General features: G+C 59.0%; 105 protein-coding genes, 1 tRNA gene, 6 pseudogenes and 1 riboswitch (2 of these 113 cut by a window edge). Of the genes and pseudogenes, 76 read left to right on the top strand and 36 right to left on the bottom strand.

What is annotated here, in order from left to right; all coding sequences use genetic code 11:
• Together hflC and FHT86_RS03505 are read left to right on the top strand one after the other, a co-directional pair.
• On the top strand, nt 1-761 hold the 3' portion of the coding sequence (gene hflC, locus FHT86_RS03500; RefSeq protein WP_133705548.1) for a protease modulator HflC. 184 nt of this gene lie to the left of the window's left edge; 761 of the gene's 945 nt are visible here — the last part of the coding sequence; its start codon lies off the left edge, out of view; its stop codon occupies nt 759-761.
• 197 nt (nt 762-958) lie between these two features.
• Nucleotides 959-3,031 (top strand): Do family serine endopeptidase, encoded by a 2,073-nt coding sequence (locus FHT86_RS03505; RefSeq protein WP_246779366.1) that lies wholly within the window; start codon nt 959-961, stop codon nt 3,029-3,031.
• A gap of 6 nt (nt 3,032-3,037) precedes the next feature.
• Here the strand turns inward: FHT86_RS03505 and FHT86_RS03510 are convergent, their stop codons facing one another.
• From FHT86_RS03510 to serB, 3 genes are read right to left on the bottom strand one after another with little or no spacing between them, the layout of a single operon-like run.
• Entirely contained in the window at nt 3,038-3,616 is a 579-nt protein-coding gene (locus FHT86_RS03510; RefSeq protein WP_133705549.1) for a GNAT family N-acetyltransferase, read from the bottom strand.
• Nucleotides 3,613-4,176, bottom strand: coding sequence for a GNAT family N-acetyltransferase (locus FHT86_RS03515; RefSeq protein ID WP_133705550.1), 564 nt, complete (start codon nt 4,174-4,176; stop codon nt 3,613-3,615). Before FHT86_RS03515 ends, FHT86_RS03510 begins: the two co-directional genes overlap by 4 nt.
• Nucleotides 4,177-4,212: 36 nt before the next feature.
• Entirely contained in the window at nt 4,213-5,103 is an 891-nt protein-coding gene (gene serB / locus FHT86_RS03520; protein WP_133705551.1) for a phosphoserine phosphatase SerB, read from the bottom strand.
• 13 nt (nt 5,104-5,116) lie between these two features.
• On the opposite strand from serB, the gene miaA reads away from it, so the two are divergent.
• Complete coding sequence (gene miaA, locus FHT86_RS03525) at nt 5,117-5,998, top strand: tRNA (adenosine(37)-N6)-dimethylallyltransferase MiaA (RefSeq protein WP_409527562.1); 882 nt, start codon at nt 5,117-5,119, stop codon at nt 5,996-5,998.
• A 6-nt stretch (nt 5,999-6,004) separates the two neighbouring features.
• Here miaA and FHT86_RS03530 read toward each other — a convergent pair whose 3' ends face one another.
• Nucleotides 6,005-8,053, bottom strand: coding sequence for an ATP-binding protein (locus FHT86_RS03530; protein ID WP_133705553.1), 2,049 nt, complete (start codon nt 8,051-8,053; stop codon nt 6,005-6,007).
• A gap of 327 nt (nt 8,054-8,380) precedes the next feature.
• Here FHT86_RS03530 and FHT86_RS03535 point away from each other — a divergent pair, with 327 nt between their 5' ends.
• From FHT86_RS03535 to FHT86_RS03545, 3 genes are all read left to right on the top strand, one after another.
• A complete protein-coding gene (locus tag FHT86_RS03535; RefSeq protein WP_133705554.1) occupies nt 8,381-10,174 on the top strand; it encodes an acetolactate synthase 3 large subunit in 1,794 nt (597 codons plus the stop codon).
• 118 nt (nt 10,175-10,292) lie between these two features.
• A complete protein-coding gene (gene ilvN / locus FHT86_RS03540; RefSeq protein ID WP_133705555.1) occupies nt 10,293-10,865 on the top strand; it encodes an acetolactate synthase small subunit in 573 nt (190 codons plus the stop codon).
• A 105-nt stretch (nt 10,866-10,970) separates the two neighbouring features.
• On the top strand, nt 10,971-12,002 hold the full coding sequence (locus FHT86_RS03545) for a capsular biosynthesis protein (RefSeq protein WP_312862254.1): 1,032 nt from the start codon (nt 10,971-10,973) through the stop codon (nt 12,000-12,002).
• Here FHT86_RS03545 and FHT86_RS03550 read toward each other — a convergent pair.
• Entirely contained in the window at nt 11,999-12,844 is an 846-nt protein-coding gene (locus FHT86_RS03550) for an aldo/keto reductase (protein ID WP_133705556.1), read from the bottom strand. The two genes, FHT86_RS03545 and FHT86_RS03550, sit on opposite strands and share 4 nt — an antisense overlap.
• A 209-nt stretch (nt 12,845-13,053) precedes the next feature.
• Between FHT86_RS03550 and FHT86_RS03555 the strand changes: the two genes are divergently transcribed.
• The gene (locus FHT86_RS03555; protein ID WP_133705557.1) at nt 13,054-13,647 is read left to right on the top strand and encodes a LysE family translocator; all 594 of its coding nucleotides are present in this window, start codon (nt 13,054-13,056) and stop codon (nt 13,645-13,647) included.
• Here FHT86_RS03555 and FHT86_RS03560 read toward each other — a convergent pair.
• Both FHT86_RS03560 and FHT86_RS03565 read right to left on the bottom strand, forming a co-directional pair.
• Complete coding sequence (locus FHT86_RS03560; RefSeq protein WP_133707057.1) at nt 13,639-14,115, bottom strand: DUF2269 domain-containing protein; 477 nt, start codon at nt 14,113-14,115, stop codon at nt 13,639-13,641. The two genes, FHT86_RS03555 and FHT86_RS03560, sit on opposite strands and share 9 nt — an antisense overlap.
• Before the next feature lie 2 nt (nt 14,116-14,117).
• Nucleotides 14,118-15,407: an SDR family oxidoreductase gene (locus tag FHT86_RS03565; protein WP_133705558.1), complete on the bottom strand. Its 1,290-nt coding sequence runs from the start codon at nt 15,405-15,407 to the stop codon at nt 14,118-14,120.
• A gap of 138 nt (nt 15,408-15,545) precedes the next feature.
• On the opposite strand from FHT86_RS03565, the gene nthA reads away from it, so the two are divergent.
• From nthA to FHT86_RS03580, 3 genes are read left to right on the top strand one after another with little or no spacing between them, the layout of a single operon-like run.
• Nucleotides 15,546-16,175, top strand: a complete 630-nt coding sequence (gene nthA, locus FHT86_RS03570; protein WP_133705559.1) for a nitrile hydratase subunit alpha — start codon at nt 15,546-15,548, stop codon at nt 16,173-16,175.
• Nucleotides 16,172-16,831: a nitrile hydratase subunit beta gene (gene nthB, locus FHT86_RS03575; protein WP_133705560.1), complete on the top strand. Its 660-nt coding sequence runs from the start codon at nt 16,172-16,174 to the stop codon at nt 16,829-16,831. The genes nthA and nthB overlap by 4 nt, the downstream gene beginning before the upstream one ends.
• Nucleotides 16,818-17,189 (top strand): nitrile hydratase accessory protein, encoded by a 372-nt coding sequence (locus FHT86_RS03580; RefSeq protein WP_133705561.1) that lies wholly within the window; start codon nt 16,818-16,820, stop codon nt 17,187-17,189. Before nthB ends, FHT86_RS03580 begins: the two co-directional genes overlap by 14 nt.
• A 5-nt stretch (nt 17,190-17,194) precedes the next feature.
• Here the strand turns inward: FHT86_RS03580 and FHT86_RS03585 are convergent, their stop codons facing one another.
• Genes FHT86_RS03585 through FHT86_RS03595 form a run of 3 tightly spaced genes read right to left on the bottom strand, consistent with a single transcriptional unit; the run spans nt 17,195 to nt 18,907 of the window.
• Nucleotides 17,195-17,992: an anti-sigma factor gene (locus FHT86_RS03585; RefSeq protein ID WP_133705562.1), complete on the bottom strand. Its 798-nt coding sequence runs from the start codon at nt 17,990-17,992 to the stop codon at nt 17,195-17,197.
• Nucleotides 17,989-18,543 carry an RNA polymerase sigma factor gene (locus tag FHT86_RS03590; protein ID WP_133705563.1) on the bottom strand — a complete coding sequence of 185 codons (555 nt, stop codon included), beginning with the start codon at nt 18,541-18,543 and terminating at the stop codon, nt 17,989-17,991. The genes FHT86_RS03585 and FHT86_RS03590 overlap by 4 nt, the downstream gene beginning before the upstream one ends.
• A complete protein-coding gene (locus FHT86_RS03595) occupies nt 18,527-18,907 on the bottom strand; it encodes a hypothetical protein (protein ID WP_133705564.1) in 381 nt (126 codons plus the stop codon). The genes FHT86_RS03590 and FHT86_RS03595 overlap by 17 nt, the downstream gene beginning before the upstream one ends.
• A 153-nt stretch (nt 18,908-19,060) precedes the next feature.
• Between FHT86_RS03595 and FHT86_RS03600 the strand changes: the two genes are divergently transcribed.
• Nucleotides 19,061-20,188, top strand: coding sequence for an ATP-dependent RecD-like DNA helicase (locus FHT86_RS03600; protein ID WP_133705565.1), 1,128 nt, complete (start codon nt 19,061-19,063; stop codon nt 20,186-20,188).
• Between the two features lie 111 nt (nt 20,189-20,299).
• Here the strand turns inward: FHT86_RS03600 and FHT86_RS03605 are convergent.
• A pseudogene (locus FHT86_RS03605) lies at nt 20,300-20,764 on the bottom strand (MerR family transcriptional regulator); the annotation flags it as partial.
• Between the two features lie 432 nt (nt 20,765-21,196).
• On the opposite strand from FHT86_RS03605, the gene FHT86_RS03610 reads away from it, so the two are divergent.
• Nucleotides 21,197-21,949, top strand: coding sequence for a pyridoxine 5'-phosphate synthase (locus tag FHT86_RS03610; protein WP_133705567.1), 753 nt, complete (start codon nt 21,197-21,199; stop codon nt 21,947-21,949).
• A gap of 54 nt (nt 21,950-22,003) precedes the next feature.
• Here the strand turns inward: FHT86_RS03610 and FHT86_RS03615 are convergent, their stop codons facing one another.
• Entirely contained in the window at nt 22,004-22,891 is an 888-nt protein-coding gene (locus tag FHT86_RS03615; protein ID WP_133705568.1) for an SDR family oxidoreductase, read from the bottom strand.
• Nucleotides 22,892-23,034: 143 nt separating this feature from the next.
• On the opposite strand from FHT86_RS03615, the gene FHT86_RS03620 reads away from it, so the two are divergent.
• Both FHT86_RS03620 and FHT86_RS37725 read left to right on the top strand, forming a co-directional pair.
• Complete coding sequence (locus FHT86_RS03620; protein ID WP_133705569.1) at nt 23,035-23,451, top strand: winged helix-turn-helix transcriptional regulator; 417 nt, start codon at nt 23,035-23,037, stop codon at nt 23,449-23,451.
• 24 nt (nt 23,452-23,475) lie between these two features.
• Nucleotides 23,476-23,670, top strand: a pseudogene (locus tag FHT86_RS37725) (FAD-dependent monooxygenase); the annotation flags it as partial.
• On the opposite strand, the gene FHT86_RS03625 reads toward FHT86_RS37725, so the two are convergent.
• The 4 genes from FHT86_RS03625 to FHT86_RS03640 all read right to left on the bottom strand — a co-directional run bounded on the left by FHT86_RS03625 (nt 23,671) and on the right by FHT86_RS03640 (nt 27,360).
• A complete protein-coding gene (locus FHT86_RS03625) occupies nt 23,671-24,882 on the bottom strand; it encodes an MFS transporter (protein ID WP_133705570.1) in 1,212 nt (403 codons plus the stop codon). It lies immediately after the preceding pseudogene.
• Nucleotides 24,883-24,937: 55 nt separating this feature from the next.
• Entirely contained in the window at nt 24,938-25,555 is a 618-nt protein-coding gene (locus FHT86_RS03630) for a TetR/AcrR family transcriptional regulator (RefSeq protein WP_133705571.1), read from the bottom strand.
• Nucleotides 25,556-25,637: 82 nt separating this feature from the next.
• Entirely contained in the window at nt 25,638-26,567 is a 930-nt protein-coding gene (locus tag FHT86_RS03635; protein ID WP_133705572.1) for a MarR family winged helix-turn-helix transcriptional regulator, read from the bottom strand.
• Nucleotides 26,568-26,640: 73 nt separating this feature from the next.
• Nucleotides 26,641-27,360 (bottom strand): aspartate/glutamate racemase family protein, encoded by a 720-nt coding sequence (locus FHT86_RS03640; RefSeq protein ID WP_133705573.1) that lies wholly within the window; start codon nt 27,358-27,360, stop codon nt 26,641-26,643.
• A gap of 160 nt (nt 27,361-27,520) precedes the next feature.
• Here FHT86_RS03640 and FHT86_RS03645 point away from each other — a divergent pair, with 160 nt between their 5' ends.
• Both FHT86_RS03645 and FHT86_RS03650 read left to right on the top strand, forming a co-directional pair.
• On the top strand, nt 27,521-27,985 hold the full coding sequence (locus FHT86_RS03645; protein WP_133705574.1) for an Lrp/AsnC family transcriptional regulator: 465 nt from the start codon (nt 27,521-27,523) through the stop codon (nt 27,983-27,985).
• Nucleotides 27,986-28,107: 122 nt separating this feature from the next.
• A complete protein-coding gene (locus FHT86_RS03650; RefSeq protein WP_133705575.1) occupies nt 28,108-29,367 on the top strand; it encodes an NAD(P)/FAD-dependent oxidoreductase in 1,260 nt (419 codons plus the stop codon).
• Between the two features lie 43 nt (nt 29,368-29,410).
• On the opposite strand, the gene FHT86_RS03655 is transcribed toward FHT86_RS03650, so the two are convergent.
• Nucleotides 29,411-30,454 carry an NAD(P)-dependent alcohol dehydrogenase gene (locus FHT86_RS03655; RefSeq protein WP_133705576.1) on the bottom strand — a complete coding sequence of 348 codons (1,044 nt, stop codon included), beginning with the start codon at nt 30,452-30,454 and terminating at the stop codon, nt 29,411-29,413.
• 208 nt (nt 30,455-30,662) lie between these two features.
• On the opposite strand from FHT86_RS03655, the gene FHT86_RS03660 reads away from it, so the two are divergent.
• From FHT86_RS03660 to ilvC, 3 genes are all read left to right on the top strand, one after another.
• A complete protein-coding gene (locus FHT86_RS03660; protein ID WP_133705577.1) occupies nt 30,663-31,571 on the top strand; it encodes an AraC family transcriptional regulator in 909 nt (302 codons plus the stop codon).
• A 114-nt stretch (nt 31,572-31,685) separates the two neighbouring features.
• Nucleotides 31,686-32,336: a TetR/AcrR family transcriptional regulator C-terminal domain-containing protein gene (locus FHT86_RS03665; protein WP_133705578.1), complete on the top strand. Its 651-nt coding sequence runs from the start codon at nt 31,686-31,688 to the stop codon at nt 32,334-32,336.
• A 42-nt stretch (nt 32,337-32,378) separates the two neighbouring features.
• Entirely contained in the window at nt 32,379-33,398 is a 1,020-nt protein-coding gene (ilvC, locus tag FHT86_RS03670) for a ketol-acid reductoisomerase (RefSeq protein ID WP_133705579.1), read from the top strand.
• An 83-nt stretch (nt 33,399-33,481) separates the two neighbouring features.
• Here ilvC and FHT86_RS03675 read toward each other — a convergent pair whose 3' ends face one another.
• Complete coding sequence (locus FHT86_RS03675; protein ID WP_133705580.1) at nt 33,482-34,084, bottom strand: class I SAM-dependent DNA methyltransferase; 603 nt, start codon at nt 34,082-34,084, stop codon at nt 33,482-33,484.
• Nucleotides 34,085-34,265: 181 nt separating this feature from the next.
• On the opposite strand from FHT86_RS03675, the gene FHT86_RS03680 reads away from it, so the two are divergent.
• A complete protein-coding gene (locus FHT86_RS03680) occupies nt 34,266-35,495 on the top strand; it encodes a PLP-dependent aminotransferase family protein (RefSeq protein ID WP_133705581.1) in 1,230 nt (409 codons plus the stop codon).
• Between the two features lie 21 nt (nt 35,496-35,516).
• Here the strand turns inward: FHT86_RS03680 and FHT86_RS03685 are convergent, their stop codons facing one another.
• Entirely contained in the window at nt 35,517-36,575 is a 1,059-nt protein-coding gene (locus tag FHT86_RS03685; RefSeq protein ID WP_133705582.1) for an aldo/keto reductase, read from the bottom strand.
• A gap of 174 nt (nt 36,576-36,749) precedes the next feature.
• On the opposite strand from FHT86_RS03685, the gene FHT86_RS03690 reads away from it, so the two are divergent.
• The 11 genes from FHT86_RS03690 to FHT86_RS03735 all read left to right on the top strand — a co-directional run bounded on the left by FHT86_RS03690 (nt 36,750) and on the right by FHT86_RS03735 (nt 45,677).
• Nucleotides 36,750-37,730 (top strand): ABC transporter substrate-binding protein, encoded by a 981-nt coding sequence (locus FHT86_RS03690; protein ID WP_133705583.1) that lies wholly within the window; start codon nt 36,750-36,752, stop codon nt 37,728-37,730.
• Between the two features lie 17 nt (nt 37,731-37,747).
• Nucleotides 37,748-39,442, top strand: coding sequence for an iron ABC transporter permease (locus FHT86_RS03695; protein ID WP_133705584.1), 1,695 nt, complete (start codon nt 37,748-37,750; stop codon nt 39,440-39,442).
• Entirely contained in the window at nt 39,430-40,461 is a 1,032-nt protein-coding gene (locus tag FHT86_RS03700; RefSeq protein WP_133705585.1) for an ABC transporter ATP-binding protein, read from the top strand. Before FHT86_RS03695 ends, FHT86_RS03700 begins: the two co-directional genes overlap by 13 nt.
• Nucleotides 40,462-40,548: 87 nt before the next feature.
• Nucleotides 40,549-41,544, top strand: coding sequence for an isopenicillin N synthase family dioxygenase (locus FHT86_RS03705; RefSeq protein ID WP_133705586.1), 996 nt, complete (start codon nt 40,549-40,551; stop codon nt 41,542-41,544).
• A gap of 47 nt (nt 41,545-41,591) precedes the next feature.
• Complete coding sequence (locus FHT86_RS03710; RefSeq protein WP_133705587.1) at nt 41,592-42,704, top strand: endonuclease/exonuclease/phosphatase family protein; 1,113 nt, start codon at nt 41,592-41,594, stop codon at nt 42,702-42,704.
• Complete coding sequence (locus FHT86_RS03715; protein ID WP_133705588.1) at nt 42,701-43,447, top strand: NUDIX hydrolase; 747 nt, start codon at nt 42,701-42,703, stop codon at nt 43,445-43,447. The genes FHT86_RS03710 and FHT86_RS03715 overlap by 4 nt, the downstream gene beginning before the upstream one ends.
• Nucleotides 43,448-43,529: 82 nt before the next feature.
• A complete protein-coding gene (locus tag FHT86_RS03720; protein WP_133705589.1) occupies nt 43,530-44,447 on the top strand; it encodes a PhzF family phenazine biosynthesis protein in 918 nt (305 codons plus the stop codon).
• Nucleotides 44,448-44,571: 124 nt separating this feature from the next.
• Nucleotides 44,572-44,647 (top strand) — tRNA-Lys (locus tag FHT86_RS03725).
• 264 nt (nt 44,648-44,911) lie between these two features.
• Complete coding sequence (locus tag FHT86_RS37730) at nt 44,912-45,106, top strand: hypothetical protein (RefSeq protein WP_246779367.1); 195 nt, start codon at nt 44,912-44,914, stop codon at nt 45,104-45,106.
• Nucleotides 45,107-45,144: 38 nt separating this feature from the next.
• Nucleotides 45,145-45,393 (top strand): hypothetical protein, encoded by a 249-nt coding sequence (locus tag FHT86_RS37735; protein WP_246779368.1) that lies wholly within the window; start codon nt 45,145-45,147, stop codon nt 45,391-45,393.
• A gap of 113 nt (nt 45,394-45,506) precedes the next feature.
• On the top strand, nt 45,507-45,677 hold the full coding sequence (locus FHT86_RS03735) for a hypothetical protein (protein WP_166656736.1): 171 nt from the start codon (nt 45,507-45,509) through the stop codon (nt 45,675-45,677).
• 246 nt (nt 45,678-45,923) lie between these two features.
• On the opposite strand, the gene FHT86_RS03740 is transcribed toward FHT86_RS03735, so the two are convergent.
• A complete protein-coding gene (locus tag FHT86_RS03740) occupies nt 45,924-46,727 on the bottom strand; it encodes an SDR family NAD(P)-dependent oxidoreductase (protein ID WP_133707058.1) in 804 nt (267 codons plus the stop codon).
• 246 nt (nt 46,728-46,973) lie between these two features.
• On the opposite strand from FHT86_RS03740, the gene FHT86_RS03745 reads away from it, so the two are divergent.
• From FHT86_RS03745 to FHT86_RS03755, 3 genes are all read left to right on the top strand, one after another.
• Nucleotides 46,974-47,534 (top strand): helix-turn-helix domain-containing protein, encoded by a 561-nt coding sequence (locus FHT86_RS03745; protein WP_133705590.1) that lies wholly within the window; start codon nt 46,974-46,976, stop codon nt 47,532-47,534.
• Nucleotides 47,535-47,677: 143 nt separating this feature from the next.
• The gene (locus FHT86_RS03750; protein ID WP_133705591.1) at nt 47,678-48,475 is read left to right on the top strand and encodes an alpha/beta fold hydrolase; all 798 of its coding nucleotides are present in this window, start codon (nt 47,678-47,680) and stop codon (nt 48,473-48,475) included.
• Nucleotides 48,476-48,581: 106 nt separating this feature from the next.
• On the top strand, nt 48,582-49,295 hold the full coding sequence (locus FHT86_RS03755) for a hypothetical protein (protein WP_133705592.1): 714 nt from the start codon (nt 48,582-48,584) through the stop codon (nt 49,293-49,295).
• A 3-nt stretch (nt 49,296-49,298) separates the two neighbouring features.
• On the opposite strand, the gene FHT86_RS03760 is transcribed toward FHT86_RS03755, so the two are convergent.
• A complete protein-coding gene (locus FHT86_RS03760) occupies nt 49,299-52,070 on the bottom strand; it encodes an ATP-binding protein (RefSeq protein WP_166656737.1) in 2,772 nt (923 codons plus the stop codon).
• Between the two features lie 493 nt (nt 52,071-52,563).
• Between FHT86_RS03760 and FHT86_RS03765 the strand changes: the two genes are divergently transcribed.
• The 5 genes from FHT86_RS03765 (at nt 52,564) to FHT86_RS03785 (ending at nt 56,570) form a co-directional block, all read left to right on the top strand.
• Nucleotides 52,564-53,523, top strand: a complete 960-nt coding sequence (locus FHT86_RS03765; protein WP_133705594.1) for a helix-turn-helix domain-containing protein — start codon at nt 52,564-52,566, stop codon at nt 53,521-53,523.
• Nucleotides 53,524-53,701: 178 nt separating this feature from the next.
• Nucleotides 53,702-54,523 (top strand): alpha/beta fold hydrolase, encoded by an 822-nt coding sequence (locus FHT86_RS03770; protein ID WP_133705595.1) that lies wholly within the window; start codon nt 53,702-53,704, stop codon nt 54,521-54,523.
• A 49-nt stretch (nt 54,524-54,572) separates the two neighbouring features.
• Nucleotides 54,573-55,541, top strand: a complete 969-nt coding sequence (locus tag FHT86_RS03775; RefSeq protein WP_133705596.1) for an MBL fold metallo-hydrolase — start codon at nt 54,573-54,575, stop codon at nt 55,539-55,541.
• Nucleotides 55,542-55,544: 3 nt separating this feature from the next.
• Nucleotides 55,545-56,192: an HD domain-containing protein gene (locus tag FHT86_RS03780; RefSeq protein WP_133705597.1), complete on the top strand. Its 648-nt coding sequence runs from the start codon at nt 55,545-55,547 to the stop codon at nt 56,190-56,192.
• Nucleotides 56,193-56,225: 33 nt separating this feature from the next.
• The gene (locus FHT86_RS03785; protein ID WP_133705598.1) at nt 56,226-56,570 is read left to right on the top strand and encodes a carboxymuconolactone decarboxylase family protein; all 345 of its coding nucleotides are present in this window, start codon (nt 56,226-56,228) and stop codon (nt 56,568-56,570) included.
• 11 nt (nt 56,571-56,581) lie between these two features.
• Here the strand turns inward: FHT86_RS03785 and FHT86_RS03790 are convergent, their stop codons facing one another.
• Complete coding sequence (locus tag FHT86_RS03790; protein WP_166656738.1) at nt 56,582-56,740, bottom strand: hypothetical protein; 159 nt, start codon at nt 56,738-56,740, stop codon at nt 56,582-56,584.
• Between the two features lie 988 nt (nt 56,741-57,728).
• Here FHT86_RS03790 and FHT86_RS37740 point away from each other — a divergent pair.
• A pseudogene (locus FHT86_RS37740) lies at nt 57,729-57,911 on the top strand (aldo/keto reductase); the annotation flags it as partial.
• Between the two features lie 107 nt (nt 57,912-58,018).
• On the opposite strand, the gene FHT86_RS03800 reads toward FHT86_RS37740, so the two are convergent.
• Both FHT86_RS03800 and FHT86_RS03805 read right to left on the bottom strand, forming a co-directional pair.
• Nucleotides 58,019-58,426: a transketolase-like TK C-terminal-containing protein gene (locus FHT86_RS03800; RefSeq protein WP_246779444.1), complete on the bottom strand. Its 408-nt coding sequence runs from the start codon at nt 58,424-58,426 to the stop codon at nt 58,019-58,021.
• Nucleotides 58,427-59,087: 661 nt separating this feature from the next.
• Nucleotides 59,088-59,528 (bottom strand): annotated as a pseudogene (locus FHT86_RS03805) (YcbK family protein); the annotation flags it as partial.
• Nucleotides 59,529-59,821: 293 nt separating this feature from the next.
• Between FHT86_RS03805 and FHT86_RS03810 the strand changes: the two are divergent.
• Entirely contained in the window at nt 59,822-60,103 is a 282-nt protein-coding gene (locus FHT86_RS03810; RefSeq protein ID WP_133705600.1) for a hypothetical protein, read from the top strand.
• A gap of 153 nt (nt 60,104-60,256) precedes the next feature.
• Nucleotides 60,257-61,711 carry an amidase family protein gene (locus tag FHT86_RS03815; RefSeq protein ID WP_133705601.1) on the top strand — a complete coding sequence of 485 codons (1,455 nt, stop codon included), beginning with the start codon at nt 60,257-60,259 and terminating at the stop codon, nt 61,709-61,711.
• 100 nt (nt 61,712-61,811) lie between these two features.
• Here the strand turns inward: FHT86_RS03815 and FHT86_RS03820 are convergent, their stop codons facing one another.
• A complete protein-coding gene (locus tag FHT86_RS03820) occupies nt 61,812-62,666 on the bottom strand; it encodes a LysR family transcriptional regulator (RefSeq protein ID WP_246779369.1) in 855 nt (284 codons plus the stop codon).
• Nucleotides 62,667-62,787: 121 nt separating this feature from the next.
• Here FHT86_RS03820 and FHT86_RS37745 point away from each other — a divergent pair, with 121 nt between their 5' ends.
• From FHT86_RS37745 to FHT86_RS03835, 3 genes are all read left to right on the top strand, one after another.
• On the top strand, nt 62,788-63,498 hold the full coding sequence (locus FHT86_RS37745) for a zinc-dependent alcohol dehydrogenase family protein (protein WP_133705602.1): 711 nt from the start codon (nt 62,788-62,790) through the stop codon (nt 63,496-63,498).
• 14 nt (nt 63,499-63,512) lie between these two features.
• A complete protein-coding gene (locus tag FHT86_RS37750) occupies nt 63,513-63,776 on the top strand; it encodes a flavodoxin (RefSeq protein ID WP_133705603.1) in 264 nt (87 codons plus the stop codon).
• A 209-nt stretch (nt 63,777-63,985) separates the two neighbouring features.
• A complete protein-coding gene (locus tag FHT86_RS03835) occupies nt 63,986-64,480 on the top strand; it encodes a pyridoxamine 5'-phosphate oxidase family protein (RefSeq protein ID WP_133705604.1) in 495 nt (164 codons plus the stop codon).
• A gap of 118 nt (nt 64,481-64,598) precedes the next feature.
• Here FHT86_RS03835 and FHT86_RS03840 read toward each other — a convergent pair whose 3' ends face one another.
• Nucleotides 64,599-65,894: an ROK family transcriptional regulator gene (locus FHT86_RS03840; protein WP_133705605.1), complete on the bottom strand. Its 1,296-nt coding sequence runs from the start codon at nt 65,892-65,894 to the stop codon at nt 64,599-64,601.
• 507 nt (nt 65,895-66,401) lie between these two features.
• Here FHT86_RS03840 and FHT86_RS03845 point away from each other — a divergent pair.
• From FHT86_RS03845 to FHT86_RS03875, 7 genes are all read left to right on the top strand, one after another.
• Nucleotides 66,402-67,403, top strand: coding sequence for an ABC transporter ATP-binding protein (locus FHT86_RS03845; RefSeq protein ID WP_133705606.1), 1,002 nt, complete (start codon nt 66,402-66,404; stop codon nt 67,401-67,403).
• A 12-nt stretch (nt 67,404-67,415) separates the two neighbouring features.
• A complete protein-coding gene (locus tag FHT86_RS03850) occupies nt 67,416-68,285 on the top strand; it encodes an ABC transporter permease (RefSeq protein ID WP_133705607.1) in 870 nt (289 codons plus the stop codon).
• Nucleotides 68,282-69,088 (top strand): ABC transporter permease, encoded by an 807-nt coding sequence (locus tag FHT86_RS03855; RefSeq protein ID WP_133705608.1) that lies wholly within the window; start codon nt 68,282-68,284, stop codon nt 69,086-69,088. Before FHT86_RS03850 ends, FHT86_RS03855 begins: the two co-directional genes overlap by 4 nt.
• 20 nt (nt 69,089-69,108) lie before the next feature.
• Nucleotides 69,109-70,146 (top strand): extracellular solute-binding protein, encoded by a 1,038-nt coding sequence (locus FHT86_RS03860; protein ID WP_208116632.1) that lies wholly within the window; start codon nt 69,109-69,111, stop codon nt 70,144-70,146.
• Nucleotides 70,147-70,213: 67 nt separating this feature from the next.
• Nucleotides 70,214-72,184, top strand: a complete 1,971-nt coding sequence (locus FHT86_RS03865) for a primary-amine oxidase (protein ID WP_133705609.1) — start codon at nt 70,214-70,216, stop codon at nt 72,182-72,184.
• Between the two features lie 65 nt (nt 72,185-72,249).
• Entirely contained in the window at nt 72,250-72,906 is a 657-nt protein-coding gene (locus FHT86_RS03870) for a DUF2182 domain-containing protein (protein ID WP_133705610.1), read from the top strand.
• Between the two features lie 47 nt (nt 72,907-72,953).
• Nucleotides 72,954-74,315, top strand: a complete 1,362-nt coding sequence (locus FHT86_RS03875) for an NAD-dependent succinate-semialdehyde dehydrogenase (RefSeq protein ID WP_133705611.1) — start codon at nt 72,954-72,956, stop codon at nt 74,313-74,315.
• A gap of 62 nt (nt 74,316-74,377) precedes the next feature.
• Here the strand turns inward: FHT86_RS03875 and FHT86_RS03880 are convergent, their stop codons facing one another.
• From FHT86_RS03880 to FHT86_RS03895, 4 genes are all read right to left on the bottom strand, one after another.
• Nucleotides 74,378-75,286 carry an N-acetylglucosamine kinase gene (locus FHT86_RS03880; protein ID WP_133705612.1) on the bottom strand — a complete coding sequence of 303 codons (909 nt, stop codon included), beginning with the start codon at nt 75,284-75,286 and terminating at the stop codon, nt 74,378-74,380.
• A gap of 2 nt (nt 75,287-75,288) precedes the next feature.
• The gene (locus FHT86_RS03885; RefSeq protein WP_133705613.1) at nt 75,289-76,287 is read right to left on the bottom strand and encodes an SIS domain-containing protein; all 999 of its coding nucleotides are present in this window, start codon (nt 76,285-76,287) and stop codon (nt 75,289-75,291) included.
• Between the two features lie 77 nt (nt 76,288-76,364).
• A complete protein-coding gene (locus FHT86_RS03890; protein ID WP_133705614.1) occupies nt 76,365-77,132 on the bottom strand; it encodes a GntR family transcriptional regulator in 768 nt (255 codons plus the stop codon).
• Nucleotides 77,132-78,163, bottom strand: coding sequence for a Gfo/Idh/MocA family protein (locus FHT86_RS03895; protein ID WP_133705615.1), 1,032 nt, complete (start codon nt 78,161-78,163; stop codon nt 77,132-77,134). The genes FHT86_RS03890 and FHT86_RS03895 overlap by 1 nt, the downstream gene beginning before the upstream one ends.
• Before the next feature lie 196 nt (nt 78,164-78,359).
• Between FHT86_RS03895 and FHT86_RS03900 the strand changes: the two genes are divergently transcribed.
• The 6 genes and pseudogenes from FHT86_RS03900 to FHT86_RS03925 all read left to right on the top strand — a co-directional run bounded on the left by FHT86_RS03900 (nt 78,360) and on the right by FHT86_RS03925 (nt 82,332).
• On the top strand, nt 78,360-79,625 hold the full coding sequence (locus FHT86_RS03900) for an ABC transporter substrate-binding protein (protein WP_166656741.1): 1,266 nt from the start codon (nt 78,360-78,362) through the stop codon (nt 79,623-79,625).
• A 91-nt stretch (nt 79,626-79,716) separates the two neighbouring features.
• On the top strand, nt 79,717-80,604 hold the full coding sequence (locus FHT86_RS03905; RefSeq protein WP_133705617.1) for a carbohydrate ABC transporter permease: 888 nt from the start codon (nt 79,717-79,719) through the stop codon (nt 80,602-80,604).
• 11 nt (nt 80,605-80,615) lie between these two features.
• Complete coding sequence (locus FHT86_RS03910; protein ID WP_246779370.1) at nt 80,616-81,488, top strand: carbohydrate ABC transporter permease; 873 nt, start codon at nt 80,616-80,618, stop codon at nt 81,486-81,488.
• A 64-nt stretch (nt 81,489-81,552) separates the two neighbouring features.
• Nucleotides 81,553-81,669 (top strand): annotated as a pseudogene (locus FHT86_RS03915) (IS6 family transposase); the annotation flags it as partial.
• 169 nt (nt 81,670-81,838) lie between these two features.
• Entirely contained in the window at nt 81,839-82,048 is a 210-nt protein-coding gene (locus FHT86_RS03920) for a cold-shock protein (RefSeq protein ID WP_133705618.1), read from the top strand.
• Between the two features lie 113 nt (nt 82,049-82,161).
• Nucleotides 82,162-82,332, top strand: coding sequence for a hypothetical protein (locus FHT86_RS03925; protein ID WP_166656742.1), 171 nt, complete (start codon nt 82,162-82,164; stop codon nt 82,330-82,332).
• A gap of 572 nt (nt 82,333-82,904) precedes the next feature.
• On the opposite strand, the gene FHT86_RS03930 is transcribed toward FHT86_RS03925, so the two are convergent.
• Nucleotides 82,905-83,102 carry a hypothetical protein gene (locus tag FHT86_RS03930; RefSeq protein ID WP_133705619.1) on the bottom strand — a complete coding sequence of 66 codons (198 nt, stop codon included), beginning with the start codon at nt 83,100-83,102 and terminating at the stop codon, nt 82,905-82,907.
• 107 nt (nt 83,103-83,209) lie between these two features.
• Here FHT86_RS03930 and FHT86_RS03935 point away from each other — a divergent pair, with 107 nt between their 5' ends.
• Both FHT86_RS03935 and FHT86_RS03940 read left to right on the top strand, forming a co-directional pair.
• Nucleotides 83,210-84,673 carry an FAD/NAD(P)-binding protein gene (locus tag FHT86_RS03935; RefSeq protein ID WP_133705620.1) on the top strand — a complete coding sequence of 488 codons (1,464 nt, stop codon included), beginning with the start codon at nt 83,210-83,212 and terminating at the stop codon, nt 84,671-84,673.
• Nucleotides 84,674-84,878: 205 nt separating this feature from the next.
• A complete protein-coding gene (locus FHT86_RS03940) occupies nt 84,879-85,349 on the top strand; it encodes an Rrf2 family transcriptional regulator (RefSeq protein WP_133705621.1) in 471 nt (156 codons plus the stop codon).
• A gap of 55 nt (nt 85,350-85,404) precedes the next feature.
• Here the strand turns inward: FHT86_RS03940 and FHT86_RS03945 are convergent, their stop codons facing one another.
• Nucleotides 85,405-86,622, bottom strand: coding sequence for an SfnB family sulfur acquisition oxidoreductase (locus FHT86_RS03945; RefSeq protein ID WP_133705622.1), 1,218 nt, complete (start codon nt 86,620-86,622; stop codon nt 85,405-85,407).
• A 196-nt stretch (nt 86,623-86,818) separates the two neighbouring features.
• Here FHT86_RS03945 and FHT86_RS38730 point away from each other — a divergent pair.
• From FHT86_RS38730 to FHT86_RS04000, 11 genes and pseudogenes are all read left to right on the top strand, one after another.
• A pseudogene (locus FHT86_RS38730) lies at nt 86,819-87,235 on the top strand (RBBP9/YdeN family alpha/beta hydrolase).
• 490 nt (nt 87,236-87,725) lie between these two features.
• Entirely contained in the window at nt 87,726-89,141 is a 1,416-nt protein-coding gene (locus tag FHT86_RS03955) for an FAD/NAD(P)-binding protein (RefSeq protein ID WP_133705623.1), read from the top strand.
• A 209-nt stretch (nt 89,142-89,350) separates the two neighbouring features.
• A riboswitch (cobalamin riboswitch) is annotated at nt 89,351-89,568 on the top strand.
• Nucleotides 89,569-89,675: 107 nt separating this feature from the next.
• Nucleotides 89,676-90,089 carry a DUF1636 family protein gene (locus FHT86_RS03960; RefSeq protein WP_133705624.1) on the top strand — a complete coding sequence of 138 codons (414 nt, stop codon included), beginning with the start codon at nt 89,676-89,678 and terminating at the stop codon, nt 90,087-90,089.
• 10 nt (nt 90,090-90,099) lie between these two features.
• Complete coding sequence (locus FHT86_RS03965) at nt 90,100-90,879, top strand: ABC transporter ATP-binding protein (RefSeq protein ID WP_133705625.1); 780 nt, start codon at nt 90,100-90,102, stop codon at nt 90,877-90,879.
• Nucleotides 90,880-90,891: 12 nt separating this feature from the next.
• Nucleotides 90,892-91,851, top strand: coding sequence for an ABC transporter substrate-binding protein (locus FHT86_RS03970; protein WP_133705626.1), 960 nt, complete (start codon nt 90,892-90,894; stop codon nt 91,849-91,851).
• A 60-nt stretch (nt 91,852-91,911) separates the two neighbouring features.
• Entirely contained in the window at nt 91,912-92,922 is a 1,011-nt protein-coding gene (locus FHT86_RS03975) for an iron ABC transporter permease (RefSeq protein ID WP_133707062.1), read from the top strand.
• 76 nt (nt 92,923-92,998) lie between these two features.
• Complete coding sequence (locus tag FHT86_RS03980; protein WP_133705627.1) at nt 92,999-93,559, top strand: DUF924 family protein; 561 nt, start codon at nt 92,999-93,001, stop codon at nt 93,557-93,559.
• A gap of 162 nt (nt 93,560-93,721) precedes the next feature.
• Nucleotides 93,722-96,352 (top strand): mechanosensitive ion channel family protein, encoded by a 2,631-nt coding sequence (locus FHT86_RS03985; RefSeq protein WP_133705628.1) that lies wholly within the window; start codon nt 93,722-93,724, stop codon nt 96,350-96,352.
• 242 nt (nt 96,353-96,594) lie between these two features.
• Nucleotides 96,595-99,108 carry an FAD-dependent oxidoreductase gene (locus FHT86_RS03990; RefSeq protein ID WP_133705629.1) on the top strand — a complete coding sequence of 838 codons (2,514 nt, stop codon included), beginning with the start codon at nt 96,595-96,597 and terminating at the stop codon, nt 99,106-99,108.
• A gap of 147 nt (nt 99,109-99,255) precedes the next feature.
• Complete coding sequence (locus tag FHT86_RS03995) at nt 99,256-100,086, top strand: response regulator (RefSeq protein ID WP_133705630.1); 831 nt, start codon at nt 99,256-99,258, stop codon at nt 100,084-100,086.
• 202 nt (nt 100,087-100,288) lie between these two features.
• Entirely contained in the window at nt 100,289-101,620 is a 1,332-nt protein-coding gene (locus FHT86_RS04000; RefSeq protein WP_133705631.1) for a diguanylate cyclase, read from the top strand.
• 19 nt (nt 101,621-101,639) lie between these two features.
• On the opposite strand, the gene FHT86_RS04005 is transcribed toward FHT86_RS04000, so the two are convergent.
• From FHT86_RS04005 to FHT86_RS04020, 4 genes are all read right to left on the bottom strand, one after another.
• Complete coding sequence (locus FHT86_RS04005) at nt 101,640-102,659, bottom strand: GlxA family transcriptional regulator (protein ID WP_409527563.1); 1,020 nt, start codon at nt 102,657-102,659, stop codon at nt 101,640-101,642.
• A 301-nt stretch (nt 102,660-102,960) separates the two neighbouring features.
• The gene (locus FHT86_RS04010) at nt 102,961-103,167 is read right to left on the bottom strand and encodes a hypothetical protein (RefSeq protein WP_133705633.1); all 207 of its coding nucleotides are present in this window, start codon (nt 103,165-103,167) and stop codon (nt 102,961-102,963) included.
• A gap of 236 nt (nt 103,168-103,403) precedes the next feature.
• Nucleotides 103,404-103,622: a hypothetical protein gene (locus FHT86_RS04015; protein WP_133705635.1), complete on the bottom strand. Its 219-nt coding sequence runs from the start codon at nt 103,620-103,622 to the stop codon at nt 103,404-103,406.
• A 1,983-nt stretch (nt 103,623-105,605) separates the two neighbouring features.
• The gene (locus FHT86_RS04020; protein WP_133705636.1) at nt 105,606-106,109 is read right to left on the bottom strand and encodes a hypothetical protein; all 504 of its coding nucleotides are present in this window, start codon (nt 106,107-106,109) and stop codon (nt 105,606-105,608) included.
• Between the two features lie 631 nt (nt 106,110-106,740).
• On the opposite strand from FHT86_RS04020, the gene FHT86_RS04025 reads away from it, so the two are divergent.
• The 5 genes from FHT86_RS04025 to FHT86_RS04045 all read left to right on the top strand — a co-directional run.
• Nucleotides 106,741-107,388 (top strand): hypothetical protein, encoded by a 648-nt coding sequence (locus tag FHT86_RS04025; RefSeq protein ID WP_133705637.1) that lies wholly within the window; start codon nt 106,741-106,743, stop codon nt 107,386-107,388.
• The gene (locus FHT86_RS04030) at nt 107,381-109,684 is read left to right on the top strand and encodes a DDE-type integrase/transposase/recombinase (protein WP_133705638.1); all 2,304 of its coding nucleotides are present in this window, start codon (nt 107,381-107,383) and stop codon (nt 109,682-109,684) included. Before FHT86_RS04025 ends, FHT86_RS04030 begins: the two co-directional genes overlap by 8 nt.
• Before the next feature lie 22 nt (nt 109,685-109,706).
• Nucleotides 109,707-110,675 (top strand): ATP-binding protein, encoded by a 969-nt coding sequence (locus tag FHT86_RS04035; protein ID WP_133705639.1) that lies wholly within the window; start codon nt 109,707-109,709, stop codon nt 110,673-110,675.
• A gap of 484 nt (nt 110,676-111,159) precedes the next feature.
• Nucleotides 111,160-112,530, top strand: coding sequence for a hypothetical protein (locus FHT86_RS04040; RefSeq protein ID WP_133705640.1), 1,371 nt, complete (start codon nt 111,160-111,162; stop codon nt 112,528-112,530).
• Nucleotides 112,531-113,305: 775 nt separating this feature from the next.
• On the top strand, nt 113,306-113,714 hold the start of the coding sequence (locus FHT86_RS04045) for a metallophosphoesterase (RefSeq protein ID WP_133705641.1). 896 nt of this gene lie beyond the right edge of the window; the window shows 409 of its 1,305 coding nt (coding positions 1-409); it begins with the start codon at nt 113,306-113,308; its stop codon lies beyond the right edge, outside the window.

A 113,714-nucleotide genomic window follows, 5' to 3' on the forward strand; every position in this document is an offset into this window, starting at 1 on the left:
ATCGGGTGCAATATATCCAGGATCAGGAGTTGCGCTTCGATCTGGACAATATCCGCGTCCAGGTTTCGGGCGGCAAATTCTATGAGGTCGATGCTTTCGTCGTCTACAAGATTACCGATGCCCGCAAGTTCCGCGAGACAGTATCGGGCGATCGTGATTCGGCGGAGTCTCGTCTTAGAACCCGACTCGACGCTTCATTGCGCCGGGTTTACGGTCTGCGCGGCTTTGAAGCGGCGCTGTCCAATGAACGTGCCTCAATGATGACGGAAGTGCGCGATGACTTGCATCGCGATGCGGAGACCCTCGGACTCAATATCGAGGATGTTCGCATTCGTCGCACCGATCTCACCCAGGAAGTGTCGCAGCAGACCTATGACCGCATGAAGGCCGAGCGTCTGGCCGAGGCCGAACTCATCCGCGCACGCGGCAACGAAGAAGGTCAACGTCGCCGCGCCATTGCCGATCGTCAGGTGGTTGAGATCGTCGCGGATGCGCAGAAAGATTCGGAAATCCTGCGCGGTCAGGGCGAAGCCGAGCGCAACGGCATCTTCGCGGATGCCTCATCGCGCGATCCGAGCTTCTACGAATTTTATCGGTCGATGGCGGCCTATCGCGCGTCGTTCACCTCGGGCGGCAAGACGCTGGTCCTGCCGCCGAACCAGTCGGAATTCTTCAAATATTTCGATAGTTCCGGTGGCTCGGCTCCGACATCAGGTACACCGGCGCTGGCCGCGCCGTCGACAACGACGCCCGCAAATTGACGCGTGGCAACCTGCTGAAATCCAAGGGGCTGCCTGTCGGCGGCCTCTTGTTTTTATGGTGCTTCGCGTCATTTTCAACGTAATTCCAAGGGCCGGTCAGACGTGCGAGGATTTCGCAAAAAGGTGATTTCACGCTTCATCATTCCGCCTTATGTTGATGCTTATACAAGACTTCCCTTTCTCGATGAGGATGCCTGATGGCCTCGACCAATCGCCTGCCTTTCAGACGTTCGTTCGCTCTTCTGGCCAGTGTGGCGCTGATTGTCGGTCCGACCCTGGGCGGCATCGAGCGGGCGTATGCGCAGACGACGCAGACGCCTTCCGCCGACGCGACGACGCCGCCGAATAGCGGCGCAGCGACGGGCACGCAGCCTCCGGCCAATTCGAATACCGCGACGGGAGCGCCCGGGACCGGTTCGGCTACCACGCCGGTACCAGGGACCGGTTCGACTGCCGCACCAAGCGGCGACGCGACGACTGGAACGCAGGCGCCAGCCAACTCCGGGACAACAGCACCGACAACGACCGGCGAAACGGGTCAAGCTCCAGCCACAGGTTCTACGAGCGCACCCAACGGCAATGCCGCGTCGGGCACTGAGGCGCCCGTTACCCCCAATAGTCAGACACCGGCCACGGCGACCAATCCGGCCCAGGCTCCGATGGGCGGCTCGACCGCAACGACGACCGAAAATCCAACCGTGGCGCCTAACACACCGCCGGTCACGGGCAATCCGGCGATGAGTGCCGGTCCGGCCTCGGTCGCCGATCTGGCATCCGGTCTGCTCGACGCGGTGGTCAACATTTCCACGTCCCAAAAGGTCAAGGATGAGGGCGATGGCCCGGCAACCCCCAAGGTGCCGGACAATTCGCCGTTCCAGGAATTCTTCAACGACTTCTTCAAGAACCGGAACAACGACAACAGCAACCGCAAGGTCAGCTCGCTCGGTTCCGGCTTCGTGATCGATTCATCCGGCTATATCGTCACCAACAACCACGTCATCGAAGGCGCCGACGATATCGAGGTGATCTTCCCGAACGGCACCAAGCTGAAGGCAAGGCTGATCGGCACCGACACCAAAACCGACCTTTCCGTACTCAAAGTGGAACCAAAGCATCCATTGATAGCGGTGAAATTCGGCGATTCCTCCAGGATGCGGATTGGCGATTGGGTAATGGCGATCGGCAATCCCTTTGGCCTGGGTGGCTCGGTGACTGTCGGCATCGTCTCTGCCCGTGGCCGCAACATCAATGCCGGTCCCTACGACAATTTCATCCAGACCGACGCGGCGATCAACAAGGGCAACTCCGGCGGACCGCTCTTCAACATGAAGGGTGAGGTGATCGGTATCAACACGGCTATCATTTCGCCGAGCGGCGGTTCCATCGGCATCGGGTTCGCCGTGCCGTCCGAACTGGCTGAGGGCGTTGTCAAACAGCTCATGGATTTCGGCGAAACCCGCCGTGGCTGGCTCGGCGTACGAATCCAGCCGGTAACCGACGATGTAGCCAACAGCCTCGGCCTCGATAGCGCCAAAGGCGCGCTGGTGGCCGGCGTCATCAAGGGCGGGCCGGTGGATAACGGTTCGATCAAGGCCGGCGACGTCATCTTGAAATTCGATGGCAAAAACGTTGACGAAATGCGCGACCTGCCGCGTGTCGTGGCTGAGAGCCCTGTCGGCAAGGAAGTGGACGTCGTTGTCATGCGCGACGGCAAGCAGCAGACGGTCAAGGTCACGCTCGGTCGGCTCGAGGATAGCGATCAGGCGGCCGCTGCGAGCAGCGACAACGGCAATGAGGGCGATAAGGGTGGCGGCGGCAAGGATAAGTCACCTCAGCTCGCGCCTAACGACAATGACAACGGCGGCAGCGACGGGGTCATCAATCCTGATGAGGGAGATGGCAACGATGATGGAACCGACGGGCAGGACCAGGACGACGATCAGCAACAGCAAGCGCCACAGCCGCAGGCTACCCAGGACGTGCTCGGCATGAAACTCGCGGCGCTGAACGCCGAAAACCGCAAGAGCTTCGGCATTGCCGACAGCGTCGATGGTGTGGTGATTACAGAAGTTGCACCGGGTTCGGCTGCGGCGGACAAGGGGCTGAAGCCCGGCGAAGTCGTCGTGGAAGTTGCGCAGGAGTTCGTGCAGACGCCGACCGCGGCATCAGAGAAGGTTGCATCGTTGAAGCGGGAAGGCCGCCGCAACGCACAGATGATGATCGCTTCTCCGAATGGCGATCTGCGTTTCATCGCGGTGGCGCTGGAATAGACTGCTTCAACCTTTGGCGGCTTGCATCTGTCGCCGGCGCCATTCTACGGCGCTCAGGCGATAGAGCACATGGCGCTTCAGCTGTGGATGGGTGGCGGGGATATCCGGATGATCGAAATCTCCGGCCGGATCCAGGTGCATGCCGATCCTTTGCATGACGGCCAAGGCGCGATGATTGTTGTGCACGGTTAGGGATATGATTTCGTCGAGTTCCAGCGTTTCGAAACCATGGCGTAACAAGGCTGCACCGGCCTCGCTGGCATAGCCCTGACGCCAATAGCGGGCTGAAAGTCGCCAGCCGATTTCAACAGCATTTTGGGGCAGGAATGGCTCAAGCTTCGGTTTTGAAAGTCCGGAGAAGCCGATTGGCTCATCGCTCTGTTTCAGTGCCAGTACCAGAAGATCGAAACCGTCTTCCGGCATCAGTCCGCTGATGATGGTGAAGACGGCATCGGCATCCTCGCGGCGGCGGCGAAAGGGAAAGAATTCGAGGACGACAGGATCGGAGCTGAGTTCGTAGAAGAGATCGCGATCGCTTTCCTGGCACGGGCGCAGGACTAGCCGCGGCGTCTCGATGACCGTCATTGCCGGGCACGCCACTCGGCTGCGGTCAAGCGATAGAGCACGTGGCGCCGCAGGTGAGGGTAGGTATCGGGGACACCCGGATGATCAAAATCCCCACCGTCGACCCGATGCATGCCGATCCGCTCCATCACCGACGTCGATCGGATATTGTTGTGAACCGCGAAGGAAACGATCTGATCGAGATCGAGCGTTTCGAAACCATGAGCGAGCAGTGCCCGCGCCGCCTCGCTGGCCAGCCCCTTGCCCCAATACCGCGTTGCCAGCCGCCAGCCGATCTCGACGGTGCCCACCGGGACGAATGGCTCCAGATAATTTGTCTGCGCCAGCCCGCAAAAGCCGATCGTCTCGCCGCTTGCTTTGAGCTCCAGCGCGTAGAAGCCAAGCCCGGTCTCGGCGATCATGGAGTGGACGCGATCGAAAAATGCATCCGCTTCCGCGCGACTGCGGCGGAAAGGAAAGAACTCCATGACCGCATCATCGGAGTTGATCTCGAAGACGAGGTCACGATCCGCGTCGCGCCAGTTGCGGATGACAAGACGTTCGGTTTCGGTAATGATCATAGATCGCATCCAATCGTCTGCATTTTCGCGTTGATACTACGCTTTGATGAAATCCGTCTTCCGATAGCCCTGGATGTAAAGCAGGGCGGTCAGGTCGCCGTGGTCGATGCGCATCTTGGCTTGAGCGGCAACCGTTGGTTTGGCGTGCAGGGCAACGCCTGAGCCGGCGAGTTGCAGCATGCCGAGATCGTTGGCGCCATCGCCAACGGCAAGCGCCTCATCGGTCGATATGCCGATTTTTTCGGCGATGTCGTTGAGCGCATCGACCTTGGCTTGCTTGCCGAGAATGGGTTCGGCGACAAGGCCGGTCAGGATGCCGTTGTCTTCCAGCAGGACGTTGGCGCGGTTCTCGTCGAAATCCAAGGTGGCTGCGATGCGGCTCGTAAAGACGGTGAAGCCGCCGGAAACGAGAGCGGTGTAGTAGCCCTTGGCTTTCATGGTGGCGATCAGTTCCGGCCCCCCGGGGGTCAGGGTGATGCGTTTGGTGATGACGTCATCGACAACGGAGATCGGCAGGCCCTTCAACAGCGCCACGCGCTCGCGCAAAGCGGGCTCGAAAGCGATTTCACCGTTCATGGCGCGAGCAGTGATGTCGGCGACCTTCTCTTTCAGTCCGACTTCGGCCGCCAGTTCGTCGATGCATTCCTGGCCGATCATGGTGGAATCCATATCGGCGATCAGCAATTTCTTGCGGCGCGTTTCCGCGTCCTGGATGACCAGATCGATCGCCGCGCCGCCAATGACGGCGAGAATGCTGGCTTCTGCTGCCTGCAGGTCGGCGCCGTCACGGAACGCAATATCGCATGCGATGCCATCGGCCAGCCAGTAGAGTCCCAGCGCTTTGACGGCGTCCGCCGCCCGCTCGGCAACTGCCGGAATGAGAACGGGGTTTGACGGATTGGCAATAAGCGTGGCAACGAAGGCCATGATCAGAAACCCTATGAGCGATATCGACGCGATCCTGATAACCGGGCCGACCGCCAGCGGCAAGTCCGCACTTGCGGTGGAATTGGCGCGCGCACACGGCGGCGTAGTGGTCAATGCCGACAGCATGCAGGTCTACGACACGCTGCGCGTGCTGACGGCTCGGCCATCCGAAGCGGATATGCAGGGCATTCCGCATCATCTCTACGGCCATGTGCCGGCGGGGCAAGCCTATTCCACCGGCGTATGGCTGCGCGAGGCTGCGGTGCTGGTGGCGCAATTGCGCGAAGAAGGACGGATGCCGGTTTTTGTCGGGGGTACCGGGCTCTATTTCAAGGCCCTGACTGGTGGGCTTTCCGACATGCCCGATATCCCGACAGAGATCCGCAGCCGTCTGAGGGGGCGGCTGTTGAGGGAGGGAGCCGAGGCGCTGCATCGGGAGCTCGTCATTCGCGATCCCGCCGTGGCAGGAAGCCTCAGCCCCCAAGATGGCCAGCGTATCGTGCGTGCCCTGGAAGTGCGCGCAGCGACGGGACAGTCCATCATCGCCTTTCAGGGCAAGACCGGGCCTGTCATTATCGATGCTGATCGTGCGCGAAAGATCGTCGTGCTGCCCGATCGCGCCGTTTTGCATCAGCGCATCAACGGTCGTTTCGAAAAAATGCTCGCCATGGGCGCTGAAGATGAGGTACGGGCGCTGCTGGCCTTGGAACTGCCGGAAGAGATGCCGGTCATGAAGGCGATCGGAGTATCGCAAATTGCGGCGATGCTGCGGGGCGAGATGACGCGTGAAGAGGTTCTAGAAACCGGCGCTGCCGCGACGCGGCAATACGCCAAACGACAGATGACCTGGTTTCGCAATCAGATGGATCAGAGCTGGGAACGCATCAGCCCTTAGCCGGCGTCAATCTTTGTTGTAGAGGCTGCTCAGCGGCTTCTTCAGGATGCTGTCGCGCAAGGACAGGCCCGGTTCACGCCGCACGGACGGCGAAACTTCTTTCGCCGATGCGGACTGATTGCTTGCACCATCATCACTTCGGAACTCGCGACGCAGCTCAGCAAGTCGGCTATCGATCGATGTCTGGAGAGCCGCCGCACCGAAAGCCGGGGCCGTCGCTCGGGGCAGCATGTCGGGCCGATAGGGCTCGATTGGCTGAGCGGCAGTTCTCATCGGTTGTGGCATGGGCGTGGGGGCAGACTGCTCGATATCGTCATCATCAATATCCTCGTCCAAATCGGTGGCTGCGCCACTGGAGGCTGCATAGCTCTGCTGGAAGGCGGAAATATCGGGGCCGGAGATTGAGCGCATGCGGCTGACGATCGTGCGCAGGTCGACGGTATCGGGTGAGTCCTCGCTGACTCTGGCGACGCTGCCATTGGCCTTCGGCAGCAGGTGCTCTTCGACGCGGGAAAAGCGCATACGCATGGGTACGGCTATGGCTTCGCCGAAGGCAATGGCCTCGCCATTGCCGATCGACGAGAGGAAGCTGGTCGTCGAAATCGAAGAGTTCGGGATTGCCGAACGGATGATGTCCTGGTCGCGGTCGTTGGCGAGGCGCATGGCAAACAGCGTTGAGCATTGCGACAGGATTGTCTGGTCGAGTTCGCCTGGACGCTGCGTGATGATGCCGAGCGATACACCGTATTTACGGCCCTCCTTGGCGATACGGGCGATCGCCTGCCGGGTCGGGAGGAAGCCGAGGGTAGGGTCGGCGGGAATATAGCGGTGAGCCTCCTCGCAGACGACAAGCATATGGATCGCGCCCTCGCTCCAGAGCGCCAGTTCAAAGGCCATGCGGCAAAGGACGGAAGCGACGGAATTGACGACTTCGGAAGGGATGCCGGCGAGCTGGAAGGTGCAGATCGGCTTGTCATCGCCGGGAATACGAAAGATTTGCGCGATCGTCTCCATGATCGTGTCGCTGATCGTGTTGTTGGAGAACATGAAATGGTAACGCGGATCGTTGATCGCCGAGATGACGCGCATCTTCAGTGAACGCAGATGCGGCTTTTCCTGCCGCCCTTCGAGCCGGCCGATGCGCTCGTCGATCAGGGCAAGCAGATCGGCCATGCGGTAGGGAACCGGCGTATCCGCCGTTACCGAGCTTTTTTCCGTCTGACGGCGCATCAGCGGCGAGTCGCTGCCGCGAAAGGCGCGTTTCGCCTCCGGAATAATGTCGCGCAGCATGTCCAGTTCGTCCGCGATCGGCGGACGGCCGCGGAAGATGACCTCGGCAAACTCATCGAGGCGCATCAGCCAGAAGGGCAGGTCGAGCGTATCGGTATCGATGACGACGGAATGTTTGGGAAAGGCGGCGGCGAACTCATTGTGCGGATCGAGGATCAGTACGCGCAGTTTGGGATCTGAGATGATCGCCTTGTGCAGCAGCAACGAGACGGCGGTCGATTTTCCGACGCCGGTGGAGCCGACCACGGCGAAATGCTTCGATAGCATCGAAGGAATATGGATGGCGGCATCGATGCTTTCATCTTGCGTCAGCTTGCCGATGACGCAGCTGCTGTCCTTGCCGGCATCGAAAATGCGCATGAGGTCGCTAGCGCGGATGCGGTGGGCGATGGCACCGAGATAGGGGTAGGCAGAGATGCCGCTCGAAAATTCCTCACGGCCGTTTGCTCCGACGTGGACTTCGCCCAGCAATTCCACTTCGATGCGGAAAAGATTGTCCTGCCCTTCGCCCCAGCCGGTGTTGCCGGTGTTCATTGCGTAGACGAGGGCAGCAACGCGATTGGCGCCGACGCTGATCGAGATAAGTTTTCCGACGGACCAAAGTTCTGTCAGATCCGTGCCGCCATCCTCGGCGACCGCAGCGATGGTTGCCCTGGAGCCGCTGCACGCAACAACACGGCCGAGGAAGCGATTTCCCGGCTTCAGATTGTCGCGACGATCAAGGTCCCCAGCTTTGCCGGACGTCTGCAAATCATTGTTGAGCAAACGGCTACTCCCAGCGTTAGGAGGCGTAGCATAGGGAGGGCGGCTTAACAAAACCCTTTCGAGCCCCTCTGCATTTTAAGAGGATCGAGCAAAGCCGCGATTTTTTATTGCGGAATACGTTGACGCTTAGAAATTTTCTGTCTATCACTTCCGCCCATGAAAAACTCGACGGCTCTTATCGTGGTGGGACAGCGCATGGGCAGGATGGTGTAACCATCCGGCGATAGCCACCCATGCGCTAGACGACAGGCTCCCCAGGAGCCTTTTTTTATGCCCGAAATCGAGATTTCACTTTTCCGAACCCTCAGTAGATAGCGGAACAAACGTATGACCGGCAAAGATAATCAAGCGAGCAGCAATCAGATGACAGGCGCGGAGATCGTGCTGCGGGCGCTCAAGGACAATGGCGTCGAACACGTCTTCGGTTATCCAGGCGGCGCGGTTTTGCCGATCTATGACGAAATCTTCCAGCAGGACGATATCCAGCATATCCTCGTGCGCCACGAACAGGGCGCCGGCCATGCGGCAGAAGGTTATGCCCGCTCGACCGGCAAGGTTGGAGTCATGCTGGTCACCTCCGGTCCGGGCGCGACCAATGCCGTCACGCCGCTGCAGGACGCGCTGATGGATTCGATCCCGCTCGTTTGCCTGAGCGGCCAGGTTCCGACGACGCTGATTGGCTCGGACGCTTTCCAGGAATGTGACACCGTCGGCATCACGCGGCCCTGCACCAAGCACAATTGGCTGGTCAAGGACGTCAACCAGCTCGCTGCTGTCATCCACGAAGCCTTCCGCATCGCTCAGTCCGGCCGCCCGGGTCCTGTCGTCGTTGACATTCCAAAGGATGTTCAATTCGCTACCGGCACCTATACGCCGCCGGAATCGCATGACGTCCAGAGGAGCTATCAGCCGAAGGTTCAGGGCGATCTCAACAGGATCACGCAGGCTGTCGAACTGATGGCAAGTGCTCAGCGGCCGATCATCTATTCCGGTGGCGGCGTCGTTAACTCCGGTCCGGAAGCCTCGAAACTGTTGCGCGAGCTGGTCGAGCTGACCGGTTTTCCGATCACTTCGACGCTGATGGGTCTCGGCGCCTATCCGGCATCCGGCAAGAACTGGCTCGGCATGCTCGGTATGCATGGTTCCTACGAAGCCAACATGGCGATGCATGATTGCGATGTCATGGTCTGTATCGGCGCGCGCTTCGACGACCGCATTACCGGCCGCCTGAACGCTTTTTCGCCGAATTCGAAAAAAATCCACATCGACATCGACCCGTCCTCGATCAACAAGAACGTTCACGTCGACATCGGCATCCTCGGCGATGTCGGCAACGTTCTGGAAGATATGGTTCGCCTATGGCGGGCACTGCCGCAGAAGCCGGCGGCCAATCGTCTTGGCGATTGGTGGAAGAATATCGCGCATTGGCGTGCACGCAATTCCTTCGCCTACAAGCCGCACGACGATGTCATTATGCCACAATATGCGGTCCAGCGTCTCTACGAGCTGACCAAGGATCGCGACACCTACATCACTACCGAAGTTGGTCAGCACCAGATGTGGGCGGCGCAATTCTACGGCTTCGAGCAACCAAACCGTTGGATGACCTCGGGCGGTCTCGGCACCATGGGCTACGGCCTGCCGGCCGCTCTCGGCGTACAGATCGCCCATCCGGAAAGCCTGGTCATCGACATTGCCGGCGATGCCTCGATCCAGATGTGCATCCAGGAAATGTCGGCGGCGATCCAGCACAATGCGCCGATCAAGATTTTCATCCTGAACAACCAATATATGGGCATGGTGCGCCAATGGCAGCAGTTGCTGCACGGCAACCGCCTGTCGCACTCCTATACCGAGGCAATGCCGGATTTCGTGAAGCTGGCGGAAGCCTATGGTGCCGTCGGCCTGCGCTGCGAGAAGCCTGGCGACCTCGACGCGGCCATCCAGGAAATGATCGACGTCAAGAAGCCGGTCATTTTCGACTGCCGTGTTGCCAATCTTGCCAATTGCTTTCCGATGATCCCCTCGGGCAAGGCGCATAACGAGATGCTGCTGCCGGACGAAGCCACAGACGAAGCCGTCGCCAATGCCATCGATGCCAAGGGTCGGCAGCTCGTTTGATCGGATCGCCGGGACACGGTAGACTTGCCGTGTCCTGGGCCGCTGGACCAAATCGACATCCAGATCAGCATTGAGCTGGCATCTTGAACATAAGAACCGAGGAAACGGAACAAGGACAATGAATCCACACCTTCAACCCACGGGCTCCGCCTATTTCATTTCGCCGGAAACCGCGGCGGCCGAGAGCCATACGCTTTCGGTGCTGGTCGACAACGAACCCGGCGTGCTTGCCCGCGTCATCGGCCTCTTCTCCGGCCGCGGCTACAACATCGAGAGCCTCACCGTTTCCGAGACCGAGCATCAGGCGCATCTCTCGCGCATTACGGTCGTCACGCGCGGCACGCCGCAGGTGTTGGAGCAGATCAAGGCACAGCTTGAACGCATCGTGCCCGTTCATCGTGTCGTCGACTTGACGGTGCGCGCCCGCGATCTCGGCCAGGAACGGCCGATCGAGCGCGAAGTGGCGTTGCTGAAAGTGGCGGGAAGCGGCGAGACCCGTGCCGAAACGCTGCGTCTGGCCGACGCGTTCCAGGCCAGGGTGGTGGACGCTACCGTCGAGCATTTCATCTTCGAGATCACCGGCAAGTCCTCGAAAATCGACCAGTTCGTGGCGATCATCAAGCCGCTCGGCCTGATCGAAGTTTGCCGCACCGGCATTGCTGCGATGAACCGCGGCCCGCAGGGAATGTGAGGAACGCCCGTCGTTGACCGACCTATCGGCGTCGCGTAGCTTGCGCGGCGCTTTTGAGCGGTCAAGTCTACTATCGATTGAGGTCAGCGGGTGGCGTTTTCTGCCGTGGAAGATTTGCAGGAGATCGCCGAAAAAGGCTGGTATCCGCCAGCCGGGATGCGCCTTGGCGCTACCTTCTACGTCCGCAATGCCTTTCCTTGGCTTGGCCAATACTTTGGGCCGCAGACGATCGCGTCGACCCTGTCGCCTGGCATTGGCGGCATTGTGTCGTGGGGTGGACGAACGCCGGCAAAGACGGCAGCGATGATTTCGCGTCTGAGGGGGTTGCCGCACTGGAACCTTGAGGATGGATTTTTACGCTCGGTGGGCCTCGGAAAAGCCGGCGCCATCCCGCTCTCGATCGTCGTTGACGACCTCGGTTTGCCGGTGGATGCTAGCCGGTCGTCACGCCTGGAACGGTTGATCCAGGGGGCTGACGATGCTCGCATTGGCGAGCTTGGCAAAACCATCCGCGAACAGATCGTCCGTAACAAGCTATCCAAATACAACCATCTGCCGCATGAGGCGCCCGCGATAGAGCGGTCGACGAAGCGCCGTATCCTCCTGGTCGATCAGGTCGTCGGCGATATCTCTGTGGGCAAGGCCCTCGGTTCGAGCGCCTCGTTCGAGCGGATGCTTGCCGATGCGTTGGCAACCGGCGCGCAATGTTTGATCCGGACGCATCCAGATGTCATGGCTGGCCACCGCAAGGGTTATCTGACGACGGCAATTGCCGGCAAGGGTGGTGCGATATTTCTCTATGATGCCGTGTCAGTAGCATCGATTCTTGATGTGGTGGATGAGGTCTGGACGGTCTCCAGCCAGTTTGGCTTTGATGCACTGCTGCGCGGCATTCCTGTCCGTTGCTATGCCGCGCCGTTTTATGCCGGGTGGGGGGTGACGGAAGATCAATTCGGGGTCTACACCAAGGCAGTTCTCGCCGACAAACGAAGCAGGCTGCGGACTGTCGATCAAATTGCCGCCGCCGCCTTCTCGCTTTATCCGACCTATCGCGATCCCGCGAACTGGCGGTTGATCGATATTTTCCAGGCGATCGAGCTGATCGTCGCGGCGCAGAGCGCGCAGGCCCGCGGCTAGAGCATTTCCAGCGGCTTCTTTCGCGGCGGTGGAGGAAAGGCGGCGTCCAGGGTAGCCCAATCCTCGTCGGTGATGTCGAGCGAGACGGCCTCACGGTTTTCTGCAACTCGTTGCGCATTGGAGGTCTTGGGAATGGCGATCACGCCATCGCGCTCCAGCAGGAAAGCGAGTGCGACCTGCGCCGGGGTCGCCTGATAGGTTTTGGCGATGTGGATCAGATCCGGATGATGCGCCAGCCGGCCCTGTTCGATCGGCGAATAGGCCATGATTGGAATCTTGCGCTCCTGGCACCAGGGCAGCAAATCGTACTCGATGCCGCGCCGGCCGAGATTGTAAAGCACCTGATTGGCGGCCACGTTGGCGCCGTTGGGAATCGCCAGCAGTTCCTCCATGTCGTCCAGATCGAAATTCGAAACGCCCCAAGCGCCGATCTTGCCGGCGGCCCTCAGGCTTTCGAACGCGGCCACTGTTTCGGCCAGCGGATACTCTCCACGCCAATGCAGCAGATAAAGATCGATGCGGTCGGTTTTCATCCGCTTCAGGCTGCGTTCGCAAGCTTGGATAGTCCCCTTGCTGCTTGCGTTGTGGGGATAGACCTTGCTGACGAGAAACACCTCATCGCGCCGCCCCTCGATCGCCTTGCCGACGATTTCCTCCGCGCCGCCTTCGCCATACATTTCGGCGGTATCGATCAGCGTCATGCCGAGATCGAGCCCAGCTTTTAGGCTGGCAATCTCTTCCTTGGCACTGGAGGCTTTTTCGCCCATGTTCCATGTGCCCTGGCCGAGCGCGGGAACCGAGATGCCGGAGGGAAGAGTGACGGTCGGAATGGGGTCGTGCATGTCCTGTCCTCAATGCTGGGGGAGGCGAAGGATAAGTGCATTTGTCGGGATTTCAATCGACGCCATTCATGTCACCGTGACAATCACGCTATGGCATTAAAATCTAAGGCGAATTAGGGTCGCGTGACACAGGTGCCGCCGCGGAGATGCGCGTCACAAAAATATTGGGCGTTTCCGTTAAGCGGAAGAGCGGCGTCCGGGGAGGTTATATGGCGCTGGATACTTTTCTGGCTCTTCTATTGTTTGCTTTCACGACATCGATCACGCCTGGGCCCAACAATATGATGCTGTTCTCATCGGGCGTGAATTTCGGCTTCCGCCGCACGATCCCACATATGCTCGGCATAGGCGCCGGTTTTCTGTCGCTGCTGCTTGGCGTTGGGCTGGGTCTGGGAGCGTTGCTGCGCACAGTGCCTTTGCTCTACATGTGCCTGAAATTCGCCGGCGGAGCCTATCTCATCTGGATCGCCTGGAAGATCGCTTCGTCGAGAAGCCTCAGCGAGAAAGAAAGCGGCGTGCAGCCGATGAGTTTCCTGAGCGCCGCGGCCTTTCAATGGGTCAATCCCAAGGCCTGGGTCATGGCGGTGACCGCCATGGCGACCTACACCAATCCGCAGCTCTATCTGGTTAGCGTGCTGCTCGTCGGCCTCGCTTTTGCTGCGGTCAACGTGCCGAGCGTTTCGACCTGGGCGGGTTTTGGCTCGGCCCTGCGCGACTGGCTTTCCGATCCCGTTCGCCTCAAATGGTTCAACATCACCATGGCGATCCTGCTGGTACTCAGCCTCTGGCCGATGTTAAAGTAGTGGTATGGATGGCTTATTGAGCATCAGCCAGAGGATGCCAATCACCGCGAAAAAAGCGGGGAAGCCGCAAGCAAACCAAATGCGATAGAGACGGTGATAGGCTGCTGGCAAGGGCATGTCGGTCGCTGATGCCGCTCGAGCGAGATCGCGCAAACGGACTTGTATCCAGACGACCGGCAGCCAGAAAACTCCAGTCAACACATAGAGCAGCAAGGACAAAGCGATCCATCCTTCTTCGAGAGACCAGCCGATCGACTGCACGAGCAGATAGCCTGTTATTGGCTGAAGGATGACGGCGGTTGCCGTAAAGATCGCATCGGCGATCACGACTGTTCCGGCGACATGTGCGATCAGCTTTGGATCGCCTGTACGATGCGCCATGACCATGAAGAAGGCGATGCCGGCGCCGGTGCCGAAAAGCACTGTGGCGCCGATGACATGCACAAGGCGAAGAAGCTCCTCTGCCAGCATCAGCGTTCCTCCAATACCGCAAGCGTGGCAAATGTCAGCAGGATCGACGGTAGTATTTTGACAAATGGACCGAGCGGATCGAGCCAAAGCGATGGTTCAATCAACGTGCCGCCGGCAAGATAGCCGAACGTGACTCCGAGCATTCCGAGCAATGCCGACCGCGCAAAGGGCCGCACAAGGACAAAGGCGCCAAGGGCTATGTCAAGGAGACAGGTGGTCAGGGTCAAATCCGTTGCCATGCCATCAGGCATAAAGGGCAGAAAGTGCCGGCTTGCGGCTATCGGGGACAGCATCGGGATGATGCCCGACAGCATCCAGAAGAGTGCCAACCCGCTGATCATCAACGGTTTTAATAGGTAGAGGCGCGCAAACCACAAATCCTGAACGCCGGAGGGATTGGCATCCAGCGTTTCGGCTACCGTCGCCAAGGGTCGGCTTGGGAGGTATCGCGCATTCCTTCGGCTGAGAACTCCTTCGGACATCACGGCCATCGCAGTCGACCGCAGCGGCGAGCGCCATCCAAGCCTGCCGGCGATATCAGCCGCTCGCGTTACCGGCTTTGCCAATCCGGTCGGTATCGGCACGAGCCGCGCTGGCGGGAGGCCGAGCCAGTTTCGATGAAGGACGACGAGTTCGCGGAGCGTCAGTGCCTCACCGGCGGCAAGATCGATATCGGTGCCGGATTGGAATTCGCCGGCAATCGCCGCTGAAACGATGGCGGCGACATCATCGACCGAGACCGTCTCGATGGGGCTTTGCGCATGGATGAGAGGCAAGACAACAGGCATGGCAGCAAGCGCGCGTAGCAATGCCGTGCCGCCATGGGCGTTGCGGCCAATAACGAGCGCCGGTCTCAGAATAATGTGGTTGAGACCGCTTGCCGCCAGCGCCTTGTCGGCATTGCGCTTTGTCGCCAGAAACGGCTGGTCTTGGCCTCCGCCTTCCGTGCGCGCGGAAATCTGTACGACGAGTTCGATTGCCGACTTGGAGGCTGCGGCATAGAGCGCCAGCATCGCTCTTTCCTGCGTGGCGGCGAGATCGTCGGAAAGCCCGTCCTGAAGGGCACCGGCGCAGTTGATGACAAGCTGATGGCTGTTTAGCACCCCGTGCCAGTCCGACGGGTCTGTCATCTCGGCCAGATCGGCTTTGATCCAGTCAATCGAAAGGTGTTTTACGCGCGCCCGATCAGGATTGCGGGCAAGGCCAGTGACCATATGCCCATCCTTGCGTAGTCGTGCCACGATCACCGAGCCAATGAAACCAGTTGCACCGAGAATCAAAATCTTCATGCTCGGCAGACTACCCAAACGCGCCAACAAAGGCAGGGGGTTGCGGCATCTGATCGCTGTTGCAACCGGTAAAGAAGGCGCTTGGCGGCCGTATGGCAAAGGCTTAGATCTAAGGCCTATTCGACGGGGAGATTTATTATGCACGATCATGACGACCATCATCACCATGATCATGACAACCACTATTCCGATATGCAGGCCCGCGTGAAAGCGCTGGAGACACTGCTGACGGAAAAGGGGCTGATCGATCCGGCGGCGATCGATGTCATTGTCGAGACCTATGAGACGAAGGTGGGGCCGCGCAACGGGGCGCAGGTGGTGGCGAAAGCTTGGAGCGATCCGGAGTTTGCCGAGTGGTTGAGGCGTGACGCGACAGCGGCAATTGCCAGCCTCGGTTTTACGGGCCGGCAGGGCGAGCATATGCGCGCGGTGTTCAATACGCCGGAAACGCATAATCTGATCGTTTGCACGCTTTGCTCCTGCTATCCTTGGTCCGTGCTCGGCCTGCCGCCGGTCTGGTACAAAGCGCCGGCCTATCGCTCCCGCGCCGTCGTCGACCCCCGCGGCGTGTTGGCCGAATTTGGCCTGACGCTGCCTGAGGGGAAGAAAATTCGGGTATGGGATTCCACGGCGGAACTGCGTTATCTCGTTATCCCTGAGCGCCCTGTTGGTACAGAGGGGTTGAGTGAGGCAGCCTTGGCCAATTTTGTCAGCCGCGATGCCATGATCGGTACGGCGATCGCCAAGGCTCCGGAGGAGGCAATATGAACGGGCCGCACGATCTCGGTGGGCAGATGGGCTTCGGTCCGGTGGCCCCGGAGCCGAACGAACCGGTTTTTCATGCCGAATGGGAAAAGCGCGCGCTCGGCATCACGCTCTCCTGCGGCGCGTTCGGCGCCTGGAGTATCGATGAAAGCCGGCATGCGCGCGAAAATATCCCTCCCGCCGAATACCTTGGCGCCAGCTATTATGAGATCTGGACGCGCGGGGTCGAGATGCTGCTGAAACGGCATGGTTTTGTAACGCACGAGGAGTTGCGACACGGTCGTTCGTCGCAGCAAGGCGCTGTGCCGAAGCGTATCCTGAAAGCCGATATGGTCGCCGGCGCTCTCGCCAAGGGCGGGCCCTGTGATCGGCCGGTCGATGCCGCGCCGCTTTTTGCGGTCGGCGATCGCGTACGGACGAGAAACATCAATCCGACAGGGCATACCCGTTTGCCACGCTATGCGCGAGCCAGGACGGGTGTAGTGGAGGCCGTGCAAGGCTCTTTCGTTTTCCCGGACGACAACGCCCACGGCAAGAGCGAGAATCCACAATGGATCTATACGATCGTTTTCGATGCGCCGGAGATCTGGGGTGAGGGCGCCGATCCAACGCTTAGCATCTCCATCGACGCCTGGGAGAGCTACCTTGAGCGCGCCTGAGACAATATCGCCCCTGGCCCAATCGCCGCAACTACCGAAATCCATCGATGGCGAACCGGTCTTCCCCGAGCCATGGGCGGCGGAGGCTTTTGCCATGACTGTGCATCTGCACGAGAAGGGCTTGTTCAGTTGGGGTGAATGGGCAGAGCAGCTTTCTGCCGAATTGCACAAGCCTGGCCGGGCTGAAGATGGAAGCGATTATTTCGACTGTTGGGTGGCGGCGCTTTCCGGTCTGCTGATCAGCCGCGGCATCGCCGATGCCGGTATGATTCTTGATCTGCAAAAGAGCTGGCAGCGTGCGGCGGAAGCCACACCGCACGGAAAGCCGATTTTGCTGGAGAACGATCCGGAGCGCTGAGTAGTTTACGACGAGAACTGCTTATAGCATTCGTCTGCCACCTGCCTCAGCATGTCCCGTGAGATCTCGCCGGTCACGGCGTAGCCAAGCCTGCCGTCGATCCAGTAGAACGTCTCGACCGTGCCGGTGCTGGCGAAGCGGAAGCTCGTCGTGGTGTTTTCCTTGTTGCTGCCGACGAGCACGGTCAGGCGTTGGCCGGTGGCGTTCTCATACATGAAAAGCGCGCCAGGCACGCCGTTGATTGGCAACAGCCGCCCGCCAACAAGCTGGAAACCGAGCGTCTGCAGGGCCGGCACCTTAAGACCGGCGACATTCATGCGTTTGCCAAGCCAGGTGGCAAGATGCGCCTCCTGATCCGCGCCGACCTCTACCGGGTGGCGGACATCACTGGCGTAGACGACGAATGCCGATTGCGCCTGCCGCGGCAGGGCTTCGATGCCGGTCAGGCGAATATCCGGCCGCGTCAGAAGCTGCGGGCCGAAATGGCCGGCGGCAGCGCCGACCAGGAAGATTGCCAGAGAGGCGGCGGCCGTCGACAACCAGCGGAACCGGCGTGCCGTTGCGGCCGGCGCAGGCGCAGGGGTGGGCAATACCAGTTCGCGGTCGCCTTCCTTCGAGGTTTCGTATTGCGCAAACAGGGACTTGATACCCGCGTTTTGCGCCTGCCAGGCGGCGATCATATCCGCTTGCTCGGGATTTTCGGCAAGCCAGGCTTCCAGCCGCGCGTGATCGCCCGGGGGCAGCAGTCCGTCAGCAAAGGCGTGGAGATCCGCTTCGGTCACGATCGGGTTACGTTCGCTCATTTCGGTCTCCGAAGCGCAATGACATTATCGGCATTCATCAGGTTGGTCATTTTCCGGCGCGCTCGCGACAGGCGCGACATCACGGTGCCGATCGGGATATCCAGCGCGGTGGCGACGTCCTGATAGCTGTAGCCTTCGACCACGACCAGCATCAGCACGGCGCGGTATTCCTCTCCGAGGCTGTTTAATGCCGCTTCCAATCGCGAGCGTTCCAAAGGATCATTGCTGGTCTCTGCTGCCGGCAGATCGGTGCTGTCGTCAAGATCGACAAAGCTCCGGTCGCCTTGCTGACGCAGGTCGTTGCGGTAGAGATTGGTCATGATGGTGAGCACCCAGCCGCGCAGATTCAGCCCGCGCCACTGGCTGCGCCGCGCCAGCACCTTTTCCACGCAATCGTGAAGAAGGTCTTCGCCATCGGCGTCGGAGCGGGTGAGGCTGCGCGAATAGCGCCTCAGCGAGGGGAGAAGCGCCAGCATCTCGGCCTCGAAGCTGTCGGGTGCGGAGGAGGTCCCCCCCGCATCCCGGTCGGTCCGATCAGGGCCGTGCGGCATCCCACACACCCTTAAAGCCGTCGCCGGCGACATCGCCAGCCTTGGCATCCTTGACAAAGAAATAGAGCGGCATGCCGTCCTTCGCCCATTGCTTCTTCCCGTCCTTGCGGGTGATGATCGAATATGCGCCTTCTGCCTTGGCTTTGCTATCGGCCATCAGCGGCGGCCATGCCTTCGCGCAATCGTCATTGCAATTGGAGACATCCTTCTTGTCGTTCTTGAAGGTGTAGAGCGTCATGCCGTTTTCGCCGGTCAGAACCTTGCCCTTGGCGGTTTCGCCGGTCTTTACCGGGGCGGCGGCGAAGGCGGAGGTGGCGGCGGCCGAAGCCATGATCAGGATCGGCAAGAATTTCGCGGCTTTCATGATGTTTCTCCTCGGAATGGTAGACACCTATGGTCTAGGCCCCACGTTTTTGCGTTGCCGGACATGAGACACGAATCGCCTCGATTTTATTCCCAATAAATCGCGATCTTTTACCGCTTGCTTCTGCTGGCCGAATCCTGCCAAGTCGGCCGCATGCAATTCGCGCCACAACAAGACGAAGCGCTCAAGGCCGTTGCCAAGTGGCTGAAGGAGAGGCGCTCGCCGCTGTTTCGCTTGTTCGGCTATGCCGGTACGGGCAAGACTACGCTTGCGCGGCATTTTGCCGAGCATGTCGACGGCGATGTGCTGTTTGCCGCCTTCACCGGCAAGGCGGCGCAGGTGCTGCGCTCACGCGGCGCCAGCAACGCCAAGACGATCCATTCGCTGATCTATCGTCCGCGCGGTGAGGAGGCCGTCGAGGATGAGGAGACCGGCAAAACATCAATCGCGCCGATGTTCACCATCAACAGGCAGAGCCCGGTCGCCAAGGCGGCGCTGATCGTCGTCGACGAATGTTCGATGGTCGATGAAGCGCTTGGCAAGGACCTGATGAGCTTCGGCACACCGATCCTCGTGCTCGGCGACCCCGGTCAGTTGCCGCCGGTCTCGGGCGGCGGTTTCTTCACCAATGAGGAGCCGGATTATCTGTTGACGGACATTCATCGTCAGGCGCGAGACAATCCGATCATTCAGCTCGCGATGCATGTCCGAGAGGGCAAGGAGATCATGCATGGCGATTACGGCACGGCGCAGGTGATTTCGAAGAACGAGGTCACGCAGCCGCTGGTGCTGGAGGCCGACCAAGTGCTGGTCGGCACCAATCGCACCCGCCGGCGTTACAATCAGCGTCTGCGCGAGCTCAAGGGCTTCAGCACCGAATATCCGCAATCCGGCGATAAGCTGGTCTGCCTGCGCAACGACCCCGCCAAGGGTTTGCTCAACGGCTCGCTTTGGCAGGTGATGACGTCTTCGCGGGAAACGACCAAGCCGGGCATCAATCTGCTTGTGCGGCCGGAAGACGACGACATGGATCGGGGTGCCGCGAAGATCAAGCTGCTGAAACAGGCTTTCGAGGATGTCGAGGGCGAAATTCCCTGGTCGACACGCAAGCGCTACGATGAATTCGATTACGGCTATGCGCTGACCGTGCATAAAGCGCAGGGTTCGCAGTGGAATAATGTGGTGCTATTCGATGAAAGCTGGGCGTTCCGCGATACGCGCGAGCGCTGGCTCTACACGGCGATCACACGCGCCGCGGAGACGCTGACGATCGTCCGGTAAAGCTTCTGTGTTCACCTTTGTACCGTCGAGGAGAATGGCCATTGCGCCGTGCGTATGCAATCGGCGTTGTGCCCGTGAAGATCAGATGTCATCGCCGCGGGTGTCTAGCGCTTCCGCTGCGCTGTCATAATCGAGGAGATCGGTGACTTTCTGCATTTGCCGATTCAATGCCGACATTTCAGCAATGAGTTCGCGTTTGCGGTGGTTGAGGGCTGTGCGGAAGATGGCCTCGGCTTCGTCAGGCGTTTCCGCCTCATCGAGTTTTTCCATGATCTCCTGAATGACGGCGATCGACATGCCCGTTTCACGGCAGACGGTGATGACGGCCATGCGAAGCACATCGTCGGTGCCGTAGATGCGCATCAGCCCATGGCGATCGGCCGAGATCAGCCGCTTTTCCTCGTAGAAGTGCAGCGTCCTGTGGGTCACATTGAAAGCACTAGCCATATCAGCAATGGCGACCGCCCCTTCCGGCAGGTTGGAGGGAAGTGCCGACTCAGGCAGAAACCGGTACTTGGCGCGCGCCTCTGAAACAAGATTGGCGGCAGCAAACGGACGTTTGGAACCGTCAGACATGAGTCCCTCCATGATTCTCTCCATCCCCTTTTTGTCGCGGCGCCCCACGCCGTGATTGAGTGCCTATTATTTTGTCTGGTTGACGGAGGAGGCCGCAGCTACGCCCAACTCATTTTCACAATGACGCGATCAACAAAACGCAGATGTCGCTGATGAAAATTCTTAAGTTTCATAAGGACAAAATTACCACGGGCGAGCTTGGCCCCCTCGTTCCCCGAGCCACCTAAATCAGGCACCCGATACAACGACGCTATCCGGTTTCGCCGAAATTATAAGTTGCCCGAAGGGCGTATCGTCGGTGGGATGGGGCGGCAAAAGAGGGGAAGACCATCAATCTTTTGCATGAGTCGATGTTCGAATCTCGTTGGTTTTACGGCGTGCAATCGCATAAAACGGAGGTATTATCCTCTTCATAAATCATGGATTTCGATTATGCCCGCCAAGCTCTCCGTGAACCTCAATGCCATCGCCATGTTGCGCAACAGGCGCGATCTTCCCTGGCCAAGCGTCACCGGGCTCGGACGGGTCGCACTTGCCGCTGGCGCCAGCGGCCTGACGGTGCATCCGCGGCCCGATCAGCGGCATGTCCGCTTCTCCGATCTGCCCGAAATCCGGGCGCTGATCGATGATGAGTTTCCAGAGGCGGAGTTCAACATCGAAGGCTATCCGACCGACGAGTTCTTCGATCTCTGCGCCAGCGTCGAGCCGGAGCAGGTGACGCTGGTGCCCGACGATCCGTCGCAGGCAACCTCGGATCACGGTTGGGATTTCCGCAAAAATCATAACCTGCTTGCCGACGTCATTGCCAAATACAAGAAGATTGGCTGCCGCGTTTCGCTGTTTGCCGATGGCGACGGCGATGTGGAGGCCGTGAAGATCGCCAAAGCGATCGGTGCCGATCGCATCGAGCTCTACACCGGCCCCTATGGCGGCTGCTATGACGCGCCGGAGCGGGCTGCCGTCATTCTCGATGGTCTCGGCAAGACTGCGGACGCGGCACTTGCCAACGGCCTTGCCGTCAATGCCGGTCATGATCTGACGGTCGCGAATTTGCCGGCCCTGCTCAAGCGCATTCCGGCGCTCGCCGAAGCTTCCATCGGCCACGGCCTAACCGCAGACGCGTTGGAATACGGCATGGCAGAAACGGTGCGGCGGTTCCGCCGGGCATGTGGACAGGCGGTTTGACGGAATGAAAAGGCCCGCCGCTGCTGCGCGCCGGGCCTACGTATATCCCAAAAGTTAGTGGGTTAGCGCCGCCTTATGCGCTTCGACGAAGCTGCGCAGCGTCTGCGGTTCCTTGCCGGTCAGCTTGTTGAAGTCGTTCGTCAGGATGTTGAAATTGCCGGCGCGGGTGTTGGCGTCGGCGGAGACGAGCATGTCGACGACGAATTTCGGCAGGCCGGCGCCGGTCAGGCCGGCCGCGAACTGTTCGTCATTGACCTGCACGACTTCCAGCGGGCGGCCGGTGATCTTGCTGACGACGCTAGCTACGTCCTCGATGGTCACCGCGGTCGAGCCGGTCAGCGTGTAGATGGCGTTTTCCGTTGTGTCGGAAGCCAAGGCTGCGGCAATGGCCAGCGCGCAATCCTCGCGGCTGATGTTGCTGAGGCGGCCGCCGCCGGTCGCGGTGTACCAGTTGCCGGCTTCCAGGCTATGCGGCAGACCCATCAGGTAATTGTCGAAATACCAGGCGTTCCGCAGGATCGTGTAACCGATGCCGCTTGCCTTGATGGCGTTCTCCGTGCCGAGATGATCGGGCGCGAAGGTGACCAGGGAATTATCCGGTGCCGGCATCGAGGTATAGAGGATATGCTTGACGCCAGCCTTCTTTGCGGCCTCAACGGCGGCCGTGTGCTGCTTCATGCGCTGACCGGGGACGGCGAGCGCGTCGGTGCTGATAATCAACAGGCGATCGACGCCGGCGAAAGCGGCCGGCAGGGTGGCGGCGTCATCGAAATCGGCCTTGCGGGTGACGACGCCCTTGGCGGCGAGACTTGCCAGCTTCTCCGGGCTGCGGGTGGCGGCAATGATGCGCCCGGGCGCAACCTTGTATGTCTCCAGCAGGTGATGAATGACGCGCTGGCCGAGTTGGCCCGCGGCGCCGGTGACGAGAAGGGTGCTGCTCATGTCTTTATCCTTATTCTACCGCCGCGGACTTGCAGAGGTTTTACCGCTCTCAAAAAGAGACTAGCACTAGAATAGGAATTGACTTCGGCTTGTAAAGGAGGCAGTTTTTCAGCCCTACGTTACCAAAAGGGAACCGACCCGACATGAGCGCCAGCACCGTCGTCAATCTGCGCAACACAGAGAGCCCGCCGCGCGTCGTCGATATCAGCAAACTCGATTTTACGAATTGCCCGGTGCGGGATTTGATTTCGCAGATCGGTGGAAAGTGGTCGGTGTTGTTGTTGGAAGCTTTGGCGCAGCGGCCGTACCGTTTTGGTGAGCTGCGGCGCATGGTGCCTGATATTTCTCAGCGCATGTTGACCCAGACACTGCGCGACCTCCAGCGCGATGGCTATATCGGCCGTGAGGTGTTTCCGACCAAGCCGCCAAGCGTCGAATACCGCATGACCGATCTCGGTCGCTCGCTCTACGGGCCGCTGGCGCAGCTATTGAATTGGGCTGAGGCTAATCACGACGCCGTGCGTAATGCACGCGCCCGCTTCGATCAATCGCAGGACTGAGCCGGCCCGTTAAATCCCCGGCGTTTTACTCCGTTCTACCAGTCGGATTCGGCAGGACTTGCGTGGATCAGGGGCCGGCTGGTCGCCACCGTCGCCAAGGTGCCACCGGCTCCGCAGATCTTGGCGGCGATCGTCTCAGGCACCTTGATCGACCCCTTTGCCGCGGCAGGTTTCAGTGAATGCGACTGGCTGCGGAATGTCGTTCCGCAGCCGTCCTGATCACTTTTGCCGCTCGGTCAGGAAGATGAGCAGCGCTACGACCGGGAAGCAGATGCCGATCCAGGAGGCGAAATTCCAGCCGCCGGTGGCATAGGCCCAGCCGCCGATTGCCGAGCCGAGCGCGCCGCCGGCAAAGAATGTCGCCATGTAGAGACCGTTCAGGCGGCTGCGATGTTCGGCGCTCAGCGCAAAGATCGCGCGTTGGCCGAGCACGAGATTGGTCTGCACGCCGAAATCGAGCAGGATGCCGGAGAGTGTCAATGTCATGAGCGCCAGCAGCGAACCGCTGCCGGAGGCGTGACCGATGAGGAGGGCGACGATGGCGAGCACCATGGCGAAGGCGGTGGCAAGCTTCGTCCAGCCACGATCGGCGACACGGCCGGCAATCGGCGAAGCGACCGCGCCCGCGGCACCAGCCAACGCGAAGAGAGCAATGCCGTTCTGCGTCAGACCGAAGGCCGGGCTTGCAAGCAGCAGCGGCGTCGTCGTCCAGAACAGGCTGAAGGCGCCAAACATGCAGGCTTGATAAAGGGCGCGGCGCTGTAGCACCGGCGTACGCAGCGCGAGATGGCCCATTGACGAGAGCAGTTGGCCATAATGCAACTTGGTGTGGGGAACGCGGGTCGGCAGGACGGCGCGGAGGATAACGGCAAGCCCGAGCATAATACCGGCGGAGAGGATATAGACCGCATGCCAAGAGGAGAGTTCCGACAGGAAGCTCGCCGCTGGACGCGCCAGCATAATGCCGCAAAGCAGGCCGCTCATGACATTGCCGACAACCGCGCCGCGGCTGGCATCCGGCGCCATATGGGCAGCAAACGGCACCAGCACCTGCACTGCGACGGAGGCAAGGCCGATACAGAGCGAGGCAAGCAGGAAAAGTGACGGTGACCAAGCGAAGGCGGCACCGACGAGCGCCACAGCCGAAAGGCCGATCAGCGTCAGCACCAGCCTGCGGTTTTCCAGGAGATCACCGAGCGGGACGATCAACAAGAGACCAAGGCCGTAACCGATCTGCGTCAGCGTCACAATCAAACCGGTTGCCGCCGGCGTGAAGCCGAGCGCCTGGCTGATCGGGCCGGCCAGCGGCTGGCCGTAATAGAGATTGGCGGCCACCAGCCCGCAGGCGGAGGCGAACATGAAGGTCATCAACGGCGAAATGGTCTTTTCGGGGAGCTGAGCGCTCTCCCGTCTGACGACGGTTGCAGGCATGTCTTGATCCTTGATGCGGGCAGGGGAGCGATCTCCCCAAAATTCATGTGAAAAGTCAGTTCAGTAATATCATGGCGGTTTCGGCGACAGCGATCATCTGCTCTCGGGTGCGGCCGGTCTTGCCGATCAGACGCATGCCTTTCATCAGGCAGAGCATCGTGCGAGCCGTGCTCTCCACATCGAGACGGTCCGGCACCGATCCGTCCTCCTGTCCGAGGCGGATCAGATCGATGAGAAACTGTTCGTCAGTGTCGAAGGCGAAGGCGACACGGTAGGCGGCTTCCTCATCGAAAAGAGCGAGCTCGGTGGCACTGCCAACGACAAGGCAACCCTGGCGGCCGACCTCGCCGCTGGACGATTCGGCATAGACCGTCAGCAACTCGCGCAGCTTTTCATAGCCGTTGGGCGCAACGGCGAGGCGTTCGTCCATAAGACCGCGTCGTACCTTGCGATAGCGATTGAAGGTGGCGAGGAAGATGCCGCGTTTATCTCCAAATGCCTTATAGACACTGCCTGCAGTCAGCCCCATAGCCTCGGTCAATTCGCTGATCGAGGCGGCATAATAACCGCGCTCGGAAAAGACCCGCAGTGCCTGATCGAGCGCTGCGTCCATATCGAATTCCCGCGGGCGACCGCGGAGCTTTGGGGAAATATCCAGTGTGTCTGTCGTCATGCACACTGTTTAGGAAATGATCGTTTCCCAATCAAGCGGAATTTTTGCAGCGCAACATAATTGTGATGCGCCATCAGCTGCTTTAGAGGTCCAGCACCCACGTCTGGCCGTTCAATTCCGGCCCGAACATGCGGTGCTTTTCTTCCGAGACGAGCCGGAAACCGGCCTGGACATAGATGCCCCTGGCGGTGTCGAGGATATCGTTCGTCCAGAGCGAAAGCTGACGGTAACCGGCGTTGCGGGCGAAAAGGATGCATTCGCCGACCAGCAGCTTGCCGAGGCCGAGACCTCGCGCCGTCTTGTCGACATAAAGCAGCCGGAGTTTTGCGACCCCGTCGCCGCCATCGGCAATCATGACGGAACCGACATTCAGTCCTCCTCGTTCGACGATCCAGCATTTATCCTTCTGCGGATTGAATTTGGAGAGGAATTGCCCAGCGACCTCTGCGATCAAGCCTTCGAAACGCAGATCCCATCCGAACTCTTCGCAATAGAAGCGCGCCTGACTCTGGACGATCCAGCCGATATCGCCGGGCCGATGGCCTCGGATGATGGCGGCCGGCATGGCATTGGCGCTTGAGCTGAGTGCCGTCTGGATCGTTCGCATCGCGTCGACGACACGTTCAGGCTCACCGACGGCCAGCGCGTCGAAATGTCCGGCGATCTCAGCGCGAGAACGGCGAACGAACTCATGGAACTGCCCCTGTCCCTTGTCGGTGACAGTGATGATCTGGCTGCGCAGATCGTCCGGATCAGGCTTGGTCTCGATCAAGCCGTCTTCGCGAAAGCGTTTGAGAATGCGGCTGAGATAGGCGGGATCGAGATGCAGGTCACGCGTCAATGTCGAGGCGACGACGCCGCCACGCGAGCCGATTTCGAACAATACGCGGACATCGGTCAGGGCGTAAGGGCTATCGAGATAGGCTTTGTTCAAAATGCCGAGGAAACTAGTATAGAAGCGATTGAAGTCGCGGACCGCGTCGATGGTCGCAAGTTCCGTAGTAACAAGCATGAACACCGTCTCCCTACAATATAGGAGACGATGTCCATCATTTGTTGGACTCAGTCAAGTAAATTTGGCTTGATTAGGCGGCCTGGCTAGCGCTTGTCTTTTCCCCGCCGAGAGCGAAATCGACGGCTGTCTGTGCGTGGATCGCGGTGGTATCGAACCCCGGCAGAATCAGCGCGTTCGGGTCAAGGATGAGGCAGATCTCGGTGCAGCCGAGGATGACGCTATCGGCGCCTTCGGCTTTCGCGCGCTCGATGATCGCCATCAGCTTCCGGCGAGACTCCTCCTTGACGATGCCTGCGCAGAGTTCGTTGAAGATGATGTCATGGGTAACGGTTCGGTCTTCAGTGCCCGGCACCATGACCGAGACGCCATTGCGGGCCATGCGGTCGGTGTAGAAGCCGTGTTCCATCGTATAGCGGGTGGCCAGCAGCAGCGGCTTGACGCGACCGGCGGCCTTCAGTGCGGCTGCCGTCTCATCGATGATGTGGATCAGCGGGATGGAGACACGAGCGGCAACTTCGGGAGCGATCAGGTGCATGGTGTTGGTACATATCAGCACGCACTCGGCGCCAGCGGTCTGCAAGCGGTGCGCAGCATCACCGAGACGGGTAGCGGCATCGTCCCAACGTCCGGCCTTCTGCATGGTGACGATCTCTTCGAAATTGACGGAATGCATGAGCACCTCGGCAGAGGCGAGGCCGCCCAGTCTGTCGCGAACCATCTCGTTGATAAGACGATAATAAACCGCCGAACTCTCGAAACTCATGCCGCCGATCAGGCCGATAATGCGCATACTGCTGCTCTCCGTTCTTGATGATGAATAGCAGAATAATGAAACATTTCACCCGCCTCGTGTTTGCAATCTTTGTCGCATATGCGATCTCATCTGCAAAATTTTGCGCAAGCATGTTATTTTGCGCAAAATTGCCGCGCGATGACGGAGATTGCTGCACATGCTTGACGAACGCGACCGGAAGATTCTCGATCTTTTGCAGACCGATGCCGGCATTTCGGTGACCGATCTTGCCGACCGTGTAGCGCTGTCAGTCTCGGCCTGTTCCCGGCGCATCCAGCGGCTGGAAGATAGCGGCCACATCGCTCGGCGCATCGTCGTGCTCGACCGCGAGAAGATGGGCGTACCGACCACGGTCTATGCGCTGATCAAGACTGCGCATCATGCAGACGAGTGGATCGAGGCGTTTCGCAGGGCGATCGGCGATATTCCAGAGATCGTCGAGGCACACCGGCTTACGGGCAATCACGATTATATCTTGAAAATAGTGCTGCCGCGTGTCGAGCATTATGACGTCATTTACAAGAAGATCGTGCGCCGTGTGGAGCTCTTTGACGTTTCGGCGTCGATCTCGATGGAAGTGTTGAAAAGCGGGGTGACGATCCCGGTCAGCTATGCCGAATAGCAATCGATGGCATTTGGCGAGTTCGTTCGCGTGCCCGCACAGGTGCCATGCATAAAAGGTGGTTGCTGGCCATCGTCCTCAACCCTACGTTTGCGAAGCTAAAACAGATACGGGGTGTCGTCATGCAGGATCATCACGTTGTCGTCGTCGGGGGTGGCTTTGGCGGCCTGCAGCTCGTCAACGATCTCAAGGGAGCTCCGGTCCGCATCACGCTGATCGACCGGCGTAACCATCATCTGTTCCAACCCTTGCTCTATCAAGTTGCGACCACCTTGCTCGCCACGTCCGAGATCGCTTGGCCGATCCGAAGCTTCTTCCGCGATCGGCCAGAAGTAACGACGCTGCTGGCGGAGGTCGTCGGCGTAGACAGCCAGGCGCATGTGGTGACACTGCAGGGCGGCGAGACGATAGCATATGACACGCTTGTGCTGGCCACCGGTGCGACCCATGCCTATTTCGGTCATGACGAATGGGAGCCGGTAGCACCGGGGTTGAAGACCCTGGAGGATGCAACGACGATCCGCCGTCGCGTTCTGCTGGCCTTCGAGCAGGCGGAGCTGGAAAGCGATCCCGCGGTCCGCGATGCTCTGTTGAACTTCATCATCGTCGGCGCTGGGCCGACCGGCGTCGAGCTTGCCGGCATCATCGCCGAACTGGCCAGAACGACCCTCCCGAAGGAGTTCCGCAATATCGACACTACCAAGGCAAAGATCATTCTTGTCGAAGCCGGACCGCGCGTACTTCCAAGCTTCGACGAGGGGCTGTCTGCTTACGCTCACAAGGCGCTGGAAAAGCTGGGCGTCGAAGTCCGCACCGGCAAGCCTGTTACATCCTGCACCGAAAAAGGCGTAACGATCGGAGAAACCTTCGTCCAAAGCCGTACGATCGTCTGGGCAGCCGGCGTACAGGCTTCGCCGGCGGCGGAATGGCTGGGCGTTGCCGCCGATCGTGCCGGCCGCGTTGTGGTCGACAAGGAATTGAGGGCGCCTGGCCAGGCGGATATTTTCGTCATCGGTGACACGGCGGCGGTGATGCGCGGGGATGGCAGCTCCGTTCCGGGTATCGCGCCGGCCGCCAAGCAGCAGGGCGCTTACGTCGCCAAGGTGATAAGGGCAAAGCTATCGGGCCAGCCGGCGCCGGGGCCTTTTCACTATCATCATCAGGGAAGTCTCGCCACGATCGGCAAGAGTGCTGCAATCATCGATTTCGGCTGGATCAAACTCAGGGGTTGGATCGCCTGGTGGGTCTGGGGCCTCGCCCATATCTACTTCCTGATCGGCACGCGCTGGCGCTTTGCGGTCGCCTGGAGCTGGCTTTGGATCTACATCAGCCGTCAGCACAGTGCCCGGCTGATCACGCAGAGGGAAACCATGCGCGAGTAATGAGAAAAGGGCGGCACCCGGTAGGACGCCGCCCTTGGCAGGGTTAGGCCAACGAGGCGATATCGATGACGAAGCGATAGCGGACGTCGCTCTTCAGAACGCGTTCATAGGCTTCGTTGACCTGATCGATATTGATTACCTCGATCTCCGAGGCAATGTTGTGCTTGCCGCAGAAATCGAGCATTTCCTGGGTTTCCTTGATCGAACCGATCATGGAGCCAGAGAGGCTGCGGCGGCCGGGGATCAGCGAGAAGGCATGGACCGGGACCGGATGCTCGGGGGCACCGACCACGACCATGCTGCCATCGACCTTCAACAGGCCGAGATAAGCATTCCAGTCGACGGCGATACCGACCGTCATGATGAGAAGGTCGAATGTGCCGGCGAGGGTCTTGAAGGTCTCGGCGTCGCTTGTGGCGTAGTAGTGGTCAGCGCCGAGGCGCAAGCCATCCTCCTTCTTCGACAGCGTCTGGCTGAGAACGGTGACGTCTGCACCCATCGCATGGGCGATCTTGACGCCCATGTGGCCGAGGCCGCCCATGCCGACGATCGCAACTTTCTTGCCGGGACCGGCCTCCCAGTGGTGCAGCGGCGAGTAGAGGGTGATGCCAGCGCAGAGTAGCGGGGCTGCTGCGTCGAGCGGAAGATTTTCGGGGATGGAAAGGACATAGCCTTCCTTGACGACGACCGAATCCGAATAGCCGCCATAAGTAGGTGTCGTGCCGTCGGCTTCGACGTCGTTATAGGTCTGGACTAAGCCCGGCATGTAATGTTCAAGGTCGAGATCGCGGGTGGCGCAAGTCGTGCAGGAATTGACGAAGCAGCCGACGCCAACGCGGTCGCCGACCTTGTACTTAGTCACTTTCGAGCCGACGGCGCTAACGATGCCGGCGATTTCATGGCCAGGCACCATCGGATATCTCGAATTGCCCCATTCGTTGCGGGCCTGGTGAATGTCCGAGTGGCAGATGCCAGCAAATTTGATCGCGATGACGACATCGTCCTCGTTCGGCTCGCGACGTTCGAAGGTGAAGGGAGTGAGCGGCTTGGACGCATCGGTCGCGGCGTAGCCCTTTGCAATAGCCATTGGAGAGTTCCTTTTTGTTAGGATTGGCTTTGGGTGAGGGGTGGAAACTGAGGTGGCCGACTATGCATCCGAAGCGGGCGAGAGCGTTAGAGCGATCCTGCAAGCTTTATGTACGATTCTACGAATCTAAATGAGCAGCTACTCTTCCGAATGGGCGGTCGGTGACCTAGATAAACGTCGACAAGCCCTCAAAAACAGTTGGTTGCGCATGACTCTGCCCTTCAATCCCAATCAGGAACTCGCGTCCATCATTGCCCGTTTCGCCACGCGGGACGGAGAATCGACCACACCGATCGCCAGCCTTACCCTGCACAGGCAATCGATGGAGACACCGTTGGAGCATCGGGCTTACAGACCAGCCTTCTCGGTTGTGGTTCAAGGACGTAAGAGCCTGACGATCGGTGCGGATACCTACCATTACGGCGCTGGCCACTACGTCCTGACAGCGCTCGACCTTCCCGTTTCGACGCAGATCACCGGTGTTGCCAATGAAGCGCCCTATCTTTGCATGGCTATGGCGCTCGAAAGTGAGCGTCTGAACGAGCTGTTGTCGCGCGTCAGCATTCCGCGTGAGGCAATGACAGCGGAAGGCATGCGCGGATTGGCGGTGAATGAGGCGTCGCCGGAGCTGCTCGACGCTACATTGCGGCTGCTGAGACTGCTTGACCGGCCGGACGATATTCCCGCCATGGCGCCGCTGATCGAACAGGAAATCCTCTATCGTCTGCTGAGCGGTTCGGACGGGCCGCGGCTGCTGCAGATCGCCATGGCGGAGAGCCAGAGCAATAAGGTGGCCCGGGCCGTCGCTTGGCTTCGCGGCAATTTCGCCCAGCCGCTGCGCATTGAAGAGCTGGCTGAACGCGTCGGCATGAGCGTTTCCTCGCTGCATCATCATTTCAAGGCCGTAACCGCCATGACGCCGATGCAATATCAGAAACAGCTCCGTCTGCACGAGGCGCGGCGATTGATGATCGTCGAGCAGTTGGATGTCGGGTCCGCCGGACATCGCGTCGGCTATCAGAGCCCGTCGCAGTTCAGCCGCGAATACAGCCGGCTTTACGGCCTGCCGCCGCTGAGGGATGTTGAAAGCATGCGGAACTCGGTCGCCGCGGAATAATCCACTCGTCTTATTGATGCGGTGCAGCAACGATTTCTGCTTGACGCTTACCTCGCCCTCAGTCATAACACGCTACGAACCGTACCGTACGGTACGCATTTGGGAGTGGCCACCGTGCTTAGCGAAGCAGGACAGTCGAGCGAGTTTTCGCCGCGTCAGAACGCCGTTCTGGAGCAGGCGTTGCGGTTGCTCGTCGATGGCGGCGAAAAGGCGCTGACGACTTCGGGCGTTGCGCGCGCCGCCAATTGCTCGAAGGAAAGTCTCTATAAATGGTTTGGCGACCGCGATGGTCTGCTGTCGGCAATGATCGCCTATCAGGCGAGCAAGGTGCGTACTTTCGAGCGCAACGGCGAGCGGCTGACGGCTGCGAGCCTGCATGATCATCTCGTCATTTTCGCCCGCGATCTTCTGGAAGTCCTAGCCGGCGACGTGTCGCTGGCGTTGAATCGTTTGGCGATTGGCCAATCGAACCGCGACGGCTCGAAGCTCGGCAAGCTTCTGCTCGAGCGCGGCCGCCGGCAGATCGACCGGCGCGCCAGCGGGCTGATCGACGCCGGCAAGCGGGCAGGGCTGTTGCGGTTCATGGATGCCGACGAGGCGTATCATACGCTTTATGGGCTCATTGTTTCCGACCTGCACGTGCGCATGCTGCTCGGCGAGCCCGGTTTGAAGGATACCAGCCGTCAGGCGGAGAAGGCGGTCAGTGCCTTCCTCAGGCTCTACGGCACGGAAAAGGTTTTGGCGGAAGCGGCAGCGACCGTCTGAAGAATTTACCCAACGTTAGGCAAGCAAAGGGAAGGAAAAACTATGCGCGTCTATTACGATCGTGATGCCGATCTCAATCTCATCAAGTCCAAGAAGGTCGCTGTTATCGGCTATGGTTCTCAGGGCCGTGCCCATGCGCTCAACCTCAAGGACAGCGGCGCACAGAATGTTGCGATTGCGCTGAAGGCTGGTTCGCCCACCGTCAAGAAGGCCGAAGCCGATGGCTTCAAGGTCATGACCGTTGCCGAAGCCGCTGCCTGGGCCGACCTGATGATGATGGCGACCCCGGACGAACTGCAGGCCGACATCTACAAGGCCGACATCGCTCCGAACATTCGTGACGGCGCTGCCATTGCCTTTGCCCATGGTCTCAACGTTCACTTCGGCCTGATCGAGCCGAAAGCTTCGGTCGACGTCGTCATGATCGCGCCGAAGGGCCCGGGCCACACGGTTCGCGGCGAATATCAGAAGGGCGGCGGCGTTCCCTGCCTCGTTGCCGTTCATCAGAACGCCTCCGGCAATGCCCTTGAGCTCGCGCTTTCCTACGCCTGCGGCGTTGGCGGCGGCCGTTCGGGCATCATCGAAACCAACTTCCGCGAAGAGTGCGAAACCGACCTCTTCGGCGAACAGGTCGTTCTCTGCGGCGGTCTCGTCGAGCTGATCCGCGCCGGTTTCGAAACCCTGGTCGAAGCCGGTTATGCACCGGAAATGGCCTATTTCGAGTGCCTGCATGAAGTGAAGCTGATCGTCGACCTGATCTATGAAGGCGGCATCGCCAACATGAACTACTCGATCTCCAACACCGCTGAATGGGGCGAATACGTCTCCGGCCCGCGCATCATCACGGCAGAAACCAAGGCTGAAATGAAGCGCGTCCTGAAGGACATCCAGACCGGTAAGTTCACTTCGGAATGGATGCAGGAATATCGTTCGGGTGCTGCCCGCTTCAAGGGTATCCGCCGCAACAACGACAGCCACCAGATCGAAGAAGTCGGCGCCAAGCTGCGCGGCATGATGCCTTGGATCGGCAAGAACAAGCTGGTCGACAAGGCTGTCAACTAAGCCTCTTTGAGCCGATAGCTTAATGAGAGGGCCGGGGAAGGAGACTTCCTCGGCCCTGAGCATTTCAGGACGTGTCTTATGGCTCAAGTAGCTGATCGAGTGCTTTTCCTGGCTCTCATCCGCAGCCATTTCGTCGGTTTACCGTCGTAGCCGCCGCCATCTGTTTCATTGAGTGAAATGTCCTTCCACCCGGTCGAGATGAGCAGATCGTTAAGCCAGTCGGCCGAGAGGTAGTTGTAGTATCGGCCGAAGCTGTCGTAACCCTCGGTGTCTCCGGCTTTGAAGCTGGCGTGAAATATGCCGCTGGTCTTCAATGCCTTGCGGATTCGGTTGAATATCCCTGGAAGATCCGATCGTCGCACATGCAGCAGGGACGCTTCGGCCCAAATGCCGTCGTAGATTTGATCGTCCTCCAGCTCTTCGAACCTGCGGGCGATTACCGGCTTTCCGATCAGCTTTTCCGCCTGCTGCGCCATTTCCGGCGAACCATCCGTTGGAGTGACGTTGAAGCCGCGAGAGATCATGTAGGCTGCGTCCTGACCGCCGCCGCAGCCAAGTTCGAGAATCGATGCGCCGGCAGGAAGAGCATTCAGGAAGGCGTCGAGCCGGCGCTGCGGCAGACTCCGGTCGCGCACCGCATAGACGGCCGCGTTCTGATCGTAGAATTGTGTATCTGACGAGTCCATATTGGCGAAACTCCATGGGCGAATGATGATTTTACCTCGGCCGCCTGACGCCGGGATATTCGCCGAAGGAGGGGCTGCAGGCAACAATGTGACCATCACAAACAAATTAGGTCAGCATTATTGACTTATCGTTTGTTGCGTGATCTTGTGGCACAAAGACCAAAAATTACGAGGAAGCCCCATGTTGAATTGGGAAAATATCTTTGCGACGCGCTCGAGCCGTATGCGCGCCTCTGAAATCCGCGAACTGTTGAAGCTGCTGGAGCGTCCGGACATCATCTCGTTCGCTGGCGGCATTCCCGATCCGGCGCTGTTTCCGGATCAGGAGTTCAAGCAGGCTTATGCGGACATCTTTTCCGGCCCGGCGGTCAACGCGGCACTGCAATATTCGGTCAGCGAAGGCTACAAGCCGCTGCGCGAATGGCTGGTCGGCCAGATGGCCGCGGTTGGTATTCCCTGCGAACTCGAAAACGTCTTCATCGTTTCCGGTTCGCAGCAGGGGCTCGACTATCTCGGCAAGCTGTTCCTGTCGCCAAAGGACACAGCGCTGGTCACCGCGCCGACCTATCTCGGCGCGCTGCAGGCCTTCAACGCCTATGAGCCGACCTATGATCAGCTCACCCCGAACGGCAACCGTACGCCGGCCTCCTATCGCGCGACCGCCGAGCAGGCGGGCGGCAGGGTGAAGTTTGCCTATCTCTCCGCCGATTTTGCCAATCCGACCGGTGAAACCGTCGATCTTGCTGCTCGCGAAAAGCTGATCGATCTCGGCGACGAACTGGATATCGCCATCATCGAAGATGCCGCCTATCAGTCGCTGCGTTATGACGGCGAGGCGATCCCGCCGATCCTGGCGCTCGAAATTGCCCGCAAGGGCAATATCAACGACACGCGGACGATCTATTGCGGCAGCTTTTCCAAGACGTTGGCGCCGGGTCTTCGCGTTGGCTTCGTCGTCGCTAATGCGCCTGTTATCCGCAAGCTGGTTCTGATGAAGCAGGCGGCTGATTTGCATTCCTCGACCATCAATCAGATCGCCATCCATCATGTCGCCGAACGCGGCTTCGATGCGCAGGTCGCCAAGGTCCGCAAGACTTATAGCCACCGCCGCGACTGCATGCTGGCGGCGCTTGCGAAATACATGCCTGCGGGTACGAGCTGGACGAAGCCCGAGGGCGGCATGTTCGTCTGGATCACCCTGCCGAAGGGTATGGACGGGGCCAAGCTGCTGGCAAAATCGCTGGAGACGGCGAAGGTTGCCTTCGTGCCCGGCCAGGCCTTCTTCGCGGATGGCTCCGGCCCGAACACGTTCCGCGTCAGCTTCTCCTGCGCCAATGACGAAATGATCGATGAGGGCATTTCGCGGCTTGGCAAGCTGATCGCCAGCGAGATCGGGGCGATGGCGGCCTAAGCCGCCACGCCATTTTCCAGTTTACTTCGCGAGATGCGGCGCGATCAGCGACAGGTCGGCCTCGCTGAGTCGGTCGCTTGCTGTATTGCGCTGGTGCCAGTAGGGGTACAGCAGCGGCGGCAAGCTGATGTCGTCGAGGCGCTTGCGCTCTTCTTCTGTCAGCTTCAGCTCGGCACTGGCGAGATTGTCCTTGAATTGTGCGTCCGTGCGGCCGCCGATGATAACAGACGTCACGCCCTTGCGGCCGATCAGCCAGGCGAGCGCCACTTGTGCAGCCGAGACGCCACGACCATCGGCAATCTCCACCAGCGTATCAACGATGTTCCACAGACGGTTTTCGTCGCGGATCGGCGGCTCGGTCCAGCCTGCGAACTGGCGGGTGCCTTCCGGTGTCGCCTGGTTGCGGCGATGCTTGCCGGAAAGGAGGCCGCCAGCGATCGGGCTCCAGACGAGGACGCCGAGGCCCTGGTCGAGGCTGACGGGCAACAGTTCGTATTCGGCGTCACGGGCTTCCAGCGTGTAGTGGATCTGCTGGCTGACGAAGCGTTCGCGCTTGTCGCGCTCGCTGACGCCGAGCGCCTTCATGATATGCCAGCCGGAGAAGTTCGAACAACCGATATAGCGCACCTTCCCTTGACGGACGAGCGTGTCCAGCGCTTCCATCGTTTCCTCGAGCGGCGTCTGGCCGTCCCATTCATGCAACTGATAGAGATCGATGACATCGGTCTTCATGCGCTTCAGGCTGGCTTCGCATGCCTGGATCAGATGCTGGCGTGAGGAGCCGGCATCGTTGACGCCCTGGCCCATCGGGAAGCGGGCCTTGGTGGCGATCAATACGCCGTTCTTGCGCGGGCCGCCGATGATCTCGCCGAGAATTTCTTCGGAAGCCCCTTGCGAGTAGACATCGGCCGTGTCGATCAGGTTGACGCCGGCATCGACGCACATGTCGACCAGTCGCTTCGCCTCGCTGACACCGAGATCGCCGACGGTCTTCGCCCAGCCAACGCCACCGAAGGTCATCGTGCCCATCGTGATGGTCGAAACTTTGAGGCCGGAGCGGCCAAGCAGACGATATTCCATAGATTTACCCTCCAAAATCAGATCTGAAATTCGTGCGCTAAGAAATAGTGCGGGGCGCCGGTGGTCAAGGTCGAATGATAGTATGAACGGTTCGGTCGGCGATTGCGGATTGTCACAATCATGTTAATCGGCACGTCTAAGGAACCCTTCTGATCACCCAGTCGAGGACGCTTCATGAAGACGTTTGTTTCCGCTTTCGCCGGCCTGTTGGCCGTCGCCCTTTTCTCTGGCTCGGCCGCCGCTGCCGACCTCGTCCTCTACACCAGCCAGCCGAACGAAGATGCACAGGCGACCGTCGATGGCTTCATGGCTGCCAATCCTGGCATCAAGGTCGATTGGGTCCGCGACGGCACCCCGCAGATCATTGCCAAGCTTCAGGCTGAGATTCAGGCTGGCGCTCCCGTGGCCGACGTTCTGCTGATCGCCGACACGGTGACGCTGGAGCGCCTGAAGGAAGCCGGCAAACTGATGGCTTACAAGTCGCCGGAAGCCGTGAATTACGATCCAGCGCTTTATGACGCCGACGGCTACTATTATTCGACCAAGCTGATCACCACCGGCATCGTCTACAACACAGCCGCTTCGATGAAGCCCGCGAGCTGGCAGGATCTGACCAAGCCGGAAGCCAAGGGTCTCGTAGCCATGCCGAGCCCGCTTGCTTCGGGTGCGGCTCTCATTCATGCGCAGACGCTTGCCGGCATCGGCAGCCTGGGCTGGGACTACTACAAGAATCTCGCTGCCAACGGCGCAATCGCTTCTGGCGGCAATGGTGCTGTGCTGAAGGCCGTGGCCTCGGGTGAAAAGGCTTATGGCATGATCGTTGATTACATGCCGATCCGCGAAAAGGCCAAGGGCGCGCCGCTGGAATTCGTTTTCCCGACCGAAGGTGTTTCGGCCGTGACCGAGCCGGTCGGCATCCTCGCCAGCGCCAAGCATGTCGACGCCGCCAAGAAGTTCGTCGACTACGCTCTGTCGGAAAAGGGCCAGCAAGGCTTCCTGAAGCTCGGCTATATCCCGGCTCGCAACGGCATGCCGCTGCCCGCCGGTTTCCCGGCACGTGACAGCATCAAGGTTTTGCCGTTGAATGCGGCCGAAGCTCTGAAGAATACCGACCAGGATCTGAAGACCTTCTCTTCCTACTACGGATCGAAGTGATCCAATCTGGACGGTCGATGTACGGATATGTGCGTAAGGGAAACAGCCAGCCAGCCTGGCTGTTTCCTTTTGTCGTTACCATCGTGATGCTGTTGAGCGTGCTACCATTGGCGCGGCTGGCGGAGGCTGGCATCGAGGCGCTTCTGCGCGGCGGTGCTTATGAACTGATCACCGATCCTGCCCTTTGGCGCTCGACCTGGTATACGATCGAGACGGCCGTGCTCGGCACAGTCATTTCCGTGCTGCTCGGCTGCCTCTTCGCTTTTCTGCTGACTTTGACCGACATTCCGGGCAGGGGGCCGCTCGGCTTTCTCTTTGTTTTGCCGATGATGATCCCGCCGCAGGTGACAGCGCTCGCCTGGGTGCAGATGTCCGGTCCATCCAGCCCCTTGTTGAAGGCGCTGCATATCGCCCCGCCGCTCGGCTCGCCGCAGCCGCTTTATTCCGTCGGCGGCATTGCGCTGCTCTATGGCGTCCAGCACGCGCCGTTGGTCTATCTGGCGCTCCGAGCCGGCCTGATGGCGCTGCCGCGCGATGGTGTCGAGGCAGCGAGGCTTTCTGGAGCCTCCGGATTTCGCGTCTTCGGCGACATCATCCTGCCACTGTCACTGCCCGGTGTCATCGCTGGCGCCGCCATCGCCTTCGTCTCTTCCATCGGCAATTTCGGCATACCGGCCATCCTCGGGATACCCGCTTCGATCTTCACGTTGTCGACGTTGATCTTCACCAAATTCTCGACCTTTGGCCCACGCACCTTCGGGGATGTCGCCGTGCTATCGGCGATGATCGCGGTGATTTCGGTTGCGGGCCTTGCCGTACAGGGCAGGGCGTTGAAGGGGCGGGATTATCGCGTTATCGGCCTTTCCGGGGCTTCCGCTGCCTTCGCGCTCGGCCGCTGGCGTATTGCTGCCATGCCGCTGCTTTGGGCAATCCTGTTCATCATGCTGGTCGCACCCTTATTCGCGCTGGTCGCCGGCGCGCTGGTGCCGGCCTATGGCGTGCCGCTGACCTTCAAGACGGCGTCGCTGCATGCCTTCACCGAAATCCTGTTTCGGCAGACGGTGACGCGCGTCGCTTTTTCCAATTCCCTGTTCCTCGCCGGGATGACGGCGCTTGGTCTCCTGGCGGTGACTGTCCTGGCGGCATACGCCCTCACGCGACGCAAGGATATGCTGAGCCGGATCGTCGGCGGACTGATCGAGATTCCCTATTCGCTGCCGGGGATCATAATTGCCGTCTGCTTCATCCTGGTTTTCGCGGCACCGTTGCCGGTTCTCAATATCACGCTCTACGGTACGATCTGGATCATCCTGCTCGCCTATTTCTCGGCCTATTTCGCCGTCAGCCTCAAGCCGGTGATGAGCGCCTTTCTGCAGCTCGATCCCGCGCTGGAGGAGGCTGCGCGTCTCTCGGGCGCCGGCTTCTTCCGCCGCCTGACCGATATCATCGTACCGCTGATCGCACCGGCGGCGGGCGCTTCGGTGATCCTGGTTTTCCTCATCGCCTGCAACGAGCTGACTGTTTCCGCATTGCTATGGTCGGCGGGCACTCAGACACTTGGCGTCGTCATCTACAACCTCGATGATGGCGGCAGCGCCGATCTCGCCTCCGCCATGTCGGTCATCGTCATTGCCATGGTCGTCACCATGATGCTGCTGCTGGAAATCCTGGCCACGCGCCTGCCGAAAGGAGTGGTGCCGTGGCGAAGCTGATCCTCAATCACGTCAGCAAGGATTTTGGCACGGGCGGCCGCCCCGCGGTCAAAGCGCTGTCGCTCGAAGTCCGCGAAGGCGGTTTCCTGGCGCTGCTCGGGCCGTCCGGCTGTGGCAAGACGACAGTGCTGAGGATGATCGCCGGCTTCGAGCAACCGACGGACGGTTCGATCCATCTCGGCGAACGTCTGCTCGCCGATGCCGCAAATATGTTGCCGCCGGAGCGGCGCAACATGGCGATGGTGTTCCAGTCCTATGCGCTCTGGCCGCATATGAACGTTGCCGACAATGTGGGGTACCCCCTCAAAGTGCGCGGCATCTCCGGCGAGCGCTATCGCCAAAAGGTACGAGAGGCGCTGTCGACCGTGCGGCTGGAAGACTATGCCGAACGGCGGCCTGCGGATCTTTCCGGCGGACAGCGTCAGCGTGTAGCGCTGGCGCGCTGCCTGGTGACATCGCCCGACGTTGTGCTGCTTGACGAGCCGCTCGCCAATCTTGATCGGCATCTGAAGAAAGAGATGGAGGAGACCTTCCGCGAATTCCATCAACGCTCCGGTGCCACCATGGTCTATGTCACCCACGATCAAAGCGAAGCCATGGCGCTGGCGACCGATGTCGCCGTGATGTCCGAGGGACAGCTGCTGCAGGTCGCCGCGCCGGCGGAAATCTACGCGCGGCCGGAAGGCCGGCTGGTTGGCGGATTGGTGGGGCAGGGCGCGATCCTGTCGCTTGCCCTTCCGGACGGCAAGCAGCGGCTGATCGATTGGCCGACGCTGAAGACGATTTGGCGGGAGCAGGAGGGCAAGACGCTGCGCGCGGACATCCTCGTTCGGCCCGAGGACGTTCTCGCCGATGCCGATGGCATCTCCTGCAAGGTGGACTCCGTCCTTTACGAAGGCGAACGCTACGCGTTGCGGCTGTCGCTACCGGACGGTCAGACGTTGAGGGCCTACAGCCGCGAGGTGATGAAAGCGGGCGATGTCTATGCGGTCGCTATCCGGTCGGCATGGCGGCTGTAATCGGCATCGCGAGCAGAAGGACAAGATAGTTGTTCGCGGCCCCCACCTGTGCTTGAGTTGCCCAATGTCACGAATGGGAGTCGCGCCATGTCCGATCAAAGCTTCCCGATTTTCGATCTCGGCGCCTTCGAGGCGGCCGGCGACGAGGAGAAGAGGCGGCTTGGTGCGGAGGTCGACGAGATCTGCCGTTCGACTGGCTTTCTGGCGATTGCCAACCATGGTGTCGATGAGGCTGTGATCGACGGCGTATGGGCAAAAACAAGAGCGTTTTTTGATCGGCCAGCCGATGTCAAACAACGGGCGAAAGCGCCTTATCCCGGCTACCCTTATGGCTATCTCGGTCCTGGCACCGAGGCATTGGCGAAATCGCGTAATGTCGACACGCCGCCCGATCTAAAGGAGAGTTTCAACGGCGGGCCGCTCGCTGTGCCGGCCGGTATGACGGATCCGGCAGCGCTCGGCTTCTGCTATGCCGCCACCATCTGGCCGGACGGTCCTGAAGGGTTTGCGGATGCATGGAAGGCCTATTACCGTTCGATGGAAAATCTGGCGGCACGGATCATGCGGGTCTTTGCCACTGCACTCGGTCTCGATGAGCATTTCTTCGACAGCTACGTCGATGCGCCGATCAGCGCGCTCAGGGCGCTGAACTATCCGGAGCAGCGTGTTGCACCACAGCCGGGCCAATTGCGCGCCGGCGCGCATACCGACTATGGCAGCCTGACGATCCTGCTGCCGCAGCCGGGGTCCAAAGGCCTGGAGATCATCGCGCCGGACGGCCAATGGACGCCGGTGCCACCGATACCCGGCGCTTTTGTCATCAATATCGGTGACCTGATGGCGCTGTGGACCAATGATCGCTGGGTCTCGACCGTGCACCGCGTCGTCAATCCGCCGCCGGAAGAAGGCGGCATGCAACGCCGGCAGTCGCTAGCGTTCTTCCATCAGCCGAACTGGTTTGCCGAGATCGCCTGCCTGCCATCCTGCCTTCCGCCGGGCGAGGAACCGAAATATGCCCCCGTTCTGTCCGGCCCCTATCTCATGGGCAAGTTCAAATCGACCGTCACGGCCAAGACCAATTGAATTTGGAAAGCTAAACCGGCTCATATCCCCACAAACCGGAATGCTAGATGTCCCTCCGCCTTGCCACCTTCAATGTCGAAAACCTGCTGACCCGTTTCGATTACACCGGTTTCCGCAATCAGTTGCGCCAGGACCGCGTGCTGAAGCTGTTCGACGTACAGAACGAAGTCATCTATCAGCAACTGGAAGCGGCACGCGTCGTGGCCGCCACTGACGACACGCGGCAGATGACGGCGCTTGCGATCGCCGATGCGGATGCCGACATCATCTGCCTGCAGGAAGTCGACAGCATGGCGGCGTTGCAGGCATTCGAATACGGCTATCTCTACCGCATGGTCGGCAATGGCTACCGGTGGAAATTCCTGATCGAAGGCAATGATGCCAGAGGCATCGATGTTGCCGTGATGATGCGCGAGGAGACCCGCGACGGCCAGCCGATCGTACTGAAGGACATCAGAAGTCACGCCATGGTGACTTATCGCGACTTCGGTCTTTTCAACGATGAATTGGCGGAACTTGGCCTTCACCTGGATGACAAGATTTTCAAGCGGGATTGCCTGGAGCTTGATTTGACCATCGGCGGCGTGCCGTTTTCCCTGTATGTCGTGCATCTGAAATCGATGGGGCCAGGGCGGGAAGGCGTCGATGGCCGCGATTCGACCATGCCGGTCCGTCGGGCCGAGACGCTCGCCGTACGCCGCATCATCGAGAACCGTTTTGGCGCCGGTCATACGGCGAGGAAGAATTTCGCCATTTGCGGCGATATGAACGACTATCAGGAGCGCGTCGATGTCATCGGCACGCGCCACACCGGCTATCGCTTCAAACATCAGGATGAAGAGACCAGCGCGCTCGATGTCTTCAGTGACGACGGCTTCGTTGAAAACGTCATGCGTCGGCGCGATGCGTTGGACCGCTGGACGCTATATCACGCTCGTGGGCCGCAGGAGCAGTGGCTTTGCCAGCTTGATTATATCTGGCTGTCTCCGGCCCTGGCGCACGCCAATGCGACGCGCATGCCTGACGTCATCCGCTCCGGTCAGCCTTTTCGTACCATATTTCCGCCCGGACAAGAGGTAGAACGTTATCCGCGCACGGGTTGGGACAGGCCGAAGGCCTCCGATCATTGCCCCGTCGTCATGACATTGGATCTATTATGACCCCCGCTTTCAAACTGCAAAACCACAAGGCCGATTGGCCGCCGGAAAACACCGTATTCCCGGTCGCTCGCATTGATCTCACCGTCATTGCCGGTGATCACCCCTTTCACGTTAGCGAGGCCAAGGCGGCGCAGGAAAATTGGAAGAAGGAGATCGCCGCCAACCCCGCACTTTTCGATGGCCGCATGATCTTTCAGCATCGTCTATCGGTCAGCGAGCGGGCTGTGGAAGGCGAAGCGTATATCACGCCGTTTTCCACATTCCTCTGGTGGCGTAAACAAAAGGAACGGCACGGCGGGTTTCATGTCTTCGCCTTTCCGGTCGCCGTCTCCTCCGATGGCGCGATCATCGCCATTCGCATGGCCCAGCATACCGCCAATCCCGGCCAGGTCTATTGCGCCGCAGGTTCGATGGATGAAAACGATATCGTCGACGGGCGCTGCGATATCGAGGGCAATATGCGGCGCGAGGTGATGGAGGAAACCGGCCTCGATCTCGAAGACGCGGCCGCCGAGTCGGGCTATTACGCCACGCATACGAACCTTTCCCTCACCCTTTTTCGCATCTTCCGCTTTCCCTGGACAGCTGAGGAGATGCTCGAGCGAATCAGGGCGCATATGCTGGTGGACGAGGAGAAGGAGATCGACGGCGCGATTGCCATCCGCTCGGCCGATCCTGCGGCGCACCACTATAGTTCGGCGATGCCGCCTATCCTTGCATGGTTCTTCGATCGTCAGGAATAGCTTTAGCTTGCGCTCAAATGTGTTGCCGTTATGTATGGTTGAGCAGGGTTGTACAGTCTAGAGTCATGTGATGGAGGCAGGAGTGGCTCGCAGCTTCAGTGTCTATGATGTATTCACCGACAGCAAGCTCGCGGGCAATCCGCTGGCCGTTATCTTCGACGCGGAGGGGCTGAGCGACGAGGCGATGCAAGAAATCGCCAAGGAGATGAATCTCTCCGAAACGGTGTTCGTTCTACCGCCGCAGAATCCGGCCCATACGGCGAGCCTACGCATCTTCACGCCCGGCCGTGAGTTACCCTTCGCCGGCCATCCGACCGTCGGCACGGCGATAGCGCTGGCTGAGCGGGCGCATGCCAGCCATGGCGGTGACGTCGACCTGGTTTCGATGTTGGACGAGCGGGTGGGGCCGGTGCGTTGCGCCGTCCGGCTCCGGCAGGAAAAGGCGAGTTTTGCCGAATTCGACCTGCCGCGGAAATCGCAGCAAATCATGCTGCCGCTCGACCGCGCCGATATCGCCAATGCGCTCAGTTTGAAGGTCACCGAAATCGGCTTCGAGAATCACGTGCCGTCGATCTGGAGCGCCGGTGTGCCGTTCCTGCTGGTGCCGGTGCATGATGTCGGTGCGGCCGAGCGACTGGAGTTCGATCCACAGCTCTGGGAGAAGACCGTGCCCTTCGTCGACGGTGCGCTCGCTTCCGCCTTCATCTATTGCCGCGGCGCGGTCAACCATACCGCCAAGTTCCATGCCCGGATGTTCCCGGTCGGGATGGGCATTGTCGAGGACCCGGCGACGGGTTCGGCCGTGGCCGCACTTTCTGGCGCCATCAACCAGTTCGACCGGCTGCCGGATGGTCATCATCCCGTCATCGTCGAGCAGGGCGTGGAGATGGGCCGCCCATCCTTCATCCATCTTCATATCGACATCGATGGTGGCGACATCGTCAACGCTCGCATCGGCGGCCAGGCCGTACGCGTCGCGACGGGAATTCTTGAGCTTTGATTTCATAAGGTTTTTGTCGTTCGTCGAAATTTTTTTGACGAATAGCCAAAGAAAATTCATCTGGCCGCTGGACAATCAAACCGATCCTATTTATATGCCCGTTCACACCGCGAGCGAGCGGTACGGGTGATTAGCTCAGTTGGTAGAGCAGCTGACTCTTAATCAGCGGGTCGTAGGTTCGAGCCCTACATCACCCACCAGCTATCCTTTTGATTTTCAAAACAGAGGTGGCTTTTTTGTAAATATCGCTGTCGGCAGATGCGGGCAGGGATCGGCGAGAATTATCCTGCTGAAGTACCAAATTTCCCGAAAAAATCCCGAGCCGATATCCTAGACCGTGCATCCAACGGACCTGCTCTAAAGCGGCTTAGCGCTCAGAGTTGTCAACAATCATCCCTAATGCTCTTGGATCCGCCGACCTGGAGGTTTTTTGCCCCTGCAAGGCATAAAGGGTGCATTATCAGATGACTGAGACTGTTCTTCCCACCGAAGCCACGCTGCTTGCAAGAATCCGTATTTCGCTTGCAGGAATGGCTGCGGAAGAGGTCGTCCAGGGCTCGCGGTCGATCGGGGGAGCCGGTGCATCCGGATCCGATCTCGACATGGCGACCCAAATCGCGACCCAGATGGTTCTCTCTTATGGGATGGGCAAAGTTTGAGGTTCCATGTCGACCGGCAGAAGATTGCCGCGGGGTTCGTGCTGCCTCCGGAATATCATGCGGAAATCAGCGGCATCCTCGGCAAGGAGTATAGAGCCGCCAAGGAGTTGCTTAGCAAAGAGAAGGCCAGGCTGATGAGAATGGCTGCCGAGCTAGTCGTCGATCGGCGAATGGAGTTTCAAGCGAGAGGATCGGCCGAAGTGAGGATGTTGCTAGATCAACACTACATGCTCGACCGCTCGATCTGCATGGATATCGAGAAAAGCCGGCATTTCCTTAGTTTGTAAGCATAGGAAATAGCTCGCCTTGACGCTTGAACTTGCGCGCCTCCTCCCGTCGTCCTGATCGAGGATACGACCTCCTCGGTGTGGGCCGTCGATGTCCTCGTGGACGAATCTGCATGATTTCGTATATCGAAAGGCTCGGCGGCAGCTTTCTTCCTGGAGGGACGGTCGCTGAGGAACCCAAGGTGGCGCAGCCGCAGCGTCCTGCGGAGGGCATCCTCTCGGCGCTGGAAGCCGCGTTCCTCGCGCTCGAGGCGATGGACGACCGCCCACAGGAGCGAGGCTAACCATCGCGCGGCGTTTGGGCAGCGCGTTGCCCTTGTCGCGGTCGTAGGCAAGGCTATGGCGTACAAGGAACGGGTGATTGTCATCGGTCGATGACCCGTGCAAGTGCCCGAACTCACACAGGTACATCCCCGTCCAGTCCCTCACGAAACGGCTTGACAGCACCTCGTATGGGCTGTGCTCTTTTCATCCTGCGCCGCCCGCCAAACTATCGTTTCTTCGCGACCTCGCCTGAGAAACGCTACATTTCATCCCTCTATACCGTAGCGCGTGGCCGGATGTTGACGGGATAGATTGGGCCCAAGGTGCCGCCGGGCGTCTTCGAAGGCATCCCAGTCACCGATGTCGGGCAGGGAAGGAATGGTGACCAACTCACCGCGATCAAACCCTACCAGCGCCGCGTCGACCAGTTCGCCTGCCTCCATGATCATCGTCGGATCGAGCCTGTCGATATCGAGACCCGCTCGTTCGAATATTTCGGTTCGGGTGAGGCCAGGTAACACCGCCTGTAACCGAATGCCATATGGTCGCGTTTCCTTGTCCAGCCCCTGCGTCAGCGCGAGCACGAAGGCTTTGCTGGCAGCGTACAGCGCATTAAATTTCTCGGGGGCCAAGCAGACGACCGAGCCGATATTGATAATGGCGCCGCCGCCCCTTTCTGCGAAGGCTTTTGCGGCCGCCTGCGTCAAAAACATCAACGTGGTGATATTCAGGCTCGCCATGGCTTCGATATCTGCCTTCCCGGTCGATAGCATCGGCCCCCTCGATCCCAGGCCGGCGCAATTGACGAGGAGCCGGAGTGTTGGGTCTTCCGCGACATGTTGTTCCACCCGCTCGAGGTGGAACCGGTTAGTCAAGTCAACCGCGAGGATGTCGACGGCGACGCCGGTTTCCTCTCGCAATCGCTCCGCCAGCGCGTTCAGACGCATGCCATCGCGCGCGACCAGGAGAAGGTCGTGGCCGCGCTTTGCGAGCCGATCTGCGTAGGTTGCGCCGATCCCGGACGATGCACCGGTGACAAGGGCTTTGGGCGGTGAAGACGATCGGGTCATATTGCGATCCTGGGCTGAGAACGACATGACCGGAAACATAGGTGCAACCTTCGTGGATGGCTTGTCCAAAACGGTTCATGCTTGTCAGAACTTGCTTCAGTTGCGCCTCTTGTCGCGCCGAACGCTACCATCGCACCTAACAACAACTAGCAGACTCTAACACGCCAAATCACGCGGTTTGCGGCACCTTCCGCACGGCGCCAGGAGGTTTGTTAGCACGCGGTCGTCATAGAGGATGGGATAGTTATGCAAACAACATTGGACTCACGCGCGGGAAGGGTTTGCGGTGCCGAGCATTTCGCCGCGAGCATTCTCGCATTGCTGGAGAGGGCAGTCCGTGAAATTGAGCATGATCGCGAGGTAGCCAAGGCCGTGATCGCGCGCGCCTCGACGCTGCTGAAGATCGAGGCTGAGCGCCAGCTCGCCAAGGACGATCATCCGAGCGGGCAGGGCATGCTTACGGCTTGGCAGGGGAGGCGCGTGGCCGCTCACATAGAAGCCAATTTGGCGGATCCTATTCGCATCGAAGCCCTGGGCGACTTGGTTCATTTGAGCGTCGCCCATTTCTCGCGAGCATTCAAACGGAGTTTCGGGCAGTCTCCCCATGCCTATCTCGTGGGGCGCCGCCTGCAACATGCCCAGCATTTGATGCTGACGACCGATGCCGCCCTCTGCGACATCGCGCTTGCCAGCGGTTTTGCCGATCAGGCACACCTCTGCAAGCGATTCCGCAAGGATATCGGCGAGAGCCCGGCAGCCTGGCGGCGGGAGCGGCGCCAATCGCCGGTAGACGCCGTCGCAGCATAGAGGATCCCGAATGACGGCGCGCGAAATGGAAAAGGAGCGATGCGCTCTTCCAATCATAGTTGCGCGGCATGGGATTAACTGGCACTCGTCCGAGCCAGAAGGATTTGTGGCCGGCCCCATCACATTCAACCGCGAGTCAAATCATGAGCAAAACGCTGAAATCCATCGCCGTCGCCGCGATCATATCGGCGGCCGGCACCGCCGCTGCCAAGTCCGGAAGCAAACCGGAGATTCTTCTCGTTCACGGCGCTTGGGAGCAGAGTGACGTGTGGCAGGCAGTGACGCCGATGCTGAAAAAGGACGGCTATCCGGTCAAGGTCGTTACGTTGCCGGGTCGTCCCAATTCGCCGCTGGCGCCGAACAAGGTCAGCCTCGACCTCTATCGTGACACGGTCGTTAAGGCGATCGGCAAACCGAAGCAGCCCGTGGTACTCGTCGGTCACAGCTTCGCCGGTTTCACGATTTCGGCCGCCGCCGAAGCCGAGCCGAAGCGGATCAAGACACTTGTCTACGTCGCAGCCTATCTGCCCAAGGACGGCCAGTCTCTGCTCGACCTCGGTAATTCCGACAAGGATAGCAAGATTGGTCCGCACCTTCAGATCATGAAGGACAAGGGTATCGCCGCGATCGAATACAATGCCCGCGCCAACGTCTTCTGCCTCGACTGCAACGCCACGTTCCGTAGCGCTGTTCCAAATCTGATCGTCGATGAACCGTTGGTGCCGCTAGTCACACCGATTCATTTGACGGAGGCCCATTTCGGCAAGGTCGACAAGGTCTATGTTCATACAGCCAAAGACCAGGTGGTCAGCCCCTCGCTCCAAGCGGCCATGGTCGAAGCGACGCCCGTCCGCAAGGAGTTGACGCTTCAGACCGGCCATACGCCGTTCCTGACGGATCCCGCCGATCTCGTCAAGGATATCGAGGCCGCCGCTCAGTAAGACGTCGACTTTCCGCCACGGCGATCGGTCTCAGCATAGACTGGTCGCCGTGCTCTTCCTTTTTCCACGGCCGGACGTCGGTCGCTACCGCGGCGGAGCGTTCCGCATGACCCTGCTGGATGAAGTCCTCGAAGCTCATGGCGGCCTGGCGCATTGGCGAGATATGCGGCGTTTCGTCGTTCATATGTCGATCGACGGATCCTTGTTGGAAAGCAAGGGTTGGGGCGGAGCCCTGAGGGAGATGGTCGTCGAAGGGCAGTCGCTCGAGCCGTACCTTCGCATGACAGGATTTGGCGCCGTCGGCCAGGTCGGCTTCTACAGCCCTGATTGGATATTGCTCCAGCAACTGGATGGAACGGTGCTTGGCGAATGGACTGGCCCACCTGCGGCCTTGGCTGGACAGGTCGATGAGCGTCAATGGAGCGCCCAAGAGCTTGCGTTCTTCTGCGGCTACCGGATCTGGCACGACTTGGGCGCGCCGTTTCTATTCGCCGGTCCAGGTGTCCGATGCGAGGATGCTGGACTCTGGCATGAGAGCGGCGAGACCTGGCGTCGTTTGAGGATCGGGTTCGAGAACGATGTCCTCTGCACGCGCGAACAACATCTTTACATCGATGCCAATTGCTTGCAGCGTCGTCTCGACTATGCCGCGCGGGAAGCCGGCGAGCGAATGGTCGCGCAATACACCTGGGCGCATCAGAGCTTTTCTGGCATCGTCATTCCTACCTTGCGCCGCTCCTTGCTTCTGGGTGCGGACGGACGGCCCGATCCGGCAGTTGAGCTGCTGCGCTCCGAGATCTTCGATGCTCGGTTTGAATGACACTCAAGACAGCCGATCAATGAGCATTCTTGCCTTTTTGAGATCTCCAGTCTCGAAACCCTCCGTGAAACTGCCATACACGGGCGCCAGCAACGCACGCGCCTCGCAGGTGCGGCCTTGCGCGTGCCACAAGTCCGCGAGCCGTGTTGCGGTCCGCAGCTCAAAGGAGCGGGCTGCCTGCTGGCGTGACCACCGAAGGGAGGCTTGATACGCTTCTTCCGCCCCCATCGAATTCTCTTTGCTGGCTCGAAGGACATCGCCCTGAATTCGCAAGACTTCAGGCCAATACAACAGCTCGCCCGTGCAAGCGACCCGATCCGCAGCCTTTCTGATTGTCGCCAGAGCGCGAGCTTGTTCGCCCACAGCGATCAGCCCTTCCGAAAGATGCGAGAGGAAGACGGTCTTGAGCATTTTGTATCGGATGGAGGCAAGCGTCGTTATGCTGGCTTGTAACAGTTTCACCCCTCCATCGCAGTCTCCGGTTGCGAACGACAAAACGCCTTTCCAGCCAAGGCCCACGGCGTGATATGGAGGAAGTGAGTGCTTTTGGGCAAGATCAACAAGAGCGTCGATCAACTGCTCGGCAAAGGCAAGATCATCTACCCACAGAGCTAGCGATGTCGTCCACAACAGGGTGATGCACGAGGAAACGCCATGACCGAGACGCTGCGCCTCATCGATCGAGCGACGAGCGATGGCGATCGCCTGGTCTGGATATCCTTGTATCCAAAGCGTCCTTGCCAAGGCGTCATGGGCGTGAATTCGATGGTTGATACCGAAGCGCGGCATGCGCGCGGATGCGCCAGTCTCGGCGCCGTTCAATTCACGCTCGCTGTACCGACGCGCGCTTGCGTAGTTGCCGGCGAAGTGGTCCGACGAGGCTAGCATCCAGTCTGCCGCGCGTTTGCCATTGCGTTCCCGGTCGTCCGCGATGGTCTTTGCATCCGAGGCGATCATGGCTGCCGCATGGAAATTGGCGACCCGCAGTTGGAAGATATAGAGCGCCTCCAGAAACAGGAATTCATGATCCCTGTCGTCGATCGCGCGCGCGATTGCGAGGCCATGCAAGAGGGCCGCTTCCGCGTCCTCTGTATTGCCCTCGGTGAAGGTGATCGAAATCCCCAGCCACATATACAGCTTCATGTCGCTGCTGCTTCCACGCGCCTCCGGCGGGAGTGCCTCGATCGCGCGTCGAGCCCAGGCATGGCATTCGGTCAAAAGTGACAGTTCAAGAAACAGCGGCGCCGCCGCGGCAGCAAGGGCAGCACCAAGGTCGGGCTCACGTTCCGCCGAGAACATCCAGACGAGGCAAGCGCGGATGTTGACGATGTCCTCGCCGTGAGTGATCAGCGGCGTGACCGGCACTTCAGTCGGCGATATTTCGCCGGCCTGCTGCAGGAGCCGGCAAAAATGTTCGGCCTGCCTTAAGAAGCAACATGATAGCTCGCCGCTGTCGGCAAGCTTCGCGAGCATATAGGCACGTGTCGTGGCCAAAAGGCGATAGCGCGGGCTCCCGGTGCCGATCTCGACTGCAATGAGCGATTTGGCGGCAAGGTCGGCGACAATATCGATAAGCTGAGCTTCTTCGCCGTCCGCCGCCACGGCTTCGATTGCGTCGAAGGTGAAACTGCCGGCGAAGGAGGCGACGCGCCGTAACACGGCTCGTTCGCCATCGGTAAGGAGGTCATAACTCCAATCGAGAGCTGCGCTCAGCGTTTGATGGCGGGGCAATGCAGTGCGTCGACCCCGAGTGAAGAGCTTGAAATGGTCATCGAGAAGTTTGGAGATGCCGTAAACACCATAGGCTTCGACACGGCCTGCGGCCAGCTCGATGGCGAGAGCGATGCCGTCGAGTCGTCGGCATATCTCGGATACGATCGGCGCATCGGCATCGTTGAGTTCGAACCGATCGACGCAGGCGGCGGCCCGTTCTACGAAGAGTTGCACGGAGGGAAAACGTATTGCATCGGCTGCCGTTTGTCCTTCCAACTCCGTCGGAATATCGAGCGGAAAAAGTCGGTAGACATGTTCCCCCTCTACCCGTAGCGATTCACGGCTGGTCGTCAGGATATGCAAGCGCGGAGAGGCTGCGAACATCCTCTCCGTCCATAGGGCGACCGCTTCGACGACATGTTCGCAGCAATCGATGATCACCAAGACGGGCTTTTCCTCGAGAAGGCGGATTAGGCTCGGCTCTGGATCGTCATGGCGGACGCTCAGTCCAAAGAGGGAAGCCAGGGTGGAAGGGAGCATCGCGGGATCCGTCACGGGGGCGAGATCGGCGAAATAGACTGACCCGTCAAAATGCGGCACGAGCCGATGTGCCACGGCGAGTGCGAGCATCGTCTTGCCGATGCCAGCCGGGCCGACAATCGACACGAAACGCTTGTCCAGAAGTTGTCCTCCTACTGCTGTAATCATCGCATCCCGACCAATCAGTCGCGGCAAGCGCGCCGGCAGTCCGATGCGACGTCCTGGCGGCGCGCCGAGAATGGGGGCGGCATCAGTTGCGCCGCCGTTCGCGGACTGCGCTCGGTCGCGTGTGAAGGGAGCGACGAAGCAATAGCCACGGCCCGGCACGTTTGCAATATAACGTGCTCCATCCTTCCCATCTCCCAGGGCTTTCCGAAGCGCGGCAACGTGGAAGCGCAGGCTTCCGTCCTCAACCGTGACTGTGGGCCAGACCTTTTCGACCAGTTCACTCCTGCCGACGACTTCTCCGGCCCGTTCGACGAGGCAGAGCAGAATGTCCAGCGCCCGGCCCCCGATCGTCAAGGGATGTCCCTCTCGCTCGAGTAGGCGCTCGGCGGGACAAAGGTGAAATGGGCCAAAAGCGACAATCTCTTTTGCAGTCTCCGTCCGAGTGAGCATCTCGCGCCTCCGATCGCCTGCTCGGGTAAAGCTTTTGCGTCAGGTTGATTAAATACAGCGTGAACCCGGTGCCTTCTCGACGTCCCATTGTCCCAACACGGCCGGCGTCATCCACAGATCGAACGGAAGGAGCCGTGATTGTTGTCGACGTTGTCCGCAGTGACGACGAAGAAGCTGATCCGCCAACTAGTAACGTTAAAAATTTCATGTACCGGCCTTTGCCGCGGCATAGGAATTAGCACAATGGCCCAACGTTTTCTCCGCAGCCATTTGACCGTATCGGAACGAAAACTTGTCTCTTGGGTGATTTCGGTCCAAAATTAACGCTCACGGAAACTATACCCTCTAATTTATTGTAACGTTACGAATTCACATTAACCGATGAGGGCGCGACATCATGGCGGTGGTGTTCCGAACGGACGAGGCGACGGACGACAGTCAATTCGCCCGATTTCAGGATATATATGCGTCCGTTTATCTCAGGATGGACATAACGTCAGATGTGCCGGAGGCCTTCCATGCCTCGATTGATCAGACCTGGGTCGGCCCGATGCTCTTTGCCGAAAATACAGTCGGAAGACATACGGTCAACCGCACGCGCCAGCATATCGCCCAGGGAAGTGACGATCTCGTCATCATTCCGTTGATATCCGAAGGGACTTGCGCAGTGTTTCAAGACGGCCGCGAGGCAGTCATCGGGGCGGGCGAGTTCGCGCTGATCGACGTCGACAGGCCCTACAAGGAGGAGGTCGGCACTTCCATGCAGTCGCTGGTGGCGCTGCCCCGGCAGATGCTGACGAGCCGTATCGGCGAGATCGGCGACCTGACGGCAACCACCTTGCGGCGGGAGGAGCCGCTGGCCGGCATTGCCTTCGACATGTTGGCGGGGCTGTCGCGCGCGGCCGGGCGACTGGCTCCCGAAATCACCGAATATGTTTCCAACCAGGCGCTCGATGTGCTCGCCCTGGCGATTGGCGAACGACTGGGTCGCAAGCAAAGCAATCCGTCTGGACACCGAACGCTCATGCGCTTGCGCGTCAAGAATTACATTCAGGCTCATCTCAACAGGGCCGAACTCACGCTCGACGAGGTGGCGCGGGCGAGCGGCATCTCGCCGCGATACATCCATTCACTGCTCGCAGACGAACAGACGTCGTTCCGTCAGTATGTCCTTGGCCTGCGGCTGGAACATTGTCGTAGGGCGCTGGCATCGCCCGTACATCGCGGGCGATCGATCGGCGAGATTGCCTATTCCTGGGGCTTCAACGATCTCGCCCATTTCAGTCGTGCGTTCAGAGCGCGCTTCTCGACGTCGCCACGCGAGTGGCGCCAGCATTGCCGGGAGAGCGAAAAATAACCTGCCAGTTGAACGTGTGCGGGCCTCGCTGCGTCGTCCGCCACAGCCTTCGAACCTGATGTCAATAAAGTCGGTTTTCGCATAAATCGCCAAATCAGGCTGGGTGTGCACAAGCATTTGTGCTCGGCCATGCACTAGCTTCCGCGCATATCGAAAATAGTGCGCAGGAGATTTCAGCATGTCCTATTTTAAGACCTCCGACGGTACAGACATCTTTTACAATGATTGGGGCACGGGCCAGCCGATCGTTTTCAGCCATGGTTGGCCTTTGAGCGCTGATGCGTTCGAGGACCAGATGTATTTCCTCGTCTCGAACGGCTACCGCTGCATCGCGCATGATCGCCGGGGTCATGGCCGCTCTAGCCAGCCTTGGCACGGCAACGACATGGATCACTATGCCGACGACCTCGCGGAACTCGTCTCCGCCCTCGACCTGAAGGATGCGATGCATGTCGGCCACTCCACCGGCGGTGGCGAGGTGGCTCGCTATATCGGTCGACACGGCACAGGCCGCGTCGCCAAGGCCGTGTTGATCGGTGCAGTACCGCCCTTGATGTTGAAGACGTCGGCCAACCCCGAAGGCACGCCGATGGAAGCCTTCGACCAATTGCGTGCCGCAGTCCAGGCCGATCGCTCGCAGTTCTGGAAGGATCTGAGCATGCCCTTCTACGGCTATAATCGACCGGGTGCGGCAGTTTCTGAAGGTGTACGCGAGGCATTTTGGATGCAGGGCATGAGCGCAGGATTTCCGGCATCCTACTTCTGCATTAAAGCCTTCTCGGAAACCGACCTGACGGAGGATCTCAAGCGCTTTGACGTGCCGACATTCGTCCTGCACGGCGATGACGATCAGATCGTGCCTATCCGCGATTCAGCGCTGATTTCTTCCTCCCTGATCAAGGATGCGACCCTCAAGATTTACGAGGGTGCTCCGCACGGAATGTGCACGACGCTGAAGAACCGGGTCAACGACGACCTCCTTGCCTTCATCCGCGGTTGAGCCATCGCAACATCACGCCGTTCTCGTTGCAAAACAGGATCATTCGATCATGACCAAATTTCATTCCGCCATGATGTCTCGCCGAGGCTTCTGCCTCTGCTGCGCAGGCGCCGCAACAATGGCCGCGACCGGCACCTGGTTGACGCCGAGCGAGGCTTTCGCGCAAGCGAGGGCGATCGTCTTCTTCATCAAGTCCGATGCAGCCAACGCCGAGATCAGCGTCACCCCCCTGCGGCGCGGCGTTAGCGCGCTTCAGGGCTCGGGCGGCAACATGGCGGTCCTGACCGGCCCGGATGGCAAGCTGCTCGTCGATGCCGGCATTTCCGTGTCGCAGCCGAAGATCAAAGCGGCGCTGGCCTCGATCGACGCCGCACCGATCAAGCATCTCGTCAACACGCATTGGCACTTCGACCACACGGACGGCAATGAATGGGTCAACGGCGCCGGCGGCGTCATCCTCGCCCACGAAAACACCCGCAAGCGCTTGTCGTCGGCCCAGCGCGTCGAGGACTGGAAGTTCGATTTTCCGGCTGTTGCCGCAGCAGCGATCCCGACTGAAGTTTTCACCGACTCCAAGGAGATGAGGCTCAACGATTCAACGCTAGCGTTGAAATATTACGGACCAGCCCATACCGACGGGGATATCTCCGTCTATTTCGAGGAAGCCGACGTTCTCCATACCGGTGATACTTTCTGGAATGGCATCTATCCCTTCATCGACTATTCGACCGGCGGCAATATCGACGGCTCCATCCGCGCGGCGGAGGCCAACCTCATATTGGCGACCGACAAGACCATCATCATCCCAGGGCACGGTCCGATCGGTACTCGCGCCCAGCTTCAGGATTTCCGCGACATGCTCGTCGCCATCAGGGAGAAGGTCGCGACCCTCAAAGGCCAGGGCCGGTCGGTCGATGACATCGTTGCTGCCAAGCCTTCGGCTTCCTTAGACGCCAAATGGGGACAGTTCGTCATCGACGGCGGCTTTTTCACGAAACTGGTTTACGAAGGAGTATAAGTGATGACCGCCCCCGCCATGCAAGTGCTAGCCGGCATTTCGGTTCCCTCCACGCCACTGATCGACAAGGCCATCGACTATGCACGGGAGTGCTCCGAACCCTATATGTTCAACCATGTCGTCCGATCCTGGCTCTTTGCCGTCAGGATCGGAGAGATGGAAGGCATCGAATATGATGGTGAAGTGGTCGCCATCGGAACGCTCCTGCACGACATCACCTTGACCAAGGATTTCAAGGGACCGCGGCGCTTCGAGGTGGAGGGCGCCGACATTGCCCGAGAATTCGTTCGTGAAGCCGGCTTTGACGATCGCCGGGCTCAGTTGATCTGGGACAGCGTCGCACTGAACTCCACGCCGTCGATCGGGCTCTACAAGGAGGCGGAAGTGGCGCTCTGCACAGCCGGTATCGGTCTGGATTTCGCCGGACGGCTCTACAACAAGATTCCATCCGACGAGATGCGTGCCATTGTCGGCGCCTATCCCCGCCTTGGTATGAAGAAGCAGATTGCCGAATGCGTCTGCTGCATCGTCGCGAACGCCCCGCAAACCACCTACGGCACCTTTGCAAGCGACTTCGGCGCGCGTTTCGTAGCTGCGTACCAGCCGATATCGCTGGTCGATTTGCTGATGGACACCCCCTTCGAAAGTTAAGCCCGCAACGCAATGCATGTTGGAGATCATTTTATGACTATGATGGATTGGAACGAATACCATAAGCAGGTCTATGCCGGCCTCGGTGAGATCGGAAAGGTCAGCCCCGATATCGTCAAGGGGTATCAGTCTCTCGGCAATGCCGCCACCAAGACCGGTTTGCTGGGCCCAAAGGTTCAAGAGCTGATAGCGCTCGCCGTTGCCGTCACAGTGCGCTGCGACGGTTGCATCGTTGTCCATACCGAAAACGCCATCAAGGCGGGAGCTACGAAGGAAGAGATCATCGAGGCGCTGGGAACAGCCATCTCCGTCAATGCAGGAGCTGCTCTTGTCTACTCCGCTCGGGCGATGGATGCCTTTGCAGTGAAGAAACTCTAAGCCGTAGCCGATTAGGCGATGAACGCCATCGCGCGCGGACTTGGATTGAAGGTGACGCGCAGCCAGTTGAAGGATTTCGTAGAGTCCCCGATCGCAGCGTTGCGTGAGAAGGGCCAACTGTCCTCGCCGGAGGGGCCGTTGCCGTCGTCGAGAATTACGGGCGCCGTCAATTGGCGCCCTCCTTATCGAGCCCTTGATTCGTGGTCAGCGCCAAGCCCGCAACAGAAGAGCAATGGCTCGAAGAACATGGTGGATCTGATACGTAGGGTTATCTGGGCTCCTCGGGAAGGACCGCAGATAGCTCTCGTTGATTGCCTGTTCCGCGAAATCTTCTTTGGCGGCGCGCGTGGCGGCGGTTAGACTGATCGCGTCCTCGGAAAATATGCCATCAAGGCCGCGCTTTACGGATCAGCCTTCAATGCGCTGTTCTGCCGGCGTGAACTGCCGATGCTTGATGACGGGATCGAGTGCAGCAAGGAGATCTACGGCAAGCGCTCATCCACGATGAAGCGCAGATCGATGACTTCTTTGCCGCGGCTGAGAAGCTCTAGTCTTGATGACGGGAGTCCCACGTTCCCGACCAAGGGTTGCTCCGGGACTCCCGGCCGTCGCGTAGGTGTCCCCGCTTCAGCGCGTGCAATAAATCGCCCGTTGCCGGGTTAAGCCAGAGCAAGCGTCCTCGCGTCGGAAATGCGAGATTAATATCCACTGAGTGCTGTGTCGTTCTGGGCCGACACCCGAAGATTTGACGGACATCTCATTGGCCAAACGAAATTCTTCGCTCTACGGCGGGTAGGCTTCAGTGATGCGAACGAAGCAGCACCATTGCCGGGCCTGCGAGAGCCGCAGCCGCGATCACGAGTGAAATCCCCACCTTTAAGGCCTTTATCCGGCGCGTCCTGACGCCGCTCCAATCGTACGCCAACTGATCTCCCCAAGTGCTGCTCAGCGTAAAGCACCTAGCGGCCTCCTACCGTAAGGCAAGGGGATCTATCCCTTTAAAAGGAGACGCAACCGAATGAAATGGCCCTACCTCGTGGCAGGGAGGTAGGGCCAGGGAACCGGGTACGGCTCATGCTGCGCGAGCAATTTTCCGGGGGGGGCGTCTTGTTCGCGCGAGGTTTGCTACCACCGCAAGATGAAACCAAACTGAAGATCAGCAAAGCAGGCAGCGGCGGCGCCATGGCGGGTGTGGACCACAAAGCAGCTGACCAGATCGTCGAGCGCTCGCTCGAAGCCGGCGTCAACTTCATCGATATCGCCGATGTTTATTGGTTCGGCGAATCCGAAAGGCTACTCGGCCAGGCGCTGAAGAACCTGGACGTCCCGCGCAAGGACGTCGACTCGCCGTTCAACGCCGTTCCCGTCCTGAAACACGACATACTAGCATTCCGGAATCGTTATGTCCGTGACGCCTGCCGCGCCGATATCGATCACTCGTTCAAGAGTTAAGGAACGAGTTCGACCTCACTCGGACGCCATTCCTTCGAAATAACGGCGGTCCGGACGCCTTCTTTCTGCAGGACGGCACGAGCTTCGACCGCCAGATGCAGTTCGGAGCCGGTGGAGAAGATTGTCAATAGCCGTTCTCCCCCTTCGGCTTCCAGAAGCACGTAGGCACCTTTGGCCCCAAGGTTTTCTTCCGACGGTGCCTTCCGAAGGAGCGGCAGGCGCGACTGCGCGATTAAAGCAGCTTCGCGCGGCCCGTCCAAGATCGCTTCCCAGCAATCTGTCGTTTCGATCGGATCGCCCGGCCTGTAGACAGCCAGCCGCGGGATGTCCCGCAGCGCACTCAGATGTTCGACGGTTTGATGTGTCGGCCCGTCTTCGCCGAGCCCGATCGAATTGTGCGTCATCACGAAGATTGGATCTCCATCATCGCAGCAAGCCCGATCGACGGGCGGCAAGGCGCGAAGTTGCATCGGAACGCAAGCGACCTTCGCAAAGGTCTTGGAACTCTTTCCCTACTAAATTTCCAGGCGGCTTAGAAAACTTACTCTGCTCAATCTGCTCCACGGAACAGCTCGTCATACCAAAACGCGCTGCCCTAAGCGGATCGGTAAAATGCAAGCGAACTCAAATGATTCGAGAGGTTACCTTCACTTGTGATGGTCTTTAATGCCGTAGATGCATTGAACTATATCCGAGCTGATCGCCTTGAGGTCATCCGCGGGGTTTCCGCCGTTGCCTTCGGTCTACAAGCCCTGACACCCTCTGAGCGAGATCACAAAATCGATCTGGTGCGACATGGCCAGAAGTGAAATTTGCCCCATCCTAGGTTAAAAATAATTATCGCTCGGAGCCGCTTTTGGCTTCCAGCTCGACGCTGCTGACCAAGACCGACACCTTGGCCTTGCTGACACTTGTCGTGATGGTCGTGTATTTCGTCGTCGATTTCCTGATGGGCGGCGTGGCTTTGGCTATGGTTCGGCGCAACTTGAACCGCAAGCGGCCTGCCGCGTCCTCCGCCGAAGCGATCAACGGCGAACCCGGACGGAAGAAGCGCCGGCCGCGCGAGCAGTAGTTCCAGAAGCGCTTCGAACCGAGATCGACGTGAACGATGCCGTTGCAGTATGTGCCGATGCCGCCGATGTCAGGCGCGCTGACCGCGGCTGCGATTACGGCGCGATAGGACGCGCCGGGCACGCGGATGTCGGCTGCCATGCAGCGCCGGTGTAGGGAGCCTGTTCGGCCATGCGCCCTGAGGCCTGAGGTGACGATCGGCTCTCGATGAGTTTCTGCTGCGATATGGGAGAGGATGTTGCGCAGCTTCTCCGGAAAGCAGCTAGCCTGGACGCCTACCGTCTGCAGCATGTAGGACCGGCTTGCCTCCTGGTGCGATCCGCTCACCTCTTGCCGATTGCCCATGGCGTATCGGCGGACGGGTTCTGCCTTACCCGTTGCTGCGGAAAATAGAACGACCAGAATCACAAACGCGATCGAATAGGTTCGTTGCATTGACCTACCTCCGAGACGAGCCTCCCGCGCTCTACGACCCCGAAGAAAATGGTTTTCCGGCCAGAAAAATCTACAGGCAAAAATATACTAAATTAGTAGTAAAATTATTCCACAATTATCATTAAAAACGATGAAATTGAAAGACTGATGGATATTCACATCACTTATCGATGTGTATGGAGGGGTTTACTTCCTTCCTGGAGGTGAAAACGCAGCGCGGGTGACAATGAACTTCAAGAAACTGGCAACGTTGATTTAGTCCGCTTGTTCTCACCTCATCCTGCTATGTTTCGATGGCAAATACTCTGCCAGCCACGGTCGTGACGGTGTACGAAGGCCAGGAATGGTCCGGGCTTCACGACCACTGGGCGCCGATCGGCGGATTCTTCCCGGCTGCGGTCGCCATCGCCGTGACCTCGCGCGGTCCGGGAAACCTAGACGACCGCTGGCGCAACATAGGCGGCGTTTTCCCCGCCGGCCATAAAGCGACGGCCATCGCGCGCGCCGGGAACAATCTGGATCTGTTCATATGTGGCGGGGACGGGCGGATCTACACATCCTGGTGGCAGAGCTAGCGCCGGAATGTGAAAGAACGCCTCAGTGAAACCGATGTTCGACATGCTGAGCAGCTTGCATTTCGGCAACAACCACGAATAAGCCTAACTGCGATCAATTCCGCATTGAAATGATCCGCTGGTCATTTCGGGCGAAGAACCGAAGGCAATGAGATGACGCTCCCAGACGTTGACGCGACTACTGCAGTTCAGATGATCCATGACCGGGAAATCTCGGTCACCGAACTCGTTGAAGCTGCGATCTCGAAGATTGAAGTGAACGATCCCAGCATCAACGCGGTCGTCGTCAAGGATTTCGACCGGGCAAGGGAGGCCGCCAGGATCGCGGAAAACCGGCGAACGTCCGGCGAGGGCGGACGCCTTCTTGGCCTGCCGACCACCATAAAGGAATCCTTCGACGTTTCCGGACTGCCTACGAGCTGGGGCGTGACCTCTATGTCAGGCAACGTTCCGGCATCCAGTGCCATCGCGGTGCGGCGCCTCGAAGATGAGGGCGGGATCGTACTCGGCAAGACCAACGTGCCGACGTTTCTCGATGGTCTGGGATCGTCGAACGAAGTCTACGGTCGTACGCTCAGCCCGCTGGGCGCCCATCTGTCTCCCGGCGGGTCGTCTTCGGGCTCCGCAGTCGCCGTGCGGGCCGGATTCAGCTACCTGGACATTGGCTCCGACCTCAGCGGGTCCATACGCCATCCGGCTTCGTTCTGTGGTCTGTTCGGCCACAGCCCCTCGCTCGGACTGGTCCCGCAGCGGGGACACAGTTTATTTGGCCGCGTCGCGCCTTTCGATATGTCCACGCCGGGTCCGATTGCACGGTCGGCACGCGATCTCGCGCTGGCCCTCGACGTGATCTCAGGCCCTGACGACGATCTGTTGCCTTCGCTCAAGGGAAGGCTTGCATTCCCGCGCCACGAGGCGCTGCGAGACTACCGCGTCCTCGTTCTCGACAGCCATCCTCTCGTTCCGACCGACGACGAAGTCTCCTCTGCGGTTGTTGAGTTCGGGCGGAGGCTTGCGTCAGCCGGCGCGAAGGTCGTCGACGGTGCGTCCATCGTGCCCCCGCTGGATGCGTCGACCGAAAACTACATGCGGCTCCTCGGAGCCGCGCTGAGCACCGGTCAGGACGACGCGACGCGGGCCAAGCTGTCGGCGCTCGACGGCAAACTGGGACGGGAGCCGGACATGCGGGGCAACTTTCTCCGCGGGGCCGTCTTCTCGCATTCCGAATGGCTGGATTCCCAGGAAAGGCGCATCGGGCTCCGGTGGCAGTGGAAGGACGTCTTCCGGGCCTATGACGCAGTCATCTGTCCTGCAGCGCCGATCACTGGTCTTACCCACGAGGAAGTGGACGCGGGTACCGTGAAGATCGATGGCGTCGACGTCAAAAACGACGACCTGATCGTATGGGCGTCGGTGGCGAAGTCCGCCGACCTACCTGCCACGGTGATCCCGTTCGCCACGTCGCGCGGCGGTCGTCCGATCGGCGTCCAGATCATCGGTCCGTTCATGGAGGACCTCACGGCCATAAGGCTCGGAGTTCTGGCAGGCGAGGGCGGTCTCGCTCCTTCGTATGCGAACGTGATCGCGCCTCCCTACGGCGTCGTCTGATCGCGCTTCAAGCGATCGATCATCCAGCCTCCGGGCGGACCGCGTAGGGGTGTTGTCGAGCTTCCATGAAATATTGGCCGCCGAACGACCGGCGAGGTCTTTACGTGAGGCTATCAATCAGCACCCTGAGAGCCGACGATACGTGTCGCCGGCTGCTGTAATAAAGATAAAGCTGACCAAGCGAGCACTCCCAGTCTGAAAGACACCTTACCAGACGGCCATTCTTAATGTGGTCGTCTGCGAGGTTCGCGAACACCAAAGCCAGCCCACCTCCGGCCAGTGCCGTTTCAATCATCAAGCTTTGGTCGTCCAAAGTAATCGGCCCGTTAATGGACACGCTCACGTGTTCGTCGCCCATTGCGAAGTCCCACGGAAATATAACTCCGCTAGGCAGCCGGTAGCGGATGCACTGGTGTTCCAGCAGGTCCTTTGGAGCTCGTGGAATACCGCGAACACTCAGGTATTCGGGCATTCCAACAACGGCGAAACTGAAGACCGATGTCATGCGAGCGGCGATCATGTCCGGTTGCAGGCTCTTGCCGAAGCGTATTCCGGCATCAAAGCCCTCGGCGACGATATCGACGAGCCGATCATCAGAAGAGAGATCGATTGAAAGCCCAGGATTTTCGGCGGTCAGCCTGGCGATCACAGGACTCAGGATAGTTTGCGCGACGGCGCGCGGCGCCGTGAGACGCAGCGAACCGGATGGCGAATCCCGGAAACGATTGAGGTCGTCAACTGCGCTCGCAATTTCGTTGAATGCTGGATTCAGCCTCTGGAAAAGCTGATGCCCAGGTTCGGTCAGAGACACAGCTCTTGTATGGCGGTTCAAAAGTCGAACGCCCAGGTCTTCCTCAAGCCCCTTGATGGAATGGCTGAGCGCCGAGCGCGTCACTCCCCGTTCGATAGCCGCGCGCTGGAAGCTGAGCTGAGAGGCGACAGAAACGAAAGCCAATAGGTCATTTATCCGATATCTCATGTTGAATTTCATTCAACACGAAGTCAAATTTGTCAAAATTGTCTCTACGGTGGTCGCCGACTATCCCTTTTCAAAGGAAATTGGAAAGGATGACGACATGCGAACAATTGAAATTGGTGAACGGACAGGACTCGATAGCTGGCGTCTCGTCGACCGCGAGGTTCCCCAGGCCGGGCGCGGCCAGGTGGCGATACGCGTCCACGCCGTGTCGCTGAATTTCCGCGACGTCCTTCTCGCAGATAGCACCTACGGATTTCCCGTGCGGGACTCTCGGGTAATCGCTGCTTCAGACGGCGCAGGCGAGATCATGGCAGTCGGCGAAGGCGTGACAAAGTGGATGGTCGGCGACCGGGTCGCCGGCAACTTCAATCAGAACTGGATCGGCGGCGCCCAGCCTGTCGATGCGTTCCATCATATGTTGAGTGGAGCGCGTGATGGGATGCTGGCGGAGACTGTCGTGCTGAACGAAGAGGGGGTCGTCGCGATCCCTGAACACCTCTCGTTCGAGGAAGCCGCCACGTTGCCGATCGCCGCGGTCACAGCGTGGAACAGCCTGTACGGACTAAAGCCACTTCAGGCAGGTCAAGCGGTGTTGACGCTTGGCACAGGTGGAGTTTCCATCTTCGTCGTCGCTGGTTGCGTACTTCTCGCGGACGGGAACACGCGGGTGATCGCCGACCAGATCCGGAGAGCGAAATGTGCCGCTCTGTTCGAGATCAATCCCGCAGTCCCGTACCCGGAGGACTACGAGGAGGCGTGGCCTAGGCCAGCCGCGAGACAGCGGCTGGCTACCTCCTGCCTCTCGTAACGTCCATCCCGGACATGCGCCAATACGATGCGATCTATCTTGGGTTTCCGATCTGGGGGATGACCGCGCCGCCGGTGATCCGCTCGTTCGTTCAGGCCTACGACCTGTCAGCCAAGGCGATGTATCCTTTCATTACCCATGGCGGATATGGGCTTGGCAACAGCGTCGATATCTTGACATCTCTCGCGCCTCGCGCCGAATTGAAGCCGGTTTTCTCGATGGAAGCGGATCAGGAACGGAGAACGCTCGAACAGGTTAGAGGCTGGTTGGGCGGCTAGGTGCCTTCGAAAGACCCTCGAAGGAGGACACGCGGAACTCCAGTGATCGGCAGAACGCGGAAGAAGGAGGCAGCATACGACATCAAGGCCACGCGGACGTCTCCCGACGATCACGACTTGAGCAGCAGGCTCCGCCCTGCGATTTTCTCCACCTGCGGGGTCCGGTTTGGAACATTGGACCGGCGCGGCGGTTCTTCTCACAAAGCCAAATGGAGAAGACGATGCCCGACTTTGAACACGACATTCAGAAAGTGTGGGACTTGGCCGACAAGATCGGTTTTTGCATGCTCACCACTCAGACAGGCACAGACCTCCGTGCCCGCCCAATGTCCGCCTACGCCGAACGACTGGAAAATGCTTTCTATTTTCTCACGGACGTTACAAGCCATAAGGACGACGAGATTGCACAGCATCCGAAGGTCTGCTTGGCTTTCGGCGACAGCAAGGGCCAGAAATATGTTTCCGTATCAGGTACGGCTGAGGTGCAAAACGATCGAGAGATGATTAGGGAACTCTGGGCGACCCCCGCGAAGGCATGGTGGGACGGCCCTGAAGACCCGTCGATCAGAGTATTGAAGGTCACGCCTTCCTTCGCTGAGTATTGGGATAGCCCAGGCACGGTTGTCAGCTATATCAAAATGGCTGCGGCCGCCCTGACGAGCGCCAAGCCCGACATGGGTGACAATGCCAAGGTTCATATGTAGCCCGAGGCTCGACAGTTATTGTTCGGCCACAGTCATGAGCGCAATTTTACCAACGGTCGCGCTCATAGCTCACCTTCGCTGTCGGCAAAATTGGCAGGCAGACGGGCCGACGACGCGTTCAGCGGCGAGACAAATCTATACCAAGGGCGACGAGCGCAGGATTGTCGGTTCCGGCCAAGCTTGCGGCGTTTGTACTGGCGCCCGAGACATTGGGCTGCAGCGCGATGGCGATCGGCAGCGCCGCGGCGCCGAGGGCTGGAAGCTCCGAGCTGTGCTCCGCCCGCATCAGGCGGGGCAGGGTATTGGCATGCCGATGGATCATTGCCGGCAGTAGCGGCGACGTCGCATCGATGAGGCGCTCGAGCAGTTCCGCCGGCAGACCGCCGCCGATGACGACGGTGTCGGGGTCGAACATCGCCTCGATGTTGCGGATGGCGATGCGCAGATATTGCGCAGCCTCTCGCAGCCAGGTCGTGAGTCGGGGATCGTCATCGAGCAGGCGCTCCACCAGCTCTTCAGCCGAAACCTCATCGGGCGTACGCGTCGGACCGCAGATCGTTTCCGCGGCTGCGTAGAAGGAGACATATTGCTCAAGGCATCCCCGGCTGCCGCAGGCGCAGAGCCGCCCGCCAGGCTTCACGATCAGGTGGCCGATTTCGCCGGCGCCGCCGAACGCGCCTCTATAGTGGTGTCCGTCCAGCACCAGGCCACCGCCGATGCCGAGGTTGAAGTGCAGATAGAAGAACGAGCGGACGGCGCGGCCGATCCCGTAGAGCCGTTCGCCGATGGCCGCAACGGTCGCATCGTTTTCGACGAATGTCTTGATCCCCGTCAGTTCCTCGAGGCGCGCCGTCAGCGGGAATTTCGTCCACTCGTCGCCCTCCTGTACCTTGTCGTACCAGAAGGTGCCATTTTCGACCGTGCCCGGTACGCTGCAGCCGACACCCCATATGTCTTCGCGCCGCACGTGCCCGGCAACAAGCAGCCGGGATGCGATGTCGCCAAGAACATCGGCGGTCGTCGCCGGGGCGCGTTCCTTGAGGCTATGGGTTTCGCTCGCCACCACGGCGCCGGTCAGATCGACAAGCAGGCCGGTGACGTGCTGATAGGCGAGGCTGAGGCCTATCGTGTAGCCGCCGCTCGGGTTGAGCGACAATTCTACGGCGGGCTGGCCACGCTGGCCCGCGCGCTTGCCCTGCTGCCGGATGAGGCCCGCCTCTTCAAGTTCTGCCGCGATGTTGGAGATAGCCTGGACCGTCAGGCCTATCGTCTGCGCCAGTTCGGTACGCGTGATCGGGCCGCTGCGCCGTACGGCGTCAAAGACGGCCCGGCGGTTGAGCGTGCGGGTTTGAAGGAGGTTCGTGCCAGGCAGCACGCCTTCACGGTCGAGGCGGAGATTCATGCGTTTATTCATACCATTGTGATCGCCTTTATCAAAAGTCTTTTAATTAAAAAGTGTTGTGTTATCTTTTCTGCGGCAATCATGCGAGCAGCGTGCCTGCCAGTGTCTCTGGGGTCGCGAAAGAGCCGGACATAACCGGCCGCCAGCACCGCGCTCCCAGCGTAATGAGGGTGAACGTAAAACTAGGATGAAATCAATGAAGACTGCCCGTAGACGCAGGTAAAGCCTGCTTCATCACCGCTGTCCGCGACTTAACCAGTGTTTCCCGGCGAAACGGCTGATGGATTATCTATGGTTGTATTTTGCCGATGTGAAAGTGGAGGGCCTGTTTTTACATGAGACGATATAATCAAATAATAACAATAAGATAAATAAATCTTGTTTCTAATCTGATTCATCATCACGGCGGAATGCGGCAAAAAATAAAATTGGGATGTTCAACTTGACAATGCAGATTCGCCGCTGCTAGCTATTAACTAAATAGTTATTTATCGGCATTGAGAGGCCACGTTGCGAGCGATGATCAGCATCGAGAATGTCTCAAAATCGTTCCCGACGAAGGGGGCCGGAACGTTTACGGCTCTGGACGGTGTGAGCATGCAGATCCGCGATCGCGAGTTCTTCACACTGCTTGGGCCGTCAGGATGTGGTAAAACAACACTTTTGCGAATTATAGCTGGTTTCGAGCTTCCAAGCTCCGGCACGGTGAGGATTGAAGGGGCTGACTCCTCCTACCTGCCGCCGCAGAGGCGACCGGTGAATACGGTTTTTCAGAGTTACGCGCTGTTCCCGCACATGACGGTCGCCGAGAACGTCGCTTTCGGGCTGCAGATGCAGAAGGTGGCAAGGCTGGAGCGGGAAGCCCGCGTTTCCGAGGCGTTGCGGCTCGTGCGTTTGGAAAGCTTGGCCTCGCGATTGCCGCGTCAGCTCTCCGGCGGTCAGCAGCAGCGCGTTGCGCTGGCTCGCGCCTTGGCGCCTCGCCCGAAGGTGCTGTTGCTGGATGAGCCGCTGAGCGCCCTTGACCTGAAGCTGCGCAAGGAGATGCAGAGCGAGCTGAAGCGACTGCAGCGGGAAACCGGCATCACGTTCATTCTGGTCACGCATGACCAGGAAGAGGCGCTCGCCATGTCCGACCATATCGCCGTGATGTCGGCGGGCCGCGTATTGCAGACCGGCGAACCGCGCGAAATCTACGACAATCCGAAGAGCCGCTTCGTTGCCGATTTCATCGGCGAATCCAATGTCCTGCCGGGCGCGATGGTCGGTCGCAGCAGCGATATCCTCGTTGCCGTGCGGCCGGAGAGGATCGCACTCTCGGCGCCGACAAACGGATTTCCCGGAAGGATCAGAGGAACGGTCACCTCGGTGACCTATCTCGGCCTCGATACGCTTTACGAAATCGTGCTCGAAAATGGCGATCGGCTGCGCAGCCGCTGCCGGCAGTCGGTCGCCGGTCTCGATGCCGGGCAGGCCGTAGTGCTCGATTGGCCGAGTGATGCCGAACGGCATCTGGCGAACTAGCGGGAGGGGCGGATGAATGCACACCGCACGCTAACGCTCGCCGCACCCGCCGTCCTGGTCATCGGCATTTTCATGGTCGTGCCGCTTCTGGTGGCCGTCGCCTATTCCTTCATGACGGCCAATCCCTATGGCGGCGTGGACATGCCGCTGACGCTGGACGCATATGTCCAGTTTCTCTTCCAGCGAGACTTCGACGACACGCTGCTCTTCTCGTGGAGCTATGTGATCATCATCCTGCGGTCGATCTATCTCGCGGGCCTGACGACGGCGATTTGCATGATCCTCGGCTTTCCGGTCGCATGGTATCTGGTCTGCCAGGGCGAAAACCGGCGTCGCACACTGCTTTTTCTGGTCACGCTGCCATTTTGGATCAATACGCTGATCAGAACCTATTGCTGGGTATTGATCCTGCGCGACGAAGGCTTGGCGAACGGCCTTCTCAAGGCTGCTGGTGTGATCTCGACGCCCTTGCCGCTGCTCTACAACGACGCCTCCATCCTGCTTGGGCTCGTCTATACCTTCCTGCCCTTCATGGTCCTGCCGATCTATTCGACGCTGGAGCGGATCGATCCGAGGTTGATCGAGGCGGCCTATGATCTTTACGCGAACCGCAGCGCTGTCTTCCGGCGCGTGATCTGGCCGCTTGCAAAGCCCGGTGCCCTGGTCGGCGCTAGCCTCGTCTTTGCGCCGTCGCTCGGCTCTTTTCTCGCGCCGGATCTTCTCGGCGGCGGCAAGAAGCTGCTGATCGGCAGTCTGGTGCAGATGCAGTTTACCTCGTCGCGCAATTGGCCATTCGGCGCGGCACTTTCGATCCTGGTGACGATCGCGGTTCTTTTCATCTTCGTCGTGCGCTCGACAAAAGCCGAGGAGGCACGGCTATGAGCGCGCGGCGGCCCTTCGACTGGCGCTACACGCCGGGTCTTGGTGCCTTTACGGCGGCCATACTCGCCTTTCTCTACCTGCCGCTGGTGATCCTCGTCGTCTACGCCTTCAACGCCAATCAGCTGGTGACCGTCTGGTCCGGCTTCAGCTTCCGCTGGTTTGCGGAAGTGGCCGCCAACGAGGATATCCGGCGCGCAGCCTTCAACAGCATCGTCATCGCCATAGCCGCGACAATCGCCTCCACAGTGATCGCGACGGCCGGGGCCATAGCCCTTGAGCGCGGTGACCTGAAGGGAGGGCGCAGCACGGTGACAGCACTGATCGCGCTCCCCCTCATTGTTCCGGAAATCATCGTCGCGATCATGACGCTGATCTTCTTTTCGGCCCTCGGCATGACCAACGGGCTCTTCAACCTGATGATCGCCCATACGGTCTTCTGTATTCCCTTCGCCCTGCTGCCCATCCAGGCAAGGCTGCGCGATTTGGGAACCAATCTCGAAGAAGCGGCGCGGGATCTCTATGCCAGCGAATGGCAGCTTTTCCGGCGCGTGACGTTTCCCCTGCTGCTGCCGGCGATCTTCGCCGGCGCCCTGATGGCCTTCGTCGTCTCTCTCGATGATTTTCTGATCAGCCTGATGGTCTCGGGCGCCGGATCGACCACCTTGCCGGTTTATGTCTACGGCATGATGCGCCTCGGTGTGACGCCGGAGGTCAACGCCATTTCCACGATCCTGCTCGGCATCTCGCTTGTGCTCGTCACCGGCGCGCTGCTGCTCGGGCGAAAGAGCCAAGGCAACGAATAACCAAAATGAAGAGGGTGAACATGAATATCGCAAAGAGGATGCTGGCAACGGCCAGCCTGCTTGCTATTGCCGTCCCCAACATCGCGCATGCGGGCGAGGGTGTTCTGCACATCTACAATTGGACGGACTATACCTCCGAGGAAATGGTCAAGAAGTTCGAGGCTGAGACCGGCATCAAGGTGACGATCGACACCTATGATTCCAACGAGACGGCGCTGGCAAAGATCAGCTCGGGTGCGGCCGGCTACGACGTTATGATCATCAGCAACGACTTCGTGCCGATCTTCGTGAAGCAGGGATTGTTCGAGAAGGTCGACGTGGCTTCCATGCCGAACTTCAAGAACCTCGATCCGAAGTGGCAGAAACGCTCGTGGGATCCGAAGGCGGAATATACCGTGCCGTGGGTTTGGGGGACGACATCCTATTCGGTCGACACCGCCGTCTATAAGGGCCCAACCGACAGCCTCAAGGCGCTGTTTGAGCCTTCCGACGACCTCAAGGGCAAGATCGGCATGTTCGGCTCGCCGTCGGAAGTCATGTCGCTCGCTCTGCTTTACCTCGGCAAGGACCAGTGCAACAGCAACCCGGCCGACCTCAAGGCATTGAACGCCCTGCTCGAAGCACAGAAGCCCTTCGTGAAGGTCTACAATTCCGATGGCACGACCGAACGGCAGGTGTCAGGCGAAACCGTGATGCACGAACAGTGGTCGGGAAAGGCGCTTGCCTCGCGCCTACAGAAGCCGACGGTCAAATACGTTTTCCCCAAGGAAGGCGTCGTCGGCTGGATGGACAACGTCGCGGTCCCGAAAGGCGCCCCTGATCTGGAGAATGCCAAAAAGTTTCTGAACTTCCTGATGGACCCGGAAAACATCGCCCTCCAGCAGAAATCGACCGGTTACCAGAGCGCCGTCACCGGCTCCGACAAGTTCCTGCCGAAGGAGACGGGCGAGTCGCCGGAGTTCAATCCGCCGAAGGATCTGAAGATCGTCTTTGCGCCTGCCTGCGAAGAGAAGGCAACCCGAGCCTATGACCGCATCTGGACGTCGCTCCGCCAGTGATCCGCCAATCAAGCGCAAGACGGCCTGAGGCGTGCAGCTTTCAGGCCATGAATCCGAGGACAGAACCATGAATGAAGCTGTTAAACCCGCCACGTTGAAACCCGCTGCCGCACCTGCGCCCCCGGAACATTTGCAGGCACTCAAGCCATTGACGCCGGACGAGATCAATACCGTCGTTGCGACCGTGAAGGCGGATCTGGAACTCGGCCCCGGCGTTCTGTTCGAAAACATCGATCTGCGCGAACCCACACCCGCCGAATACCGCGCCCACCTGGAAGGCATTTCGCTGCCGCGCGAGGCGCGCGTCAACGTCAACCATCTTGAGGTCCACGGCGTCTGGCAGCTCATTGTTTCGATAGCCGACAAGACGATCATCCGCCGCAAGCATTTCCCGACGGCACGCGCAGGCTTCATGGTCGAGCAGATGCTGAGCGTCGAAGTCAACGTCAAGAACGATCCGCGCTTTATCGAAGCCTGCCGCAAGCGCGGCATCACGGAAATGACCGGCGTCATCGTCGATTCTTGGTCGGGCGGCAATTTCAGCCACGAGGACGAGGAGGGCAGGCTGATTTCCCACACCTTCTCCTGGCTGCGCGTCCATGAGTTCGGCAACTACTATGCCCATCCGATCGAAGGGCTGAATGCGGTCATCGACGTAAAGACCGGCGAGGTGCTGCGCGTCGACGATTATCCCGATCATCCGCCCATCCCGATGACGCGATACGACTACGATCCGGACTTCCTGCCGCCGCCGGACGCGCCCTTGAAGCCGCTCGACGTCGTTCAGCCGGATGGTGTGAGCTTCACGATCAAGGACCACGCGATCTCCTGGGACAAGTGGACGCTCGCCATCGGCTTTACGCCGCGCGAGGGCCTTGTTCTCCACGATATCCGCTATGACGGCCGTTCGGTCGTGCGTCGTGCTGCCGTGGCCGAACTCGTCGTTCCCTATGGATCGCCGCTCTACGGCCACGCCCGGCAGAACATCTTCGATGTCGGGGAATACGGCTTCGGCAAGCTCACCAACTCGCTTCGCCTCGGCTGCGATTGCCTCGGCCAGATCCAGTATCTCGACGCCCATGTTAACGGACTGCAAGGCGAGGTGGTGACTATCGAGAAGGCTGTCTGCATCCATGAGGAAGACGCAGGCATCCTCTGGAAACACTGGGATTTCCGCACCGGACGAACGGTGCTGCACCGCGGACGCAAGTTGGTCATTTCCAGCATTTGCACGGTCGGCAACTATGAATATGCCCAATACTGGTATCTCGATCAGGCCGGCGAGATCGAATTCGAGATGAAGGCGACCGGCATCGTCAATACCAATGCCTGCCACCCGGGGAAGCCGGACAAATATTCGACGGAAATCCAGCCCGGGCTTGGCGCCCCAATCCACCAGCACATCTTCTGTGCCCGCCTCGACATGGCGGTAGATGGCAGCGGCAACAGCGTCGTCGAAACCAACTCCTACATGGAACCCTATAGCGACAGCAATCCGTACGGCAACGCCTTCCACGCCGTCGACACGGTGCTGAAAACCGAGCTTCAGGCAGCGCGCCGGGCCGATCTTGCCACCCATCGCAGCTGGAAGGTCATCAATCCGAACAGGCTGAACCACGTCGACAAGCCTGTCGCCTATAAGCTTCATACACCGAACTGCGTCACGCCGATGATCCAGGAAGACGGCCCTTCCGGCATCCGCTCCAATTTCATCCGCAATCACATCTGGGTCACGCCGTTCAACGAGAACGAACGCTATCCGGCGGGCGAGTTCGTCGCCAATTCGGACGGCAGCGATGGTTTGGCCGAGCTCGTCAAGCAGGACCGGAACGTCGAAAACACCGACATCGTGCTCTGGCACTCATTTGGCCTGCACCATGTCGTCCGGGCGGAGGACTTTCCAGTACAGCCCTGCATTTCCTGCGGCTTCTCGCTGGCGCCGGCCGGCTTCTTCGAGGTCAATCCCTCAAACAATCTGCCGCCCGTCGTCAACAAGGCGAGTGTGCTGGCGGGACAAGACAAGGGAAGCTGCTGCTGATTGCGGCGGAACGACCGGCGGCATCCCGCCGCCGGTCCTTTGATGATGAAGCTTTGGACAAGCGCATGGCCCTGGCAATGACAAGACGGGATATCAGCGGCGTTGCTGGCGATTGCGGCATGCTGGCGCTTGGTCTTGCGGCCTGGCTCGCCCTTTATTGTGCGCCGCCGGCAATCCGCGATGCCATCTGTCGGTCAGACGGTGCAGCCGTCGCTGGTCCTCTGGATTTGGGAGGGCTCGTCCTCTCCTGGTTGGGAATGATGGTCGCGATGGCGGCACCTGCGGCCCTCCTGTCGCGCAGATTGAACCGCGCGTCGTCTTTCCGGAGCGCCAGGACAGCCGCTCCTTCGGTTGCAATGCTTTTTGCCGCGGCAGTGACTGGGGCGCTCGGCGAATGGTTGCTCCAGCCACTGGGTTTGGTCGATGGAGACGGGCGGTTCGAAGCCCCGCTCTTTGCGCCCGCCATGCTCGCGGCCGCTGCCTTGATACTGATTCGCACCCGCCTTTGGATGGGTAGGCAAGCGCTCTGCCACGCCGCCTGCTGCATCGCCATGGTTCTGCTGCAGTTCGCCGGAGGCGTCACGAACGTGCTCTGGATGGCGGCGATTGCCGGGTGGATGGCGTTAGAGAGCTTCGTCCCGTGGCGGCGCGAATTTGCGGTGCTGAGCGGCCTGACGCTCTGCTTCGCCGCCAGTTTTTCCCTGCTGCAAGAAAGCGGCTGACGTTTCTTTGACTTCAATGCCTGCCTGCTAAACAAGAGGAGATTTAGATGGGCTTCCTTTCCTACAATCCGACCGACGGTCGATTGATCGCCAGCTACGAAGAGCACACCGACAGCGAGGTCGAACAGATCCTTCAGCGGTCCCATGATGCCTGGAAGCAATGGTCGGCGCGGCCACTTTCCGAACGCGCGGCGTTTCTGAACCGCCTTGCGGACCTTCTCGAAACGCGTGTCGATGAATATGCGGCACTGAGCGTTTCCGAGATGGGCAAGCCTTTCGCCGAGGCTCAGGGCGAGATCAAGAAATCGGCCTTCGGCGCCCGGCATTTCGCTGGCGACGGCCTGGCCTACGTCGCCGACGAGCTGATCCCCGGCACACCGGCGAAGATCGTCTATCAGTCGATCGGCCCGATCTTCGGTGTCATGCCGTGGAACCTTCCCTTCTGGCAGGTCCTGCGCTTCTTCATACCGGCCGCCCTCATCGGCAACACCGTCATCGTCAAGCATGCCGAAACGGTTCAGGGATCGGCAGCGGCAATCGAGAAGCTCATCCTCGACGCCGGTGCGCCCGACGGGCTTTATTCCAATCTCGTAATCGATCGCAAACGCGCTCCGGCCGTGATCGCGGATCCGCGCATCGCGGCCGTCACCGTCACCGGCAGCACGGCAGCGGGCAGGGCGGTCGCAGAGCAGGCGGGTTCGCTCGGCAAGAAGGTGGTACTGGAACTTGGCGGTTCGGATCCGTTCGTCGTGTTCGACGATGCCGATTTCGACAAGGCAGTGCAGATGGCCGTAGTCTCGCGCTATTCGAACAATGCGCAAAGCTGCATCGCCGCCAAGCGGATTTTTGTTCACGCGCCGATTGCCGAACGCTTCACCGCCGCCTTCGTCGATGCAGTCAAACGCATCCCGGTCGGCGATCCGATGAAGGCCGAGACGAAACTCGGTCCGCTGGCCCGCGCGGATATCCGCGACAATGTCCAGCGGCAGGTGGACGACGCGGTAAAAGCCGGAGCGCGTGTCCTGACCGGCGGCAAGCAGATTGCCGGGCCCGGCTACTTCTACGAGCCGACCGTCATTGCGGGATTACCGCGCGAGGCTGCAGTCGCGCGTGAGGAGTTTTTCGGACCTGTCGCAATGCTCTTCACCTTCAAGGACGAAGACGAGGCGGTCGCCTTGGCGAACGACACCGAATATGGCCTCGGCGCTGCGGTCTGGAGCACTAACCCTGAGCGCGCCGAACGCGTCGCCTCGCGCATCGAAGCCGGTGCCGTCTTCATCAACGACTTCGTACGCTCCGATCCACGCGCCCCATTCGGCGGCGTCAAGGGTTCAGGGTTCGGCCGCGAGCTTGGTGGGCTCGGCGCTCGGGAGCTCGCAAACGCCAAGCTCGTCTGGAAAGGCGCCTGAATAAAACGAAGAGGCCAGCGGGATCATCCGGCTGGCCTCTGATCTTCAACATTCTCGTTTCGTTATTCGTTTGCGGCGGTGAGTGCTGCGCGCGCAAGAAACAGCGCACCCTCCACCGGCGAAACGCTGAGAACATGGACCGCAAGCTGCGGATGGTGCCAGCCAAGCGCAACCTTGAACGCATCGAGCAGCCGGGTCTGCTTGACGATCACGCTGCCCGCAACGACCACGTCGCTGCCGGCTGCGCCGCGATTTCTGAGCTGGCCGACAAGGGCGGCAAGATGGCCGGCACCCTCTGAGATGACATCTGCGGCAAGGCGCGACCCACGATCCGCAGCATCGAAGACCGCCGCGCAGTGTGGCGCCCAGTTCTCGGCCGTCGGATAGTCATTGACCTTCCGGGTCAGCCGTTCTGCATCCTCGACTCTGAAGTCCGCAATCAGGGCGGCCAGCAATCCGTCGTCCGGCTTGCCTTCGTCGTTTGCCTTGAGCGCGGCGCGCGCCGCTTCGCGCACTAGCGCTGCCGCGCCGCCTTCGTCGCCAATCACGCATCCCCAGCCCCCTGCAGACATCGGCTGCCCTGACGCATTGGTTCCAACGGCGATCGCACCTGTTCCGGCAATGACCCCGATGCCCTGCTTGAATCCGGCAGCCGGTACGATGAGCGCCGCATCGTTGACGGCACGAACACGATAACCGCGCTCAAGCAGTGCCGCTTCGAGGTCACGTCCGGTATCAGGATTATTGATGCCCTGCGCACCGAAGGCTATCGATGCTATCGAAATACCGGCGGGCAGATTGGCCTTCAGGCGTGCCGCCAGCCAGGCGGCGCCGTGCGATGCAGGCTCCGCATCCCAATCCTGGCTCGAGATCACCGTGTCGAGGATGCGTTCCCCGTTCAGCGTCTCGACGACCAGGTGCGTCTTGGTTCCGCCGACATCAAGCGCAACGAGGCATTCGCTTTTGCTCATCGTCAGGCCACCTTGGTGTCGTTGTGGTGGAAGACGAAGGCGTCGGGATCGAGCCCCCGGGCGATGGCAGTCTCGACCGCAATGGTCTGCATGATGACGGCCTCCAAAATCGGCCGCTGGGTCGCGCTCACCCGCGGCAACGGGATATAGGTCAGCCAATCGTTTTCCGCTGCCTGCACGGGACCTGCAAGGATCGTGTGATGGCCAGCCTTTGCCAGCGTCGACGCCAATTCTGCCTCCCGCTCGTCCCCGAAGAGAATATGCACGCCCTTTCCGGCGGATTCCATTGCACCGTGCAGATATTGCCGGGTCGACATGCCGGTCGACGGGATGCGGGCAATCTCGCGCAGTAGCAGCGCACCGACCTCGGCCGAACCGGCCGATGAGGCGATCCCGGCGCAGTCGACATAGGTCGCGTTCTTCATACGGGAGAGGATTTCGCCGATCTGTGACGCGAGCTGTTTTTCAAGCTGGCGGAAATTGGCCGGGATCTGCGCCCAGGACGGGTCGACCACGCTGCCATCCCAGGCCTCGGCGATCATTCCAAGGGCCGCGATCGTTGCCGTGTAGCCGATCGTCGAGGCATAGCTGTCGGGGATCGCGCCGAGCGAGACGTTGGTCGACGAGGCGGCGGCGACCGGCGAATCCTTGGCGTTGACGACGGACATGCGGAGGCTGCGGTCGATCGAGTTGAGCACGGCAAGAGTTTCGGTGCTCTTGCCGCTCTGCGAGACAGCGATCACCGGGTGGCTGGAGGCCGGGAAGGGGACGGGATATTCACCGCCATTGAGACGCCAGGAATGCACGCCGCGCGACCGCAATTCCCAGACGGCGGCCGAGCTTGCTCCAAAGCTTGCGCCGATCCCCATGAAAATCGGGCCTGGACCTTTCAGTGCCTCGGAAATATTGCGAACTTCGTTGCCGATTTCGGCAATCGCCTTCTCCAGCGCATTGGCCTGGGAGGCGCGCGCGTCGGCAAGCGAAATATAACCTTTGACCATTCCGGTCTTCTCCTTGGTCCTGAAATTATGTGCCGGCGTCATGAGCCACCGGCCGCCGTCCGATTATCCGTGCGGTATCAGCCGCCCGTTTTCGCGGTGCGTGAAAAGGATGTCCGCAGGCGGTAACGGTCGCCTGCGTAGCGGATCGTCGATGCCATGACCGGACGCCCGTTGCTGTCCTCGACGAGCTGGCGCATCGCAAGGATCGGCATGCCCTGCTCGATGCCGAGATGCCGTGCAAGCGTCTTATCGGCAGCATGTGCTTCGATGGTCGACTCGGCTCGGGCAAGGTCGAACCCTGCGCCGGTCAACAGGCGGAACAACGAGGCCGTCTTGAAATCGATCGCGGACATGTCGATTCCCCGGATCGCAGGGAAGAATGACATATCGACCGCAACCGGTACGCCATCCAGCATTCGTATGCGGTCGAGATGAAAAATGGGCCCGCCGGGCGCAATGCCGAGCTCTTCCGCCTCATCGAGGCTTGCCGGCGCTTCTTCAGCCCGCAATACCTGCGATGACGGCGCAAGGCCAAGACGAGCTGCGGTCTCGCTGAAGGATTCTAGTGTCTGCGGAAATTCCTGATGCGCTTCCGTTGCCACATACCAGCCACGTCCATGTGACGACACCAGCACGCCATCGGTCACCAGGCTCTGCAGTGCACGGCGCAGCGTAACACGGCTGATCGAAAGCCGCGTCAGCAAATCGCGTTCCGGCGGCAGCCTGCTGCCCGAGGCGAGCTTACCCGCGGCAATCTCCCTCGTGATCGCCTTCGCGGCCTGCTGCCACAAGGGTTCGGGAGAATCCGACTGCAGGGGTGCCGGCTGGCCCTCAATTCCGATCATTAGCCCACCGCAACCTTTTCCCACTGCTTGGTCTCCATGGACCGGTAGCACGCGTCGATGATCCTGTTGACGATCACCCCATCTTCATAGGTTTCCGAAGGCGTCTTTCCGCCCGCGAGGCAATCAACGAAATGCCGCATCTGCTGCGAAAAGCCATAGGCGCGTGTTTCCTCGGGCACCGGATAAACCCAACCGGTTTCCGCATCCGCCTTCTCGACGGTGTAGCCCACCGGTTTGCCCACAAAGCCCCAGACCGGTCCCACCGAACTGTCCGTCACGATGCGGCCTTCCGAGCCCACCAGCTCGTGGCGCAGCTGCATGCCACCTTTTTCGATCCAGGAGGATTCGATGGTTGCCAACTGTCCGCCGGCAAACTTCAGGAGGGCGATTGCGGCATCTTCGCCGGTCGTCTTGTCGCCATGCACCATCGTCGAACCCCAGGCCATGACTTCGGTTACAGGATTGTCCTTGCCGAAGAAATGCCGTGCTGATTCTACTGTGTGGCATCCCATGTCAAGCAGCGCGCCGCCGCCGGCCGTTTCAGCATCCCAGAAATGCGGGGCATGCGGACCCGAATGAGCCTCGCGGGCACGCATGGTCAAAAGCTTGCCGATGCCGCCGGCTTTCACCATCTCATAGGCCTTGGCGATGTTCGGAGAAAAGACGGAGCTCTCGGCATACCCATGCCAGATGCCTGCTTCGATCACCACCTTGAGCATTTCGGCGGCTTCTGCCTCGGTGCGTGCAAGCGGCTTGGTGCAGACCACCGCCTTCCCGTGTTTCGCAGCAATTTTCGTCGCTTCGAGATGAACCTCGTTCGGAAGCGCGATGATCACTAGGTCGACGGAAGCCTCGGCGCAGAGCGCATCCATCGTCTCATGCGCGGTCACATGCCACTTCTGCGCAAACTCCTTGGCGCGAGTGCCGCTGCGCGAATAGCATGATCGCAACTCTGCATTGCGAACATCAAGCAAGGCGTCGGCATAACACTCTCCGATGAATCCCGATCCCAGCAGTCCGACGCCGATCATGTTCTGCTCCTCCATCTACCCTTGATGGCCCCGCCACCCTTCCAATTCGAATACCACATAAGACAAAAATGGGAAACAAAAAATATAACTTGTCACAACTTGTATTGAGAGGTATTGTCCATCATCAATCGCCGGACGGCAATATAAGGAGCCGGCATGGGAGCAGTTTCAAGCGACGAGAATGGGAGATTATCAAATGCTTTCAAAGCATGCATTGCTCAATAGTGCCTTTGCATCGATGGCCGTCCTGCTGGTAGCCGGTAGTGCCTTCGCTGAAGATGTGACCATCAAGCTGGGCAGCTGGCGAACCGAAGACATCGCCGTCTGGCAAGACAAGATCATACCTGCCTTTGAAGCCAAGAATCCCGGTATCAAGGTCGAGTTCGCTCCGGTGAACACCAATGAATACAATGCTGCGATGCAATCTCAAATTGAAGCCGGTGCCGGCCCGGATCTCCTGACCTGCCGCCCCTTCGACGTTAATCGCGAATGGATTGGTCGCGGTTATTTCGATTCGCTGGCGAATTTTGACCCCATCAAGACCTTCGATGAGACGTCCAAGGCGGCTTGGACGGACGCCAAGGGAACGCCATACTGCTTGCCGGTCGCCGCCGTACTCGCCGGCTTCTATTATAATGTCGATATCTTCAAGGAATTGGGGCTCGATGTGCCCAAGACGGCCGACGAGTTCATCAAGGTGCTGCAGAAGATCAAGGATAGCGGCAAATACCAGCCGCTTGCCTATGGCTCCGCGGAGTCCTGGCAGCTCGCCTATAACGGCCTCTACAATATTGGTCCGTCCTACTGGAACGGCGAGGAAGGCCGCCAGGGCCTGATCGACGGCACCAAGAAGCTGACGGATCCGGAATTCGTCGAAGCCTTCAAGGCCTTTGCGGCCTGGAAGCCGTTCCTGCCTGCAGGCCAGGCGAGCCTGCAGTATGCCGATATGACGCAGCTCTTTACGATCGGCCGCGCAGCGATCCTTCCGGACGGCTCCTGGGACATCAATCAGGTGACTGCCACCGGTCTGAACGTCGGCGTCTTCGCTCCGCCCGCCGCAAAGGAAGGCGGCCAGCGCTACCTGCAGGAAATGCCGGACATGGCGATTGGCATCAATGCGGCGAGCAAGCACAAGGATGCGGCAAAGACCTTCCTCTCCTGGCTCGCGACACCCGAATTCCAGGAACTTTACGTCAATGCCGCTCCTGGCTTCTTCGCCATGAGCAAGACGCCGGTCACCTACAACAATGAGTTGGCGCAGAAATTCGCCGATCTGAAAAAGGGCGCAAAGCTGACGCCGCGCCTTGCGCTTGACCGTCTGAGCGCCGGCAACCCGCCGCTCGACGACGAGATCTGGCGCGTGCTGCAGACGATGATGATCGGCGACGACGTCACCCCGGAAAAAGCGACGGCCGAGCTTCAGGCAGGCCTTGCGTCCTGGTACGCACCGCAGAAAAAGTAAGCAAGAGCGCCTCGCGTGCGGGTTATCATCACGCGCGAGGCTCCCGATACCCGCCGGCGTTTTACCGGCGACGAGACCACGGAGATACCGGGTGACACGTCCTGCGACGGCTCGTTGGAGCCTCTTCCTCTTTGTGCTGCCTGCGCTCGCAATCTATCTCGCATTCGCTGTCCTACCGCTTGCCGCCTCGATCGTCATGAGCTTCTTCGACACCGACGGTCCCGGCGGCCGCGCCTTCGTCGGCCTGGCGAACTACTACTATCTCTTCACCCATCCCGTCACGAGCGCGCGCTTCTGGAATGCGCTCCTGAACAATGTCGAATATTTCATCATCCATCTGGTCGTCGAAGTGCCGGTCGGGCTGTTGATGGCTGGGCTTCTGACGTCCGGTCTCCTCAAGCGCTCCGAGGGCATCTACCGCACGCTGCTCTTCGTTCCGGCAACGCTTTCAGTCGTCATCGTCGGCTTCATCTGGCGCCTGATCATCAATCCGCTCTGGGGCCTCGTCGCTTTTCCGCTGCTTGGTAATGAACTGACAGCATTGCCGACGATCTCGCTCATGTCCGTCTGGCAGTATGTCGGCATCCCCATGCTTTTTCTCTACAGCGCGCTTCTTTCCGTTCCAGACGACGTCGTCGAGGCGGCACGTATCGACGGTGCCGGAAACTGGCGGATATTCTGGGCGATCAAGTTCCCGCTGATCGCACCGCAATTCGGCCTGATCGTCATCCTCACCTATATCTGGACCTTCAACGGGTTTGATCTGGTCTTCGCGCTGAACGGAGCGGCACCTGGCCCGAACTATAGCACTGACATTCTCGGAACTCTCTTCTACCGCACGTTCTTCGGCTCCAGCGGCCAGGTGGCGGATCTCGACCTCGGCGCCACAGTGGCAACCGTAATTTTCGTCATCATTCTTTTCGTGACGGCCGCATACTTCTGGCTCGTCCAACGCCGCCTGCAGGCGCATCAGATCTGAGGGGGCAACAGATGTCATCATCCAACGAAGTCAGCTCCACCTTCTACGGCACCAGCCGCCAGGCCATGCCGCTCGACCGCATCATCGTCCATGCTCTGCTAATCTTTTTCGTGCTCCTGGCGCTCGGGCCGATCTGCATCGTCATTCTGAACTCCTTCAAGACGACGCCCGCGATCTTTGGCGGCCCCTTCGACCTGCCGACGGTCAAGACCTTTAGTGTCGACGGCTACATCCGCGTCTTTACGCGCGGCAACTTTTTTCTGAATTACCGCAACAGCCTGATCGTCACGGTCTCGACGATCGTGCTGACGGTGGTCTTCTCTGCGCTGGCCGCTTATGGCCTCACCGAATACCGGCTGAAGATAACGCCGGTGATCGCCGGCCTCTTCGTGGTCGGCATCATGCTGCCGATCCGCCTCGGCACTGTTCCGATCCTCGAGATCATGATCGCCTGGCAGCTCGTCGATACGCTGACGTCACTGATCCTCGTGTACACCGCAATGAGCGTGCCGATCGCGGTGACACTGATGATGGCCTATTTCCGCACGGTGCCGACCGAGATCAAGGAGGCGGCACGGATGGACGGGGCAGGCGAGTTCCGCACCTTCCTTATCGTGCTGCCTGTGGTGAAGCCGGGTCTCGCCGCTGTCGCGACCCTGACGATGCTACCAGTCTGGAACGACCTCTGGTTCCCGCTGATTCTGGCGCCCAGCAAGAACAACCAGACAGTCACCCTCGGCGTCCAACAATTCGTCGGACAGTTTCTCAGCGATTATCCGGCCCTTCTCGCCGCATTGACGCTTGGCGTGGTGCCGCTTGTTGTCCTCTACGTGCTTTTCTCGCGCCAATTTATCCGAGGTTTAAGCCAAGGTGTTGGTAAGTGACACCTTTGGAAAGATGATCCTCCGAGGTAGCATCGCCTTAACATTTTCGCTGGTAGTCGTCGGCATGAGCACGCCCCGACCGACCGATATCACGACGCATCGTTACAAACGCCACCGTTTTCCTGCCGAGATCATCGCCCATGTGGTTTGGCTCTACTTCCGCTTTCCGCTGAGCCTACGGCGGCCCTCGTTAGAACACAGTTGCCGTATAAATCGGTCGCATCGAAGTTGCTTGTTGAGCTTTGTTTTGCGCCCCTGGCGTTCGAGCCAATCTTTCCTCTCAAAATCGATCACTTGCCGTCGGCTTTTCGCCGGGCGGCTAAACTCTATGCGATTGAAAGGAAATCGTCATGAACGACGGAGTAGTAAAATTCTTCAATACCGATAAGGGCTTTGGCTTTATCCAGCCAAGCGATGGATCCGCAGACGTGTTCGTTCACATCTCCGCCATTGAGCGCTCTGGCATGACCCTCCTTAGGGAAGGCCAGAAGGTCAGTTTCGATATCGTGCGGGATAGCCGTACGGGCAAGAACGCCGCGGAAAATCTCAATATCGCCTAACTGCCTAGACCGCTTCACGTCTTTGACCACGGATGTACTGGCAATGACCATCGAAGCGACTTGGGCAGTCGGGTTTACAAAGCTTTTCATTAATACCTATCGAAAGAAATTTCATGAAAAAGACCGATGCTGAACAGCTCCAAAAAAGAGCAGATCGCCAAGTGAAGAATACTAGCGGGGGAGGCCATCTTGGCGGAACCAACTTCGGCCAAGCTTACGACGCCAAGACGTCGTCATCGAAATCCAAGGGCGATAGAGTCCGCAGGAATGGCGGCAAAAACTAAGGCTTCCACTTCAAGAAAAAACTAAGGCTTCCTCTTCAAGAAAAGAGACCTTGTGGATCCGGCCACAGTCATGCGCTGGACCCACAAGACGCCTCCCAACCATCCATGAGCTTCCGGCGCTTCGCCAGCGCACATCACCACCAAATTTCCCAGGATTGCATTGAAATAGAGAGGCCGGCTCGTATTGGAGTCGGTGACGGAACTGTGGTTTCCGGCCATCGGATGTCAAAGCCACAAGTTGTGGGCGCAATCTGTTCGGGGATAAAATAGGCCGATTGCCTGCCGACTAAGAGTCAGCGGCTCTACTTCTAGACACGGTCTATAGATCGCTTTTATTCGAAGCGGGATCGGAGTTATAAAATTTGCAGAGGAAAAATGGGAGGAGCGGCGATGATGCGCGCTAATCCGTCAACTCATCATCCTTGCCTATTGGGCATATTCCGTCGCTTGAGTCGGCGCTTGCCTAATGCCTTTTATGCCCGCCACCTTCCATGATGCTGAAGACGAAAATGGCTGCAAGAACCAGGATCAGCGTGTAGTCGAAGGGGGTCAGCAGATGCAGCAGTTCCATGTTATTTCTCCTCCCAGAGAACATGAACCAGAACAATCTGCAGTATGTGCTTTTGTTCGGTGTATGCCAAGATTTTTACATCCTGCGGTGCAATAACATTGTTGTGCGGGGCACAAAACAAGTCCTTGTTCGCAAAGGCAATATCGGCTTGAATGGCGAGGACCTGGTTTTTTGGGAACCATCCGGTTGCCGCCGGCATTCTATTGTCAATAAATTTTGTAGAGTATATTGCTGTGCCCTTAGGGCATGCGCGGTTGACGGCGGCGAGGTATGCCTCCCAATCGATCCGTCGGGAAGGATTTGGCGATGACCACTCATTTTCACGATCAATCGCGTGATCGTCCAGTCATCGCAATCATCGGCGGCGGCGTCTCCGGAACGGCGGTTGCCTTTCACCTCATGCAATACAAGCCGCTGCAGCCCGGTCAGCTTTTCATTTTCGAACCGCGCGCACGGTTGGGGGCAGGGCTGGCCTATGATACCCAGGATCCCGCGCACCGCATCAATGTGCCGGCGGCGAAGATGAGCCTGCTGCCCGACGATCTCGAACATTTCCAGCGTTGGCTTGAAGAAGGCAATGTATTGGCGGGCGACCAGACGGCTGTCGCGGCGAATGGCAGCCTGTTTCCGCGGCGCGGGGTTTTTGGTCGCTATGTTAACACTATGGTGCAGCCTTTCGTCGACAGCGGTGCCGTCACCCACGTTGCCGAGAGAGCGGAGGATGTCCAGCGTCTGGACGGCCACTGGGTGATCACTGGCGAGGCAGGGCGGCGCGTGGAGGCGGATATCCTCGTCATTGCCACAAGCCATCCGTCGCCCCAGCCGCCGCAGCCGCTACAAAATGCGCTTACCGGCCATCCGCGTTTTGTCGCGGACCCGACGCGGCCAGATGCGCTCGATGCCGTCCGCGCCGACGACCGAGTGCTTGTTGTTGGTAACGGCCTGACCTCTGCCGACGTCATCGCTTCCCTCAACCTGCGTGGTCATAAGGGACCGATCACAGCTATTTCCCGGCGCGGTCTGCGGTCGCGTGGTCATGCGCCCGTGAAGCAGGAGTTGTTCGGCGATTTCGTCAGTCACCCGTCACGGACTGCGCTCGACCTTCTACGGCACGTGCGCGCCGCCATTCGCGAAGCGGAAGGCGAGGGGCGGAGTTGGCATGCAGTCATCGATCAGGTACGCGCCCAGGGTCAGGATCTATGGCGGGCGATGCCGATCAACGAGCGACGGCGTGTGGTGCGGCATTTGCGGCCCTTCTGGGATGTACACCGCTTTCGCGTTGCGCCGCAGGTGGAGGCGGTCAGCGAGGAGGCGATCAGCGCAGGCAGGCTGGAGGTGCTCGCGGCTTCCGTCGCCTCTGTAAAGGTCAAGGACGGGATGATCGGCTGCACGCTTCGCCTCAGTCGTTCCGGCAAGAGCCTCGATCGCCAATTCGATGCTGTGGTGGTGACGACAGGGCCGGGCCATCGCGGGATTCTAGACTCGCAAAGCTGGATCGGCGAGCTTGCAGACGCGGGCTATCTCGCCATCGATGACGCAGGGCTCGGCCTTGCCTGCAACACGGCATCGCTGGCACTCGGCGCCGACGGTAAGGCGGCACCATCACTGTTCATTTCCGGGCCGTTGGCACGAGGCACCTTCGGCGAACTTATGGGCTTGCCCGAAGTGGTCGAGCATGCCGTCTTCGTCGCCGAGCAGGTGGCATCGGCAGTTGCCGACTACACCAAGCGCGCGCATGACAAGCCAAAAGTCGATAGCAGCATGGCGTAAAGGTATAAAAAACTGCAAAATCGTGGCTTGGGCGATACATTTGCCCAAATTTACTCATATAAACTATACAATTTGTGAGTTATTGTATTGTTCGTATGAGGCGACGGCGTTAGTTCCGTGGTCAATGGCGACAAGGCCGGCCGGTTGAGTCTTGATCGAACGTGCCGGGCTCCCAACAATCGATTTTGCAGTAAAGCGGACAGCGATGCTCACGAAAAAAGGAAAATACGGGTTGAAGGCGCTGGTGGACTTGGCGCGCCTCGCGCCGGGCGAGACTGCGTTCATCAACGACATTGCATCACGCAACAATATCCCGAAGAAATTCCTCGACACCATCCTTTTGGAACTGCGCAACGCCGGCGTGCTGCGCTCGAAGAAGGGACCGGGCGGCGGCTATTCGCTGTCGCGTCCCGCCTCCGACATCCGCATCGGTCATGTTATCCGTACGCTCGACGGTCCGCTTGCGCCGATCCGGTGCGCCAGCCGCACGGCGTATGAAGCCTGTGATGACTGCGCCGATCCGGAGCGCTGTCATGTGCGCCGTTCAATGACGGAAGTTCGAGATGCGATCGCTGCCATTCTCGACAATATGACGCTGGAACAGTTCGTCGCGGGAGGCGGGCCGGGAATCGAGATCGAAGAACAGGAAAATTATCGCGCTTCGAATATCGGCTGAGCTATCTGTCTGATCGTTTGGACTTCGCCGCCGGCCTCAGGCCGGCGGTTTGTTTTTATAAAGTCCAGTTCTTCGGCGGCGACACGCCGTTGAGATGATAATTGCCGACGATATGATATTTCCAGCGGACCGGGTCGTGCAGCGTGTGGGTGCGGGCGTTGCGCCAATGGCGGTCGAGATTGAGACCGATGCGCGTGGAAGAGGTGCCGGCGAGCTCGAACAGCGTGTTCGAGGCTTCAATGGCAATTTCCGTCGTTAGGGTTTTCGCGGCCGCCACGGCAAGCGTGGCGTCGATCACATGGTCTTCCGTTGGATTGATTTGAGCGACATCGATCTTCTTGCCGGCGCGTTCAAGCATAGCGGCGGCTGCCTCGATCCGGATGGCGATCTGGCCGATCCTGGCGATGGTCAGCGGGTCATCCGCCGCGCGCTCGACGCCGCTGTCCATCCAGGGGCGGGTGCTAGTCTTCACAAACTCCACCGTCTCGGCAAAGGCGGCTCGGGCAATGCCGAGATCGATGCCGGCATGGATGATTTGACCCACGGAACCGATGGTCGTCGCCCGCTCAAAGCCTTTGTGATGGGAGACGACGGCGTCGGCGTTGACGTAGACATTGTGCAGGATGGTTGTGCCGCTGCCGGATGTGCGCTGACCGAAACCGTCCCAGTCATCGATGACCTGGATGCCTTCGGTGCCGCGTGGGACGAGAGACATTGTGAGTTCGTCGCGTGCGTTCAGCGCAAAAATGGCGATCCAGTCGGCGAAAAGCACGCCGGTGGAATAGAATTTGCGGCCATTGACGCGATAGCCAAGTCCGTCCGGTGTCAGGCGCGTGTTGTATTGACCGGCCGTTCTGGTGCCGAGTTCTGAGAATGCATTGCCGAAGCGGTCACCGGCAAGCGCCCTGGTAAAGAAGAAATTCCTCTGTTCTTCGCTGCCGTCGATGCGCAGTGCTTCGAGAATGTAGAAATGGTTCTGCGGAATCTGGGCGATTGAAGGATCGGCCTCGGCCAGGATGGCGATGATTTCGGCGAGAACGGAGTTGGAAATGTCGAGTCCGTCATATTCGGACGGAGTGGTGATACCGAGCAGCCCGGATTGCGACAGGGCCTCCAGCTCCTCATAGGGCAACACGCGGTTGATGTCGCGGTCACTTGCCTGCTGGGCGAAATTGGCGGCCAGCGATCGCGCGATCTCCAGCGCTTCCTCGTCGCTTTGAATGCGGTGTGCGAGCGGCCTCGTACGCTCGTGCAACTGCGAAACAGTTCCCATTCATGACCCCATCAGCCGATGGCATATCAGTGACTTAGCTGTGCGAAATTGATAAGCGCGTAATTTCTATAGATGTACTTTACATTAGATTCTCTTTGCTTATCTAGATTTCGCTACACACGATAATAGGCGTTGAATGGAGAAATTGTAAGCGTGCGGCTTGTTACAGCCGCAGCCTTCCATCCAGGAGAGTGCCATGGCTGCGACACTGATCCTTCCCGGTTTGAACGGCTCCGCCGAGGGCCACTGACAGCGCCATTGGGCGCGCGATCGTTCCTCTGCAACCATCGTCCGTCAGGCTTCATGGTCACGGCCGGTGCTGCAGCGTTGGCTGACGGCGCTGGAAAGCGAGTTGGAACCGGTGGGAGTAGCTTGGCTCATCACGCATAGTCTCGGATGCCTGCTTGCCGCAAATCTCGCAAATCGGCCTGCACGCTGGAACAGCGAGCTTCATGATGTCGGCTATGCCGACCACATCAATATCGCCAGCGGTTTTGGTCGGTGGGAGCAGGGCTACCGATTGTTTTCTGCGTTCACCAAAACGGTCGAGGATCAGCAGGCCATGCAGGCAAGACCGCAGTTGCGCGACGTCTTGTGCGAGGCGATGTCCTAGAGCAATTCCGGGAAAAGTGCGAAACCGTTTTTCGTCCGGAATTGCGAAAAAACAAAAACATAGAGCCGTGTTGCGATTCAGCGAAAAGCTGAACTGCTTGGACGTCACTTGCCATCAAAAACGGCTGTCGCAAGAAAGCGCTTGCTACCGCCGCATTTTCGCGCTTTCATATACGACTAAATAAGTAGACAATACTAACAATCAGACCTTTTGAGCCGGTGATAGGCTCGCAGTGTACCGGTTGACGAAGGGAATAGGGTTCTTCGCTTTGAGTGGGAACCCGCCTAGAGCATCCCGCTTTCAGGTGGAGCACCGAAACGGAAACGATGTTCTGGGTTCAAAGAACCGGAGCGGCCCTTATGCGTTTACGAGCGCACGGCGCTCTAGCGGCCAGGCGTTTGATGGCCGCGAACTGTGTGCGGTTCACAGGCAAAGTATCAGTATGCCCTTAGAAAAGCATGATCGACCACCTCTTGCCCCAGGAGTTGATATGACGGTTCAGGGACTTTTTTCCGCCAGGGCAAATGCCTCGGCACAGGCCTATGCAATGCCTCGCATCGCCGTCATAGGCCGCGGCTTTTCCGGAATGATGATGGCGATCGCCTTGATGAAGACGATGCGGACGCCGTTTCATCTGCAGCTTTTCGATCCCAATTCTAGCGTCAGTGGCGGTCAGGCTTTGGCTTCCGGCCATAGCAGCGAAATCCTGAACAGCCGTGTACGCGATCTCTCGGTTTCCGCTGGCGATCCAGACGATTTCAACGACTGGCTCTGTACCAATGCCACGTTCCGCAGTGCGGTGCCGGCCGCGATTCCGGGTTTTTTGCAGATCTTCGTGCCGAAGAGCATTTTCAGCGATTATGTCTACCAACGATTTTCCGAAGCGCTGTCCTCGCGGCGGGATATCACCGTGCAAGTCAGCAGCGAGACGGTGATCGGCCTTCGACGCAGCCATGGCGACTGCTTCCTGGTGGAGAGCGCCGGCGCCTCCAATCCGCTGTTCGATATGGTAATCCTGGCGACAGGTTACGGCATTGCCGATCACGAGCCGCAGAGCGGTGAACCCGTGGCGACGCCGACGGCTGTTCGTGCCCGCCGCCTGGTGTCGCGCCCACATACGGTATTGCTCGGCAATGGTCTGCGCGTCGTCGACCGGTTGCTGCAAATGCGCGACAATGGTTACGATGGCCAGATCACCATTGTCTCGAAACGCGGCTTTCTGCCGCAAAGCCATACGCGCAGCAATGCCGATCCGGTCTTTCCGGCGGAGGCAATGCCCGGCAGTCTCAGTGAGATCGTGCGTTTTATCCGCAGGGCTTGTGAGCATGCCGAGGCGAGCGGGCAGAGCTGGCAGTCCGTCATGAACGGCCTGCGCAAGCATGCGCGTTCGCTTTGGCGCTCGTTGCCGGCAGGACAAAAGCAGCAATTCAACCGCCATCTGCGTGCCCTTTACGACAGCCACCGCAATCGCCTGCCGGAAGCGTTGCATGTTCGGCTGAAACATGAGCTGGCGGAGGGCAATACGCTGTTGCGTCGAGGGCAATTCCTACGGCGCACGCCGACCGGATTGACGCTGAAGCCGGCCGGCCAGCAGGGTGTGGAGCAGGTCTATGCCGACGAGGTAATCGACTGCCGCTGCCAGGAGCCTGATCTCGACACGCCATTGATGCGGAGTTTGATCAACGCAGGCCTCGCCACGCCGGACGAACTTGGTCTCGGCTTGGCCGTGGAAGCAACGGGTGCGCTTTCCGTGGATGGCCGCACGACGGAGGGGCTTTTTGCCATCGGGCCTCTGGGACTCGGGAGCTTGCCGGATATCGATCTGGTGCCGGAGATCGTCACCCAGGCCTATGCGGCCGCCGAGGGTGTGGCTACGCGGTTCTATCCTCAGTGCAAGGCTGTGTGAGGGGTTATCTCGCCCCCAAAGGCGAGATAACCCCTCGCGTTCGCCATAGCCCATCAATACGGGCTTCAAGCCTGTTGCCATATCTCTTTTTTTGATTGAAATACGTAACGTAATAACATAACGAATCCTTCTAGGAATTGTCGCCAATTTGGACTGAGGGACAAGTGCAGACATTGATGATACCGCCATTGCCCGTTTGGATTTTCTATGAGATGAACGATGCCGATGGTGCTGCCGCCGGAATCATCCGGAGGGCGGCTGAAAAGGGAACACGGTGCGGATTACCCATCAGGGGCCAAAACCGTGGCTGCCCCCGCAACTGTAAGCGGAGAGCGCGTTCGCGACATGCCACTGGCTTGATGCCGGGAAGGTGCGAACGGGCTGTGACCCGCGAGCCAGGAGACCTGCCATCGACGACGTCAACCGCAACGGACGGGGTGTTCCGATGGAAATTCAGTGGTTGGGCGAGGGCGCTGTCGCGCCCGCAGGCCCTATCTTGACTTTGCCTCCGGCGAGATCTCCGGGAGGCTTTTCATGGACAAAGCGAAAGAAGCGACGCATCGGATCACCGTATGCACGAATTGCCGCCACGTCGGCGCGCCATGCCATCCCGGTCTCAAGCTGCTGAAGCATCTGCAGGCGGCCATTGCCCAGGCTGGCGCTGCACTTTCCGACGATTTCAGCCTGGAAGGCAGCGTCTGCATGGCTGGCTGCGAGCGGCCATGCACCGTCGCCTTCCAGGCAACGGCAAAGGCGACCTATCTCTTCGGCGACATCGCGGGCGAGGCCGATATAGAGGCGCTCGCTTCCTTCGGTGAGCTTTATCGCGATCGGCCTGATGGCCTGACGCGGGAAGGCGAACGCCCGAAAATGTTAGACGGCAAGACATTGGCACGCATTCCGGCCGCCATCGTTTCGGCTGAGCGCCAAGCGGCGCTTTTGCAATAGGAACGGGGCCATGCTGGAAAAATGTTTGCGGCTGGAAGCTGACGGCGTCACCTGGGGGCCACATAGGGGCAAGCCGATCATCCGAGACATCAGCCTGTCGGTCAAAGCCGGTGATCGGCTGGCAATCATTGGTCCGAACGGGGCGGGTAAATCGACACTGCTGCGATGCCTCTATCGCGGTGTCAGGCCGCAACGGGGTTTGGTGCGTCTCGACGGCATCGATCTCTGGTCGATCGGCCCGCGCGAGGCGGCGCAGCGGATCGCCGCCGTCCTGCAGGAGACGCCGGGCGATTTTCCCTTCAGCGTTCGCGACGTGGTGATGATGGGCCGCATTCCCCATCGCAAAGGCATGGCGCGATGGAGCGAGGAGGATCATGCGGCGACAGCGGCAGTGCTTCTCCGCCTGGAGCTCAAACATCTTGCCCTCCGGCAATTCGCGTCGCTTTCGGGGGGCGAAAAACAGCGGGTATTGGTTGCCCGCGCGCTGGCGCAGGAGCCGGAGCTGATCATCCTCGACGAACCGACCAATCATCTCGATATCCGCCATCAACTGGAAATCCTGGAGCTGTTGAAAGGCCTCGGCCGGACGATCATTACCACGTTGCACGACATCAATCTTGCCGCCGATTTCGCGACGCATATTGCGGTGCTCGATTCCGGCCGCCTGATCGGTCATGGCCTGCCTGACGAAGTTCTGACCGCTGAGCGCATCTCATCTGCCTTCCGTGTCGAGGCCAGACGCCAGGTGGTCGGCGACGCAACCCATCGCTTTACTTTTTCTCTTCGTTAATTGGAGCTATCCATGTCTTTCCGCATGTCTTTATCCGCTACCGCCTTGTTGTTCGGTACGCTGTTTGCCGGTGCTGCTTTGGCCGAACCCGTCACCGTGCGTAGCTGCAATCGCGATGTCACCTTCGACAAGGCGCCGGAGCGCGCCGTTTCCAACGACGTCAACCTCACCGAAATGATGCTGGCGCTAAAGCTGCAAGATCGCATGGTCGGCTACACCGGTGTCTCGGGCTGGAAGACGCTGGATGAAAAGCTGCGCGATGGCATCAAGGAATTGCCGGAACTATCGCCGAAATATCCGACCAAGGAAGTGTTGCTCGGCGTCAATGCCGACTTTTATTTCGCCGGCTGGAACTATGGCATGAAGGTGGGCGGCGAGGTGACGCCGGAGACTTTGGCGCCGTTCGGCATCAGGGTCTATGAACTCACCGAATCCTGCATCTTCGTCATGCAGAAGAACAAGCCGACCATGGACGACATGTTCGTCGACCTGCTGAATCTCGGCAGGATTTTCCGTGTCGAGGATAGAGCCGAGGCCTTGGTCGCCGGCTATCGCCAGCAGCTCAGCGATATCCAGTCGAAGATAAGTCATGTCGACAGGCCGACCCGCGTCTTCGTTTATGATTCCGGCGAGGAAAAGCCCTTCACCTCGGGCCGCTACGGCATCCCGACAGCTATGATCGAAGCGGCCGGCGGCACCAATGTCATGGACGATGTCGAAAAGAGCTGGACAGAAGTCTCCTGGGAGCCTGTCATCGAGAAGAATCCCGAAGTCATTGTCATCGTCGACTACGGCGAAGTCACCGCGACCCAGAAGATTGCCTTTTTGAAGAGCAATCCGGCCTTCAAGAACATTGATGCGGTGAAGAACGACCGTTTTGTCGTGCTTCCCTATGTCGAGGCCACGCCTGGACCGCGCAACATCGAAGCGATCGCAGCGCTTGCGAGGGCGTTCCATCCGGAAGCGATGTAACGAATGACAGTGCTTATCCGTCCGGTCGATCGCTGGACGGATCGCTTTTTGGATTTTCGCATGCGCCTTGGCCTTCCCGTTCTGATCCTTCTCCTTGCTGCTTTCCTCGCCATATCGATTACGGCTGGCGTTTCCTTTGGCGCAGCACCCATCCCATTTGCGACCGTCTGGGCGATCGTCGGCAACAAGCTGCATGCCGGTTTGTTTCCCATCACCTGGTCCGGCGGGCAGGAAAGCATTGTCTGGGATGTGCGTTTCCCCCGCGTCATTCTGGCATTGCTCGTGGGTGCCGGGCTTGCGGTCACCGGTGCGGTGTTACAGGCTTTGACACGGAATCCGCTGGCGGATCCGCATCTTCTCGGCGTTTCCTCAGGTGCGGCTTTCGGTGCGATCCTGGCGCTGCTGCATACGGGGCTCATCCTCGGGCTGTTGACAGTGCCGTTATTCTCCTTTGCCGGCGCGCTGCTTGCCACTGCCGCCGTGGCGCTCGTGACTCGGCTGACGCGCTCACATTCGGCTGACCGCCTGGTGTTGTCAGGCGTGGCTGTCGCCTTTGTCTTTACCGCGCTTGGCAACCTCCTGATTTTCCTCGGCGACCCCCGAGCGGCCAACACCGTCGTCTTTTGGATGCTCGGCGGCTTGGGGCTGGCGCAGTGGCAGCATCTGATCTATCCGGCCAGCGTGCTCCTTGTGTGCCTCGCCGTGCTGATGCTGAAATCGCGGGAGCTGAATGCGCTTGCCATGGGCGACGAGACGGCAGCGACGCTCGGCATTGCCGTATCGCAATTCCGTTTCCTGCTGTTCGTTGTCACGGCGCTGTTGACGGGCGTCATGGTCGCCTTTTCCGGAGCGATTGGCTTTGTCGGACTGATGGTGCCGCATTTCGTCCGGCTGCTCGTCGGTGGCGACAATGTCCGCGTCGTGCCTTTGAGTGCCGCCTTCGGAGCCTTGACGTTGGTCTGGGCCGATATGGCCGCGCGATTGATCATGGCGCCGGAGGACATGCCGATTGGCATTGTCACGGGTCTGGCCGGCGGCATCGCCTTCATTCTGATCCTTCGAAAAAGCTGAGCTATGGGCAGCTTTCACCATTGCCTCCCGGCGCCCGTGGACCTATCTCCCGACGGGCACGCCGGGGGGATAGTAAATGGCCGCAGATTCGATTGTTTGTACGCCTGAGGAAGTATTGAGCTTCTGGTTCGAGGAATGCACGAGCGAGGATTGGTTCCGCTCGACCGTTGCTCTCGACGAAGAGATGTGCCGCCGGTTTCGCGACACGCACCTGGCACTGGCAGCCGGCGTGCCTGATCTCTGGCGGACAACGCCCGAAAGCCGGCTGGCAGCGGTCATTGTCCTTGATCAGTTCGCACGCAACATCTATCGCGGCACACCGCTTGCTTTCGCAACGGATGGTTTGGCACTACAGGCGGCCAAAGAGGCTTTGGAGGTCGGTGCGGATCGTGGGGTGCCGGCGGAATGGCGGATATTCTTCTACATGCCGTTCGAGCACGCCGAGGACCTTGCCGAACAAGATCGGGCTGTCGCGCTTTTCCGCTCACTCGGTATTGATGAGCAGATCGACTATGCGCTTCGGCATCGCACAGTCATTGCTGCCTACGGCCGCTTCCCGCATCGCAACGCCATCCTTGGACGCGTCTCGACAGAGGCTGAGAAAGATTATCTCGCCCAGCCCGGAGCAGGCTTCTGATGGGATAATGCTGGTGAATGCCTTTGTGTCGCCTTTCTTTGCCTTACAAGGCAGTATGAAATTCGCAATCACACTACAGGAAGATTCTATTCTTCCATTTTTTCGTGCGGCGAATCCGTTTGTTCAGCCGCCGGCGACTTTATCTGCGACGAGGAGCTTTGCTTGCGCCTGCTGAAACACCGCCTCCGTTTTTTACCCGTGCTGCTTCTGGGACTGAGCGCAGCCATAGTTGCCGGTCCTTCGACGGGCCGGCACGCTTTGGCGCAGGATCAGCAACAGGCCCAGCCTACTCAGCAACCGGAGAAGCAGCCCGCCGGTCAGCCGCCCCAGTCGCCACAGCTTGCGAACGGTTTGCTGGACGCTGCCGTTGCCGATCTCAACAAGGCCAAGAAGGACTTTGCCTCGATCGAGGATGACTCGAAAGAAGGAGGGGCTGATGACAATGCGCTGGTGGCACTTTCGGGCCGGACGGATGAACTCGGTCGCTCCGTAGCGGCGATTTCGGCGCGGTTGAAGCCGCGCTCCACCGAGATCGATGCGCGCCTGACGCAGCTCGGCCCGCCGCCTAAGGAGGGCCAGCCGCCGGAAGCGGCGATCGTCACCCAGGAGCGTGACCGTCTCAACGCCGAACGTTCCCAAATCAGCGCTGTGACCGTCGACTCCGACAATCTCGTTGCTGCGACCAATCGGCTGGCGATGCAGCTCATCGAGATGCGTCGCAAGCTGTTTGCCGAGACTCTGTTCAAACGCACGGGAATCTCTGCCGGCACGTTCGAGGATGCGGGCGCAGCACTGGGCAACGAAGGCGTAGAGTTCCGCGATGCAGTGACAAGTTGGATCGGTTTCGTCCTGAAGGCCAAGCTCGGCTCGTTCCTGGTCGCAGTCTTCCTGTCACTCGGTGCGGGGTTGATTTTTCTGGCCGGTGGCTACCGGCTGTTCCGCAGATACTATGTGCGGGACGAAAACATCGAAAATCCGCCCTATATCAGCCGCCTCTCGGTCGCCTTCTGGTCGACGCTGATCCGCACGCTGTCGCTGGTCGCATTCCTTGTTACATCCTTTTTTTGCCTGTCGAATTTCAATGTGCTGCGGCCGGATATCGCGCCGATACTGGCCGCTTTCTTCGGTTTCATCGGACTGGTCTATTTCGTCGGCCGTCTGACCAATGCCGTTTTTGCACCTTTCAGGCCACATTGGCGGCTCGTTAAACTGTCCAATAAAGGCGCCCGTTCGCTCAGTTGGTGCATGCAGGCTATGGCCGTCGTCAACGGTCTTGACTACGTTTTCGACCGCATCAGCGAATCCATGGGCTCGCCAGTTGTCGTGACGGTGGCCAAGAGCTTCTTTGCGGCTCTGCTGATTGGCCTGATCCTGATTGCAGCTTCCTTCGGATCGCCTATCCTTGCAAAGAACAGCGATCCCGATGCCCCCGGCCGTCACTGGCCGCATGGCATGGCGATTATCCTTCGGGTGCTCGGCATATTGCTGATCTTCACGGCCGTTATCGGCTATGTCGGTCTGGCGCGTTTCATCGCAACGCAGCTGATCGTCACCAGCGCCGTTCTGGTGACGATGTATCTCGGCTTCCAGCTCGGAAAATCGGTGTCGCGGCAAGGCGTTTTTGCCGAGACGGCCATCGGGCGTTTCCTCGAAAACCGCTTCGAGCTCGGTGACGTCGCTCTCGATCAGGCTGGTCTTGCTGCCGGCCTAGCAACCTACGCCGTCGCGCTTCTGACCGGCATTCCGCTGATCCTGCTTTCCTGGGGGTTCCATATCCAGGATCTGGAGCTGCTTGCCTATCGGCTGTTCACCGAAATCCGGATCGGCAATATGTCGATTTCGCTGGTTGGCATCCTGGCGGGCGTCCTGCTCTTTGCCGGCGGCTATCTGGTGACGCGCTGGTTCCAGCGGTGGCTGGACAGCAATGTCATGGCGCGCGGTCAGGTGGATTTGGGGGTGCGCAACTCCGTCAGGACCGGCATCGGCTATCTTGGTGTCGCAGTGGCGGCGATCATCGCGATTTCGGCGGCCGGCATCGATCTGTCGAGCCTGGCACTCGTCGCCAGCGCGCTCTCGGTCGGTATCGGTTTCGGCCTGCAGAATATCGTGTCGAACTTCGTCTCGGGCCTGATCCTGCTGGTCGAGCGGCCCTTCAAGGTCGGCGACTGGATCGTTTCGGGTACCTCGGAAGGTATCGTCAAGCGCATCTCGGTGCGCGCAACCGAGATCGAAACTTTCCGCAAGCAGTCGATCATCGTGCCGAATTCGGAACTGATCAACGGCTCGGTCGGCAACTGGACGCACCGCAACCGGCTGGCTCGCTCGGAAATTCCGGTTTCCGTCAGTTTCGATGCCGATCCGCAAAGGGTGATGGATCTACTGCTGGAGCTCGTACGCGACATCCCGAAGGTCCTCAGAAATCCGGAGCCGCACGTCGAATTCCTGCGCATCGGTCCGTCCTCGCTCGATTTCGAGATGCGCTTCTATCTCTCCGATCTTTCCGACGGCATGGAGATCCGCAATAATCTGCGGATCGATATCCTGAAGCGTTTCCGTGAAGAGGGGATTGCCATTCCCTATCCGCATCAGGAGCTGCACATCGTCCGCGACAGCAAGCGGGGCAGGCAGACCGACCTTTTGGCGAGCACCAATCTCGCCGACTCCGCGGATGGGCCGGAAGTCGTGAGCGAAGATGTCGTGGAAGACATTGCTCAACCGGCCGAAGAGCGACTGCCGCAGCCGCAGGAGGCCAAGAGCGTCGGCCGCCGTCGCGGCAGGGCGCCAGCCCAGTGACGTGATCGCGACAGTTTCATGGCGCAGCAATGGGTGAGGGAGTCCGCCATCCTTACCCGAGCCGCATGAAAATACGGAAAAAAGCTATTTCCCGCTTGTCTATCCACACATCGTCGCGGCAAGCTTTCCCCATGTCGTAATCAGGCATTTGGCGGGCGAACCGGAACTGCATAGTCCACGGCAATGGTGATTTCTCCCGGATAGGGGCCGGGGTCGCTCAATCCTAAAGAGGTAGCTTTTCCATGAAAACACATGCACGGGCCGTCGTTATCGGAGGTGGCGTCGTCGGCGTCTCGACGCTGTATCACTTGGCGAAGAAGGGTTGGGACGACGTCGTCCTGCTGGAGCGGAAGGAGCTGACCTCCGGTTCGACCTGGCATGCAGCCGGTCTGCTGCCGCTCTTCAATATGAGCTACTCGGTCGGCCAGATTCACAAATATTCGGTGAAGTTCTATCAGGAGCTGCAGCAAGAGACCGGCATGAATGTCGGCTTCAGCCAGGTCTCCAATATTCGTCTCGCCCGCACCAAGGATCGCTGGGACGAATACATGTATTATGCCGGGATTGCCGAGACGATCGGCGTCAAGGTCAACATTCTGACGCCCGAGCAGGTCAAGGAAATCTGGCCGCTCTGCGAGACGGATGGCCTGCTTGGCGCGATCCAGCATCCTGATGACGGCTATATCCAGCCAGCCGATCTGACGCAGGCGCTGGCCAAGGGCGCGCGCGACCGCGGTGCAACGATCTATCGCAACACCACGGTAACGGCGATCGAGCAACTCCCCGACGGGCTATGGAAGGTGACGACGGACAAGGGCGAAATCACCGCTGAACACATCGTCTCCTGCACGGGCAATTTTGCCCGCAGGACCGGTGAGATGGTCGGCATCAGCATTCCCGTTATCCCGGTCGAGCATCAATATATCGTCACCGAGCCGCATCCGGCGATCTTGGAGCGCAAGGCCAAGGGCCTGCCGGAAATGGGCGTGCTGCGCGAGTCCGATAGCGCCTGGTATATGCGCGAGGAAAATGGCGGTCTTCTGCTCGGCCCCTATGAGCACGGTGCCCCGGCCTGCTATGTCGACGGCCCATCCGACGACAGCGAATACGAGCTCTTTCAGGAGGAACTCGACCGCCTTATGCCGCACATCGAAACGGCAATCACGCGTGTTCCGGCCTTCGGCGAAGTCGGTATCAAAAAGGTTTATAACGGTGCTATCGCCTATACGCCGGACGGCAATCCGATTGTCGGCCCCGCGCCGGGCCTCAAGAATTTCTGGCTCAATGAAGGCCACTCCTTCGGCATTACCGCTGCCGGCGGCGCCGGCTGGCAGCTCGCCGAATGGATCGTCGACGGCGAACCGACCGTCGACATGATGGGCGTCGATCCCCGCCGCTTCGGCCCCTATGCCAACGAAGGTTACCTAATCGCGAAGAACGAAGAGGCCTATGCCAACGTCTTCACTATGCACTATCCGGACGAAGAACGTGCCGCCGCCCGCCCGCTGAAGACGACGCCGGTCTATGATCGTCTGAAGGCGATGGGTGCTGTCTTCGGCTCCGTCTACGGCTGGGAACGAGCCAACTGGTTTGCGCCTGATGGTTATGAAGTTCCGAAGGACCAGCTCGGCGTCGGCGTAGATGTCTTGACCAACCACAACTACGCGCCGCCGACCGAAGATGGCCGCGTCGTCGAGCGCTGGTCGTTCCGCCGCTCCAACTATTTCGAGCATGTCGGCAACGAAGTGCTGAACGTCAGCAAGAAGGTCGGCGTCCTTGACATGTCCGCCTTCGCCAAGATGGAAGTATCCGGTCCCGGCGCTCGCGCCTGGCTGGAATCGATCTTCGCCAATGCCATTCCGAAGAAGCGCGGCCGCATCGCGCTCTGCCATCTCCTGACGGTACAGGGCGGTGTGCGCGCCGAATTCACGGTCTATGAATGGGCCCCGGGCCGCTTCTACCTGGTCTCGGCCGGTGCCTATGAAGCGCATGATCATGATTACCTGCGCAAGCTTGCGCCGACGGACGGCTCGGTTCGCCTGCAGCAGATCACCCAGCGCCTCGGCGTTCTCGTGCTCGCTGGCCCGAGGTCGCGCGATGTCCTGAAGAAGCTCACCCGCACCAGCCTTGAAAGCAAGGATTTCCCTTGGCTTTCCGGCAAGGAGATCTCGGTCGGTGCGGCGACCGCCCATGCGCTGCGCGTCAATTTCGTCGGCGAGCTCGGATGGGAATTGCATCATCCGATCGAAATGCAGAACTATATCTTCGACAAGCTGATGGAAGCTGGCGCCGAATTCGGCATCAAGCCCTTCGGCATCCGTGCCATGCTCTCCATGTCGGTCGAAAAGTCCTACCGGCTGATCCCGCGTGAAATGTCGATCGAGTACAATGCCTATGAATCGGCGCTCGACCGCTTTATTAAGCCCGAGAAGGAATTCCTCGGTCGCGAAGGGCTGCTTGCTTATAAGGATAAGGGTCTGAAGTGGAATTTCGCGACGCTGGTGGTCGAGACCGGCAACGATGTCGATGCCCGTGGCTCGGAAGCGATCTATAACGAAGCCGGCGAACTTATCGGCCGCGCCACCAACGGCACTTACGGTTTCCGCATCGGCAAGTCGCTGGCGCTCGCGATGCTGAAGCCGGGCTATGCCGTGGAGGGCACGAAGCTCAAGATCAAGATATTGGGAACGATCTATACCGCGACCGTTGTCGGCGAGAGCCCGTTTGATCCGGACAATGCGGCGCTACGTGCCTGATATCTGAACTTTCAGAGTATAGTATATGAGGAGGCGACCCCGTGGTTGCCTTCTTCATTTATGGGAAACCAGTCGACTTAATAAATACTCAAGCGCTTTGCTGTAGAAAATTCGGAAGGGGCCGATTTTCTATTAGCAGGTTTTATCATGCCATTTTTGGGTATTTCGGGAATGCAGTATTCCGGCGGCTCGCTTGCTGGAGCGCGCATTCTTCTCGCCGAGGATTCGAATGTCTTTACATCGATGATCAGCGCGAAGCTGAAGGAACTCTTCGACATCGACATCGAAATCTGCCGGAACTTCGAGGAGTTGCAGCTTGCCTACGACAAGTCGTCGGAGCCGATCCGGTTGGCGATTTCCAACATCAATTTGCCGGGGGCGGAAAAGGGCGAGGCGCTGGAATATCTAATCGATCTCAGCATTCCGACGATCGTGTTCACCGGTACCTTCCAGGAAGGTATGCGCGACGAACTGATCGCCAAGGATATTGTCGACTATATTCTCAAGGACAATATTTTCGCCGTCGATCTGCTGGCGGAGTCGATCTGCCGCTTCCTTACCAATCACCGTCATCATGTGTTGATTGTCGACGATAGCGCCACGGCACGTGCGCTGCTGTCCAGCCGCCTGAAACGCTATAATTTCCGTGTCAGTGTCGCCGAGAACGGCAACAAGGCGCTTGAGATCCTGAAGGCCAACCGCGACATCGGCCTGATGGTCACCGATTACAACATGCCCGATATCGACGGCTTCGAACTGACGCGCCGAATCCGCGCCAGCATCGGCTCGCATGAGTTGCGCATCATCGGTGTCTCGTCCTCTACAAACCGTCTGTTGTCGGCGCGCTTTCTCAAAGCTGGCGGCAATGATTTCATTTTGCGACCGTTCATCGACGAAGAATTCTATTGCCGCGTGAATCAAAATCTCGACACGTTGCTGCAGATCCAATCGATGCGGCAGATAAGGTTGAGTGCCTGACGTGCCGGAGGAAGGGATCGATCGATATTCAGAAATACAAAATATGAGGATAACTCATTTTTTGTACAAGATTTCTGCAATCTATGGTTCCAATTTCTTCACGAATCCTGTTCACGATGGAACTGAAGAGCGATGTCGTTTCGCTCGCAATGGGCAACCGCGATCAGTGCGTGCCAGGTCGTCTGGGAGGACGTAAAGGGAAATGGTGTTCCGCGCGGATTTCCTCAGCGATGGCCATAGCCGTCGCCGCGGCAGCCAGAAGATACTTCTGGTGGAAGATTCGCGCATGTTTTCTTCCGTCCTGTCTCATCGGTTCCAAACCGAGCTCGGACTCAATGTCACCCACTGCGCCTCGCTGAAGAAACTGAATGAAGCGCTGGCGGTCGATGAACATGGTTTTACCATGGCGGTGGTCGACCTCAATCTGCCGGATTCGCCCCATGGCGAGGCGCTGGATGTTGCCATTGCCCATCATATTCCCACCATCGTCTTCACCGCGTCCTTCGACATGGATATGCGCAACCGCATCATGGAGCGCAGCATTGTCGACTATGTTCTGAAGGACAATGAATTCGCCCTCGACAATCTCGTTTCTACCGTACGGCGCGCCATCTCCAATCGCAGCACGCGGGTGCTGGTGGTGGACGACATACCGTCGGCACGGCGCGTGCTGGTTGAGCTTCTGGAGGCGCAGCAGTTCAAGGTCGCCGAAGCCGGGACCGGCGTCGAAGCGCTGGCGGTGCTTGACGAGTATGGCGATATTGAAGTGGTCGTGACCGACCATCATATGCCCGACATGGATGGCTACGAACTGACCCGGCGTATTCGCCATCGCTATGGTTCGGATCGGATGCGTGTCATCGGCATCTCCTCGTCGGCCGACCGCCTGCTGTCGGCGACCTTTCTGAAGGCCGGCGCCAGTGATTTCATCTATCGCCCGTTCGTGGCCGAAGAGCTGCAATGCCGCATCGCGCTCAATGTCGAAACGCTGATGCAGCTAAAGCAATTGCGCGCCGCCGCGGCAAGCGACTATCTGACCGGGCTCTATAACAGACGCTATTTCTACGATCACGGCCCGCGGATCGTGAATGAATGCCTGCGCCATCACCGGCCGACCTCGGTCGCAATCCTCGACATCGATCATTTCAAGCATCTGAACGACACCTATGGCCACGAGATTGGCGATCAGGTGCTGAAGGCCGTTGCCGGCCGGCTTCATTCGTTGTTCGAAGGCAGCGAGAACCTGCTGTCCCGGCTGGGCGGCGAGGAGTTCGCTATTCTGTTCACCGAGATGGATTCACGGGCCGCGACCGCGGTTTGCGACGAGGTGCGCGTCAATCTGTCGAATCTGAAAGTGAACGCGGACGACGAGGAGCTATCGGTGACCGTGTCGATCGGTGTCGCCGAGATTGCAGGCTATGAGGCGTTCGAAAACTATCTCAACGCCGCCGACCAGTTTCTTTATATGGCCAAGCACAAGGGCCGCAATCAGGTCTATTCCGACATCAAGATGACGGAGGAAGCGGCGGAATAGCCGCTTCCATCGGCCCGCTTCAGACGACGACGCCTGTACGGTTGGACGACATGGTGAGCTTGCGTTCAGCGCGCTCCTGCTGCGGCGAACGATTGTAGAGTTCGCGATAACACTTGGAGAAGTGTGAGGCAGATACGAAGCCGCAGGCAACAGCCACCTCTACAACCGGCATCGAGGACTGCACCAGCAGGTGACGCGCGCGGTCGAGGCGGATTTCGAGATAGTAACGGGCGGGCGAGCGGCCCATTTCCTGGCGGAACAGGCGCTCGATCTGGCGGCGCGACAGGCCGGCATCGTCAGCGATCTCCAGCAGCGACAGCGGCTCGGCGAGATTGCTTTCCATCAGCTCGATGATCGACAGCACCTTGGCGTTCTGGACGCCGAGGCGGGCACGCAGCGGCAGGCGCTGGCGGTCGTGCGGGCTACGGACGCGATCGGTCAGCTGCTGCTCACAGACGCGGTTGACGAGGTTTTCGCCGAAATCCTGGCCGATCAGATTGAGCATCATGTCGAGCGATGCGGTGCCGCCGGCGCAGGTGTAGAGATTGCTGTCGACTTCGTAGAGATCGGCATAGACTTCAGCCTGCGGGAAAGTCTCGGCAAAGCCCGGGAGGTTTTCCCAGTGAATGGCGCAGCGCTTGCCGTTGAGGAGGCCGGCCTGTGCCAGCACATGCGCGCCCGTACAGAGGCTGCCGACGGCGACACCGCGATTGTAGGTCTCGCGCAGCCAGGCATTGACGGACTTGTTGTGGAACTCCTCGACATAGATGCCGGAACAGACGAGCACCATGTTCGGCCGGTTTTCTCCGCCAAGATAGCGGCGCTCGTCGGCGAGCGACGAATTGACTTCGAGGCCGATGCCGCTGGAGGAATAGACCTTCTGACCGTCTGTCGAGGCTAGCCGCCAGGTGTAGGCGGGATAACCGAGCATGCGGTTTGCTATCCGCAGCGTCTCGACCGCGGCGGAAAACGGCAGCATGGTAAAATGGGGAACGAGAAAGAAAACCAGGGAACGCGTCTTAATCGGAGTCTTGCTCATATCAGGAAAATCCATGCTCCACGACCATCCCGTATACCTTGCGTCAAATGCGTCGGCTCGATGGTCTAATAGCGACATTGGCATGGATAATAGCGGCCGCAAAGGGATAATTGTGCAAGCTCACTAAAATTGCCGCTATAAAGAAAGCAGGCAAGGGGGGTAAGCAATTTCCTGAAGCAACCAAATATATATGTCGACAATAATCAAGATAAAACCAAATACGCGCTCAGATGCATAAATGTTCGAAAGGCGACACTCGGTGTGGTTGAGTGTCGCCTTCAGAATTCATAGGATATCGCAATCATCGCGCAGCCTTGGAATTCTTGGTTTCGTCGACGGCCGGCCAGCCCAGGTCCTTGCGCATGTCGTCCGAAAGGGACTCGAGCTCGCGCTCGGAGCGCCATTGCTGCCAGCGATCGGCAATCCGCGTGATGAATTGCACAAAACCACCGCGCGACGGGAGCGGGTTCCGCGTCCTGCCGGTATCTCTATAGGCAATCGTCGTCATTTCCAGGTTCCTTTCGGTTCTTAGACGCCCGAAAGGTCGCGACCTTTACGAGCTAATATGGGAGCGGTTCACTCATCAATCAAGCGAATAGATCTTATAGCTGTCATTAGCATTCTTGAACGATCGCACGTTGGCGGGCTTTCGTTCGAGGGCCGAATATAGTCGGAAAAGTTTGTTGCCTCTTTTGGAAGAAATATCGCCGCTAGAATCGATATTCTTTCCAAGGACGTGCTCTCTCAAAGGCTTAGAAGTCGAGATTTGTCGCCAAACTTGCATTTCGACAGTTCCGAGAGAATGCGGTCCGGAGGAAGGCCGCGCGCGTTAACGTCGTCGATTAAATGTGAGGGAAAGCGCGTGGCAATCTCGTCCAGCGTATGTTGTGCCGTGCGCTGGATTTCACGCGCACGCAATATGATGAAAAGACGAGAAGCTTCGTGAAGTGCTTCGCCAACCATGATCACGCTCCTTTGGCTGTCCATGTTCGATTTGATCAGGCTAATATGATGCTTCGTTGACGTTCAGACAAACGATATGATGTGGTGCATAGGTTCAAAAAAATTGAAAGATGCAAATATGACCGTATCGGTTCGTCGCCATATTCCGCTGCTTGACAACGAAGTTCTGCGTACTGACATCGAAGGCGCAAAAGCAAAGAGCGGCGCGGCAGCCCGCTAGTGGAGTTGTTCGTTGGCGTGGAAAGCTATCTCTTCCCATCCTTGGCGGCGGGATCTCGACGAATCAGCGAGCGGCCAGATGACTCGATTTGAGACCGCAATTCGCGCATTTTCGACTATTATCGACCTGCGGGAGCGCGCAAATAACACATAAGTTGCTCGAATCAGCGTGTGGCTTTCCAAGGTTCATTCAAACCCAACCGTCGCCGAAAACGCGTCTGAAGCTCACGATGGGAAAGCCTGACGCACTAACTTATCGAGAAGTTGTTGTTAATTTATTCGGGCCGTGGAGATGGTATCGACCGATTGACAGGGCATCACAATAAGGATTTCTGGGCGAGCCGGGGGCCAGCGCTAAAAAAGCCCAAAGCGCCTTCGTGAGTGAGCTGGCTACCGACTTCGTGAGGCATGCAAAGGAATTCTATGAGACGCGAATTCCTTCGGCACGAAACGGCCGGTGCATTTCTCCCATTTATGAAGTCTTGGATTTCCGCTTGAAAACCGCTCGACGCGCAAGATCGATTCCGCGCTCTGTCTGACCGAATGACCGTTATGCAGCCGAGTTCTGAGGAGCTTTTGCGTGCTCTATCTCGCCCAGTATTGAATGTTGACACTATTGGTCGTGAGCAAATTCGGCGCGACGCGGATCACCTTGTAGAAGGTGTCTTCGCGCCCCGAGGAATGGAGTCTATTTCGCGTCGCTGTTTCAAAGGATTTCCTTGCGGTTTTTTGAGCCTGCAAGGAAAACCTTTGAAACCGATCGGGCCTCCAACCGACGCTCGCGAACTGGGACAAAGGGCTGGGCGGCGCATCTGTCACGCTGCATTTTGTCACTGATTTGGGAGGGCCTGAGCGGTCCCCCGACGGGAGAATGGGGATCTGGACTTGGAATAGCAGATTTCAGCTCAGATCAGCTGCCGAATGTCAAGTCTTCCCATAAGCCTCGGCATGGAGCATGGTGGCTCTGTCGAAGTGAGGCGGTGCTATGCCACCAAGCACATCGGCTAAAATGGAAACGGACCGCATTGGCGTGCGGTCCGTTCAAAACGAGCTGGTTCCAATTAGAGCGGCGCCAGCATGACTTGAAAGGAACAAGCCAGTGCAACGAATCTAGTACGCGCCCTGTGGCGAATCAATACGAAAATCGCTCGGTGGACCCTTTGCGAGGCCGTAAGGCACAATATCCCGGAGTTTTTTTCAATCCGCCCCTCTCAGATAACGCTTTGCGCCTAGCAGAGAGAGCCGAACGTGTATTTTGGGGTACTGCGACTTGTGCTCCGCCGCGTCGTTCAGTTCCGTCCCGTGATTGATTCGCCCAGGTTCCATCCAACCCAGCTAGCTGTCGGCCTCGCTTGCCGCTAGCCGAATCTGTTCATTGAAAGCGACGCGACGGCGTTCGCATCGGGAGACGTGCGATCATGAAATGTCCCAAGGTATACCCTCACTTCCAGTTCAACATCGATGGGCTCGACGCCCAGGAGGTCGAACTTCCTGACTTCCGCGAGGTGGACGACGTCCTGCGTAACATATTATGCGCGGTGTCCAGCCGCCCAAGCCGCGACCCGTTTTAGCGGCGACACTCGATAGCCCGGCGCGGTGTTCCGATTATCCGCGCCGGACTACGGCCTACCGAGGCCGAAGTTAAGATGCAGTGCCTGCCTTCCGGCTGGGCCGTTAAATATCTCACCAACGTAGGATGCATCGGCTGCAAACGAGAAAATCGTGAAGGGCGTGAGTGAAGTAATGAGCCGAGGTTGCGGATTTTTAGCGAGGTTCAGCATGATTGAATTCCGGAAAGTCATTAGGAAGTTCAGCTCCGACGATCCAGTACCCGACCTTCGGAAAATGTACAAATTCTGGATTTTCCCAGAGAGTTCGACCGATGAAGCGGGCGGGGTCGCGTGCTGTTATTGTGAAGTCTTCTCCAGCATTAAAGCGCTCAAGCAACTCGGATCGATTGAGCGGACGTCCCGCTTCCAGCAGTATTCTCTTCGCGCGCGTCACGACTTCAAACGCCATGCTTCCTTTGTGAAACCGCTTGCCAGAACGCTTTTGGTCGCGGTATTCGGAGTTATCTTTGTCGCCGGATTTCGACTTCGTGAGTTGGCGAAGAAGATCAAGAGCCGCCTCCGCCTTCTCCAATTCGACATCGATCGCCCGCCTTGCTTTGCGGAGCCGGTCAACTTGTCCAGCGACGAGTCGATAGGCGTCCTGAAAGCTGTGACCGGACCGATGTTCGGTTTCTTGGGTTGGAAAATTCCTGTTCATTATTTCTGTACCCTGTACTACCGACCTCTGCGTGGTGGTAATGTCACCTGGTTCCGGAAGCTGTACCCGCCTGCGACGTGCCAGCATTAACACATTCGAACATCTGAACATTTGAATGAGGAACTACGAGATGACTACCATGAAGTCTACGCAGCCGACAGAGCTTTAGCTCACCCAATTGCCTAATTGCCGTACTTGTTCTTGGACGGTGGCCGCCCGAGACTAACAACGCCTTTCCAATGAATCCGGTGGTCCCGCGCGTTGCATTCGCGTCGCCCCAAACTGTACCCCCCGGTTTCTTTAGCGGGGCATCCGAGACATCGCGGCCATGTCCGGTTTGTAGCTTTCGAGTTTTGTTAAATTGCGTTTTCCGGTGCCCTTTCCTCATCCGTGCCCGGGATAGCGGCACAGGTCCGGCACCGGTCATCAATGGACTATTTTGCTCAATCGAAAGCGGAGACTCTTTATGTCAGGCGAGAGGGATCCATATCTTATCGAATACTTTGTTTTCGGCAGAGCTAAGGGAGACTCTCCAGTTCGATGGGTCGCAAGCGGGCGCAGAACCCATCCCGTCGGCCTCAAGCCGCTAAATAAGAGCAGGCACTTTGGCATTCCCTGGGAATCACGGGAGGTGGAACAACCCGCCCTTAGGATGCTTGCTGCCTGTTCCCGGGTAATGACAATCAACTCGCAGCCCCACAGTCTCTTCATCGGAGTGCGCGGGATCAAACGTCAGTTTCGTTATACCCCGGATATCGAGGCTCATGTCCACCCCAGTTTCCTAGAAGAACTGTCCAGCGGCAGACCGTTGTTCGAGATCGTTGCAGATCCGTTCACCCGCGCTGTCGCATCCGATGAAGGCGTCCCGATAGTCCTGGAGATGAAATCGGAGCAGGACAAAAGTCTAGAGGACCCCGCAAATCAGACGAAAATGAAGATGGTCGAGGCGATCTACGAGCATGTTGCTCAGCCATTCTTCGTCCTACGCGAGGCGACGCATATCGATCGCAAGTTTATGCGGGTTATCACTGAGCTCGAAGCCGGGGCTCGCGACCGCGTCGGCGACCTCGAAAAGTCCCGTGGTCTTTTGGCATTCGGGCGAGATCGGTGCCTGCCATTTGGATCTCTTAGTCAGTCTCTAGGTGGACAGCCTGCCGGAGAGAGGCTCGTGAAGGCCCTACACTTTAAGCAGTTTTTGTCGATCGATCTCAGGCGAGGTTTGAACCCGGACGCTCCCGTCTGGCTGAGGCAACAGGCAGAGTTCGGGCGCGATGTTTGATGTTTCGATCGACGACAGGTTCCTCCTGCTGAACGCCACAGTACCAAGCGAGTACGTCGTTGTCGCGCTGGACCCGGAAGCGATTACACTGCGTCAGTATCCGGAAGGCGAAACTTTCCCCAAGGAAACAACCGCCTTCGCACTAGAGCACGCGGAAGGCAATATCGTTCGAACGGCGAGAGCCGGAGAAAAGCTTAGTGCTTTATCTGTGCGGCATCTCTTGACATTGTTCCGACCGGAGGGACGGCAGGTCACTTTAGGAGAGTTAGAGGACTGGCAAAAGCAACGAGAGGCGATAACGCACGCCGCGACCAAACAATTTTACGCCAACAAATACATAGACCAACGCAGGGTCAATCTCGACTATACGAAAACCGAAGACGATTTAGCGGCCTTTATTTCGGCGTGGTTCCCGGAGGCTGAAAAGCGCGGCCTTGATAAGTGGAAGCCGTCAGCAACGACCATTCGAAACCTTGTTCGCAATAGAGTCGGTCACGTGAGCCTAGTCGACTGCCTTCGGAAAGAGCCCGCAGTAAGGACACGAGGAATTTGGCCGGAGTGGACATATGTTCTCGCAAGCGAGGCGATCGACAAGGTTTTCCGGAGAGAGTTTCCAGATCAGGCAGAGGCATATAGGTGGTTTTACGGTCAATTCTACAAAGAACGTGACGAGGGCGTCGGTATTCTGGGCAAACGACCGGAACCGCCCACAGACAGGGTGTTTCGGACCTGGTTCAAACAGGCTTCGACGCCGAAAAACCTTGAGCGCGCTCACGGATCGCGTAAGGCGAATAAAAGCCTAAAGGGTGCGATCACGCCGCAGGACGCGGTTCGCCCATTGCAGATTGTCATTATCGATCAGACCTTAGGCAATATGTGGTCTGCGGTTAAAAGGCGGACGGGCGATCTCGTCAATAGAGCGCTGCCGAAGAGCGCCACCACTGGTGTACCGTCCGAGAATGAGGAAGGACAGCAAATTCTCGCAGCGAAGCGGGTAGAAGTCGTCTACGCGGTAGACGTTTTCAGCAGAATGACACTCGGACTCATCCTGACTTTCGAGCCACCTTCCATCCGCACTTTTATGGCGTGTCTGAAGATGGTGATGACGCCGAAGGTCCAGTGGAGGAAGCGATTTCCCGATCTTCCCGATGCAACAGACGGTTACGGTCCGCCGGAAACCGTCGTGCTCGACAACCTCAGGGTTCACGTCACAGACAGCGTCCAGCTTGGCCTACTCTCGATGAGTATCGGGATCGAATACGCGGCACTGGCTTCCCCGGAGTGGAAGGCGATCGTCGAACGAGCGATCGGGACTTGCAAGCGCGTGATGGCTACACTTCCGGGCGGCTTTTCGATCGACGACGATAGCATCAATCCCGCCGACTTCCAGAAATACGCACGGCTTGACCTCGACGAGATCGACGAGCTTACCACGCATAAGCTCATAACTGAGCACCACATGAGACCTCATCGCGGTACGGGTGAACCGCCCGGACTCCGATGGGCGAACGGACTAAGAAAGGATGGCAGGGACATGGTCAATGACATGCGGCTGCTTGACCTCATCCTTCGTCGACGAAAGCCAAAAGCTACTCTTACCAGGAACGGTGTTTACTTCAAGGGCCATCGTTACCACCACGAAGGATCGGTCACTCGTTTGTTGGCGATGTTTTCCGATAAAGCGAAAGGAAAGCCAGGGGACCCCTACAGCCTCGAAATCACAGTGTTGTGGAAACCTCACGATTGCAGTTCCATAGGCGTGATGGGCCCCGGTGGTGAAACCGTCGAATTACCTAACTGCGATCCGCTCTTCGCGAAGACGCCTGTTTCGTTTAAATTCGCGTCAGCAGCGAAAAAGGCCAACGAGAAGATATTCAACTTGCGCTACCCGCCCGAGACGAGGGCTAAGTACCTTAGGGAATATTTCGAGCGGCTGGAGCAGCTGTTGCCAAAGCAAAGCCACAGGGCCGGAAAGACAACGACGAGGTTGCTCGAAGGTGGCAGGGCGGTGGTCATCGCACCTGACGTCCGCCAGTACGAGGTCGAGATACCTGTCACGGATCTCGGCGTTTCTCATGTCGATATCCCGATTGCGTTTGCGGCCGAAGAAGGTCGCCACATGCCTGAAACCCCGCAGAAAAAAGGCCCACCGCGAAAGCGAAGCACACCAGCCGCCGAGCCGCCGTCTCTCGATCGGGAAGATTCGGCATCGCATCCCTCGTATGCGATGTCTGCGGCCGATAGCGAAGCCTATCTCGACCAATTGGAAGCCGAGATGAAGGCGACCCGCCACTGACACTAGAACAAAGGAGCGGACATTGAGAGAGGATGTACTACCTAATATCACGCATGAAATTCGTCACATGCGGATTCCTGTTCCGAAGGTGGAAGAAGCTCACAAGGCTATTGACCGCCTCAGAGAGGCACGCAGGTGTGCGTTGAACGACAATAGGGCGACGCCGACCGAAGCTGGCTGCGTCACCCTATTCGGCAAGTCGCATGCAGGAAAAACTACCATCTTAAATTGGTACATGGAGACCCGATTTCCGGGCAATCGCGATCCCGATCGTCCAAACGGGCCATTTCCTCAAAGGACTGCAGTTTTTGTCACCTTGAACGGCGAATCCGGCCGAAGGAGTTTTTTGGCGCAGACGCTCAAAGCTTTCGGTGATCCGTTGCCTTTTAATGGCAGTCCGGACCAAATGCTTGATCGGATCCATAATTTTATTATGCGTTTCAAGACCGAGTTGCTGGTGTTCGACGAGGCCAACAATCTGAGAATGCGTAAGGCAAACGATAGCGATGCGACGCGTACCCACAACAGTTTGCGAGGTTTTCCCAAGCTCGCGGGCTGTCCCATTGTGATCGCCGGGACAGAGGAAGGCAGCGAGAGAATTAAAAGCGACACGCAGATCTGCAGCATCGATTTTCCAGTTGTATTGGAATCACTCAAATTAAGCATGCCCGCTGAGGCTAGGATACTCAAGGAATATTGCTCAAGACTCGGGATCTTGCTTCGGGATCGTGGACTATTCGAAAGTAGAAGTAATTTTGTTAGAGAAAACATTCTTGCTTGCTTAGTGGAAACGACAGGCGGCCTGCCCGGTCGGATTTCTCGGCTTGTAGAGCGTGCGGCCTTCGTTGCTCGCGACGAAGGGGCCAGTAGCGTGGACTTCAGGCACCTTGAAGAGGCCACGAACCTTTATGCGATCCCAAACAAATTTATCGCCTACAATCCATTCACCAGAGATCGGCAGGCGAGGGAGAAAGCGGGGCGCCGTGCCTGACTTTCACGAGCTCGTCGCCGCCATGGAGGGAATTTCGGACCAGCTCAGGACCGTGGCGCTGCCCGTGGAGATCGGTAGTGGCGAGGGCTTGAGAGAGGCTGCTTACAGGGCTTGTTGGTGGAATAGCTTTCCGCAAACAAAGGTTATTCTCAGTCTTGCGGAATGTACCTCGGTGCGGAAGTTGTCAGCCTTGGCAGGTTGCGACAGTCGCGTCGACCTTCACAGCGTTGCGCGGGTTCTCGGTATAGGTATGAGGGAAAACGCACTACATTTAGGCCAGAGGCCCCGCGAGTACACGAGCCGGGACTTTGTCGCTTTTTTTGGACACAGAGTCCGGCGCGGTCACATATCGAGCGCCCGCCGTGTCGCGCCCCGGGCGCTGGCACGCAGCGCGACGCTGAAAGCAATCTGGTCGTTAAAACCTCTGCCTTTGGATCCGGTTAGTCGAGAGTTCCTTCTCCACCGCTGCCCGTCGTGTGATGCCATGCTTGGCTGGGATTACGCATGCGACAGCTGGATTTGCGATCAATGTACTTCCGACCTGCGTAATGTCCCGGAACATATTTACGAACCCGGAGACGACAAAGCACTCGATTTCGTGTCGTTCCTTCTCGATCCTGAAAGCGCCAATCGAAAGATCTCGCTTTCGTCTGGAACGGAACTGTCTAACGAGAGTGAAGGTGATCTGTTTCAGTTGGCTGTCCGGATCGCTCAAACATGTCAGCGTGTTGAATTTTCTAGACACGAAACCTCAATAAAACCGCACCATCTCGAACGGGCTGGCCGGGCCGTTCTCGATTGGCCGCGGGGCTTCATGGAGTTGGTAGACGAGACAATCGCCAAGTCATCGAACAGTGGAGAGCTTGGCTGGTTCAAGTGCAAACCGCTGCGTCGGCTGCAGTTTGACCCGACACTTTCCGTCACGATCAGAAGCCGGATCAAAGCGTTGCTCGACTGCGCTCGGCGCACCGAAGCAGTGAGACATCGTGATTTGGCGCCTTTGAAAACACCTGAAACGGCGGCGACCGAAGAGCCTAGTCGATTGAAGCATCCGAGGGCCGCGTTGCTGAAACTCATAAAGGAAAGAGGCGGCAAAGGCGTTGACGCTTGGGCGGCGAGCTGGCACCGCGAAACAACTATGACCGCATTCCGGGATGTCTACGATGTTAGGCGTTTTTCCGAAACCATAGGCCTGCCAGTCCCGGAAGTCTGGAGGCTCTATCAGTCCGGATGGGCACCAGAATTGGCGAGTGCGATCACAGGGCTCGGGCGCAATCCCGACTTCAAGATCAAAGGAGGTTTGACGACCAACCTCGCCGAGGCAGTTCGCCCTGGGATGGGAAGAGGCGCGCTCAGTCTAGTGTCGAGCCGGTTTGCGCTGGACCCTTCACTAGACGGGAGCTGGTCATCGATTTTGCAGGCAATACTTGATGGACGGCTTGAGGTCTGGCGGGGATCTAGATCAAAACGGGGCCTCATTGCTGAGCTCTTCGTGAACGACTTTCGATGCCTTCGGTCCGTCATCGGGGGAGAGGCTCCTAATGCGGAAGTTCGGAATGTCCCCATCAGTCACAGTGAGGTTTCGATGATTATCGATCGAACACGATCGGTCGCAGCAAACATAATTCGAGCGGGTTTGATGCCAGGCGTTTCGACCATCGGGAAATTTGCAGAGTTGCGGAAATCATGGGTATTCAGCTTTGAACTGAACACGCTTGCTGCAATAGCTTGCCGTCCGATCGCCACCCTATATCGGAAGCTTCAAAATGCCGAAATTAAGCGAACCACGTCTGGAGACGTGACCTTCTGGCAGCGCGACCAGGCCATATCATATCTCGGATTGCATTCGGTCTAACCGAAGAACTGTATCGCCTGCTTTTCGCCCGCTCGGGCAGGAAGCCCCTTTGCCTTCGCAAGTTCCTTGATCGTATTGAACTCCCACCCCTTGTGGCCGTTGGCGTATCTGCAGCTCGATCGGGTCGCTGATGGGCATGTCCGTTCGGTTTCGTCGCTTTTGCACACGTCATGCCCGATAAGCTGTCTTATCGGACACCGACTTTTGAGCCATGCCGCACAGGTGGAGGCGAAAGGATAGGCGTCTCACATTCCTTGTTGCGCGACAGTGCTCCGATTTCTATTTTGGATACTGTCGTTCAGAGGCCGGTGTCATACTCGATCGGAGTTTCGATAGCTGACCTGCCGCACGATCTCAGCGACGATGAATTGGGCCCCCATCACCAAGTAGCCAATTTCCTTTCCGTTCGGGTTGGTCGGCAGAACATCGGCTGGGAGCGTACGGCGGATGTGACGCTAGCGCTTTTGAGATCCGATCTTTATCCAGATCAGGCCAATGATTTTTCAAGAATGCAAGGAGGCGGCCAGTCTTGTGGCCGTAGCCATCCTTCAGCTGCTTTTCGGTGAGCCCACGCGTGGCGCCACCCGCCTTTAACGCAAGCTCCGTAGCAAGTAGTGCCCTTTGGACGGCTCCCCGAAAGTCATATCCGCCAGCCACCATCGCCGATGCCGCATCCGATCACCCGGATTTTTCTGTTCCAGAGCGTCTGCCGCCACTTGCGAAACTATCGTTATACTTGCATTCTCCAGGCCTCAGAATTGACCGAGTTCATGCAATGCGATTCCTCCATCTGTCGGACATCCATTTCCGCGCGTCCGACCTTGATAAGCCATACGACCCGAACCTTGGCCTACGCGACGACATGATCGACGACGTCCGCGACATGGTCGAGCGGTTAGACCGCAAGATCGATGTTATCCTAATCTCGGGCGACATTGCATTCGCCGGAAAGGAAGAGGAATACGATTTTGCCCTACGATGGATCAGGGACAGCCTCTGTCCAGCTAGCGGATGTGAGCCGGAAGACGTCATCGTGATACCCGGGAACCACGACGTTGATCGCAAGGTTGGCAATTCGGCGCTCTATGCCGGGGCTCGCGAGCTTCTGCGTGATCGACCACTCGACAAAGCGAATGACGCCATAACTAAGTATATGGACGATGGCGAGTCTTCGAAGGCCCTCT

It is taken from the genome of Rhizobium sp. BK313 (genome assembly GCF_014193655.1).
Classification (GTDB): Bacteria; Pseudomonadota; Alphaproteobacteria; order Rhizobiales; family Rhizobiaceae; genus Rhizobium.

What these genes read in the sequence shown, in the direction of transcription:
- FHT86_RS03505 (WP_246779366.1), top strand. Translation starts at nt 959, where the DNA reads ATGGCCTCGACCAATCGCCTGCCTTTCAGACGTTCGTTCGCTCTTCTG.
- FHT86_RS03510 (WP_133705549.1), bottom strand. Translation starts at nt 3,616, where the DNA reads ATGACGGTCATCGAGACGCCGCGGCTAGTCCTGCGCCCGTGCCAGGAA.
- FHT86_RS03515 (WP_133705550.1), bottom strand. Translation starts at nt 4,176, where the DNA reads ATGATCATTACCGAAACCGAACGTCTTGTCATCCGCAACTGGCGCGAC.
- serB (WP_133705551.1), bottom strand. Translation starts at nt 5,103, where the DNA reads ATGGCCTTCGTTGCCACGCTTATTGCCAATCCGTCAAACCCCGTTCTC.
- miaA (WP_409527562.1), top strand. Translation starts at nt 5,117, where the DNA reads ATGAGCGATATCGACGCGATCCTGATAACCGGGCCGACCGCCAGCGGC.
- FHT86_RS03535 (WP_133705554.1), top strand. Translation starts at nt 8,381, where the DNA reads ATGACCGGCAAAGATAATCAAGCGAGCAGCAATCAGATGACAGGCGCG.
- ilvN (WP_133705555.1), top strand. Translation starts at nt 10,293, where the DNA reads ATGAATCCACACCTTCAACCCACGGGCTCCGCCTATTTCATTTCGCCG.
- FHT86_RS03550 (WP_133705556.1), bottom strand. Translation starts at nt 12,844, where the DNA reads ATGCACGACCCCATTCCGACCGTCACTCTTCCCTCCGGCATCTCGGTT.
- FHT86_RS03555 (WP_133705557.1), top strand. Translation starts at nt 13,054, where the DNA reads ATGGCGCTGGATACTTTTCTGGCTCTTCTATTGTTTGCTTTCACGACA.
- FHT86_RS03565 (WP_133705558.1), bottom strand. Translation starts at nt 15,407, where the DNA reads ATGAAGATTTTGATTCTCGGTGCAACTGGTTTCATTGGCTCGGTGATC.
- nthA (WP_133705559.1), top strand. Translation starts at nt 15,546, where the DNA reads ATGCACGATCATGACGACCATCATCACCATGATCATGACAACCACTAT.
- nthB (WP_133705560.1), top strand. Translation starts at nt 16,172, where the DNA reads ATGAACGGGCCGCACGATCTCGGTGGGCAGATGGGCTTCGGTCCGGTG.
- FHT86_RS03585 (WP_133705562.1), bottom strand. Translation starts at nt 17,992, where the DNA reads ATGAGCGAACGTAACCCGATCGTGACCGAAGCGGATCTCCACGCCTTT.
- FHT86_RS03590 (WP_133705563.1), bottom strand. Translation starts at nt 18,543, where the DNA reads ATGCCGCACGGCCCTGATCGGACCGACCGGGATGCGGGGGGGACCTCC.
- FHT86_RS03595 (WP_133705564.1), bottom strand. Translation starts at nt 18,907, where the DNA reads ATGAAAGCCGCGAAATTCTTGCCGATCCTGATCATGGCTTCGGCCGCC.
- FHT86_RS03600 (WP_133705565.1), top strand. Translation starts at nt 19,061, where the DNA reads ATGCAATTCGCGCCACAACAAGACGAAGCGCTCAAGGCCGTTGCCAAG.
- FHT86_RS03610 (WP_133705567.1), top strand. Translation starts at nt 21,197, where the DNA reads ATGCCCGCCAAGCTCTCCGTGAACCTCAATGCCATCGCCATGTTGCGC.
- FHT86_RS03615 (WP_133705568.1), bottom strand. Translation starts at nt 22,891, where the DNA reads ATGAGCAGCACCCTTCTCGTCACCGGCGCCGCGGGCCAACTCGGCCAG.
- FHT86_RS03620 (WP_133705569.1), top strand. Translation starts at nt 23,035, where the DNA reads ATGAGCGCCAGCACCGTCGTCAATCTGCGCAACACAGAGAGCCCGCCG.
- FHT86_RS03625 (WP_133705570.1), bottom strand. Translation starts at nt 24,882, where the DNA reads ATGCCTGCAACCGTCGTCAGACGGGAGAGCGCTCAGCTCCCCGAAAAG.
- FHT86_RS03630 (WP_133705571.1), bottom strand. Translation starts at nt 25,555, where the DNA reads ATGACGACAGACACACTGGATATTTCCCCAAAGCTCCGCGGTCGCCCG.
- FHT86_RS03635 (WP_133705572.1), bottom strand. Translation starts at nt 26,567, where the DNA reads ATGCTTGTTACTACGGAACTTGCGACCATCGACGCGGTCCGCGACTTC.
- FHT86_RS03640 (WP_133705573.1), bottom strand. Translation starts at nt 27,360, where the DNA reads ATGCGCATTATCGGCCTGATCGGCGGCATGAGTTTCGAGAGTTCGGCG.
- FHT86_RS03645 (WP_133705574.1), top strand. Translation starts at nt 27,521, where the DNA reads ATGCTTGACGAACGCGACCGGAAGATTCTCGATCTTTTGCAGACCGAT.
- FHT86_RS03650 (WP_133705575.1), top strand. Translation starts at nt 28,108, where the DNA reads ATGCAGGATCATCACGTTGTCGTCGTCGGGGGTGGCTTTGGCGGCCTG.
- FHT86_RS03655 (WP_133705576.1), bottom strand. Translation starts at nt 30,454, where the DNA reads ATGGCTATTGCAAAGGGCTACGCCGCGACCGATGCGTCCAAGCCGCTC.
- FHT86_RS03660 (WP_133705577.1), top strand. Translation starts at nt 30,663, where the DNA reads ATGACTCTGCCCTTCAATCCCAATCAGGAACTCGCGTCCATCATTGCC.
- ilvC (WP_133705579.1), top strand. Translation starts at nt 32,379, where the DNA reads ATGCGCGTCTATTACGATCGTGATGCCGATCTCAATCTCATCAAGTCC.
- FHT86_RS03675 (WP_133705580.1), bottom strand. Translation starts at nt 34,084, where the DNA reads ATGGACTCGTCAGATACACAATTCTACGATCAGAACGCGGCCGTCTAT.
- FHT86_RS03680 (WP_133705581.1), top strand. Translation starts at nt 34,266, where the DNA reads ATGTTGAATTGGGAAAATATCTTTGCGACGCGCTCGAGCCGTATGCGC.
- FHT86_RS03685 (WP_133705582.1), bottom strand. Translation starts at nt 36,575, where the DNA reads ATGGAATATCGTCTGCTTGGCCGCTCCGGCCTCAAAGTTTCGACCATC.
- FHT86_RS03690 (WP_133705583.1), top strand. Translation starts at nt 36,750, where the DNA reads ATGAAGACGTTTGTTTCCGCTTTCGCCGGCCTGTTGGCCGTCGCCCTT.
- FHT86_RS03695 (WP_133705584.1), top strand. Translation starts at nt 37,748, where the DNA reads ATGTACGGATATGTGCGTAAGGGAAACAGCCAGCCAGCCTGGCTGTTT.
- FHT86_RS03705 (WP_133705586.1), top strand. Translation starts at nt 40,549, where the DNA reads ATGTCCGATCAAAGCTTCCCGATTTTCGATCTCGGCGCCTTCGAGGCG.
- FHT86_RS03710 (WP_133705587.1), top strand. Translation starts at nt 41,592, where the DNA reads ATGTCCCTCCGCCTTGCCACCTTCAATGTCGAAAACCTGCTGACCCGT.
- FHT86_RS03715 (WP_133705588.1), top strand. Translation starts at nt 42,701, where the DNA reads ATGACCCCCGCTTTCAAACTGCAAAACCACAAGGCCGATTGGCCGCCG.
- FHT86_RS37730 (WP_246779367.1), top strand. Translation starts at nt 44,912, where the DNA reads ATGACTGAGACTGTTCTTCCCACCGAAGCCACGCTGCTTGCAAGAATC.
- FHT86_RS03735 (WP_166656736.1), top strand. Translation starts at nt 45,507, where the DNA reads ATGATTTCGTATATCGAAAGGCTCGGCGGCAGCTTTCTTCCTGGAGGG.
- FHT86_RS03740 (WP_133707058.1), bottom strand. Translation starts at nt 46,727, where the DNA reads ATGACCCGATCGTCTTCACCGCCCAAAGCCCTTGTCACCGGTGCATCG.
- FHT86_RS03745 (WP_133705590.1), top strand. Translation starts at nt 46,974, where the DNA reads ATGCAAACAACATTGGACTCACGCGCGGGAAGGGTTTGCGGTGCCGAG.
- FHT86_RS03750 (WP_133705591.1), top strand. Translation starts at nt 47,678, where the DNA reads ATGAGCAAAACGCTGAAATCCATCGCCGTCGCCGCGATCATATCGGCG.
- FHT86_RS03755 (WP_133705592.1), top strand. Translation starts at nt 48,582, where the DNA reads ATGACCCTGCTGGATGAAGTCCTCGAAGCTCATGGCGGCCTGGCGCAT.
- FHT86_RS03765 (WP_133705594.1), top strand. Translation starts at nt 52,564, where the DNA reads ATGGCGGTGGTGTTCCGAACGGACGAGGCGACGGACGACAGTCAATTC.
- FHT86_RS03770 (WP_133705595.1), top strand. Translation starts at nt 53,702, where the DNA reads ATGTCCTATTTTAAGACCTCCGACGGTACAGACATCTTTTACAATGAT.
- FHT86_RS03775 (WP_133705596.1), top strand. Translation starts at nt 54,573, where the DNA reads ATGACCAAATTTCATTCCGCCATGATGTCTCGCCGAGGCTTCTGCCTC.
- FHT86_RS03780 (WP_133705597.1), top strand. Translation starts at nt 55,545, where the DNA reads ATGACCGCCCCCGCCATGCAAGTGCTAGCCGGCATTTCGGTTCCCTCC.
- FHT86_RS03785 (WP_133705598.1), top strand. Translation starts at nt 56,226, where the DNA reads ATGACTATGATGGATTGGAACGAATACCATAAGCAGGTCTATGCCGGC.
- FHT86_RS03800 (WP_246779444.1), bottom strand. Translation starts at nt 58,426, where the DNA reads ATGACGCACAATTCGATCGGGCTCGGCGAAGACGGGCCGACACATCAA.
- FHT86_RS03810 (WP_133705600.1), top strand. Translation starts at nt 59,822, where the DNA reads ATGGCAAATACTCTGCCAGCCACGGTCGTGACGGTGTACGAAGGCCAG.
- FHT86_RS03815 (WP_133705601.1), top strand. Translation starts at nt 60,257, where the DNA reads ATGACGCTCCCAGACGTTGACGCGACTACTGCAGTTCAGATGATCCAT.
- FHT86_RS37745 (WP_133705602.1), top strand. Translation starts at nt 62,788, where the DNA reads ATGCGAACAATTGAAATTGGTGAACGGACAGGACTCGATAGCTGGCGT.
- FHT86_RS37750 (WP_133705603.1), top strand. Translation starts at nt 63,513, where the DNA reads ATGCGCCAATACGATGCGATCTATCTTGGGTTTCCGATCTGGGGGATG.
- FHT86_RS03835 (WP_133705604.1), top strand. Translation starts at nt 63,986, where the DNA reads ATGGAGAAGACGATGCCCGACTTTGAACACGACATTCAGAAAGTGTGG.
- FHT86_RS03840 (WP_133705605.1), bottom strand. Translation starts at nt 65,894, where the DNA reads ATGAATAAACGCATGAATCTCCGCCTCGACCGTGAAGGCGTGCTGCCT.
- FHT86_RS03845 (WP_133705606.1), top strand. Translation starts at nt 66,402, where the DNA reads ATGATCAGCATCGAGAATGTCTCAAAATCGTTCCCGACGAAGGGGGCC.
- FHT86_RS03850 (WP_133705607.1), top strand. Translation starts at nt 67,416, where the DNA reads ATGAATGCACACCGCACGCTAACGCTCGCCGCACCCGCCGTCCTGGTC.
- FHT86_RS03855 (WP_133705608.1), top strand. Translation starts at nt 68,282, where the DNA reads ATGAGCGCGCGGCGGCCCTTCGACTGGCGCTACACGCCGGGTCTTGGT.
- FHT86_RS03860 (WP_208116632.1), top strand. Translation starts at nt 69,109, where the DNA reads ATGAATATCGCAAAGAGGATGCTGGCAACGGCCAGCCTGCTTGCTATT.
- FHT86_RS03865 (WP_133705609.1), top strand. Translation starts at nt 70,214, where the DNA reads ATGAATGAAGCTGTTAAACCCGCCACGTTGAAACCCGCTGCCGCACCT.
- FHT86_RS03870 (WP_133705610.1), top strand. Translation starts at nt 72,250, where the DNA reads ATGGCCCTGGCAATGACAAGACGGGATATCAGCGGCGTTGCTGGCGAT.
- FHT86_RS03875 (WP_133705611.1), top strand. Translation starts at nt 72,954, where the DNA reads ATGGGCTTCCTTTCCTACAATCCGACCGACGGTCGATTGATCGCCAGC.
- FHT86_RS03880 (WP_133705612.1), bottom strand. Translation starts at nt 75,286, where the DNA reads ATGAGCAAAAGCGAATGCCTCGTTGCGCTTGATGTCGGCGGAACCAAG.
- FHT86_RS03885 (WP_133705613.1), bottom strand. Translation starts at nt 76,287, where the DNA reads ATGGTCAAAGGTTATATTTCGCTTGCCGACGCGCGCGCCTCCCAGGCC.
- FHT86_RS03890 (WP_133705614.1), bottom strand. Translation starts at nt 77,132, where the DNA reads ATGATCGGAATTGAGGGCCAGCCGGCACCCCTGCAGTCGGATTCTCCC.
- FHT86_RS03895 (WP_133705615.1), bottom strand. Translation starts at nt 78,163, where the DNA reads ATGATCGGCGTCGGACTGCTGGGATCGGGATTCATCGGAGAGTGTTAT.
- FHT86_RS03900 (WP_166656741.1), top strand. Translation starts at nt 78,360, where the DNA reads ATGCTTTCAAAGCATGCATTGCTCAATAGTGCCTTTGCATCGATGGCC.
- FHT86_RS03910 (WP_246779370.1), top strand. Translation starts at nt 80,616, where the DNA reads ATGTCATCATCCAACGAAGTCAGCTCCACCTTCTACGGCACCAGCCGC.
- FHT86_RS03920 (WP_133705618.1), top strand. Translation starts at nt 81,839, where the DNA reads ATGAACGACGGAGTAGTAAAATTCTTCAATACCGATAAGGGCTTTGGC.
- FHT86_RS03925 (WP_166656742.1), top strand. Translation starts at nt 82,162, where the DNA reads ATGAAAAAGACCGATGCTGAACAGCTCCAAAAAAGAGCAGATCGCCAA.
- FHT86_RS03930 (WP_133705619.1), bottom strand. Translation starts at nt 83,102, where the DNA reads ATGCCGGCGGCAACCGGATGGTTCCCAAAAAACCAGGTCCTCGCCATT.
- FHT86_RS03935 (WP_133705620.1), top strand. Translation starts at nt 83,210, where the DNA reads ATGACCACTCATTTTCACGATCAATCGCGTGATCGTCCAGTCATCGCA.
- FHT86_RS03940 (WP_133705621.1), top strand. Translation starts at nt 84,879, where the DNA reads ATGCTCACGAAAAAAGGAAAATACGGGTTGAAGGCGCTGGTGGACTTG.
- FHT86_RS03945 (WP_133705622.1), bottom strand. Translation starts at nt 86,622, where the DNA reads ATGGGAACTGTTTCGCAGTTGCACGAGCGTACGAGGCCGCTCGCACAC.
- FHT86_RS03955 (WP_133705623.1), top strand. Translation starts at nt 87,726, where the DNA reads ATGACGGTTCAGGGACTTTTTTCCGCCAGGGCAAATGCCTCGGCACAG.
- FHT86_RS03960 (WP_133705624.1), top strand. Translation starts at nt 89,676, where the DNA reads ATGGACAAAGCGAAAGAAGCGACGCATCGGATCACCGTATGCACGAAT.
- FHT86_RS03965 (WP_133705625.1), top strand. Translation starts at nt 90,100, where the DNA reads ATGCTGGAAAAATGTTTGCGGCTGGAAGCTGACGGCGTCACCTGGGGG.
- FHT86_RS03970 (WP_133705626.1), top strand. Translation starts at nt 90,892, where the DNA reads ATGTCTTTCCGCATGTCTTTATCCGCTACCGCCTTGTTGTTCGGTACG.
- FHT86_RS03975 (WP_133707062.1), top strand. Translation starts at nt 91,912, where the DNA reads ATGCGCCTTGGCCTTCCCGTTCTGATCCTTCTCCTTGCTGCTTTCCTC.
- FHT86_RS03980 (WP_133705627.1), top strand. Translation starts at nt 92,999, where the DNA reads ATGGCCGCAGATTCGATTGTTTGTACGCCTGAGGAAGTATTGAGCTTC.
- FHT86_RS03990 (WP_133705629.1), top strand. Translation starts at nt 96,595, where the DNA reads ATGAAAACACATGCACGGGCCGTCGTTATCGGAGGTGGCGTCGTCGGC.
- FHT86_RS03995 (WP_133705630.1), top strand. Translation starts at nt 99,256, where the DNA reads ATGCCATTTTTGGGTATTTCGGGAATGCAGTATTCCGGCGGCTCGCTT.
- FHT86_RS04000 (WP_133705631.1), top strand. Translation starts at nt 100,289, where the DNA reads ATGGTGTTCCGCGCGGATTTCCTCAGCGATGGCCATAGCCGTCGCCGC.
- FHT86_RS04005 (WP_409527563.1), bottom strand. Translation starts at nt 102,659, where the DNA reads ATGAGCAAGACTCCGATTAAGACGCGTTCCCTGGTTTTCTTTCTCGTT.
- FHT86_RS04010 (WP_133705633.1), bottom strand. Translation starts at nt 103,167, where the DNA reads ATGACGACGATTGCCTATAGAGATACCGGCAGGACGCGGAACCCGCTC.
- FHT86_RS04015 (WP_133705635.1), bottom strand. Translation starts at nt 103,622, where the DNA reads ATGGTTGGCGAAGCACTTCACGAAGCTTCTCGTCTTTTCATCATATTG.
- FHT86_RS04020 (WP_133705636.1), bottom strand. Translation starts at nt 106,109, where the DNA reads ATGAACAGGAATTTTCCAACCCAAGAAACCGAACATCGGTCCGGTCAC.
- FHT86_RS04030 (WP_133705638.1), top strand. Translation starts at nt 107,381, where the DNA reads ATGTTTGATGTTTCGATCGACGACAGGTTCCTCCTGCTGAACGCCACA.
- FHT86_RS04040 (WP_133705640.1), top strand. Translation starts at nt 111,160, where the DNA reads ATGCTTGGCTGGGATTACGCATGCGACAGCTGGATTTGCGATCAATGT.